This is a genomic window from Nonomuraea sp. NPDC050786 (assembly GCF_040654115.1).
In the GTDB taxonomy this organism is placed as follows: Bacteria; Actinomycetota; Actinomycetes; order Streptosporangiales; family Streptosporangiaceae; genus Nonomuraea.
This window is the reverse complement of sequence record NZ_JBFAHJ010000020.1, coordinates 55,415-166,500: the sequence shown is the minus strand read 5'-3', so window position 1 is coordinate 166,500 and position 111,086 is coordinate 55,415. Positions and strand designations below refer to the sequence as shown.

Below are 111,086 nucleotides of genomic sequence, written 5' to 3'. Positions count from 1 at the left end.
CAGCGACCGCACGCCCGCCGCCGAGCTGGCCGCGTACGTGCTGTGGTCGGCCACCGTGCGTCCCGCCGGGTTCGTCACCCGGCCGGCCGTGCTCATGTCCAAGCACTGGATGGACAAGGTGTGGAGCTGGGACCACTGCTTCAACGCCATCGCGCTCGCCGAGGGCCTGCCCGACCTGGCGCGCGACCAGTTCCGGCTGCCCTTCGACCACCAGGACGCCGCCGGCGCGCTGCCCGACTCCGTCACCCACTCCGAGATCCTCTACAACTTCGTCAAGCCGCCCATCCACGGCTGGGCCCTGCGCCACCTCCCTCCGGAGCCCGGCACGTACCAGCTGCTGGAACGCTGGACCGCCTTCTGGCTCGACGCCCGCCGCGCCCCCGGCCGCGAGCTGCCGCACTACCAGCACGGCAACGACAGCGGCTGGGACAACGCCACCACCTTCGACCCCGAACGGGTGGTCGAGACCGCCGACCTGGCCGCCTTCCTCGTGCTGCAGATGCGCGAGCTGGCCCGCCTGGCCCCCGACCCGGACACCTCCGCCCGGTGGAGCGAGCAGGCCGACCGGACACGCGACGCCCTCCTGGCCGAGCTGTGGGACGGCGAGCGGTTCGTCGCCCGCGGCGTGCTCTCGGGGCGTACGTGGTCCAGCTCCAGCCTGCTCGACCTCATGCCGATCGTGCTGGGGGAGGAGCTGCCGCAACCGATCCGCGCGGCGCTGGCCGCGCGGATCGAGCGGCACCTGACCGCGTTCGGCCCCGCCACCGAGCTGCCCGGCTCGCCGCACTACCTGGACGACGGCTACTGGCGCGGCCCCATCTGGGCGCCCTCGACCGTCCTGATCGAGGACGGGCTGCGCCGCGCCGGGTACCCGGAGCTGGCCGACGAGATCAGCGCCCGCTTCCGCGCATTGTGCGAAAAATCGGGATTCGCCGAGAACTTCGACGCACGCACCGGGGAAGGGCTCCGCGACCGCGCCTACACCTGGACGGCCAGCGCGTACCTCATCCTCGCCGCCGCCCATGAGCGGCGGACCGGGGCAGCCACGTCCGGTTGAGAGGGCTGGACCGGCCCACCCGACCGTGCTAGAGGGAGTCGAGGTCGATGAAGTCGGCCATGGTCCGGTAGCCCAGGGCGTTGGGGTGGGCGTGGTCAGGCCGGCCGTCGGGATAGCGGTTCTGGTATCCGTCGGGGATGGCGCCGGCTCCGTGGGGGTCGATCGACCGGTCGAAGTCGGCGACGGCGTCGTACTCCCCTGAGCCGCGGATCCAGTCGTTCAGGGCGCGGCGCAGGTCGTCGGCCTCCTGCGTCCAACCGGGTGCGCCCTTGAACGGCAGGAGGGTGGCGCCGACGGCCTTGACGCCCTGGGCATGAGCGGCGCGGATCAGGCTGCGGTGGGCGTCGGCGAGGCGCCGCAGGGTGACGGGCGGGTCGTCCCGGTCCACCCCGCACATCTGGTCGCCCGGGCGCATGATGTCGTTCATGCCGAGGGAGATGATGACCGTGCCGACGCCGGGCCGGTCCAGCACGTCGCGGGCGAAGCGGGACAGGGCGCTGTCGCCGGTGCAGGCGGAGCCGGCCAGCAGCTTGTTGCCGCTGATGCCGGCGTTCAGCACCGGCCTGGGCCGGCCCGCGGCCAGCAGGCGCTGGGCGAGGATGTCGGGGTAGCGGTCGTCGCCGTCGGAGGTGGAGCCGAACCCGTCGGTGGTCGACTCGCCGATGGCGACGATCGCCGTGCCGGTGGGCGGTCCTCCGGTGACGTCGACGCCTTCCAGGTAGTACCAGGAGCCCCAGGCTGGTTGGATCGCGTCGGTGTACGCGGCCGCGCCGGCGTCCAAGTGGTGGTCGCCTCCGGCCCGGTAGGCGGTGGTCATGGAGATCTGGTGGTACGTGGCCGGGCCGGTGGGGTCGGCGAAGTACAGGGTCACGGTGAGCTGTTCGCGCGCTCCGACCGGCAAGGGCACGGGGTCGCTGACGATCCTGCCTCCAGCGGCGACGGTCGCCGTGGGCTCGCCGGCGAACCGCAGGCGGTGCAGCGTGTCCGGCCGTACGGCGGCGCCCTGGCCGGTGCGGCCGACACTGGCGCCGCTCAGCCGCAGCGGGGTGGTGCCGTAGGCGTTGGAGAGCCGGACGCGCAGGTGCGAGCCACCCGCGTTCAGGCGGATCACCTGTCGCACGGACTGGTCGGCGAAGCCCTGCTCTGCCCAGGTGGCGAACCAGGGAGAGCCGGAGGGACGCATCATCGCCGCCCCCCATGCCCCGTTCCACTCTTCGAGGTGTGATCTCATGCCGACGTGCCCAGTGCCAGGGCGACGACCACGGGCGCCAGGTACAGCAGCGGGAAGACGACGGTCTTGTACGAGCGGGCGCGCAGCACCGTGAGGACCGCGCCGGCGAAGTACAGGATCAGGCCGATCGCGGCGGCGACGCCGATCGCGGGGACCGCCAGACCGGCCAGCAGGCCGATCGCTCCGGCCGCCTTGGCCGCGCCCAGCCACGGCCACCATGACTGCGGCACCCCGTACTCGATCAGCGGCTTGGCCACGAAATCTGCCCTGCGCAGCAGCGAGAAGCCGGAGAAGCCGACCCAGGCGGCGGTGAGGCTGGTCACGATGACTTGCGTGGTCGACATGGGAGTATCTCCTGTCATTCGTAGAGGCGGACATGTGGTGTCCCTCGCTTCTCCGAGTTTGGGGCGCGCCGTTAATACGATCCCTATGCGTTCGCAATCGCTTCGGCCCCCGGGGGCGCGCGCCTGCTCCGCCACCGCGCTCACCGGCGGCTCCTGGCTCTTCCCGGCGGCGAGCTCGTACCTTACGTTCAGGGCATCGGCGGTCTTCGCCAGACCTTGTCGAAGGAGGCGCGTGATGGCGCTGCACCGGCTCAGCTCGATCACCATCGGGGTGCCCAACCCCGCCGAGACCATCGCCTACTACACCGAATTCGGCCTGCGGCCCGGCGCGGACGGATGGCTGGCCACCACCGACGGCGGCGACCAGCTCCGCGTCGTCACGGCTCCGACCCGGCGCCTGGTCGAGGTGCGCATCGGCGCCGACGACCACGACGACCTGGCGGCCGCCGCCTCCCGGCTGCGCGCCCTGGGATTCCCCGCTCAGCTCGGCCCCGCGGAGCTGCTGGCTCACGACCTGGCCACCGGGGTCCGCGCCGTCGTCCGGATCGAAGAGCGCCTCGCCCAGGACCCTCAGGTGGCCGGCCCGTACAACGGCCCTGGTCGTCATGACCGCATCGGCACCCGCGCGCCCGGGATCCTGCGCACCGACCGCGTACGGCCCCGCAAGCTCGGCCACGCCGTGCTGGCGACCACCGACCTCACCGTCACCACGGCCTTCTTCCGCGACGGGCTCGGCTTCAAGGCCAGCGACTACATCAAGGACGCCGGGGCGTTCCTGCGCTGCTCGACCGACCACCACAACGTCCTGGTCCTCAAGGCTCCCATCACCTTCCTGCACCACACCTCCTGGCAGGTCGACGACATCGACGACATCGGCCGGGGCGCGACGCGCATGCTGGAGGACCACCCCGAACGGCACGTGTGGGGGCTGGGCCGGCACTACGCCGGCTCCAACTTCTTCTGGTACCTCAAAGACCCCGCGGGCAACTTCAGCGAGTACTACTCCGACATGGACTGCATCGTCGACGACCAGCTCTGGACCCCGGAGACCCTCGAAGGCGCCCGCGGCCTGTTCAACTGGGGTCCGCCGCCGCCCCCGTCCTTCCTGCACCCCGAAGACCTGGCCGCGCTCATGACCGGGGCGCACAGCACCTGACCGGAACCCCGCCGGTGGCGCGGTGGGATGCGGGCAGGACGTGGCGGGTCGCGTTCGGGCGCGGCGCGGTGGCGACCGGCCCAAGTGTGCGGCGACCACGGCCGGCGATAACGTAGCCCGCGACAATGCCGCCCAGCCGGGACGGACAGGGCCGGGACGGACAGGGCCGGGACAGAAGGGGATGGCCGGGACGGTGGAGGGTTCGCCGCGCACGGAGCTCGCGCAGCGGCTGACGATGATCCGGGACCTGAGCGGGCGCAGCCTGCGCGCCCTGGAACGGGAGACCGGCATCAGCAGCTCGTCGCTGTCGCGCTACTTCTCCGGCCAGGCCCTGCCGCCATGGCGGGCCATCGTGGCGCTGTGCCGCCTGGTGCGACGCGACCCGCGTCCCCTGCGCCCGCTGTGGGAGGCGGCCTCGCGCCTGCCGCCCCCGGCGCCCGACGTGCCCAAGGCCGGCGCCAAGGCCGGTGCCGAGGCCAACCCCAAGGACAAGGCCGGCGCCGAGGCCAACCCCAAGGCCGAGCCCAGGCCCCGCAACGACCTGCCGATCGACATCGGCCACTTCACCGGGCGGGAGCGCGAGCTCGACGCGGTGCTGGCGCTGGTACGAGGGGCGCGGGCGGCGGCGATCGACGGGATGGCCGGCGTGGGCAAGACCTGCCTCGCGGTGCACGCGGCGCATCTGCTGACCGAGGAGTACCCGGACGGGCAGCTCTTCCTCGACCTGCACGGATTCACCCCCGGCCGGGAACCGCTGGATGCGGCCGCGGCGCTGCGCGTCCTGCTCGGCGCGCTCGACGCCGGACCGATTCCGGAGGAGATGAGCATCGACGAGCTGTCCGCCCGGTGGCGGGCCGAGCTGTCCCACCGGCGGGCCGTCATCGTGCTGGACAACGTGGCCGACGCCGAGCACGCACGGCCGCTGCTGCCGGGCGCCGGTTCCAGCGTCGTCCTGATCACCAGCCGCAACCGGCTGATCGGGCTGGAGGCGGTCCCGCCGGTGTCCCTGGACACGCTGAGCGCGGATGACGGGGCCCGGCTGTTCCACCGCGCCTGCGGCGACGACCGCGGCGAGCGGGATCCCGCGGCACTGGCGGAGGTGGTGCGCCGCTGCGGCGGACTGCCGCTGGCCATCCAGGTCGCCGCCGCCCGGCTGCGCCACCGCCCGGGGTGGACGGTGGGCGTCCTGGCGGAGCGGCTGCGGGAGGGGATCTCGGCGTTCGACACCGCCTTCGGCATGTCGCTGCGGCAGCTGAACGCGGCCCAGCGGCGCCTCTTCCGGCTGGTGGGCATGCTGCCGGGGGCGGACTTCGACGACCACGTGGCCGCGGTGGCCGCGAACCTCCCGCTCGGCGAGACCCGGGCCATCACGGAGGAACTGCTCGACGCCCACCTGCTGCAGGAGCCCGCACCGGGCCGCTACCGCCTGCACGACCTGGTCCGCGAGCAGGCACGGCGCATCGCCCTGGCGGAGGAGCGCGACATCGATGCGGCGCTGCGGCGGGTGCTCGACCACTACGTGGGCTGGGCCGCCGCCGCGCGTGACGCGCTGCCCAACGCCCATCACACCGCCCACGCCGCGGTGCCGCCATCGCCGCAGCCGGCACCGTCGTTCGGCGACCAGCAGAGCGCGATCGACTGGTTCGACCGCGAATATCCCAACCTGGTGGCCGCCTTCGACCACGCGGTCTCCATCCAGGCCGACGAGCAGGTCAGCCTGCTGCCGGGCCTCATGCGGCCGTACTTCTTCCGCCGTGCCGACACCGCCCAGGAGAACCGGATGCTGGAAGCGGCCGTGGCCGCGGCCCGGCGCCTGCACGACGTCACGCTGCTCACCAAGTTACACAGCGACCTGGGGTTCGCCCGTTACACCGCCGGACGCCTCGCCGAGGCCGCGGCCGAGTACGAGCAGGCCGCGACCCTGCTGCCGGCCATCGACGACCCCGAACTGGCGGCCAACCTGGCGATGCGGCGCGGCTACCTGCAGCAGGACCGCGGCTTCGTCCACGAAGCTCTGACGCTCTACCGGCAGGCCGAGAACCGCTTCACCCACGCCGGCCACCGCATCGGCACCGCCTACGCGCTGGCCTTCCAAGGATGGAGCGCACTCCTGCTCGGCCGGTACCAGCAGGCCGCCGAACTGGCGCAGGCGGCGCTGTCACCGGGCGAGCAGCCGTGGCCGCCCCAGGTCACCGCCCTGGTGACGGCCGGCCTGGCACTCGCGCGGCAGGACGCCGGCGCCGCGGAGGACCTGCTGCGCGGGGCGCTCGCGGCAGCCGAGCAGGACAACCATCTGCACAATCAGGCGTGGTGCCACACCATGCTGGGAGTGGTCCTGCGCCACGCGCGCCGCCTCGACGAAGCACTTGACTGCCACCGGCGGGCCATGGACATCATCGACGACCTGGCCGAGGAACGGTGGGCCATGGACCTGCTCAACGCCTACGCCGAGACCTGCCGCGCCGCCGGCCGGCAGGCCGAAGCGCTCACCCTGTTCCGCCGGGCCCTCGACCTGGCCCGGACCATGACGTACCGCCGCGAGGAGGCCCTCGCCCACCAGGGCATCGCGGCCATCCTCGACCCCGCCGACCCGGCCGCCGCGGCCCACCGGCAAGCGGCCGACGCCATCCTGCGCGAACTGGACATCCCCGGCGTCCCGCTGTGACTGCGATAAGGGCCGTTCCGAACCGGAGCGTGCGGCCATGCCAGTCATTCGACGGATTCGCGGTCGTACCGGTGGTCCATAGCATGTTCTGACGAGTCCGTACCTGTGCGGCCGAGGCAGAGGGGATTGGTCATGCTCATCGGGCGGGCCGGCGAGCAGGCGGCCGTCGAGCGGTTGATCGAGGGCGTGCGCGGGGGCAGGAGCGGGGCTCTGGTGCTGCGCGGTGAGGCGGGCATCGGCAAGTCGGCGCTGCTCGATCACGCCGAGGCATGGGCGGACGGCGACGTGCGGGTGCTGCGCGGCGCGGGGTTCGAGCTGGAGATGGAGCTGCCGTTCGCCGGACTGCATCTGCTGCTGCGCGGAGCACTGGATGGCATCGGGCGGCTGCCCAAGGCGCAGGCGGAGGCGCTGCGCGGGGCACTGGGCATGGACCGGTCGCCCGGCGGGGACCGCTTCCTCGTGGGGCTCGCGGTGCTCACGCTGCTGGCGGATCTGGCCGAGCGGCGCCCCGTGCTGTGCCTGGTGGACGACGTGCAGTGGCTCGACCACGCCTCGGCCGAGGCGCTGCTGTTCGTGGCCCGGCGCCTTGACGCCGAGGGCGTCGCGATCGTCTTCGCCGCCCGCGACGACCAGCGCGCCTTTCCTGCCGCCGGCGTGCCGGAGCTGCGTCTGACGGGGCTGGACACGGCCTCGGCGGAGCTGCTCCTTCAGCAGGCCGGCGAGCTGGCCCCGTCGGCGCGTGACCGCCTGCTGAAGGAGGCCAGGGGCAACCCGTTGGCGCTGCTGGAGCTGCCCACGATGCTGACCCCGGCGCAGGCCGCGGGGGAGCTGCCGGTGCACGCCATCGGGGCCGAGCCGGCCTCTGCGCCCAGTCGGGTCTCACGGATGTTCGGCGATCGCATCGCCCGGCTGCCCGTGCAGGCGCGTACGCTGCTGCTGGTCGCCGCCGCCGACGACACCGGCGCCCTCGACGTCGTGCTCGGCGCCGCGCGGGAGCTCGGAGCGGACGTGGCCGACGCCGATCCCGCCGAGGCCGCCGGGCTCATCCGCGTGCGCGACGGGCGGTTCGTCTTCCGCCATCCGCTCATCCGCGCCGCGGCGTACCAGCACGCCTCCACGTCCCGACGGCTCGCGGCGCACCGTGCGCTGGCCGGCGTCCTTGAGGGACGCTCCGCAGACGTGGACCGGTGGGCCTGGCACCTGGCCGCCGCCGCGACCGGGCTCGACGAGCACACGGCGGCCGCGCTGGAGCTCAGCGCCGAGCATGCCAGGGCCAGGGGAGGGTACGCGGCGGTCGCCGTCGCGTACGAGCGCGCGGCCAGGCTCAGCCCGGAGCCCAAGGAACGCGGTCGCCGCCTGGCCGCCGCCGCCGCGGCGGCTGTGGACGCCGGGCAGCACGCGCAGGCCGCCAGGCTCGCCGACGAGGCCGCACCGGACGTCGCCGACCCCATGGCGCAGTCGTACCTGGCCCGTACCCGTGCCATGATCGCGATGGCGGACGGACACGTCAAGAGCGCCCACACCTGGTTGGCCCGCGCGGCCGACAGCGCGTCAGGGCAGGCGGACGACGTCGCCATCGTCCTGTACTTCGAGGCGTTGACACCGGCGTGGATCGCCAGCGACTACGCGGCCATGGCGCGGACGGCGGAACGCGTGTCCCGGCTGCGCTCCACCGGCGAACCGCTGGCCAGGGCGCTGGCCGGCATGGGCCACCTGGCGGCGGAGCAGCCGCCGACGGGCCTGTCGTGGCTACGTGATCTGATCGAGGGGCTGCGTGACAGCACCCGGCCGCTGGAGCTGCAGGAACGCGCTCAGTTCGCCATCTGGGACCTGGTCATCGGCGACGACGTGGCCGCTTATGAGCGGGCGGCGGCCATCGCGCGCGAGTGCCGGGCCAAAGGCGCGATCGGGCTGCTGGCGCTGGCCCTGGCCCTGTTGGCGCGGTCGCAGATGTTCCTGGGGCTGCACCGGGAGGCGCTGGCCAGCGCCAAGGAGGGGCTGCGGATCGCCCGTGACACCGGCCAGCGGCACTACGCGGAGCTGTTGATCGGCGTCATGATCTATCTGGCCGCGCTCGACGGCGACGAGGAACGGTGCCTGGCCCTGGCCGGCGAGATCGCCGGCGCGCAGGACGCCGCCACCGGCGGTCTGCGCTGCGTCGCGCTGAACCTGCTTGATCTCAGTCTGGGACGGCCGGAGGCGGCGCTGCGCAGGGCGGAGGAGTTCGGCGCGTTCGGCCCCGCCGCGCGTGCCGTGATGGTCATGCATCGCATGCCGGACCTGGTGGAGGCCGCGGTACGCGTCGGCAGGGAGGACTTCGCGCGGGCGGCGGCCGAGCGGGTGCGCGTGTGGGCCGCGCAGACCGCCCAGCCGTGGGCCGAGGCGGTGGCGCTGCGCTGCCAGGCGCTGCTGGCCTCCGACGAGGAGGCCGAACGCCATTACGAGCAGGCCGTGGCGCTGCACCTGCGTGGCGGCCGGCTGTTCGAGCGGGCACGTACCGAACTGCTCTACGGCGAGTGGTTACGTCGCATGCGCCGTCGCGCGGACGCCCGCCTGCGGCTCCGCTCCGCCACAGAGATCTTCGAACGGCTCGGCTCCCGGCCCTGGGCCGAGCGGGCCCGCGGCGAGCTGCGTGCCACCGGTGAGCGTCAAGCCGGCGAAATCCCGACGCCCGAGCTGGTGGACCGGCTCACGTCTCAGGAGCTGCAGATCGTCCGGCTGGCGGCTGCCGGCCTGAGCAACCGGGAGATCGCCGCCCAGCTCTTCCTCAGCCCGCGGACCATCGGATACCACCTGTACAAGGCGTATCCGAAACTGGGCGTGGCCTCGCGGGGCGAGCTGGCCAGGCTGGGACTGGAGTGACCCGTGAGGGAGGCCCTGATCCGGCGGTGAACGGCTCAGCTTCTGGGGGCCAGGACGTCGCTCAGCGCGGCGAACGCGCGCCAGGCCTTGGCCAGCCCGAACTCCGAGACCAGCCGCAGGACGGCGCGGATCTTCTCCTCACCTGCGCCGTTCTCCAGCGCCAGGGCGACGTGCAAGTGGAACGACTGGTCGAGCGTCCCGTTCAGGACGTCGGTCGCGATCGTGCACAGCGCGCGCTCGGCCACGGTCAGGTTGGCGCGGCCCCACCGCTCCTCGAACTGCTCGCGCAAAAACGCGGCGAATCCCTCATCCAGCGCCTTCCCGTTCTGGAGTGCCTGCTCGGGCAGCTCCACCGTCCGGCCCGGCCCGTGGTCGGCCGCTGGCTCGTCGAGGTTCTGGCCTACCGCCTTCTCGATCTCGATCAGGCGCATCAGCGTCTCGGCCGCCGTCGGGTAGCCGACGAAGGGGGCCAGGTGGCGTATCGCCTCGCGAATGTCGTCCAGGCGCACGCCGTTCGACAGGGCCATCGTGACGTGCGTCTGCAGCGGGAACTGGAGGTTGTGGCAGCACAGGTCCGCCGCCACGAACACGAACGCCTTCTCGCGCATCGTCAGCTCCGGCAGGCCCCACGCGTATCGTCCGCGCTTGATCGCCATCGCGCCGAAGTCGGCGTCCAGGCTGGTGACGGTGTCCTGGGAGGCGAGTTTCATGGATGCGAACTCCTTGCTGGTGTGCGGGGCGCGCTGGCGCTCGTTCCGCTAATGGCTCTGCGGTCGGGCCGCGCAAAAGACTCCCTCCCCGACACCCGCCGTCACGCGTTTCTCGCGTGCGGCAGGTGAAGGTCGGGCTCTGATCGATCACGCGGCGACAACGCTAGGTGCCTGACTCGGGCAGCGAATCTGTCAGCCGACCGGCCTACCGGCTCCGGGCGCTGCGGCGCACGACCGTGAGCGGTTGATCGTGGCTTGTGACGGGGGAGGACGGGAGGTACGATCGAACCGTACCGTTCGGTTCGGACGAGAAGGGGGCATGAATGGAGCAAGACGACGTCAAGGTGCGCCAGATCCGGGCGGCGGCCAAGACGCTGTTCCTCCGGCACGGTTTCGCCAAGGTGAGCACGGCCGCCCTGGCCAAGGAGGCCGGCGTGTCGAAGGAGACCTTGTACACCCGTTATCCGAGCAAGGAGGCCGTCCTGGCGGACGTGCTCGAACATCTCATCACCACCGCGGAAGAGGCGCATGAGGCTGCGCCCGTCATGACCTCCAGGGCGGACCTGCTGGGCGCGCTGCGCGCGTTCGCGGATCGGCTCCTGGCCGGGCTCATGGACCGCGAGTACATGGAGCTGGCGCGGATCGTCATCGCGGAGACACCGCGGTTGCCGCATGTCGGTGAGACCTTCCGGCACGCCGTTCCCGAACGGGCGCTGGCCCGGGCGCGCGGTCTGCTGGCGGCCGCCCGGGACGCGGAGCTGATCGAGGACATGGATCTGGACAGCGCCGCCCTCATGCTCGTCTCCCCGCTGGTGACCCATGCCCTGCTGAACGTGCTGCTCGTGGCGCCCTCGGCCGGGCAAGCCCCCAAGGCCATGGACGTCGGCTCGTACGTCGCCCTGTTTCTCAGGACGGTTCCCTTCAAGGAGGACGCATCATGAACGCGGATGTCATCATTGTCGGCGCCGGGCCCACCGGGCTGCTGCTCGCGGGTGACCTGGCAGGCGCCGGGGTCCGGGTCGCGGTGATCGAGCGGCGCACGGGAGAGTCCCCGCTGTCGCGGGCCTTCGCCGTGCACGCCCGCACGCTGGAGATGCTGGACATGCGCGGCCTGGCCGACCAGGCCCTGGCCACCGGCATCACGGTGCCCGGCCTGTTGATCTGGGACCAGGTCACGATCGGGATGGCCGAGCTGCCGGGCCGTCATCCGTACATGCTCATCACGCCGCAGTACGAGATCGAGCGGTTACTGCTGAAACGGGCACTCGACAGCGGCGCCGAGCTGCTGTCCGGGCACGAGGTCACCGGCCTGGATCAGGACGGCGACGGGGTGGACGTGCACGTGCGGACGCTCGACGGCGACGCCCGGACGGTGCGCGCGTCGTACGTGGTGGGCGCGGACGGCCGGCACAGCGCCGTGCGCGAGGCCGCCGGCATCGACTTCCCCGGGCACGCCGTCGCCCAGTCGGTGATGCTGGCGGACGTCAAGCTGACGGAGCGGCCGGAGAGACTGCTGTCGGTCAACGGCGTTCGCGAAGGCTTCGTCTTCATCGCCCCGTTCGGCGACGGCTGGTACCGCGTCATCGGGCGCAACCACGACAACGGCGATCTGCCCGACGACGTGCCGGTCGACTTCGAGGAGCTGAAGTGGCTGACCCGCAAGTGTTACGGCACCGACTTCGGCATGCACGATCCGCGCTGGATGTCCCGCTTCCACAGTGAGGAGCGGCAGGCCGTCCACTACCGGATGGGCCGGGTCTTCGTCGTCGGCGACGCCGCCCACGTGCACGCGCCCGCCGGCGGCCAGGGCATGAACACCGGCCTGCAGGACGCGGCCAACCTGAGCTGGAAACTGGTGGCGGCCGTGCGCGGCTGGGCCCGGCCCGGCCTGCTGGACACGTACGAGAGCGAGCGACACCCGGTGGGCAGGACGGTCCTGCGTACCAGCGGGCTCCTCACCCGGCTGGCGCTGCTGCGCTCGCCCCTCCTGCGTACGCTGCGCAACCAGGTCAGCGGCGTGGCCATGCGGGTCAAGCCGCTGCGCCGGGCGGTGGCACTCAACATGCTCTCCGGCATCGCCATCCGCTATCCCGCGCCGGACGGCGCGCACAAGTGGGTGGGCAGGCGGGTGCCGGATCTGCCGCTCGAGGGCAAGGAGCCGAGCCGGTTGTACGAGGCGCTCCGTGGCGGCCGGTTCGTGCTCAGCACCCGGATCAGCCCGCCGAAGGGCTGGGAGGACCGGGTCGTCCACGTGGTCCCCGAGAAGGCGGACGCGCGGAGCCTGCTCATCCGCCCCGACGGCTACCTCGCCTGGGCCGGCGACCGGCCCGACCACAGCGACCTCGCCCGGGTGCTGACAGAGTGGTGCGGCCCCGCCTCCTGACGGGGGCCACCGACATCGCGTTCACGACCCTGCAGTGGTGGAGGCTTCGGCCAGGTTGAGCATCTTCATGACCAGCGCCTCCATCGCGCGGTCCGGCAGGACGCGTCGCAGCCGCGTCAGCAGTTTGGCGTGGCCGCCGATCGGATAGCGCGTGCGCGGCCGCGGGACGGTCATCGCCCGCACCACGGCGTCGGCGATCACTTCGGGCGGGCTGCCGGTGCGCTGGTGGCCCGCGGCGATCTTCTCGATGACGTGCGTGAACGTCGCGCCGTAGTCGGCACGCCCCTGGAGGGAGAAGAGCTCCGCGACCGCGCGGCGCCCGTTCTCCACCAGCTTGGCGGGGGCGCTGCTCCGCGTGGCGCCCGGTTCCACGATGCTCACCTGTACGCCCCAGGGCCGCAGCTCCATGCGCAGCGCGTCGGTCACCGAGACCAGCCCGTGCTTGGCACTCGTGATGGGCCCCAGGAACGGCAGCGTGACGCGACCACCCTCGGAGCCGACGTTGACGATCCGCCCTCTGGCCCGCTTGACCAGCGGCAGGAACGCCTGGGTGACGGCGAGCTGGCCGATCAGGTTGACCTCGAGGTGGTACCTGAACTCGTCCAGGGGGATCAGCTCCATGGGCCACGGCGACCCCGTTCCCGCGTTGTTGACCAGCCCGGTCAGCCCGGACGCGCCGGTGGCCCGTTCCACCTGGACGGCGGCCTCGGCGATGGACGTCTCGTCGGTGACGTCGAGGTGCAGCGGGACGATCCCGCCTCCGGACGCGGCGCGCAGCGCCTCGCCGTCGGCCTCCTTGCGAACCCCGGCGAACACGGTGAAGCCCCGCTCGGCCAGCGCCAGGGCCGAGGCCCTGCCGATGCCCGACGATGTCCCTGTGATCACTACGGTACGTGGCATCGTGGCATCCTTCCGCGAGATAACTCAACGATGATGAGATCAACATAGATGACGCCCAATCCGAACTCAACACGGGTGAGTTAACCTGGTCGGGTGACTGATACGCGTCAGAAAAGAGCAGGCGGACGCCGACCGGGAGTGTCGGGGACGCGCGAGGCGATCCTGGGCGCGGCCCAGCGGAGCTTCGCCGAGCACGGCTACCTGGCGACCACCATCCGGGGCGTCGCCTCGGCCGCCGGCGTGGATCCCGCGCTCGTCCTGCAGTTCTTCGGCAGCAAGGACGGGCTCTTCGACGCCGCGTTGCGGGCCGACCCGCCCACCCGCCACCTGGCGTCGCTGGTAGGCGAGGGGGACGTCGACGATCTCGGGGAACGGCTCCTGCGCCGCTACCTGGAGCTCTGGGAAGCCCCCGTGACGGGAGCCCGGCTGCTCGCGGTGGTGCGCGGGGCGTCGGCCTCGCCCAGCGCGTCAGCGATGGTGGCCGCGTTCATGGCCGACGAGGTGATGCTGCCTCTCGCCCGCGCCATCGGCGCCGACCGCGCCGAACTCCGGGCCAACCTCACCGGCGCGCATCTGCTGGGCGTCGCCACCGCCAGGTACGTCCTGCGCGTCGAGCCGCTCGCGTCACTCGAACGCGAGGACCTGATCGCCCTCCTAGCGCCCATGGTGCAGCGGCATCTCACCGGTGACCTCGACCGTCTCTGAACCTGCCACGGGCCGGTCATGTGACGGATTCTTCAGCTTTTCTCTTGATTCGTACGCGCCTGAGTGGGGGCCTGGCCGGTGAGATGACGCTGGAGCACGGGGGAGATCCAGCCGGTCAGCTCACCGGGCTCCGCGGCGACCAACGCCCAGCCGCCGGGAGACGGCTCCGATGCCGTAGCTCGCGTCTTCCACGCTGACCGGTCTGTCCTCGCCCATGGTGTTCCCGCTGCGGCTCGATGGGTCCGACCATCTTTTCGCGGTTGCGGGGTTCCTCGGATGCACGCGCGGGCGTGTCCCGTTTGGGATCCGGCGTCCGATGGCTACCGTGAAGATGCGTTTCGGATCGTGTGCAACAAGGTCCGCTCCTCCTGCGAAGGCTTTCTCCAGCGACAGAAGGAGCTGCGTGCATGGACACGGTGACCTCGCAGATCGGCCGGGTGCGCGAGCTGGTCGACCGGCACTTGGCGCGCCTGCTGGACGAACGGCTGGGGCGGCTCGGCTTCCTGGACGGCCCGGACGTCGAGCTGGTGCGCGAGTTCCTGGTGGACTTCGTGCTGAACGGCGGCAAAAGGGTGCGGCCCGCGTTCGCCTACTGGGGCTACCGGGCGGCCGGCGGCGAACGCCCGGCCGAGGTGCTGCCCGCGGCCTGCGCCGTGGAGCTGGTGCACGCGGCGGCGCTGCTGCTGGACGACGTGATGGACGAGGCGGACTCGCGTCGTGGCCGGCCGTCGGCGCACGTCGCGCTGGCCGCCCTGCATCGCAGGTCGGGCTGGCGGGGTGATGCCGACCGGTTCGGCGAGTCAGCGGCGACGCTGCTCGCGCTGCTCGCCTGGGGCTGGGCCGATGCGGCGTTGCTGAAGACCGGCCCGCGCCTGGGCCCCGCGCTTGAGATCCTCACCCGGCTACGGGTGGAGGCGATCGGCGGGCAGTATCTCGACCTTGCCTGCACGGCGGCCGCCCGAGCGGGCGACGAGCGCACAAGCACCATCTCGCTCTACAAGTCCGGCAAGTACACCGTCGAGCGGCCCTTGCACCTCGGCCATGCCATAGCCGGCGGCAGCCCACGCCTCCGGCGGACGTTGAGCGCGTACGCGCTGCCGCTGGGCGAGGCGTTCCAGCTCAGGGACGACGTCAACGGCGTGTTCGGTGACCCTGCATGTACCGGCAAGCCCGCCGGCGCGGACCTGCTCCAGGGCAAGGCGACCTACCTGCTCGCCGAGGCCCGCCGGCGGACGGGTAGCGCGCTTCTGGCGGACATCACCGATCAGCTCGGGGTGGCGGCGGCGCGAGAGTTGATCAGGGACTGCGGCGCGCTGGAGGCGGTGGAGCGACGCATCGCCACTCTGGTCGATGAGGCGGTCACGATGCTGGACGCGCCGCCCGGCATCTCGCCGGAAGCCAGACAGGCGTTGACGGAGCTGGCAGTCCTGTGCACCACGAGGGACTTCTGATGAGCCCTGTGGTGGTGATCGGGGCGGGTCTGGGTGGTCTGGCGGCGGCCGTGCACCTGGCCGCGGCCGGTCGGCAGGTCAGCGTGGTGGAAGCACGTGACGAACCCGGCGGCTGCTGCGGCACCGCGCGCCTCGGCGCGTACCGCTTCGACATCGGTCCGTCCGTGCTGACCATGCCCGGCCTCCTGGCCGAGGTCTTCGGCGCGGCCGGCCAGGAACTGCGGCACTGGCTGCCGTTGCGCCGTTTGGATCCGTCGTACCGGATGGTCTTCGACGACGGATCGCGGCTGGACATGCTGCCAGAACGCGAGGCGATGGCCGAGCAGGTGCGCACGGTGTGCGGGCCTGCGGAGGCGGCGCGCTACGAGCGGTACCGGCGGCTGCTCGACGAGCTGTTCCGGGTGGAGTGGCCGGCGTTCATCGACGCGGACATGACCAGGCTGCGCGCGCTGTTTCGGCCGGCCGCGCTGTTGCGGCTGGCCGCGCTGGGCGGCTTCCGGCGGCTGGACCGCTTGGCGGCCCGTCACCTGACGGACCCGCGCCTGATCAAGGCGCACACCTTCCAGGCCCTGTACGTGGGGCTGTCGCCGCAGCGTGCGCTGGGCGTCTACGCCGTCATCGCGCACATGGACACCATCGGCGGCGTGTACTTTCCCGAGCGTGGCGGCATGCACGCCATCCCGGTGGCCATGGCGGCGCTGCTGGAGAAGCTGGGCGCAAGCATCCGATACGGCCTACGAGCGAAGAGGGTAGAGACCGACGGCGACGGCGTCACCGGCGTCCTGCTGGAGGACGGCGAACGGCTGCCGGCCGGGCACGTGGTCGTCGCGTGTGACCGGCTGGCGGCCCGGCGGCTGCTGCCGGACCTGGCGGACGACTGGCGGCTGCGCCGCCCCCGCCATTCCCCTTCCTGTCTGGTGATGCACGTCGGCCTGGACCGCTCCTTGGCCGGTCAGGCGCACCACACGCTGCATTTCGGTCGGACCTGGCGGGAGACGTTCACCGCGCTGGCGGCGGGGCGGCCGCAGCCGGACCCGAGCCTGCTGGTCACCTGCCCCGAGCCGGACGGCGAGGCCGCGCCGGACGGGCACGTTACGCTCAGCGTCCTCGAACCGGCGCCCAACCTGCGGCGTGCCGACTGGAGCCGGCTGCGCCCCAAGCTGGAGGCGCGGCTGCTCGGACGCATGGCCGAACTCGGCTACGGCGACCTCGCGGGCGCGCCCCGGCTGGTGCTCGACCCGCCCGCGTGGGCGGCGCGTGGGCACAGCGCGGGCACCCCGTTCGCGCTCGACCACCGCTTCACGCAGACGGCGTGGCTGCGCCCTTCCGGCGTCGCCCGGCGGGTGCCGGGGCTGCACTTCGCCGGCATGTACACCGCGCCCGGGGTCGGGGTGCCTCCCGTGTTGATCTCCGGCCGGCTCGCCGCCGAACGTATCCTCAAGGAGGTCCGTTGACGCTCACCGCCAGCTACGAACGCTGCCGGCGGCTCCACGCCCGCTACGGCCGTTCCTACTATCTGGCCACCCGGCTGCTGCCGCAGTGGAAGCGGCGGCACGTGCACGCTCTGTACGGTTTCGCGCGCTACGCCGACGAGATCGTCGACTCCTTCACGATGACCGCCGACCGAGGTCGCGCCCTCGACGCCCTGGCAGCCCGGGTCGAGGCCGGGCTGGCGGGGGCGAAGCCGGACGATCCGGTGCTGCCCGCGTTCCTGCACACGGTGCACTCCTTCGCTATCGACCACGACGACATCGGCGCCTTCTTGGCGTCGATGCGCGCCGACCTGTCGGTGACCCGGTACGCGACCTATGACGACCTGCTTGGTTACATGGCCGGTTCGGCCGCCGCCATCGGCACGATGATGCTGCCGGTGCTGGAGCCGGCGCCCGGCTGCGAGCAGGCGGCCCGCGAGCCGGCCCGCCAGCTCGGCCTGGCCTTCCAGCTCACCAACTTCCTGCGGGACGTCGGGGAGGATTTCGCCCGGGGCCGCGTCTACCTGCCGATGGAGGACCTGGGCAAGTTCGGGGTGCGGGCGGGAGATCTGGGCGCCCGCCGTACCAGGACCGCGCTGCGGGACCTGCTCGCCTTCGAGGCCGGGCGCGCGCGTGACCACTACCGTGCCGCCGTGAGCGGTATCGGCATGCTCGTCGCCTCGTCGCGGCCGTGCGTGCGCGCCGCCTTCGATCTGTACGGCGGCATTCTCGGCGAGATCGAGCGCCGCGGGTTCGAGGTCCTGGCCGATCGGGTACGGGTGCCGCGCCGGCGCAAGGCGGCCGTGTTCGCCCGGCACCTGCTGGCCTCCGCCGAGGCGGGCAGGGCCGAGCGCCGTGTCCGCGTGGAGCTTCCGTGACCGCCGGACCGCCCGTGGTCCTGGACGCCATGGGCGGAGATCACGGGCCTGCCGAAACGGTCGCCGGTGCGGTGCTGGCGCAGCGGACGCACCATGTGCCGGTCATCCTGGTCGGCGACGGACCACAGCTGACCGGCGAACTGCGCGGGCACGATGCCACAGGCGAGATCGCGGTGGTGCACGCCGACGACGCCGTGCCGATGGCCGAGCGCGGACCCGCCGCCGCGGCCCGGGCGGCCTCCAGCCTCGCGATCGGCTGCCGGCTGGTCAGCAGCGGCGCAGGCGGGGCGTTCGTGTCGGCCGGATCCACCGGCGCGGTGGTCTCGTGCGCGGTGCGCGGCATCGGCCGGTCAGGCGGCGTGCTGCGGCCCGCTTTGGCCGTGGCCCTGCCTTCGCTGCGGGGCGGCGCGAGCGTGCTGGTGGACGCGGGCGCGACAGCTGATCCGAGCCCAGCCATGCTAGCCCAGTTCGCCCTGCTGGGCGTGGGCTACGCGCGCGCCGTGCTCGGCCGGCCCGACCCGGTGGTGGGCTTGTTGTCGATCGGCGTCGAGCCGGGCAAGGGCAACCGGCTGACCCGCAAGGCCGAGGAACTGCTCGCCGAGCTGCCGGTGCGCTTCCATGGCAACATCGAGGGCCATGACGTGCTGGCCGGCACGGTGGATGTGATCGTCACCGACGGATTCACGGGCAACGTGGTGCTGAAGAACGTCGAGGGCTGCGTCCGCACGGCGCTGGCCATGGTCGCCGAGGCCGGCATCGCCTCCCCGGTCCGGCTCGCCGAGGTCGCCCGCCGCTACGATCCGGAAACGCACGGCGGCGCCGCCCTGCTCGGCTTGGGCGGCACCGTCGTCGTAGCGCACGGCTCCTCCCGGGCGGCCACGATCGCCCGGGCGTGCGTGGTGGCGTCCGCGCTGGCGGGGCAGGACCCGGCGGCCGGCACCGCAGTCGGCACCGCAGTCGGCACCGCAGTCGGCACCGCAGTCGGCACCGCAGCCGGAGCCGGGGTCGTGGCGACGGAGCCGGTGCCGTGACCGACTCAGCGCAGCGGGTCGGTCCCGTCCCAGGTGCCCTGGCTGGCATGCGGGATGAAGCGAGCGAACAGTTCCTCGGCGTACCAGTCGTGTGCCCGCACCCGCTCGATGACCCGCCGGTGCGCCTCGCCGCGGTAGGCGAACGCGCGCACCGCCTCGCGGTCGCGCCACAGCGAGAAGGTCGCCTGCCGGGCCAGCGGCCACTCGCCCATGCCGATCGAGGCCAGGCAGCCGTCCTGCCGCACCAGCAACTCGTCGACCGGCGGCACCGACCGGTAGAAGGCGGCCAGGCGGCTGAGCCGGATCGATGCCCTGGTGAGCACCGCTACCGGCCCTTCACCGCCGTGCCGGGCGATCCGGCCGTCGAAGGGGTCGCGTCCCGCCCAGGCGCCGTGCGAGGCCACCGGGGTCAGCCGCACCTGCCAGCTCTCGGCCGCCTCCGTACGCCAGCGGGCGGCGATCGACGAGCTGCTCAGGAACTCCTCCAGATCGCTCGCGTCGCGCCAGACCGCGAACAGCGCCCACCGGCGCAGGTCGGCGCCCAGCGACATGGCCCGGCCCCGGCCGGTGCCGAGCAGCCTCCAGAACAGCAGCCCGCCGGCGCGCCGCAGCAGTGGCCGGTCGAAGGCCATGTGCTTCATCGCGCGGGCGCTGTCGTACCGGACGAGGTGGAACGACGCGATGGTTGAGGTGCTGGTGGCGGTCATCGCCGGCTACCTGCTCGGCTCGGTGCCGGTCGCGGTCCTGGTGGCCCGCGTGCACGGCGTCGATCCGCGCGACGTCGGCGACTGCAACCCCGGGTACTGGAACGTCAAGGAGCAGCTCGGCCGGCGCGCGGCCGTGCCGGTGTTCGCCGGCGACACGCTGAAGGGCGCGTTGGCCGCCCTGGTAGGGCTGCTGGTCAGTGGTGCCCACACCACCGCGCTGGGCGTGGTGGCCGAGGTCAGTGTGGTGCCGGTGTATCTGGCCGTGGCGGCGGCCATGGCAGGGCACGCATGGCCGCTCTTCGCCGGCTTCCGGGGTGGCCGGTCCGTTCTGACCTTCGCGGGCGGCATCGCGGTCATCTGCCCGCCGGCGTTCGTGCTGGCGGTGGCCGCGCTGGCGGGGACGGCGCTGGCGCTGCGCTCGTTCGCGGTGGGGGCGCGCCTGGCGGTGTTCGGGGTGCCGGTGCTGCAGTTGCTGTTCGCGCCCGCGGAGCTGGTGGCGGCCACCGGCGGGCTGATGTGCATCATCGGGCTGCGGTTCGGCCAGGCTGCGCTCGCCGCGCGCCGCCGCTGACGTTCCGCGCCCCTGCGGTGTCCGGATAGGTACGACCGCGCCAGGTCCGTACGGGACGTAGCGTGGCCTGCGTCAGCCGGAACGCGGACGCCGGGTCGAGCAGCGGCGACAGCAGCAGGCCGACGCCGGGCTCGCGATAGCTGCCGCGCAGCGCACCTGCCAGCAGCAGCCGCACTGTCAGCAACGCCGCGTCCAGGCCGGTGGGCCGGCCGGCGGCCAGGCGGAGCATGGGCAGCGCCCCGGTCAGCCAGATGACGGCCAAATCGGCCGCCTGCCAACCGCACCCGGTCACGTCGCGCAGCGGCAGCGAACGTCCCCACTCGCGCCACAGCTCGCCTGCCGAGTCGTGCATGTCGACCTCCAGCAGAGCGGAGGCGTCCAGGAAGCCCACCGCCCAGCCCCGCGCGGCCAGGCGCCGGGCCAGCGCCACGTCGTCGGTCATCCGATCCCGGACCAACGCGAACCCGTCCACCTCAGTCATCTGTTCTCTGCGGAAGGCCAGGCACTGGCCGTTGGCGACGACCCGGTGCGGCGGCGGCGGGCTCGCCGGGCCGACGGGCCCGAACCGGTAGACCAGCGTCGTGAGCATGGAGGCATGCAGCGCCTGCTCCAGCACGCCGTCGCAGACGAACCGCGGGGCCGCGCTCACCAGGTCGTACCGCTGCAGGGCCTGCGCGAGCGCGCCGAACAGGCCCGGCTCGGGCCGGGCATCGGCGTCCAGGGTGACCACGACCTCGCCACCCGCCACCGCCACCCCTTGGTGCAGCGCCCACTGCTTGCCCACCCAACCGCCCGGCAACGGCCCGGCGGTGACGACCTTGGCACCCAGCGAGGCCGCCACCTCAGCCGTACCGTCGCGGGAGCCGTCGTCTACCACGATCACCTCGCTGACGGCGGGGGCCGCGAGCACGGCACGCAGGCACGGCACGATCCTGGCCGCCTCGTCGCGTGCGGGGATCACCACGGAGACGGTGACGCCGGCGTCCGGCAGGGCCCGCAGCGGCGGCAGCCGACGCCGACCGCGCGCCAGCCTGGCGAGCACGGCGGCGGCCGCGACCGTCTGCGCGGCGGTGAGCGGCCTCATCTCGTCCCACCCGGAACGCCCGCGGCGCCTGTGCCGGGGAAGTCCTTGCCGACCAGCCCGGCCACGATTCGCGCGCCCAGCGCCACCATCGGGAGTCCGCCGCCCGGGTGCACCGAGCCGCCGACCAGGTACAGGCCGCGCCGCGGGCCCCGGTTGCCGGGACGCAGGAAGGACGCGAGCCTGCCGTGGTAGGCGCTGCCGTAGATGGCGCCGCCCCAGGCCCCGTAGCGGTCGCGCAAGTCGGCCGGGGTGAACACGTCGGCGAAACGCAATCGGCCGGCCAGGTCGTGGCCACGCTCGGCCAGCCGTTCCAGGACCAGATCCCGGTACGCCTCCGCCCCGATCGGCCACCGGCCCGGATCGCGCGCGGGCACGTTGACGAGCATCGTCCAGTTCTCCGCCCCCGCCGGAGCCTGGGAGGAGTCGTCCACGGCCGAGCACCCGAGGTAAACGGTCGGATCTTGCGGTGGGCTCCCGCGGCCGAAGATGTCGCCGAACTCCCGCTCATAGTCGGCCGAGAACAGCACCGAGTGATGCGGCAGCCCAGGCGTGCGCCCCTCCACCCCCGCCAGGATCAGCAGAGCCGACGACGAAGGCCCCAACCGCGCGATCCTGCGCAGCCGGCGGCGATGCGGCAGCAGGCGGCCGTACAGCGCGGTGGCATCGATGTTGGCCACCACGGCGTCGGCCCGGACACGTTCGCCACTCGCCAGCCGCACCCCCGTCACCCGCGAGTTGCTCGCCTCGACGGCGGCGACCGGCTCGGACAGGAACACCTGCACCCCGCCGGCCTTCAGCAGCAGCGCCAGGTCGTCGGCCAGCCGGGGCAAGCCACCCGGCACGTACCAAACCCCCTGCCCATGCTCCAACGCCGGAACGCAGCCCAGCGCGGCCGGCGCTCGATACGGGCTCGACCCGGCGTAAGTGGCGTAACGGCCGACGTACTGCCGCAGCCGGACGTCCCGAAAGTAGCGGCGGGCCAGTCCGTCGAGCGTACGCGCGGGCGCGACCGCCAGCAGGTCCGACAGCCTGGCCTCGCCGGGCTGCCGGACCAGCGGCCCGGCGAACACGGTCCGGTGCGCCGCCTCCAGACAGCCCCGGGCCCAGCCGTGGAAGGAGCGCCAGGCCCGTCCCTCACCCGGGGCCAGCCGCTCCACCTCGGCGGCCATCCGCTCCGGGTCCCGCCGGGCGTCCAGCACCGAGCCGTCGGAGAACCGATAGCGGCAGAGCAACTCGGGCTCGACCAGCTCGCGCTCCAGTCCCAGCTCGCGGAACAGGTCCGGCATGGTGACCAGCGAGGGCCCCAGGGAGAAGGAGAACCCGTCCCGGCGATGCTCGGCCAGCTTGCCGCCCAGCCGCGGCAACTGCTCATACAGCCGTACCTCGTGCCCATGCCGGGCCAGCAGCAGCGCGCATACCATGCCGCCCACGCCGCCGCCGATCACCGTCACCTCTGCCATGAGCGCCTCCAGGCCGGCGCCGCGAACGCGCCCATCGCGATCCCCCCGGCTACCGCCACCAGCGGGTCGGGCGGGTCGAACACCGCGGCGAAGGCGACCGTCTCCATGACCGCCATGACCGTGTACAGCACGAGCAGCCCCCGCCCCGGCCCCGTGTCGCCGCAGACACGTCCGACGACCAGCATGACCAGCACCGACACCAGCAGCCAGCCCGCGAAGTTGCTCAGCGGAATCCCCCGGTAGAAGCCGGCCTGCGTCCACGTCCACAACCCCAGCCGGACCATCTGCGGATCGAGGAACAGGTCCCACGCCGTCAGCGCGCCCGCCCCTACGCACACTCGCGCCCACCCGCCGCCCGGCGCGACGGCGGCCGCCACCGCGTACGCCGCCAGCCCCATGCCACCCCAGGCCAGCGCCACCACCACAGGAACGCCGCCCGCCTGCGGCCACAGCACGTCGCTGTAGCTGTACGCCCCGAACGGGAACCCCGTCAGCACCCCGATCATCTCGGCCACATACCCGGTCAGCACCGCCGCGCCGAACGCGGCCACCGCCCTACGCGCGCCCCACGCGTCCGCCGCGAAAGCCACCGCACACGCGGCCAGCAGCACCACGATCAGCCCGGCGAACCGTTCCGGCCGCGCATCCAGCCCCGACGCCACCTGCCAGCCCGTCATCGCCAGCAGGAACAGCACGCCCAGCGCGCGTGCCGAACCCAGGGCCAGACGGGTCACCCGTTCGCCCGGTGGCTGTTCCACACCCTGTCTCTCGGAGCGCCCGCACACACGGATGCACGTGCCCAGCCGCCCGCCAAGCGATCACCATGGCCGTACGAGCATCAGGACAAGAATCGCTCCCTGGGCAGCGCCGCGGCGACCACGTTGACCGTGCGACGCCGCTGTGCCTTGACTCGAAGATGGGCATATCGATGACCGCAGGCAAGCGTGCCGGCGCAGGACCGGGTAGTGCGCAGCTCATGACGAAGAAGCGGAAGGATGACCCGTCGGTAGGCGACGAGGTCACCTGGTCGAGCCATGGATCCACCGCCCGTGGCAAGGTCGAGAAAAAGATCACCGACAGGCGGGAGGAGGCCGGGCGCACCGTGGCCGCCTCTCCCGACGACCCTCAGTACGTGGTGCGCAGCGAGAAGAGCGGCAAGAAGGCCGTGCACAAGCCGTCGGCCCTGCGTAAGGACAAAGGTTCGCGATGACCGAGGAGGACCGGGCGACGGTCGCCGAGTTCGGCCGGGTGGTGAACATGACCGCCAAGGAGCTGGAGCGCTGGCTGGCCACCGACGAGTCCAAGGCGGTGGGACAGAAGAGCGACGGCGGCGAATCGACCGGGCACGAATCCGGCCGCAAGATCGTCGACCTGCTCCACGCGAAGAAGTCGTCCCTCACCGAACCGGACTACGCGCACATGCGCAAGGTGATCGGCTACATACACCGGCACCTGGCCCAACGGCCCTCCGGCGACGTCCGCGAGACAAGGTGGCGCTATTCGCTGATGAACTGGGGCCACGATCCTCTCAAGTGACAGTCGCCTCCCCACACCAGCACCTCTCGCCGTTGAGCGGCGCGAACTCCACCCTGTGCCCGGTCACTCGTCCAACAGGCCGGGGAAGCGGTCCATCATGAACGCGTACATGTCGCGCATGAGCTCCAGGCGTCGCCGACGAGCGGGGTCGTCGCCCACCGCGCTCAGTCCCTGTTCGGCCGGCGTCCGGAAGGTCTCGAACTCGGCCTGCGGCGGTAGCAGGTCAGCTTGCCCACCCCGCCACGCATAACCCCGCTGACCCCAGGATCGGGCCGGAAGGTCGCGGTAGCCGGCTCGCAGACGCCGGTCGGCGTGACTTGCCTTGCTGACCCCCTTGTCCCCCTTTGCCATCGACATGACGTACTATTTGGTCAAGTGCCCAAAATGTTTGACCAAAACACTTGCCCAAGGAAGTGTCCATGGTTTCAGCGGAACGGGGTCAGGCCACCCGGCAGCGGCTGCTGGAGGCGGCGGTCCCGCTCATCGGCGAGGTGGGATGGGGCGGCGTGACCACCCGGATGGTGGCCGAGCGGGCCGGGGTCGCCCCCGGCGTGGTGCACTACCACTTCGATTCGGTGACCGGCCTGCTCGTCACGGCAAGTATCGGCTTCACCCGCGCCATGCTCGACCGGTTCGCCCAAGAGCTTGCCGAGCAACCCGGCATCGATGAGGGGATCGACTGGCTGCTGAGCCAGTTGTCCGGCTACACCGGCTCAGATCCCGTCTCCCTGCTGGTCACGGAGATGTTCCTGGCCTCGACCCGGCTACCCGAGCTACGTACGCAGCTCAACGAGCTGGTCGGCGAGTTCCGCTCGCAGGTCGCCGCCTGGCTGCGTGTGCACGGCCGACAACCCGACGGCCAGGCCGCGGCCACCGTGCTCGCCGCGGCCATCGACGGCCTGATCCTGCACCACGCCCTCGACCCCGGCCTCGACCTCATGGCCCTGGCCGCGCCGCTGCGAGCCATGCTGCTCGGACAGGAGGAAACACCGTGAAAGCCATCATCTGTGGCGCCGGCATCGCCGGGCTCACCCTGGCCTGGCACCTCGAGCGCTCCGGTTGGGACGTCGAGCTGATCGAACGCGCGCCCGCCTTCCGCGACGGCGGCTACATGATCGACTTCTATGGCCCTGGCCTCCAGGTCGCCGACCGTATGGGCCTGGGCGAACGGCTCCGCGCACTCCGCTACCCGGTCGACGAGCTCAGCTACGTCGACCGCGACGGGCGGCAGACCAGCCACCTGACCATGCCGCCCGGCATGCAGGAGGTCATCAGCGTGCTCCGCGGCGACCTGGCCCGCACGCTGCAGGACGACATCCGCTCCCCGGTTCGCCACGCCACCAGCATCGATTCCGTGCAGCAGGATTCCGGCGGCGTCACCGTACAGCTGACCGACGGCACCCGGCACCGAGCGGACCTGCTGGTCGGCGCGGACGGCGCCCATTCACGCGTCCGCGAGCTGGCGTTCGGCGAGGAGCGCAGCCACCTGCGCTACCTCGGCCACCAGGTGGCCGCCTACACCGTGGAGGACCGGCGGCTGAGCGAGCGGATCGGCATGCGCTACCAGATGCTCACCGTGCCGGGGCTGATGGCGGGCGCGTACGCGCTCCGCGGCGACCAGCTCGCGCTGCTGTTCCTGCGGCGTGAGCCGGACCCGCGCATCCCCGGCGATCCCGCCGCCTCGCTCCGCCGGCACTACCGTGAGCTGGGCTGGATCCTGCCCGAGGTGCTGGCCCGCTGCCCCAACCCGCCCGAGCTGTACTACGACCAGGTCACCCAGGTCGAGATGGAACGCTGGAGCCGAGGGCGGGTGGTCCTGCTCGGCGACGCCTGCCAGGCCGTCTCCCTGTTCGCCGGGCACGGCGCCTCCATGGCCATGGCCGCGGCCTGGGTCCTCGCCGACGAGCTCGCCACCCGCGACGACCCCGTCGCCGCAGCCCTCCGATACCAGCAGCGCATCCAGCCCACGATCGCCGAAGTCCAGCGCTTCGGCCGCCGCTTCATCCGGTGGATGGCCCCGGCCGGCCGCTGGCAGATCACCGCCCGCGACTGGATGCTCCGTCTGGCCGCCCTGCCCGGAGTGAGCAGGATGTTCGTCAACTCGCTCAGCCCTGGCGGCCACAACCTCATCAGGAGCAGCTCGGAAGTAGCGAGTTCGCATCCAGCCTGAGGTCGCGCGGGCCGCGATCAGGGCGACCCGTGCTCAGGCGCGAAGGTTCTCGAGGCGGAGCGTACCGCGCAGCAGCGGACGGGCCGCCAGGGCCACGAGCACCGCGGCGAGCACCCCGATGCCTGCCATGGCCACGGCCCTGGTGATCGCCCAGCCGAGCCATCGGACCTGGTAGATGTCCAGCAGCGACAGGACGATCACCGCGGTTCCCGACAGGGCCGCCACGGCGCAGACCGGCAGCGCGGCGATGATCGCCTGCCGGACGAGCACCCCGCCCAGCGCCCCTTCCGGGACCCCGGAGGCGGCCAGCGCGGCGAACGAGCGGTTCCGGTCGAGCAGTTCCTCCGCCTGGTGCACCACCAGGGCGACCGCCGAGGTGACCAGAGCCACCAGGAGCGCGGCATCCACGAGCGCGTGGGCATGGTGGTAACCGGCGCCCGCCTGCTGGGCTCCGGCGGCCCCTCCGAAGAACACCGTCAGGCTCACCACGGACAGAGCTCTGGCCCACGCCCTCGGATCCGCCTCGACCAGTCGCGCGGCCAGCAGCATCTCCGGGGACCCCGCCCGTCGACCGGCCAGGCGGGCGTACGCCCTGATCAGCCAGGTCGCGGCCAGGGTCGTGCCGAACAGCAGGAGCACCATCCCGACGGTCATGGTCACAGTCAGCCCGTACACCCCGGCGATCGGGAAGCGGGCCTTCACCACTACTCCGAAAGTGTAGAGACCGACCCCCGCCACGACGAGGAGCAAGTCGCGCGCTCGCGGCCCCCGCAGGCGCGAACGGCGGACCACGCCCAGCGGTGAGGCGACGACATGCCGGCCGGCGCGTACCCCTGACAGCACCCCGCCGAGCACCACCAAGGCCATGACCACCGGCACCTGGACCAGCGGCCCGGCCAGATGGGTGACCACGTAGACCACGGCGCCGCCCGCCGAGCCGAGCAGCGCCAGCAGACCGCCCTCCAGCGCGCCGAGCAGGCGTACCTCGCCCGGCGTGGCCCCGGCCAGCCGCAGGCCCGCCAGCCGTCGCTCCCTGGTGGCCGAGGCCAGCCGGTTGGCCTGGTGGACCAGGCCGGCGACCGGCACGGTCAGCAGGGCCAGGGCGAGCCCGGTCAGCGAGCCGCCCTCGTCCTTGAAGTCGGCCAGGCTGACGGCCGTGCAGACCAGGAACGTCGCCACGCCCGACCCGGTGGCGACCAGCCAGGCGCGTACCCGCTCGGTCCGCGACCGTCCCCTGTTCAGCATCCGCAGGACAGTGATCACTGGTTGGCCCCCGCCAGCACGGCCCCGTCACGCAGGGCGATCTCCCGGTCGGCGTAGGCGGCCACCCGGTTGTCATGGGTGACCACGACCACGGTGGTACGGCTGGCGCGGGCCGCCCCGATCAGCGCGCTCATCACCTGCTCGCCCCCGAGCGTGTCCAGCGCTCCGGTGGGCTCGTCGGCGAAGACCACGCGCGGACCGGTCGCCAGCGCACGCGCGAGAGCCACCCGCTGCAGCTGGCCCCCGGACAGCTCACCGGGCCGCTGATCGGCGCAGTCGGACACCCCCAGCCGGTCCAGCCAGTCCGCCGCCACGTTTATCGACTCCCGCCTGCCGCGCCGGTTGAACAGCATCGGCAGCGCGACGTTCTCCGCCGCGGTGAGCTCGGGCACCAGCTCGCCGAACTGGAAGATCACGCCGAAGCTCTCCCGGCGCAGCCTGGTCAGCTCGGCCTCGGCCAGCGTGTCGATCCGCCTGCCGTCCAGCACGACCTCGCCGGACTCGGGCCGGACGATCCCGGCCAGGCAGTGCAGCAGCGTCGACTTGCCCGACCCGCTCGGCCCGGTGATCGCGACGATCTCGCCCTCCGCGACGTCGAGGGAGACGCCCGTCAGCGCTCTGGTCCTGCCGTACGACTTCACCAGGTCTCTGGCCTCAAGCACCGTTCTCCTCCTTCAGCCGCGACAGGGCGGTCTCGATCCAGCGCAGGTCGGCGTCGAGGTGCTGCAGCGCGTAGTCGGCGGCCAGCACCTGGGCGGGCGCGCCGGATGTCTTCGCGGCGGTCAGCTCCCGCATCCGGGTCAGATGCGCCTCCCGCTGCCGTACGAGGTAGGCATCGGCGGCCTTTCCCGCGACGGCGACGCGGGTGAACAGCGAGCTGGCAACGTACGGGGCCGGTGGCTCCACCGTGTTCAGCCACCGGTCCAGCTCCGCCCGGCCGCTGCCGGTGATCGCGTACATCGTCCGCTCGGGACCGCCCTCCTGCTGCGTCTCCGCCACCTCCGCGAAGCCGTCACGTTCCAGCCGCTGGAGCGTGGCGTAGACCTGCCCGTAGGCCAGCGGCTTGGCGCCGGCCAGGCGGTCATCGTGCTCCTTCTTGAGCTCGTAGCCGTGCTTCGGGCGCTCGGCGAGGAGGCCGAGCAGCACATGTCCGGTCGACATAATCAGGACTATACATTGAATGAATAGTTGGATAAGCGGACGGCATCACGCCGCCCGTGACCCGGTCAATCCTGGCCGGCGGTACGCCTGCGATAGGCCCGCTGACGGCACGAGGCCGAGCAGTACGCCCTGGGGCGGCCGGCCGCGGGCTGGTCCACGGGCGCGCCGCACACGACGCATTCCTTAATTTCGTCACGTGATTCGTAACGCTTCTGAACCAGCAGCTCGATGCCGTCCAGCAGTCGCGCGAGGCCGAACTCGAAGGGGTCCTCCGGCCGGTCGAAGCCGCCCTGCTCCCACAGCCGGGTGAGCGTGGGGTAGCCGTACAGCCGCTCGAACAGCGTCTCGCGGCCTCCCCACCACTCCTCCTCGCTCACGCCGCTGCGCCGCTCGGTCTCCGCCGCCTCCACCAGCAGCAGCGCCTCGGAGTCGACGAACCTGCCCACGAGGCCGACCACGGCAATCACCTCGGCGGGGGTCAGGCCGGTGTCGGCCACCGTGCTCAGCATCTGCTCGTAGCGCGCGATGGTGTTCGGACCGGGCACGTGCCGGCCGCCCCGCACCTCCGCCAGCCAGGGATGGCGGCGGCGCAGCTCCCAGCCCGCCCGGGCGCACGCCTCCAGCTGCGCCCGCCACCCGTCACCCGCCGCCGCGGCCCCGCCCGCCGTCTCACCCGCCACCTCGTCACACATGAGGTCGATGAGCTGCTCGCGGCCGGGCACGTGCCGGTAGAGCGACATGGTGGTGAAGCCCAGCCGCTCGGCCACCTTCCGCATCGACAGCCCTGCCAGGCCCTCGGCGTCGGCCAGCTCGACGCCCGCGCGCACGATCCGGTCGAGGCTCAGCCCCGGCCGCGGCTCCGCGCCGCCCTCGCGCCACAGCAGCTCCACCACATGGTCGGGATCTCCCGCTCTGCCTCGCGTCATGCTCCCCTCCTCTGTTTATGATATACACCCTGTGTACGCCATAAACAGAACTTGGAGGCGGCATCCCCATGATCGAATTGTTCGTCGACCCCCACGGGGACGACTCCGCGCCGGGCACGCCCACGCGCCCGTTCGCCACCCTCACCCGTGCCCGCGACGCGGCCCGCACCCTCACCGGCGAGATCGTCGTCCAGCTCAGGGCCGGCACGCACGTGCTGGCCGAGCCCCTGGAGCTCACCGAGGCCGACTCGGGCCGCGACGGTCACCACGTCGTCTACCAGGCCCACGGGTACGGCACCGCCGGCCAGGAGGAGGTCGTCGTCAGCGGCGGCCGCCTCATCACCGGCTGGCGGGAACAGGACGGCGTGTGGCTGGCAGAGGTGGGTGACCTGGACACCCGGCAGCTGTACGTGGACGGCCGCCGGGCCGATCGCGCGGGCATCGACGGTCTGCCCGGCCAGGTCGCCATGACCGAGACCGGCTACACCACCGACAGCACGGCGCCGCTGGCCTGGCGGAGCCCGGGCGACGTGGAGTTCGTCCATCGGGGCGTCTACCCGTGGACGGAGGCCCGCTGCGGCGTCGCCGCGGTGTCGGCCGGGGGAGAGGGCGCCGTGATCACCATGGCGCAGCCCGCCTTCGGGCGCGCTCTCGAGCTGTACAACTCCACCTGGGAAGGGCAGACCTCACGGGGGCCCGGCCTCCCGACCAGGGTCGAGAACGACGCCGCCTTCCTCACCGAACCGGGCACGTTCGTCCTGGACCGCTCACGGCCCGGACACCACGTCCTGCGCTACCTGCCCCGTCCCGGCGAGCACCCGGAACGCACGCGGGTGGTCGCGCCCGTACTGGAGACGCTGCTGCGCGCCACCGGCGTGAGCGGGGTGACGTTCAGGGGGCTGACGTTCGCCGACGCCACCTGGCTCCGGCCGAGCGGTCCCGAAGGGTTCCTGCACTACCACGGGAGCGGCTTCTACGTCGGCGGCCCCATCCACACGGTCTCGCTCGGCGAGGGCGTCGGCTCGGTCACCGTGCCCGGGGAGTCCGCCACGATCCCCGCCTGCGTGACGCTGACGGACGCCTCCGGCGTGCGGGTCGAGGGCTGCCGCTTCACCCGGCTGGGCGCCACCGGGCTCGGCGTGCACGGCGGCGCGGACATCACGGTACGCGGATGCGACTTCGACACGCTCTCGGCCGGAGCCGTCGTGCTCAACGGCAGCTCGTCCGCCTCTGTGGAGGGGAACTGGATCCACCACGTCGGCCTGGAGTTCTCCGGCTCGCCCGGCATCTCGCTGACCGGCACGACCGGATGCACCGTCGCGCAGAACCACGTCGCCGACGTGCCCCACTGCGGCATCGTCGCCGGTCCCGGCCGGGGCACCCGGATCCTGCGCAACCTCACGACGGGCACGATGCAGGTGCTGGCCGACGGCGGAGGCGTCTACCTGGCCGGTGCGCAGGGCGATTCCCACGACTCGGGCGCGATCGTCCGGGGCAACGTCATCGAGGACACGCGCACGCCGTACAACTTCGGCCTCTACACCGACTACGGCGCGGCATGGGTGACGATCGAGGAGAACGTGGTCGTCCGCGCCGACAGCACGGCCATCCTGCACGTGTCGCCGCCGCTGGACAACGTCGTCTACCGGGGCAACTTCTGGGACGCCGACCCGATCGGCGCCGACGCACCGCCCGCCGGCGTCACGTACGAAGGCAACACCGTACTCGCCGGTGACAGCGATCTGGCGGCCGCGGACGCGGTACGGGCCCTTGCCGGCCTCCGCCGGGCGGCCGCCGGGTAGCGGCCGTCAGCTCCTCCGGATCGAGCTCCTGCCGGGATGGCCCGCCCCGCTGTCCCGCCGCGGCAGAAACTCGACGGGACGTATCGCCGCAGGCCAGAGCCGTTTCACGTGTCCCACGGTGTCCCACCGCCGTCGTCATGGCGAGCCCTTCCGGCTGTCATGGAGTCACGCCCCGAGGGACGGGGCGCCGATCCGGAAGAGGAGAACCACGATGCAGTCCCGTATGCAGAACCCGGCCATGATCCTGCCCGACGCGATGAAGCCCATCCAGGAGCTCTTCACGGCCGTGCACGCCGGTGGGGTGGACGGCCAGACGCTGGAGCTGGTGCATCTGCGGGTCAGCCAGATCAACGGCTGCAGTGCCTGCGTCGACGCGGGGGCCAAGACCGCTCGTAAGGCCGGGGTGAGCGACGAGCGGCTGGCCACGGTCGCCGCCTGGCGGGAGACACCGTACTTCACCGAGGAGGAGCGGGCCGCGCTCGAGCTGGCCGAGGCCGCGACCCGGCTGGCCGACCGGGCCGACGCGGTGAGCGACGAGATCTGGGACAGGGCCGCCACCCATTTCGACGAGAAGCAGCTGGCCGCGATCGTTCTGATGATCGGCGTCACCAACCTGTTCAACCGGCTCAACGCCACGACCCGGCAGATCGCCGGCGCGTGGGGATGAGCGCCGCGCGGTCCCGGGCAACGTGGCCCGGGACCGCCGGCCTCATCGCCCGCACCAGGAAGCGACCCTCGGCTGCAACGACCCGGCGAACCTCGACGACGGCACCATGAGGGCGACCGCCTTCGCGCTGACGGCGTTGACCGCCGAGGACGAGGCGAGGATCGCCGCGCTCGTGAAGCGGGCGGCGAGCTGAGATCGTCGAGGCCACCGCTCCGGTAGATGTCATCACAGGCACAGTCGCGTCCCATGGGCCGATCCCGGCCCGGGGCCCGGCCGGGTCGGCCGGTCGGTCAGCTCGACGTGCCGGCGAGCATTCCCGGCTCGTACGAGCCCCCCTGCGTGCGCACGATCACGCCCAGCCGGTTCGCCGCATTGATCATGGCGACCAGGTAGACCAGCGCGACGGTCTGGTCCTCGTCATAGTGCTTGCGCGCCTGGTCCCAGGTCTCGTCGGACACGCCGCGGTGCGCGTCGGCGAGCCGGGTGCCCTCCTCGGCGAGCGCCAGCGCGGCCCGCTCGGCCTCGGTGAACACGGTGGACTCCCGCCAGGCGGCGACCAGGTTGAGCCGGACCGCGCTTTCCCCGGCGGCAGCGGCGTCCTTGGAGTGGTAGTCGACGCAGAAGCCGCAGCCGTTGATCTGGCTGACACGCAGCATCACCAGGTTCTGGGTGGCCTTGGGCAGCGTCGACTGCTCGATCGCCAGGCTGACGTTGTAGAACCGCTTGCTGATCTTGGCGCCGAGCTCGTTCGTGTACAGGTTCATACGGGGTTCCATGACTTCGTCCTCATCAGTGGAGTTGCGTGCGCCGCGGATCGTTCGCGCGGCGTCCGGACGAACATGGAGATGCCGGCGACCCCGTCCCTGTGACAGCGTGGAGATGTGACCTGCGCCACCGCCCGTGGGTGTCACAAAGCGGCCGGAAGAGATCGCCACCGGCTCGGCGACCGTCGCCACGGTCACCGCCTCCGGCATCCTCGCCCCGCTGGTCACCACTTTCGGCACCGGGCAGACCTGGCACTGAGCCCGTTCCTCTGACAGTTCGCCGCTCAGGGAGGACCTCAGCCGGGGCTGAACCAGCGGGTGAGAGCGGTCTTGAGGCCGTCGGGGTCCGCGCCCGCCCAGGCGACGTAGCCGTCGGGCCGGACGAGCAGCGCGGGTGCCGGAGCGTCGTCGGCGGTCGCGGTCACCCGGTGCACTCGGTCTCTCCAGGGCTCCGCGGTGGCGGCGAGGTCGTTCCCGCCGGTGAGGTCGAGCAGCAGGGGGCGGGCGTCGCCCAGGAGCTCGGCGAGGCGCCGTTCGTGCCCGTCGCCGGTGGTCAGGCGGATGGGTGGCACGAACCAGCCGGTGGGCGCGGCGGGGTGTTCCTCGCCCATGTCGTAGCGGACATCGGCGCCCGCCATCAGGGCGGCGACCATGCGCAGGTTCTCGGGGCGGTTGAGGAGTTCCGCGAAGAGCAGGCGTAGTGCGGTGACATCGCCACCGGGCGCCATCAGAGCGGTCGCGGCCCGGGTGTGCATGAGCACGCGTTCGCCACATGCGCGGCGTTCGGTTCCGTAGCTGTCCAGCAGGTCTTCCGGGGCCCATCCCTGCAGCGTGGCGGCGAGCTTCCAGGCCAGGTTGGCCGCGTCCTGCAGAGCCAGGTTCAAGGTCGGTCCGTGGCTCACCTGTGCGGCGTCGCCGGCGATGAAGACCCGGCCGTCGCGGTAGCGGTCGGCGAGCCGGGAGTTCCGGCCGCACAGGCGGCGGAGCATGGTGGGCGCGCCCTCGGGAGGCGGAGCCAGGGGCAGGCGCACCCCGAGGACCCGTTCGACGCTCTCCTCCATCTCGGCCATCGTCATCGGCGCGCCCGGCCCGGGGGAGGTGCCTGCCGGGTGATCTTCCCATTCGGCCGTGTTGACCAGCGGCCGTTCCGGATCGTGCGCGAGGAGGGTGAACACGCCCCGGTCGGTGCGGTGGAAGTGCGCCGGGATCTCGCCGAGGCCGTCGATCGCGACACGTCCCCCCGGCAGGAAGCGGAAGCGGTCGCTCGGCCCGATCAGGGCCGACCGGTCGACGACGTTGTCGTCGCTGATGCCGGGGAAGGCGATCCCCGCCTGCTTGCGGACCAGGCTGTGGCCGCCGTCGCAGCCGACGAGGTACCGGCCGGTCAAGGTCGTCTCGGCTCCGTCCGGAGCGCGTGCCACGACTGCGACCTGGTCAGCGGTCTGGCTGAAGGAGAGCACGTCCCAACCTCGCCGGACCTCCGCGCCGAGCTCCGCCGCGCGCCCGTTGAGCACCCGTTCCAGGTCCCGCTGGTTGACCGGCAGGAGATACATCGGGTTCTCCTGGCCGAGCGCGTGCAGCGGCAGCGGCATCCCGCCGAAGAAGAACCCGGGCGCGGGCGCCGGTGCTCCTCGGCCCCCGCAGCGTTCGAAGAGGCCGCGGTTGTCCAGCAGTCGCACGACCTGGCCGGCGAGGCCGTGTGCCTTGTCCGCCAGGTCCGGTTCCGGCCGTCGTTCCAGCACCAGAGGCCGGATCCCCGCGAGGCGGAGCTCGCAGGCGAGGAAGAGTCCGGTGGGTCCGCCTCCGACGATGATGACGTCGAACATCACTGACGCTCCCTTAGGGTACGCAACTGTATCTAATGGGGGACACCGTAGGTGGCCGCGATAAGATACGCAAGTGGATCGTAAGCACGAGCGGAGCGCGGGTGAGGGCCGAGCGATCGGGGGGCGGGCGACGGAGCGTCGTGCCGCCGGCGGCACGACCCGCGACGGCGGCGCGTCCCGCCGGCGCGGCCCCAAGCTTGAGGACGCGATCCTCGACGCCGCGTGGGAGGTGCTGGTCGAGCACGGATACCACGGCTTCACCTTCGAAGCGGTCGCCGCCCGCGCCGGCACGAGCCGTCCGGTGCTCTACCGGCGCTGGCCGCAGCGCGACGACCTGCTGCTGGCCACTCTCGCCAAGTTCTGGCAGCCGATCGCGGTGCCCGACACCGGGAGCCTGCGGGATGACGCGATCGGCTTCCTGCGCAACGCCGACGCCGACCGCGCGGGCATGATCACATTGATGAGCGTGCAGCTGGTGGGGTACTTCCGCGACACCGGCACCAGCCTTGGCGAGCTACGCGACAGCCTCGTCGCGCCGGGCCAGGCGACCGCCTTCGAGATGATCGTCGCCCGCGCGGTCGAGCGCGGCGAGCTGCCCGACGTGCGGCGTTCGTCCCGCGTGGTGAACCTGCCGCTGGACCTGTTGCGCCACGACATGTTCATGACGATGCGTGCGGTGCCGGACGAGTCGATCGTCGAGATCGTGGACGAGGTGTGGCTGCCGCTGCTGGGGGTGCCCGGGGGCCCGTCCGCCCCGCCGGCTCCGGGCCGCCGCCATTAGCGCCGTGGTCGCCGGCAGAGCCGCGGGACGGCGCAGGGGCTGAGTCGCGCCCAGGCGGTCAGGCGCTGCCCCTGCCGATGGCCGAGCGCTTCCTTCAGGAACACCCTGTAGACGCTCGGTGTGCCGTCGGTGGTGAGGACTTCGACGATGGAGCGGAGGTTGCGGTCCTCGACGGCCTCGCGGATGAGCGCGTCGGCCAGGTCGCGGCGTGAGGTGAACCGGCCGACCATCTGCGGCGGCCCGACGGTGTAGTCGGTGACCACGTCGCCGTCGAACAGGCCGGAGGGGCGGATGACGGTCCAGGCGAGGTCGGTTCGGGCAATGAGGTCTTCCATCCGGGCGGCGTCCTCGTACAGCGGGCGTCCCATTCTGAGGAGCATGGGCACGATCACCTTGCGGTAGACGAGGGTCTCGCCGGGCGGGGGTTTCATGGGAACGCCGGTCGAGGTCACGCAGACCAGGCGCCGGACGCCGTGCGCGGCCATGGCCGCGACGATGTTCCCGGCGGATCGGGAGAACATGGCGGGCACCTCGGAGCCGTAGGGGACGCGGAGGGTCGAGATCACCGCCTCGTGCCCGCTCACCACCCGGTCCACCGCCTCGGGGTCCAAGGCGTCCGCCTTCGCCACGTCCAGCGCGGGATCGCTGAGGGGGAACGACTCCGGATGCCGGGTGACCGCGGTGACGGTGTGGCCCTCGGCGAGCGCCTGGGCGGTGGCGAGCCGCCCGGTCGGACCGTTGGCTCCGAAGATCACGAGCTTCACGTGCTTTCCTCCTGTGGCATGCGCCGCGACGTCGCGGTTTTACGCATCATATATTCATTATAAGTAGCGTAAAGACACGTCACGTCCTCGGCTGGTCCGCGAGTTCGGCGAGCAGGAGTGCCTCGGCGAGGCAGGCGCGTTCGAAGTCGGCCAGGTGCAGGTTCTCGTCGGTGCTGTGGGCGCGGCTGGCCGGGTCGCCTCCGGGGCTGGTGATGAGGACGGCGGCCTGGGGGTACGCGTCGGCGAATTCCGCTACGAAGGGGATGGCGCCGCCGCCTCCCATGTCGACCACGTCGCGGCCGTAGGCCCGCTGGTAGGCGCGGCGTGCCGCGTCGAAGGCGGGACCTCGGGTGTCGACCGCGTACGGCTGCGCGACCTCCGCCTCGACGACCTCCACCTGCGCGCCCCAGGGGGCGTGCTCGCGGAGGTGCCTGGCCAGGGCGGCGCGGGCCCGTGTCGCGTTGTCGCCCGGCGCGATGCGCAGGCTCACTTTGGCTCGGGCGGACGCGGTGAGGGCGTTGGCGGCTTCGGAGACGGACGGTGCGTCGATGGCCAGGACGGTCGCGGCAGGGCCGGACCAGACGCGTTCGGCGATGCCCCCTGAGCCGAGCAGACTGACGCCGTCGAGCACGCCCGCCTCGGCCCGGAACCGTTCCACGGGATAGTCCGCCTGGGACGGGCGACCGCTGGCGAGGCCGTCCACCGCGACGTGGCCGTCCTGGTCGTGGAGGGTGGCGAGCAGGCGGCAGAGCGTGGTGAGGGCGTCGGGGGCGGCGCCGCCGTACGTGCCGGAATGTACGTTGTCCGCCAGCGTTCGTACCTCGACGACGCAGTTGGCCATGCCGCGCAACGTGGTGGTGAACGAAGGGATCCCGGGTTCGATGTTCTCCGAGTCGGCGAGCACGATCACGTCGGCGGCGAGCCTGTCACGGTGCCGGTCGAGGAAGGCGCCGAGCGTCGGGGAGCCGATCTCTTCCTCTCCTTCGACGATGACGACGACTCCGACCGGTGGACGCCCGTTGTGCGCGCGCAGTGCGGCGAGATGGGTGGCGATTCCCGCCTTGTCGTCGGCGGATCCGCGGCCGTACAGTCGCCCACCCTTTTCACGCGGTTCGAACGGCTCGCTCGACCACGTGGCCGGGTCGCCTGCGGGCTGGACGTCGTAGTGGGCGTACAGCAGGACGGTGGGACGGCCGGGCGGTGCGGGACAGCCGGCGAGGACCACCGGCCGGCCGCCGGGAATGTCGTCCAGGATCTCCACCTCCTGGGCGGCGCCGGCGCGGAAGAGCTCCGCCGTCAGCTCCGCGCAGCGGCGCAGGTCCTCGGCCGCGGCGGGGTCGGCGCTCACCGACGGGATGCGGATGAGGGCCTCGAGGTCGGTTCGCACGCCGGGCAGCACCTTCTGTACGGCGCGCCGCAGGTCATCGCTCATGGTTGAGCTTCCTTTCCGATCGTGTGTCGAGCCAGGAGGGGAGAAGGGCGAGAGCCAGCACGGCGACGATCGACGCGAACCCCGCCGGATACCCTGCGGGCCCGGCCACGAGCCCGAACCCGACGGCGCCGATCCCCATCCCGCCGTCGTAGGCGAGGTTCCACAGCGCGCTCACCTGGCCGAACGCGGAAGAGGGGGAGCGCGCGAGCATCAGCACCAGGGTGACGTTCTGGGCGGCGCCGAATCCGGCGCCGAAGAGCGCCGCCCCCGCGATCACCGCGTAGGGGTTGTCTAGGCAGACGATCCCGGCCATCCCGACGGCCGCGGCGATGACCGCCGGCACCAGCAGGACGGACTGGCCGTGGCGGTCGCCGTACCGGCCGGCCGCCCACCGTGCGAGCGGCATCGCGCAGGAGTGCGCGAGCAGCGCCGCCGCGGCCGTCCCCGATGATCCGGCGGGGACCGCCAGCGGCAGGAACGTCATCAGCACGCCGGCGGCCAGCGTGATCGCCGCGAAGACGACGACGAGCCGGGCGAGACCGGCCCGGCGCAGCGCGTGCAGGACACCCCCGTGCTGCTCGAGCGGCGCCGCCCCCGCGGGCAGCCAGGGAATCCCGATGAGCGCGAGCAGCGCCAGCCCCGTACCCGCGAGGAAGACGGGTCCGTGGCCGATGAGCGGAACCAGCCAGAGCCCGATCGGCAGCCCCAGGATCGCGGGGATCCCGACGGCCACGCCGTACATGCCCAGGGCCTCGCCCCGACGCTGGGGCGGGGCCAGTTCGGCCACCATGGCGGGGCCCACCACGACCACGATGGCCAGGCCGGCCCCACGTGCCAGGCTCGTGGCCAGCACCATCGGCAACGCAGGGGACAGGACCAGCAGGGCCGAGGGAACACCGAGCAGCAGGACGCCCAGCGCCATGCCGGCGCGGTAGCCGCACCAGGCCAGCAACCTCGGCATGACGAGCTCCATGAGCACGGTCGCCAGCATGGTGACGCCGGTGGACAGTCCTGCACCCATGTCCCCGGAACCACCTGACGCCGCATACAGCGGGACGATCGGAACCAGCAGGTAGAAGCTCGTCATCGAGGCGAGCGAGGTCATCCCCAGGACGACCATCGGGCGGCTGATCAGCGGTTGCGTACCGGTTTGAAGCACTGGGCCAGCTTCGCCGGACCGGCGACCGGACGCATCGGGCGAATGCCCTATCCGGCATCCCTAGTTCTCGTCCGGATCTGAGAGCCTGTGTCCATGGTCTTCGTAGGGAGGGACTCGGAGCTGGCCGCCCTGGGTGAGGCCTACGAACATGCCCGGGAAGGCTCTCCTTCCACCGTGCTGCTCGGCGGCGAAGCCGGGGTGGGCAAGACCCGGCTGATCGCCGAGTTCACGGCGCCGCTCAGGGAAGGGGCGTGGCTGCTCTGGGGTGACTGCCCGCAGGTGGGGGAGAACGGCCTGGCGTTCGCGCCGTTCACCGCCATGCTGCGCCGACTGCTGCGCGAGATCGGCACGGACGGCTTCCTCCGGCTCCTGCCCCGCGGTGAGCCCGGTGAGCTGGGCAGGTTGCTGCCGCTCCTGGGCCGGCCCGCCGGCGACGATGATCCCGCCCTCACGCAGGCCCGGCTCTTCGAGGAGATCCTCACCGTCTTCGAGAACCTCGCCGAGGACCGGCCCTTGGTGATCGTGGCCGAGGACGTGCACTGGAGCGATCGGTCCAGCCGGGAGCTGCTCGACTTCCTCATCAGGAACCAGCAGGCGGCCGCCGCCTTCCTCCTGGTCGTGACCTACCGGAGTGACCACCTGCACCGGACGCATCCGCTCCGCCCGGTGCTGGCCGAATGGGATCGCCGGCCGTGGACGTCCCGGATGGAGCTCGGGCGGCTCGGCAGGGGCGAGGTGGTCCGTCAGCTTCGCGGCCTGCTCGGCGGCGAGCCGGCCCCGGCGGTCGTCGAGGACGTCCTACGGCGCAGCGAGGGCAACCCGCTGTTCGTCGAGGCGCTGTCGGCGCGGGTAGGCGCGCCGGTGCCCGCGTCCATCCGCGACCTGCTGATCGCCTCGCTCGACCGGCTGCCGCCGGAAACGCGGCGGGTTGTCCAGGCCGTGGCCGTCGGCGGAGCCCGGGTCGGCCACGCGCTGCTGCGCGCCGTCACCGGGCTGGACGACACCTGCCTCACCGACGCGCTCAGCCCGGCGGTGAGCGCGAACCTCCTGCTGATCGAGGAGGAGGTGTACGCGTTCCGTCACGCGCTGATCCAGGAGGTGCTCTACGACGACGTGCTTCCCGGAGAACGAGGGCGCCTTCACGTACGGTATGCCGAAGCCCTGGAGGCGGAGCCGGAGCTCGCGCCGTTGGGCCGGGCGGCGTACGAGTCCGCCCTGCACTGGCACGCCGCCAAGCGGCATCCGGCCAGGACACTGGCCGCCGCGCGCCGCGCCGCCGCCGAGGCCGCGGCGTCCCTGGCGCACGCGGAACAGCTGCATATGCTGCTTCGCGTGCTGGAGCTGTGGGATCAGGTGCCCGATCCGGCGGCGTCCAGGGCCGATGTGCTCGACGAAGCGGTACGCGCCGCCATCGCCGCGGGCGAGAACGCGACCGCCGTCCAGCTGGTCGAGACGGCGCTTTCGGCCGAGCTCGATCCCGCGCGGGCCGGCTGGCTGATCGCCCACCGCGGCGAACTGCGCCACCTCCTTGGCATGCCGGGAGACCTGGACGATCTACGCGAAGCCGCTCGACTCACACCGCGCGAGCATCCGGCCCGCGCGACCGTACTCAACCTGCTCGCCAATCGCCTCCTCACGGTCCCTCTGGAAGCCGAAGGCCGCGTCGCCGCCCGCGAGGCGCTGGAAGCGGCGCAGGCGGCGGGCGACGCCAAGGCCGAGGTCATCGCCACCGTCAACCTGACGTACGCGCTGGCGCGGGCCGGCGACCTCGACGCCCAGCTGCCGCACCTGATCGACGCCCAGGCGACGGCCCGCCGCGTCGGCGACCAGGGCGCGCTCCTGCACGCCTATCGCTGCGAGGCGGACGTCCTGCAGGGCGCCGGCAGGTACGCCGAGGCGGCCGAGGCGGCCCGCCACGGGCTCACCGCCGCCACGCGGGCGGGTCTGGCCCGGACGGCGGGTCCGATTCACGCGGGCAACCTCGCCGAAGCGCTGATCGCGCTGGGCCGGTGGGAGGAGGCCGCCGAGATCGTCGAGCACGCCCTGCGTGTCACCCCGACGCCCAGCCTCAGCGCGTACCTGATGGTGCTGGCCGGCACGATCGCGCTGGCCAGAGGCGACCTCGGGGCCGCCGAGAACGCCGCGGCGCACGCCCGCGAAGTCTTCACCAGAGGCACGTCCTATGCCCAGGACCACCTCTTGCTGGTGCGCATGGAGGTGGATCTCCGCAAGGCGCAGGGGCGCACGGCCGACGCCGCACGCCTCGTGGGGGAGGCGCTGAGCAGCGGAAGAACGAGCCCCCGCTACCTGTGGCCCGTGATCGAAGCCGGCGCGTCCCTGCCCGTGCCCGGCCTGCCCGCCGCCGCGGCCGAGCTGCCGGTGATCGGCCCCGTCCAGGAAGCCCACCGCCTCGCCTGCACCGCCGAGACCGGACAGCCGGACCTCTGGCCGCGCGTCGCGGCCGCGTGGACGGATCTTCGCCAGCCGTACCCTCGGGCTCTGGCCCTGCTGCGGGCCGCGGAACACGCCGCGGAAGCGGGAGACCGCTCCGCGGCCTCCTCCCATCTGACCGACGCCGCCCGGGACGCGGACCGCCTTCGAGCGGAGCCCCTGCGTGCCCGGATCGAACGGCTGGCGCGCCTGGCGCGGATCCCCCTCGTCGCGCAGGGCGAGACCGACCCGGCCGAGGAGCGCGCGTTCGGCCTCACGCCGCGTGAGCGGGACGTGCTGCGCCTGCTCGCCGAGGGCCGCACCAACCGGCAGATCGCCGAGGAGCTGTTCATCTCGGTCAAGACGGCGGGCGCGCACGTGAGCAACATCCTCGCCAAGCTCGGCGTACGCAGCCGCGTGCAAGCCGCCACGGCCGCCCACCGGCACCAGTTGATCTAGGTGGCCAGCCGCTGCCACAGGTCGGCGATGGCCTGGTCAGGCATCCCGCGTTATCTGCACGCCTGGGTGTCTCCTGGTGGCTTCCACGATGGGTCGGGCAAGGCGAGGCAGAGGGCGTCCAGGGCGGCTGCGATCGCATGCTCGGGTGGGGTGCCGTAGCCGATGACCAGGCCGTCGCGCGGGCATCGTGCTGTCGGGGTGCCGATAGGGGCTCAGGCCGTCCAGGGCGAGGCCGAGGCGGCGGGCGGCGCGGAGTGCCGCTTGCTCGGTGCCCGAGGGAAGGTCGAGGACGGCGTGCAGGCCCGCGGCGATGCCGCTGACGGTGATGTGCGGAGCGCGTTCGGCGAGCGTGGTCGTGATGTGCGCGGGCGTCGGCAGGACGGCTCGCGCACCGGTGTCCGGAAGTTGCTCGACACGCGCGCCGTCGCCGTCCACGCTCTATGACGAACACGGCGGATGGTTCTGCCGGACCGGTGGTTTCACGGCCCGTGCCGGCCTTTAGCATGGCGGACGTGACCACCTACGATGATCATGACGCGTCCGAGTACCTGGACTTCTCGGCCTTGCCGCAGCGCCAGCAGCGGATCCTGGCCACGATCCGGGACTGGGTGGTCAGATACGGGTACCCTCCGAGCACGCGGGAGATCGGCCACGCGGTCGGGCTGCGGTCGTCCTCGTCGGTGTCGAAGCACCTGAAGAGCCTGGAGGAGAAGGGGTTCCTGCGCCGGGGCACGACGATGACCCGGCCGATCGATGTGCGCCTGTTCCTGCGAGCCTCGGCGAAACCGGCCGGCGACGTGGTGAACGTGCCCGTGGTCGGAGACATCGCCGCGGGCACTCCCATCCCAGCCGACGAGCACGCGGACGACACGCTGACCCTGCCCCGCGGCCTCACCGGGCGCGGCACCGTGTTCGGCCTGCGCGTGCGGGGCGATTCCATGATCGACGCCGCGATCTGCGACGGCGACATCGTCGTGGTACGGCAGCAGCCCGAGGCGCACTCGGGTCAGATCGTCGCCGCGATGATCGACGGTGAGGCCACGGTCAAGGTGTACCGCCGGCGCAACGGGCACGTCCGTCTCGAGCCGCGCAACCCCGCCTACGACATCATCGACGGCGACGACGCCGTGGTGCTGGGCATCGTGGTCTCAGTCCTTCGCACCGTCTGAGCACCCAGCGAGAAGCCACGGTGGATCTGCTCCACCGTCTTGTTGCGGTGCTCGAGGGCGTCGGTGTCTTCCTCGCCGGCGTTGCCGCCTACGACTGCTGGATGTGGCGCTGAAGTGGGCGGAGGAGGCACTGTCCCTGCTCGAGAGCGCGGACAGCGTGCCGGACCGCCCGATGAGCAGATCCCCGACCGCGGGCCATCTCGCCGCCGCCCTCGACTACCTGCAGTCAGTTGTTGATCTACAATGTAAAGGCGGTTGGCGTTATTCAAATTCACGTTCCATACTCCGTACATCAGGGACGGCAAGGACCAAAGCGGTCGCGGCCACGATGGCGCCAGTGGCCAGCCACAGCGTTCGATCGAGGCCGAGTCGGTCCGCGGCCGGGCCGGCGACGGCTGCCCCCAGCGGGGTCAGCCCGAAGGAGCCGAGTGCCTCGTAGGCCGCGATGCGGGAGAACTTCTCGTGCGGCACTTCTTGCCTGAGTGTGGTCATCCAGTTGACGCCGAAGATCTCCACCCCGATCCCGGCGAGCAGAGACGCCGCGCAGACCACCAGGAGCGGCGCTCCGGCCGCGAACGCTGCGAGCGGCAGCGCGAGCAGCAGGGCCCCGGAGGTGCCGGAGACCAGCAGCCGCCGCGGCCTCAGCCGCACCATCAGCAGGCCGCCGAGGATCATGCCGATCGCGTCGGAGGAGAGGATGAATCCCCAGTCGCGTGCCCCGTCGAACTGCCGGTCGGCGGCCAGCGCGCCGAGCACCGCGAAGGCCCCGACGCCGACCGCGTTGACGACGGCGAACTGCGCCACCACGCTCCACAGCCACTGTCGCCCGGCGAACTCGGTCCAGCCTTCGCGCAGCTCGGTGAGCAGACCTGTACGTTTACGCAGCCGCCCTTCGACGTGCATCCGCAGGCCGAGCCCGGATGAGAGCAGGAAGGTGGCCGCGTCGAGGGCGAGCACCCAGCCTGGACCGAAGCTCGCGACCAGAACGCCGCCGAGCGCGGCGCCGGCGACCTGGGCGCCGTTGAGGCTGGTCCGGAAGATGGCGAAGGCTTTGCTCGCATAGGCCCGGTCGACGCTGCGCATCAGCAGTCCCTCGGTGGCGGGCATGCGGAAGGCGATGGCGAGCCCGTTGGCGGCGGCGAAGATCACCAGCTGCCAGAGTTTGACCGTATGTGTGAGCACCACCAGCGCGAACAGCGATTGTGCGAGCGCGCTGACCAGGTTCGTGACGACGATGACCAGGTGTCGTGGCAGCCGGTCGGCGACGACGCCCCCGATCGCGAAGAACAGCACCGCGGGCACCGTGCCCGCCGCGGACACCAAGCCGACCGCGGTGCCGGAGCCGCTGGTGTCGAGGATCGCGAACGCCGTCGCGACCGGTGCGGCGGCCGTGCCCAGCGCCGATGTGACCGCGCCGGCGATCTGTAAGCGGTAGGTGCGGCTCTGCCACGGCCCGGCCTTCGCCGTCGAGGCGGTGCTCGGCGGGCCCGTGCTTGTTCCGCTCGCGTCCATTCAGTCTCCTGAGCTGAAATAGTTACATCCCGGATAGTGTCAATTTCCTCTATCAGGATTGTCTGTATCCTGGGACGGTGTCAAGCGAGAAAGCGTCGGCACCTCCCCGGCAGGAGGCACCCCCGTCAGGAGCGGAACTGGCCGATGCGCTCATGCGCACCACACATGCGCTGCGGCGGTTCGCCGGGCAGCCTTACCTGCAGCGCGGCTGGTCCACGTCCCGGGTTCTGCTGATGCTCGCCGTCGACGAAGCGGGCACGCCGCGGATGGGCGAGCTCAAGGACCGGCTGGGCATCACCGGCAGGTCGATCACGTCCCTGGTGGACGGTCTGGAGGACGAGGGCCTGCTGCGTCGGCGCGACGATCCCGACGACCGCAGGTCCACCCGGCTCGAGATCACCGCCAAGGGCCATGAACACCTCGGCGAGATCAAGGCACTGCACGCCTCGCACGCCGAGCTCACCTTCGCCATCCTCGGCGACGCCGAACGCAGTGCCCTGCTGGACATGCTCGACCGGCTCCGCGCGCACGTCGCGGGCCAGACTGCCCGCGACTGACAGCGGGATCTACACCGCGTCTCCGTTGGCACCTGGTGATCTCGGGGTGGATTCGATCTCCGGTGGTGTGGTGGTGTCGTCGGTGATCTGGCGCAGTTGTACGAGGGTGTGGGTCAGCTGCATCGCCAGGCGGGGGATGGTGGCCGGCGGCAGGTACGCCTCCGCGCCGGCTTCGAGCAGGCGCCGGACCGGGCCGGAGTAGTCGACTCCGAGCTCGTGGTCTTCGATTTCGGTGATGATGACCCGGGCTTTCGGGAACATCGACCGGAGGCTTGCGATCAACTGGGGGCTGACCGGCGGCGTCAGCAGCACGTCGGCTGTCGTGGGAGCGGCGTGCATGTCGAGCACGACGTAGTCAGGGCCGAGTTGGGTGGACAGCGACACTCGAGCCGACCGCGACAGCTTCATCGCGGTGGCGACGACTGTCACGTTGTCGTAGTCGATCGGCGGTTGTTCGTCGGGCTCCTCCTCCGGAGCGCCGGTGTCGACGATGGTGCCGTGGAGCACGCGGAGGCGGCTGGAGATCGCCGCGATCGACTCGCCGTCCCGCGTGATGACCAGCTCTTCCCCGGGTTCGAGGGCGTCGATGAGCGCCAAGATGTCCTCGGGAAGCCTGCTCACGTCGATCGACTGCGCGGCCCGCGCGGCGCGCTTGGCCGCCGTCAAAGCCGGGACGCGCTCAGGGCGGCGACGGCATCTTCCGGCCGTGCGTCGTGCGCCCACAAGGTGCCCGGGGCGGTGACTGTGGCAGACAGCAGCGTCGTCATGACGCTCAACCCTTCCACACCAGCCGGAGCACTTGTCAATGGCCGCGGTTCCGGCTCTGGCGCTGTGCCGGATGCTGAGCTCAGAATCTGAACGAGGGCAGGGGAGCGGTGCACAGCGCCTGCGTCACCTGCTCAGCTGTGCTTTGGCTGTGGGACGTACGCTGCCGTCGGCGTCCAGGCCGGCCAGGAGCCGCAGGGCGTCCGCGGAGGGGCTGCCGGGGGCCGCCGTGAGTATCAGCAGCTCCATGCCGGATTCGTCCGGCAGCGCGAAGTTCTCCTGATGCAGTTCGAGTTCCCCGACCAGGGGGTGCCGGTAGGCCTTGCGTCCGTACGTTCGCGCGCGCACGTCCGCGCGGGCCCACAGGCGCCGGAAGCGCTCGCTGCCCATCGCCAGCTCGCCTATCAACGAGGCCAGGCGCGGATCCTCGGGGTACTTGCCGGCCGCCAGGCGCAGGTGCCCGACCACGTCGAGGGTGCACTGGTCCCAGTCGGCGTACAGGCCGCGCTCGGTCTCCTCCAGGAAGATGTGCCGGGCGGTGTTCAGGCCTTTCACAGGGCGGCCGTAGAGCAGTTCGGCGAGGCGGTTGCCGGCGGCGGCGTCAAGGCGGTGGTCGACGATGAGCGCGGGCGCGTCGGTGATCAGGTCCAGGACCCGCCGCAGTTCGGGGCGCAGCCGCCCGGTGGGCGCCTTCGCCTTGCGGCGTCGCTGCCGGGCCAGCCGGTGCAGGTGCCCGCGCTCGGTGTCGTCGAGCTCGAGGACCCGCGCGAGCGCGTCGAGCACCTGCTCGGAGGGCTGCGTGGCGCGGCCCTGCTCGAGGCGTACGTAGTAGTCGACGCTCACCCCGGACAGGTGCGCGACCTCTTCGCGGCGCAGCCCTTGGACCCGCCGGCGGCTGTCGACCGGGATGCCCGCCCCGGCGGGGTCGACGCGGGAGCGGCGGGTGCGCAGGAAGCTCGCGAGATCGTCCATAGGTCAAGTATCTCGCGGGTGCCGGTGGTGAGGGTGGCCCTGCCGTTACCAGGAAGTCGGGTCCGACGGAAACGGCGTCCCTGAACGGCCGCCGCCCGGGCGTGAAGGATCGAAGGCACCCGATTCGAAGGAGTTCACATGAAGACGCTGATCGTCTACGCCCACCCGGAGCCGAGGTCGCTCAACGGCTCGCTGAAGGACCTGGCGGTGGCCACGCTGGAGAAGGCGGGGCACGAGGTGCGGGTCAGTGACCTGTACGCGATGCGCTGGAAGGCGGTCGTGGACGCAGGGGACTTCGGCCCGGCCGCCTCGAGCCGGTTGAAGGTCGCCGCGGACTCGGGGCGGGCCTTCGACGCCGGCACCCTCACCCCGGACGTCCGCGCCGAGCAGGAGAAGCTGCTGTGGGCGGACACGATCATCTTTCAGTTCCCGCTGTGGTGGTACACCATGCCGGCGATTCTCAAGGGCTGGGTGGACCGGGTCTTCACGTACCACTTCGCGTACGGCGTCGGCGAGCACAGCGACGTCAAGTACGGGGAGCGTTTCGGCGAGGGGACCCTCGCGGGCCGGCGGGCGCTGCTGTCGGTGACCGTCGGCGGCCCGGAGTCGCACTACGCCGAGCGCGGGATCAACGGCCCGATCGACGATCTGCTGTTCCCGATCCACCACGGGATCCTGTACTACCCGGGGATCGAGGTGCTGCCGCCGTTCGTGCTGTACGGCACGGACCGGACCACTGACGAGGACTTCCCGGACATCGCCAAGGCCTGGGAGCATCGGCTGCTGACGTTGGAGACGACCGAGCCGATCGCGTTCCGGCGGCAGAACTTCGGCGACTACGAGATCCCGTCGCTGCAGCTGAAGGAGGGGTTGGAGCCCGCGGGCCGCTCGGGTTTCGGGCTGCACGTGCGGCCCTAGGCTCCGCCGCTCCGCCACCTGGCTCGGTTCCGTGGACACCCGCCGGCCTCGGTGAGAGGCGGCCGCCGGAGGCGAAGCTCTGTGATGGCTGATCCCTCATTGTGTGATGAAACGATGACAAGGCCGTTGATCGCCGGATTCGTCTGATTGCGTACGGATCATGCAACCGACGAACCCCTCTCCTGACTCCCCGTTCTCCCAAGGGGCCGCCGGCCGCCGTCGTGCCGGAGTGCTGGCGGCCGTGGCCGTCGCGGTCGGTGCCACGCTGGCGGCCTGCGGCGCGGCCCCCGGCGACGGATCGGACGCGGCGGACGCGACGGCCCGGCCCGCCGGTCAGGCCGCGACGAGCGTCAGGGTGCTGTGGATGGGCGATTCCATCGCGGGCGCGGAGGCCCCGGCCGTGGAGGCCGCGCTGACGGCCAGTGGTGTGCGGTTCAAGAACGCCACCTCTGACGGCGGCGGCAACGTCGTCGCCGGTGATCACCCGGTGACGGCCATGGCGGCCAAGGACACCTGGAAGAGGCTGAAGGAGGACCTCGCCTCCTTCAGGCCGACGGTGATCGCGTACCAGATCACCACCTACGACTGGGGCACGCCCCGCCAGCAGCTGGCGGCCTACCAGAAGCTCTCCCGGACGGCGAAGGAGGCCGGTGCCCGGCTCGTCCTGGTGTCCGCCCCGCCGTTCAGGATCGACGAATTCTACAAGCCCCACGAGGACGCGATCAGGAGCGCGCCCGCGATGGCCGCCAAGGTCGCGGACGTCCGCTACCTGGACGCCTCTGAGCTGTGGGGGGACGACTACGCCGCCGGCCAGGCGCAGCGTGCCAAGGACGGCATCCACTCCTGTCAGCAGGGGTCGGCGGCCTTCGCCACCTGGTTCGCCAGGCGGCTCGGCGAGCTGGCCGGCTTCGCTCCGGCCGCCCCCGGCGTCTGGGCCACCGGGCGGTGGACCGCCGACGAGCGCTTCGTCAAGCTCGGCTGCGGCTGATGGTTTCACTCTCCCGCCGCGCGCATATCGGCGCGCTCGACGGGCTGCGCGGGCTCGCCGTCGCCGCGGTGCTGCTGTTCCACGCCGGGCGGATGCGCGGCGGGTTTCTGGGCGTCGACCTGTTCTTCGTCCTGTCCGGCTTCCTGATCACCGGTCTGCTGCTGGAGGAGCTCGCCTCGCGCGGCCGTATCGACCTGGTGGCCTTCTGGGGGCGCAGGACCCGCAGGCTCCTGCCCGCGCTGGCCGTCATGGTCGCGGCGACGTTGCTGCTGGCCTGGGCGTTCGCCGGGCCGGACGTGCTGGGGGCGGCCCTGCGGGACGCGCCATGGGCGGCCGCCCAGATCCTGAACTGGCATTTCATCGGCGAGCAGATCGGATACTGGAACGCCTCCGGCACCCGTCTGTTCGCCCACCTGTGGAGCATCGGCGTCGAGTGGCAGTTCTACCTGGCCTGGCCCCTGGTGGTGGCGCTGGTCGGGAAGGGGCGCGGCGGGCAGCGGCGGGTCGCGCTCGTCGCGGTCGCCGGCGCGTTCGTCTCGCTCCTGCTCATGATCAGGCTCGGGGCGGCCGTGGACACCACCCGCGCCTACGAGGGCACCGACACGCGGGCCTTCTCCCTGCTCCTCGGCGCGGCCGCGGCCACCGCGCCCGTCCGCCGCGCCGTGGCCGGCCTGTCCCGCACGGCCGTGGACGCGATCTGCCTCCCGCTGCTGGGCGGGCTGCTCGCGTCATGGGTGCTGACCGGCGGGGAAGCGACCCCGGGCCTGTTCCAGGGCGGGATGTTCGCGCACGCCCTGGCGGCCGCCGGGCTGATCGCGCTCCTCGCCCACGCGCCGGACGGCCGGGTGGGCCGGGCGGTGGGCAGCGCCGTACCGCGCCGGCTGGGCGAGCTGTCCTACGGCCTGTACCTGTGGCACTGGCCGGTCTATCTGCTGGTGCCCCGGCCGCTCGGCGGGCTCGGCGGCTGGGGCTGGACGGTCACCGTGATCGGCCTGTCGCTGGTGGCTGCGGTAGTGTCGAAGGCCGCCGTCGAGGACCCGGTACGGCTGCGCGCCCGATGGGCCACCGGACGCCGTGGATGGGTGGCGCTGGCCGTCGCGGGAGCGATGGCGGCGGGACTGTGGGCGGTGATACCGCGGCCGCAGCCGGGCGCCGGGACGGTCGATGTGAGCAGGCTCGAACGGCTCTAGCCGCGTCACACCGGTGACATCGCGTCGAAGAGGAAGGACACCACACATGCCGGGGGTGCTGTGCCGCGTGGCGGCCGTCCTGGTCGCGGCGGCGGCGCTGGCGGGCTGCGGGATCACCGACTCCGATGCGCTGCCCGCCGGCCAGCCGGTCCAGGGCGGCCTGACCGAGAAGAGCAGACAGCTCCTGCGGATCTACTTCGTCACGCAAGAGGGCACATGGCCCGTCTCGCGGCCGGCAGCGGACGGAAACCGGCTGCAACAGGCCATGGACGCGCTGCTCGCCGGCCCCACCGCGGGGGAGCGGGCGCGAGGGCTCATCACCCAGCTTCCCCCTTCCACCCAGCCGGTCCGGGCCACGACGACCAGAGGGCGGGTGGAACTGCGTCTGCCCTGGCAGGTATGGAACCTGCGGCCGGTGGCGGTGAGCCAGCTCGTGTGCACGGCCGCCGCTGCGGACACCGGCGACGACCCCGTCGTCGAGGTGGTCGAGCCCGCCATGGACCAGCCCTGGCGGGTCAGATGCGACGAGAACGGATCGGCCGTCCCCGCCGACCAAGGAGCTTTCTCATGACGCGCGTGCTCGTGATAGAAGACGATCCGGCCGTGCGCCGGGGCGTGAGCGTCGGCCTGCGCCACCGGGGCCATGAAACCGTGCTGGTCGCGACCGGTGAAGAGGGGCTGGCCGAACTCGTCGCGAGCGCCCCCGAGGTCGTGCTGCTCGACCTGATGCTGCCCGGCATGAGCGGTCTGGAGACCTGCCGCCGCATCCGCGCCTTCAGCCAGGTGCCCATCGTGATCCTGTCCGCGCGCGACGATGACGTGGACATTGTGGTCGGTCTGGAGGCAGGCGCCGACGACTACGTGATCAAGCCTGCCAGCAGCGAGGTGATCGAGGCACGCATGCGCGCGGTGCTGCGCCGTACCACGCCCGCCTCCTCCGACCAGACCCGCACCACCCACGGCGACCTGCTCATCGACCGGGTCGCCCTGCGCGCGCTCAAGCACGGCACGCAACTCGCGCTGGCGCCGACGGAGCTGAGGCTGCTGCTGTTCCTGTCGGCGGCGCCCGATCAGACCTTCAGCCGCCAGCAACTCCTGGAGCAGGTGTGGGAGCACACCTTCTACGGCGACTACCGGCTGGTCGACGCGTGCGTGATGCGGCTGCGGGCCAAGATCGAGGACGACCCCCGCAACCCCCGCTACATCCAGACCGTACGCGGCTTCGGCTACCGCTTCGGGCCGCTGTGATCCGCCTGTCCCTCGCCCGCGGCCTGCGGGCTCAGCTGGTCCTGGTGTTCCTGCTGGTCTCCGTGCTCAGCGCGCTGATCGCCGCCACCATCACCTTCCGTCAGGGCCGCACCGCGATCGTGGCGCGCGCCCAGGCCGACGCCCTGCAGGACCTGCGTGCCCACCTCGCCTCCCGGGCGCCTGACCTGCCCGCCGACCCCACCGAGGCGGACCTGCGTACGCTGGCGCTGCAACTGGACCGCGCGGCGGGCAGCCGCGGCTGGCGCACCGCCCTGTCCTATCGCGGCGGCCCGCTCATCGCCACCGGAGCGCAGCCGCCGCTGCCCGCGCGGTTGCGTACCCGGGCGGCCACCGCGACCACCGCGCTGGCCCAGCGTTTCCATCGCGGCCAGGCGCCCTGGCTGGCCCTGGCCCTTCCGGTCACCACCGCCGCCCGCCCGCACGGCCCCCCGCCCCTGGTCGTCTACGCCTCCTTCTCGCTGGCCTCCCAGCAGCGGGATGTGGAGACCCTGGCGGCCGCCGCCCGCGCCGGAGCCCTGCCCGTCGCCCTGGTCTCCATCGTCCCCGCGCTGCTGGCCGCGCGCAGACTGCTGCGACCGGTACGGCGGCTGCGGACGGCCGCCGAGCGGATGGCGGGCGGCAGCCTCGACACCCGCGTACGCGTCAGCGGCAACGACGAACTCGCCGACCTCGGCCGTACCTTCAACTCCATGGCGGCCACGCTGCAGTCCGACGCGGCCGCGCTGCGCGACATGGAGGCGCGGGCACGCCGGTTCGCCGCCGACGTCTCCCACGAGTTGCGCACCCCGCTGGCGGCCATGTCCGCCGTGACCGAAGTCCTCGACGCCGACGCCGCCTCCGGCCGCCTCGCGCCACTCACCGCGGAGGCGCTGCAACTCGTCTCCGACGAGACCCGCAAGCTCAGCCGCCTGGTGGAGGATCTGATCGAGGTGTCGCGCTTCGACGCCGGCGTCGCCGTACTGAACCTCGACGACGTCGACGTGGGCGAGGTCATCGGCAAGACGCTGGCGCTGCGGCACTGGCGCGACCGGGTCCGCACCGATGTTCCCCCCGGGCTGCGCGCCCGGCTCGACCCGCGCCGGGTCGATGTCATCCTGGCCAACCTCGTCGGCAACGCGCTGCGGCACGGCGGCACGGCGGTATCGGTGCTCGTCCAGGTTCGGGCCGATGCCGACCGGATCACTGTCACCGTCTCCGACGACGGGCCCGGCATCCCCGCCGACCTGCTGCCCCACGTGTTCGACCGCTTCACCAAAGGTGACGCCGCCCGTGCCCGTACCGACTCCAGCGGCCTGGGCCTGGCCATCGCCGGGGAGAACGCGCGCCTGCACGGCGGCACTCTCACCGCGGCCAACGCCGCCCGAGGCGGGGCCGTCCTGACCCTCACCCTGCCGCGGAATCCGCCATGAGCGCTAAGGGCGGTGCGGAGTGTCCTTCAGAGCAGCCGCCGTTGCACGACGTCGGCGAGCACCGTGGTCACGAGCTTGTGGACGGTCGCTGTGGCAGGCGGGCCAGGGTCGCGGTCCGCGAACAGCAGATGCCCGCCTCCGACCAGGGAGAGGGTGAGCGACTCGATGTCGGCGTCGGCCGCGATGCGGCCCAGTTCGCGCTCGTCGGCCAGGTAGGTGGAGATGGCGGTCGCGACCTGGGCGAGGATCGCGATGCCGCCTCCGGGCCTGGCTTGCCGCAGCCGTGCGCGTAGCTCGTCGCGGAACGTGATGAGCGGGATGATCGCCACGGGAACCGGCCCGAACAGGGTGGTCAGCGCGCCGGTGATGTTGTCGGCCACCGTGCCGGTGCCGGCGGCCTCGAGCAGCGCACGTGCCTGGGCCTCGAGCTGGGCGGCCCGGTCGAGCACGAGGTCGGTGAGGAAGGCGTCGAAGTCGGCGAAGTGCCGGTGCAGGACGCCTTTGGCGCAGCCGGCCTCGTCGGTGACGGCCCGGCTGGTCAGCCCGTTGGGGCCGTCGCGCAGCAGCACGCGTTCGGCGGCGTCGAACAGTTGCTGCCGCGCGTCGCGAAGGTGCACTCCAGTCGGCACTCGCAGATCCTCTCGTACGTCAGTCGGCCCGCACCCGTTGCTTAGTGGGCGCTTGCCCATTAAGGTGAACGCATGCCCACTCTACCGCGAGAGCAGCCCGAACCCGCGCAGTTGCATCAGTCCCGGCGGATGGCCGAGTCGTTCGGCACGGACGCGCAGCGCTACGACCAGGCCCGGCCCGGCTACCCCGATGCCCTGGTGGCGCGGATCGTCGCCGGGAGTCCCGGCCCTGACGTGCTCGACGTCGGCTGCGGCACCGGCATCGCGGCCCGCCAGTTCCAGGCCGCCGGCTGCGCCGTGCTCGGCGTCGAGCCGGATGCCCGGATGGCCGAGTTCGCGGGGGCCCGCGGCCTGCAGGTCGAGGTGGCCACGTTCGAGGCCTGGGAGCCGGACGGGCGGAGGTTCGACGCGGTGATCGCCGCCCAGTCGTGGCACTGGGTGGATCCGGTCGCTGGCGCGGCGAAGGCGGCCCAGGTGCTGCGCCCGGACGGCCGCCTGGCGATTTTCGGGCACGTCTTCGAGCCGCCTGCCGAGGTGGCCGAGCCGTTCGCCGCCGCTTACCGGCGGGTGGCGCCCGACTCGCCGTTCGCCGGTCAGCCGGCTCGGCGTCCGCTGGAGATGTACCAGGCGGGGTATGCCAAGGTGGCCGACACGATCCGCGAGACCCGGCAGTTCGCCGAGCCGGAGCAGTGGCGATTCGACTGGGAGCGGTTCTACACGCGCGACCAGTGGCTGGACCTGCTGCCCACCACCGGCGGCCTCACCCGGCTCCGTCCCGACCAGCTGGCCGAGATCCTGGGCGCGGTCGGGGGCGCCATCGACGCTCTGGGTGGCGGCTTCACGATGCACTACACCACTCTGGCGGTCACCGCCGTACGCGTCGGCACCTCGTGATCCGTTGCCGCTCGGTCGCGGCGGCCCCGGCGACGGCGGCCCCGGCGACGGTGGCCCTTGCGACGGTGGCCCCGGCCACGGCGGCTGTGGCGACGGCGGTTCTGGCCGTCCCGGTCAGGCGCGCATGTTGGCGCCGCCGTCGATGGCCCACACCTGGCCGTTGATCCATTCGGCGTCGTCGGAGAGCAGGAAGGCCACGGCCGCAGCCAGGTCGCTCGGGCGGCCCAGCCGGGTGGTGGGGACGTGCTCCAGGAACATCTTCTGGAGCTGGATATGGAGCATTCCCGCCGCATCGCGGCCTGCTTCGAACCCCTCCTCGATCACGGCCGCGCGGCCGGCATCGTCCACCCCGTCGTCGAGGTCGACGACCTGATGCTCGCCATCTCCATGGGCGAGGCCGCCGTCAACACCAAGGACACCGCTCAGCGCGACAGCCGCCACAAACGCGTGCGGGACATGCTGCACCGCGCCCTTTTCACCCGCTGACGCGGGCGGGGTCTCCCCGCCCCTTCGACGCTCAACGATCTTCTATGGCGCCGCGTCTGGAGACGAAGAGGCAGAACGGGTGTCCGGCCGGGTCGGCGTACACACGCAGGGGCTCCTCGGCGTCGTCTATGCGGTCCAGCAGCAGCCGGCCGCCGAGGCGCAGGACGCGGTCATGCTGTGCCCGCAAGTTCTCGACCGACGTCACGGTCAGGTCCAGGTGCAACTGCTGGGGCACCCGGTCGTCCGGCCAGGTCGCTTCAGTGAGCCGGTCGACCTGCTGGAAGGCCAGCTGCGGAGCCCCGTCCGGGGTCCTCAGCACCAGCCAGTCGCGGCCCCGCTCGTCGTCGCCTCCCGCCTCGGGCGGCTCATCGCCGGGTCGGTAGACCAGGCCCAGCAGGGAACGGTAGAACTCCGCCAGGGCCCTGGCATCGGTGCAGTCCAGCACCACCTGGCACAACCTGGGCCTGTTGTCCTGATCGACCAACGGAACGCCCCTCCTTGTGATCGTTTCGCATTCGCCGTCATGTCCTCTGAACGCAGCGCCCGGTTTCAAACGCAAGGAGAGCTCGGTCGGGCCGGCGCCCGCCGTTCTCCCAGAAGGCCCGCACCGACTCCAGCGGCCGCTCGCGCGTCTCCGGCGCGGCGCCACAGGAACACCCACGCCGGCGCCGCGAAGCCCAGCAGCACTGCGAACGTCCTCGACGCGCCGAGCGACTCCAGCGCGCTGAGGAAGAACTGGGCGACGAGGAAGTTCGCCACGAGGTTGCACGTCAGCATCACCGAGGCCCCCGCTTCAGCTGGGTCAGGTGGTCTTGACGGCGGACAGGTCGAACTCGAGCGTGATCTTTTCGGAGATCATCACGCCGCCGGTCTCCAGGACGGCGTTGTAGGTGATGCCGAAGTCCTTGCGGTTGATCGCGGTGCCGCCCTCGAAGCCGACCCGGGTCAGGCCCTGGGCGTCGACCGCGGTGCCGGTGTAGTCGAGGGGGACGGTGATCCGGCGGGTGACGCCGCGGATGGTGAGCTGTCCGGTGACGTCGAAGCTGTCGCCGTCGCGGTGCTTGATCTCGGTCGAGGTGAAGGTGATCGTCGGGTGGGTGGCGGCGTCGAGGAAGTCGCCGGTGCGCAGATGGTCGTCGCGGAGCTGGTTGCCGGTCTGGATGCCGGCCACGTCCAGCACCACGTGGACGGTGGAGGCGGCGGGGTCGGCGGCGTCCAGGTGGGCGGTGGCCTCGCGGACGGGGATGCTGCCGCGCACCTTGGTCACCATCGCGTGGCGGGCCACGAAGCCGAAGCGGCTGTGTGCCGGGTCGATGGTGTAGGCGCCGTCGAGCTCGCTGGGGTACATGGTCGTGCTCCCGTTCCAATTAGTTCAGCACTGGAAGATTCGGCACGACAGTACATAGGTTTATTTCAGTGCGCAACTATCAAGTACGATCGCTTTCATGACGCGATGGCTCACCGACGACGAACAGCACGCCTGGCGCACCTTCGGGCTGGCCACCCGCCTGCTCACCGACCGCCTCGAACGCGACCTGCTCGCCGCGGCCGACATGCCGCCCACCTACTACGAGCTGCTCGTCCTCCTGTCGGAGGCGCCCCGGCGCACCATGCGCATGAGCGAACTGGCCCACTGGACCAACTCCAAGCCCAGTCGCATCTCACACGCCGTCAACAAGCTCGAACAGAAGGGCTGGGTGCGCCGGGAGCACTACGCCGACGACCGGCGCGGCTGGCTGGCCGTGCTCACCGACGACGGACTCGCCGCGCTCCGCGCCGCCGCCCCGCGGCACGTGGCCGGCGTTCGCGAGCACCTGATCGACCTGCTCACGCCGGAACAACTGCGGCAACTCGCCGACATCAGCCAGGTCCTGCTCGACCACCTGACCGAGCAGGATCGTGCGGCCGGCCGGGTCGAGCCATGACCGCGAATGGCACCGCGGGCTGGCCTACTTGTTCTGCAGCTTCCCCAGCGGCCGGGGGTCCTGCTCCAGCGCGGAGCGCGCCGCCTGCCAGACGGTGTCCTCGGGGTAGAGGGCACTGCGCAGGTACGCCCAGGTGAACTGCTGGATCAGAGCGACGCGTTCGGGGCTCTCGTCGGTCGTCTCCGCGACCTCGTACCCGGGGATGCCGCCGAGCGAGTGCTCCGCGTCGAACAGCGTGAGCAGGCTCTTGCTTCCCGGGCTGAGGAAGTAGGGGTCGGTGAACCAGTCCGGCCCCCGGGTGGACAGCGCGGACTGGTCGCGGTCCCCGGCGACGATGAGAGCCGGCGTGGTCATGTGCTCGAAGGACGGCCTCATGAAGGGGAAGTGCTCGGCCGCGAACGGAGTCAGGTCGTCGCCCCGGCCGGGCAGGGCGAGCAGCACCCCGGCCTTGACCCGTGGGTCGGACAGGTCTTCGCCGGGAACGCCGTCGGAGCCGAGGACGCGGGCGCCCAGCAGCGTGCTCGCCGTCTGGGCTCCCCACGAGTGGCCGGCCACGGCGATGCGGCCGCGATCGAGGCGCCCCTTGAGGTCCGGCACGGCGGCTTCCAGCCGGTCGAGCTCGTCGAGGACGCGCTTGAGGTCCTCGACGCGGAAGCGCCAGATGCCCGGCGTACGGGGGTCGTCGGCGGGCAGGCTGAGCGTCCTGGAGTCGAGGTGGGTGGGCTGCACGACCACGAAGCCGTGGGCGGCCCAGAAGTCGGCCAGAGGGGCGTAGCCGTCCATCGACCAGCCGAAGCCGTGGGAGAAGACGATGACGGGCAGGTCGCCGCCGGTCGCGGGGGCGGACACGCGGACCTGGAGGTCCTCGCCGCGCCCGGGGGCGGGCAGGAGGACCGGCTTCGCGGAGACGACCGTGGTGGGTGCATGCGCGGTGGGCGAGTTGGACATGGAAATGCCTTCGTTTCGGGTTCTTCGGCGCGCAGTGCGGGTGAAGCTGCGCGGCATGGTCATCGGCCCCGTGATCTGGCATGATGGATAAACGGGACCGTGTCCCGTTTGACGATACGGGACGTTGTCCCGTTTAGCAATCCCGGCAGGGGGAGGACGATGAACGACGCAGGGCACGTGGCCCAGCCCAGACGGGCGGACGCCCGGCGCAACAAGGAGACTCTGCTCGACGCGGCCGCCGCGATCTTCGTCGCCTCAGGCGTGGAAGCGCCGATCCGTGACATCGCCGCCAAGGCCGGAGTCGGGACGGCCACGATCTACCGCCATTTCCCGACTCGAGCGGATCTCATCATCGCCGTCTACCGGCACCAGGTCGAGGCCTGCGCCGAGGCCGGCCCGGCCCTGCTGGCCGGCGGCGCGACCCCTTACGCCGCGCTCCAGCAGTGGATCAACCAGTTCGTCGACTTCCTGGTCACCAAACACGGACTCGCCGCCGTGCTCCAGTCCAAGGACGCCGGCTTCGACGCGCTGCACGCCTACTTCCTCGACCGCCTCGTACCCGTCTGCTCCCAACTGCTCGACGCGGCGGCCGGGGCGGGGGAGATCCGCCCCGGCCTGGAGGCCTACGAGCTCATGCGCGGCGTCGGGAACCTCTGCATAGGCGCGGAGAGCGATCCGCGCTACAACGCACGCCGGCTGGTCGAACTCCTCATCGCAGGACTGCGCCTGCCGCACTGACCCGATCGCGAGCGGTGTCCTGCGGCGGCGTCGCCGAGGGTTCGGGAGTTCTGGGTCGTCACAGCAGGGTTCCTCCTGAGGCGTCCAGCCAGTGGCCGGTCACCCAGCGGCCGTCGTCGGAGGCCAGGAAAGCCACCACGCCGGCGACGTCCTCGGGGGTGCCCACGCGGCCCATGGGTGACAGCGACGACACCCAGGCCAGCGCGTCCCCGACGAGCCTGCCCTCGTGCATGTCGGTATCGATGACGCCGGGCGCCACGGTGTTGACGGTGATCGCGCGTGGGCCGAGCTGCTTGGCCAGCGTCGAGGTGAGCACGTCGAGCGCGCCCTTGGACATGGCGTAGCTGATGGACTGGGGCATGGCCGAGCCGCGGGTCAGCATCGTGGAGATGTTGATGATCCGGCCGCCGTCGCGCAGCCGGGGCAGCGCGAGCTGGGTGATGAAGAACGGGGCGGTGGCGTTGACCGCGAAGATCCGCTCGAACTGCTGCCTGGTCACGTGCTCGATGCCGGGTTCGTCGTTGAGGATGCCCGCGTTGTTGACCAGGATGTCCAGTCCGCCGGCACCCGCGTCGAAGGCGGCCCACAGGCGTTCGGCGTCGCCGGGGGTGCCCAGTTCGGCCTGCAGGCTGAAGGCCTGCCCGCCGGCCGCCTCGATCGCGGCGACGGTCTCCTTGGCGGCTTGCTCGTTGCCGCCGTAGTGGACGGCGACGCGGGCGCCGTCATGGGCCAGGCGCAGGGCGATGGCCCGGCCGATTCCTCTGCTCGCGCCGGTGACGAGGGCGGTCTTGCCGTGGAGAGAATGCATGGTGTCTTCCTGCTGTGTCAGATGAGGTAGGAATGGCATGTCGAAGCGCCCACAGCCACAATGGGCGGGCGGGGTCTGAGGACCCAGCGCCCAACAGGTGCGCCGGGGGCCACCTCGATCATGGTGAGTGTCGGGCGCGCCGATCGGCGCCCGAGGGGAGGTCAGGTCCGGGACCGGCCTTCCGGGGCTTCCGACTGAAGGAAGTCGAAGGTGGCCAGTTCGTTCACGGTCGACTGAAGCTGGCTGATGCGGTCGTTGCCGATCCGGACGAGCTCCTCACCCGCGGCGACCCACTGGTCGAGATCGCGCGAGAGGGGCGGGATGCCGGCGAGGATGTCGGCGCTCTCCTTGAGGGTGATTCCCACGCGCTGCGCGGCGAGTGCGAGCCGGATCCGGCAGATCGCGTCGACGGTGAAGCGGCGGGCGTTGCCGCTGCTCCGGTAGCCGTTGATCACACCGTAGCGCTCGTAGAAGCGGACGGCGTTGGCCGTCACCCCAGCGGCCCTGGCCACCTGGCCGACCGTGAGTGAGGCCTGGCCCGCTTCGTGGCCGGGGTGCTCGGTGATGGTCATGGCACACGTCCCGCGTTCACTGACGACTCTTGCCGGTCCAGTATCACAGGGGCTCGGCGGGGGGAGCGCAAGCGCACGACCAGGGCGAGCGCCATCACGACGAGGGCCGCCGCCTGGGTCAGCCGCTGGGCGTCCACGATGGCGGCCACGCCGGCGGCTCTTGCCGCCGTTCCCAGGCCGGCCGCCGCCGCGAGCGAGCCGCCGCCGGTCATCACGGCGGTCACGACGGTGAACAGCGCGCTGACCGCCACGGTGCCCATGCCGTTGGCGATCGTGGTCACCAGCGACAGGAGCGCGGAGCCGGAGGCCAGGTCGGGGCCGTTCAGATCACGGCTGGAACTGGTCATCGTCGGCATCATGATCGCGCCGGTGGCGGCTCCTTGGAGGAAGCCGAGCAGGCCGAGCAGCAGGTACGGGGTGTCCGGCCGGAGGATGACCACCTGGGCAAGTCCGGAGCCGATCGCGAGGCCGAGCCCGGTGCCGACGACCAGCCGGGGACCGAGCCGGTCCAGGAGCCGGGCAGCGATCTGCAGGCTGATGCCCATGCCGATCGCACCGGGAACCGTCAACGCGGCCGTGACCGAGGCGCTGTCGGCGCGGAGCACCTGCACGTAGGCGGGCATCAGCAGAGCTGAGCCGAAGTAGGGAGCCGCGTACAGGGCGAGGACCGCGGCGCTCCGGCCGAACGTCGGATTCCGCAGGAGACCGATCCGCAACAGCGGTTCCGGATGAGTCAGCGCCCGGGCCGAGAACACCGCGACCGCCACCGCACCGATGGCGGCCGTGGCGATCCGCACCCAGGCCGGGCCGTCCTGGGCACTGACGCCGTAGGCCACGGCGACAATGCCCGGGACCAGCAGCATCGCTCCGGCCAGGTCAAGCCGGACCCGCCGTGCGGGTGCGGCATCGGCCGGCAGCCAGGCCAGCGTGCCCGCGGTGCCCAGCAGCGCCAGCGGCACGGTGATGAAGAACAGCGCCCGCCACGACCCGGTGTCCAGGAGCAGCGCGCCGAGTACCGGGCCGAGGATCGGTCCGATGAGCATCGGCAGGCCGGTGATCGCCATCATCCGGCCGCGGCGTTCGGGCGCCACCGCGCCGAACCCGATCGCCATCCCGAGGGGTGTCATCAGGCCGCCGCTGAGGCCCTGCGCCGCTCGCGCGGCGATCAGCCAGCCCAGGCCGTCGGCCGCGCCGGCGGCGGCGGAGGCGACCGCGAAACCGGCCAGCGCTGCCAGGTACACGCGACGGGCTCCCCACCGTGCGGCAAGACCGGCGGCGAGCGGCATCGTCGCGACCATCGCCAGCGTGTACGCGGTGATGATCCATTGAGCGGCGGTCAACGACGCACCGAACGTCGTCATCAGTTGCGGCAGCGCCACCGCGACGATCGTGGCGTCCAGCACCGCCATCAATCCGCCGCACGCCAGCACGGTGCCGGCGCGCAGTTCCGGTCCTGTCAGCCTGGTCATGCCCGACCGGCCAGATCGGTGACCCGATGGGAGCGCAACGCGCGCGCCCACGTACGCAACTCGTTCATCGTCGTGTGCAGCGCCTGCACGGTGTCCGGCGGAGGGAGAAATCGGCCCTCGGCGTCAAGGTGCTCCCAGGGCATCGGCAGCAGGACCGACTCCCGGACGGTTGTGGCCCGCAGTTCCGGGAAGATCGTCCGTAGCTGCTCGACGGCCCGGATGCCGCCGGAAAAGCCGTATGCGACGAAAGCGACCGGCTTGTACGCCCACTCGGTGAAGTGCCAGTCGATCGCGTTCTTCACCGACGCCGGGAAGCTGTGGTTGTACTCCGGTGTGAGGAACACGAATCCGTCGGCATCCGCGAGCCGGCCCGCGATCGGGGACGCGGCCGCCCCGACCGGCTGCATTTCGTGCATCGGCAGCGAGACCGAGGCCAGGTCGATCATGTCGAGGTCGAGCCAGTCGATCGCGGTGAGCTCGCGCTCCAACCACGCGGCGAGGGGATCAGCCATTCGGGGCCTGCGCACGCTCCCGATGATCACAGCGATCCGGAGCCGGCCATTGACGTTCTCTTCTGTCATGGCATCGACGCTAGGTATTCGCCTATAGGCGAACTCAAGTCGATCGGCGGGCAGCGGTCACCGGCGTGCGCAGGCTCGTTGGTGAGAAGACGTTGTTCTCCGGCCGTCGGACGGCGTGATCCTTGCGGTCAGCGAGGCCGTTCCTGCTGGACCGGGCCGTGGTGGCGTCGATCGTCCCGCATGGGGCCCGGGGCGGCGTCGAGGGTGGCGGCCCAGCCCGCGAGCAGGCGCAGGGAGTCGTGGGAGGGGGTGTCGCGCCCAGCACATCGCCGGCCGCTACCGCGCGGGCGAGTCGATCCGCGCGCTCGCCGAGTCGATCCGCGCGCTGGCCGAGTCGATCCGCCGCTCGTACGGGTTCAGCCACGCGCTCCTCGAGGAGGCGGGCGCCGAGCTGCGGCACCGCGGCGGCGACCACCGCCCCACGCCCGCCCCACGCCCGCCGGCGCGGCCGGAGGCGCGGCGTGATTCCCGCCGCCCTCGTTCATGGGCGAGGGCCACTGATCGTGCAGGGTCCCCCGGGACTCGTCCACCGGCGCACCACCGCGGGGAACCCTGCACCACCTGTGCCGCATTAGTCCAGGGCGAAGAAGCTTCCGATGTAGCCCTGCTTGTCTTCGCCGGGCGGTACGGGGTCAAAGACCTTGATCCTGCAGGACGAGTCCGGGAAGACCAAGATGGTGCCGTGGGTGCCGTTCAGCAGGGTGCTGTTGGGGCCGAAGGCGGGGTGGCATTCTCTGGGCTGCGGGTCAGTGACGGTCCTGCTCTGACCGTCTTGCGAGATGAGGCGCACGACGCCGGGCGCGGCGGAGGCGGGGCTGGTGCAGGCGAGCGCCAGGGCGACGGCGGCGGCTGCCGCTGAGATGGAGGGAATGGGTCACGGAAAAGGCGCCACTTCCGCAGCGAAGCCCGCCGACAATGCGGCGGGCCTCTTCAAGCAGGTTGGCTCCAGTTCCGGATTGGTGTTGCTGAGTGCTGTGTCATGGCCGTCCGCTCCTCTGGCCGCGACTTGCAGACCTCCCCGCGACCTGGTGAGCTTCGTTCCTCTGGTCTGCTTCTCAGCCGCCGAAGTCGTGGGTGAGGTAGGTCCAGCCGGTTGCGGCGTTGTAGTAGACACCTACGCCGTGATTTGTGAGGGCGCAGTTGTTCAGGTTGGCGAGGTGGGTGGGGCTGGTGCTCCAGAACTGCCAGGCGGGTCCGACGGCATCGGCGGGTTTGCCCTGGTACCAGTAAGCGTTCTCGGCCTGGGTGCCGAAGCCGAGCGCCGTCTTGATCCTGCCATCCTGGCCCCATGGCAAGGTGCCGTCCGAGCCGATGTGGCCTCGGCGGTTGTCGTTCTGGTCATACTTGTCGATCAGCGCGGCGTGGTGCTCCGCCAGGTCCTTACTGTGCGCCCGTGCCAGGTCGCGAAGGCCGGTGTTCGCCTGCTGTGTGGGACAGTGTCGCGCCAAGCGGTGGTTCAGGTAGTGAATCCCCACCGCCGTCTCCTGAGATTCGTAGTACCCCGATGACGGCCCGGATGTTCCTGGAGCCGGATCGCAGCTCTCCGCCGAGCTACCGACAACTGCCAGCACCACCAGCGCCGCGGTCATTCGCCTACCCATATCCGGCCCCCTCTGCCGATGCCTCCCACAGCCAGGGTTCATCGTCCGGCCACCAGACCGCATGAGTAGCCCCTACTCATACGCAGTGTTCGTAAGCTGTGACAGGCAACTGATCGCTGCGGGTGTGGAGCGCCGGTTCTGGCGGATCAATCGCGTGCTGCGTACCCCTGCCTCGCGGAAGCGGCCGGTGGCGGACCCCCCGATAAATGCGACCTCCCACCCGCGCGATGGAGCCGGTTTCCTGATTGCTGCCATGCGATCGGCGGTGTCACGGTCGGGGGAGCATCTCACCCGCCCCGAAGCGATCCGCCGAGCCGCCATGGTGCACAGTTAGTTATATATGCTTACACTCAGCAACAATGGGGTGATTTCACCATGCGTGGAGCAGTGCTGTACGCCCCGGGTGACGTCCGCGTCGAGCAGCGCCCGGACCCTGCCATCATCGAGCCGACCGACGCGATCATTCGCCTCTCGGCGACGTGCATCTGCGGATCCGATCTGTGGCCCTACCGCGGTGTTGAAGCACTCGACGGGCCGGCTCCGATGGGACACGAGTACGTCGGGGTCGTGGAGGAGGTCGGCGGCCAGGTCACGACCATCCGGCCGGGCCAGTTCGTGGTCGGCTCCTTCTGGGCCACGGACAACACCTGCGAGCTCTGCAGGGCGGGCTACCAGAGCGCGTGCGTCCACCGCGTGCTCATGGGCACCCTCGGAACGCAGGCCGAGCTGGCGCGGGTGCCGCTCGCCGACGGCACGCTGGTGGTCACCCCGGACATGCCGGACGCCGACCTGATCCCGAGCCTGCTGGCCGCCTCCGACGTGCTGGGCACCGGCTGGTTCGGCGCCGTCTCGGCCGACGTGGGGCCGGGCAAGACCGTCGCCGTCGTCGGTGACGGCGCGGTGGGTCTGTGCGGGGTCCTGGCCGCCAAGCAGCTCGGCGCCGAGCGGATCATCGCCATGAGCCGGCACGAGCCGCGGCAGAGGCTCGCGCGCGAGTTCGGCGCGACCGACATCGTCACCGAGCGCGGCGACGACGGCGTGGCCAAGATCAAGGAGCTGGCCGGCGGGCTGGGTGCGCACTCGGTCATCGAGGCGGTCGGCACCCAGGAGTCGATGCTGCAGGCCATCCGCTCCACCCGCCCCGGCGGCCATGTCGGATTCGTCGGCCTCGCCCACGACGTCGCGCTGCCCGGCGACGAGCTGTTCTTCTCCCTCGTGCACCTGCACGGCGGGCCCGCGCCGGTGCGCCAGTACCTGCCGCAGCTGATCGACCTGATCTGGGACCGGGAGATCGATCCTGGCAAGGTCTTCGACCTCACGCTCCCGCTGGAGCAGGCCGCGGACGCCTACCGGGCGATGGACGAGCGCCGCGCCATCAAGGCCCTGCTGACTCCCTGACGATCATCCCCGGCACCCGTATGGGAGTGCGCCCGGAGCGCAGGACCACCCGGCCCGTGTCCACGCAACGAGGCTCTCGGGACGTGCCCTGGCAAGCAGCCGGTGCACGCCACGATCCGAGCACGCCACGGTCCGAGCACGCCCGTGCCACCACGCACGACAGGAGAATCTCAGTGAACCCGACTTACGACTTCACCGACCAAGTCGCCCTGGTCACCGGCCCCGGCTACGGGTCTGGGAGATGATGGGGGTGGCCTGGTCGCCATGCCCGTACTGGCCTTGCTCGCCCGCTCGGTCGTCAGGATCCGCCCGGGATCAGGGACGGGTACGGGGGCCGTTGTACTCGGCGTCGGTGACGTGCTCCAGCCAGTCGACCTCGTGCCGTTTCACGATCTCCATCTGAACTCCTGTCATGGTGTGCCGCCGCGCGGACGCCGGACACCCCGGCACCAGCCAGCAAAGCGCCGATGAGACGGATCAGGGAGTCCCTGCTCTTCCCTGTACTGGCAGAACACCCCACGGCACCAGGACCGGGCCTACGCTGGGAGGACATGGACAACCGCAGTGAGGTCCGCGAGTTCCTGATCTCGCGGCGAGCCAGGATCACCCCGCGGCAGGCCGGGCTGCCCGCCTACGGCGGCAACCGGCGCGTGCCCGGGTTGCGCCGCGAAGAGGTCGCCATGCTCGCCGGCGTAAGCGCCGAATACTATGCCCGCCTGGAACGAGGCAACCTCAGCGGCGTCTCCGAAAGCGTCCTCGAATCCCTCTCCCGCGCCCTGAAGCTGGACGAAGCCGAACGCGCCCACCTGTACGACCTGGCCCGAACCGCCAACGCCGGCCCCCGCGCCCGCCGCCGCCCCACCCAGCAGCAGATCCGGCCGGCGATCCAGCACCTGCTCGACTCGATGACCGGCTCGGCCGCCTACGTACGCAACGGGCGCCTGGACATCATCGCCTCCAACCGGCTCGGCCGGGCCCTGTACGCGCCCGTCTTCGACGACCCGGTCCGGCCCGTCAACCTCGCCCGCTTCCGCTTCCTCAACCCTCGTGCCAAGGACTTCTATCCCGACTGGGACGAATCCGCCCACACCACCGTGGCCCTGCTGCGCACCGAAGCCGGCCGTGACCCGTACGACCGCGCCCTGACCGACCTCGTCGGCGAACTCGCCACCCGCAGCGAAGAGTTCCGCGCCCTGTGGGCCGCCCACAACGTCCGCCTGCACCACACCGGCGTCAAGAACTTCCACCACCCCGTCGTCGGCGACCTCAGCCTCCCCTTCGAAGCCATGCCCCTGCCCGCCGACCCCGGCCTGACCCTCACCGCCTTCAGCGCCGAACCCGGCACCGCAGCCCACGACGCGATCACCCTCCTCGCCACCTGGGCCTCCACCCTCGAACAGACCGAGCCGGACCGGAGGCCATGACGGGCCGACGAGCCAGGCGTCGACGACCGCCGCGGTCGCGGCGGCCCAGCTCGTCCGACGGCCACGCCCAGGGCTACTGGCACCTCCACACCCGCAGGGACCTGCCCGAGGCCGCCACCACCGCCATAAACGCCGACCGCCACGCCCGAGGAGATCGCCCCCGTCTACTGGGACCTGCACACCCGCCGCGACGAGGCCGAGCGCGTCTTCACCGTCTGACCAGGATCCCGTGCTCTCCGATGTCGACTGTCAACGCGTCCAGATGACGTGCTGTGTCGACGAGCGCGGAGCCGATGACCACCTTCACGGGCGCCGGGGCCATCGGGTGGCGTTCGCGTTCAGTCGCCCTGGGGATAATCGCTGAGATCGCGCAGGTGCCGGATCGGTGAGGCCAGCAGGACCAGCGGAATGCAGGCGGCCGCGACGACAAAAGTCATCAACGTGACCCGACTGCTGACGACCCCGGCGATCACCCCGGCGATCAAGCCGCCGATCGGGATCGCGCCCCAGGAGACGAAGCGGACCGTCGCCATCACCCGGGGCAGCAGTTCGGGCGGGCTCGCCATCTGCCGGTAGGTGCGGGTCACCACGCTGAGCACCACCACACCGGCGGAGAAAACCACGTTGCCGGCGGCGAAGGCGACAAAGGCCTCCCAGCCGGTGCCCAGAGGAACGACCAGCGCCCCCGCGAGCGAGACGAAGCCGGCGACGATCAGGGCGCGGGCCGTCCCGAGCCTGGCCGTGATCCTGCTCGTCAGAGCCGCGCCGATCAGCGTGCCGACCCCGTCCGCCGCCAACAGCAGGCCGACGAGGCCGGGCGCGGCGTGCAGCTCGCGTACGAGGTACAGCGCGTAGAGCGCGTGCTGTGCCCCACAGACCGTGTTCGCCGCGGTGGCGGCCCACATGCAGGGGCCCATCACCGGGTGGTGCACGACGAAACGCCAGCCTTCGCGGATCATCGCGCGGACCGGCGGCCAGCGGTCGGGGGCCTCGGCGCGGCGTTCGGGCAGGGTACGGAGGAACAGGGCTGAGACAAGGTAGCTGACCGCGTCGACGAGCAGGGTGGGCACCGCCCCGAGGAGCTGGACGATGAGACCGCCGATGGATGGTCCGCCGAGCTGAGTGGTGGCGTGGGTGCCGGAGGTCAGGCTGTTACGGGACTGCAGCTGCTCCTTGCTCACGATCGACGGCAGGAAGGTCGAGTTCGCGACGTCGAAGATGACGTTCGCGAAGCTGATCACCAGGGCCACGATCACCAGCTGGGCGACCGTCAGACAGTCCAGCCACCATGCCAGCGGGATCGAGATGACCGCCGCGGCGCGCGCCAGGTCAGCGCTGATCTGCACCCTTCGCATGGGTAGCCGCTGCACCATCACCCCGGCGGGCAGGCCGATCACGATCCAGGCGACGTAGCTGGCGGCGACGATCATGCCCATCTCGAACGGGGAGGCGTCGACGATCGTCAACGCCGTCAGCGGCAGCGCCACCGCGCCCACCGCCGAACCGACCGCACTGATCGTGCCGGCCGTCCACCACCGCCAGAAGACGCTCGCACCACGCGCACTCTCGACTGTCATACCTGCGCTCCCAGTGAGTTTCAGAATGGAACGCACTATACTCGAGGTGTGAAACGAGCTGATCTGCCCGACGCCGACTGCGGGATCGCGCAAGCGCTCGGAGTGATCGGCGACTGGTGGACGTTCCTGGTGGTGCGGGACATCGCCGGCGGCACCACCCGCTTCGACGGCCTCCAGCGTGCGCTCGGCGTCAGCCGGCGCGCTCTGGCCGAGCGCCTGGCCGGCCTGGTCGCACACGGGGTGCTGGAGAAGCGGGCCTATTCCGATCGCCCGCCGCGCTACGACTACCTGCTGACCCCGAAGGGTGAGGGCCTGCTGCCGGCGCTCATCGCGCTCCAGGATTGGGGCACCAGACATGTAATGGGGGATGGGGCGCTGACCGCCACCAGCGAGGACGGGTCCGCCGAGACCCGCCGGGTACATGAGCTGGTCAATCGGAAGATGCCGGACGTCGTCCTGGAACGGCACGACGGTGAGCCGGTCGCGCCCACCGCGCCGGGCGGCGTCTGGACCGTCCTCTACTTCTTCCCCGGCGCCTTCGCCCCCGGCACCCAGGACTACCCGCCCGGCTGGGCCGACATCCCGGGCGCCGCCGGCTGCACCTTGGAGTCCCTCACCTACGCCTCACGGCATGCCGACTTCGAGGCGTCCGGCGCCACGATCCGTGGCGTCAGCACCCAGCGCCCCGACCAGCTGGCCGCCTTCGTCGCGCACGCGAGGTTGCCCTACCCCCTGCTGTCCGACCAGGACAGCAAGCTCGCGGCCGGGCTGCTGCTGCCGACCTTCCGAGCGGCTGGCGTCGACCGTTTCAAGCGCCTCACCCTGCTGGTCGACCCCGACGCGATCATCCGGGCGGTGCAGTTTCCGATCAGCGATCCGGCCGGCTCGGTGGAAGAGATGCTCGCCCTCGTCCGCGGTCGATGACAGCGATCCGCTCAGCCCGCGAACCGCGCTCCGCGGGGTCCGTGAGAAGCGGAAGGGGGGCTGCACCTGGTGCCCGGAGATCATCGATGCTCTGCAACCGCCCGCTTCTCACCTTGATCCGCCGGGCTCCGTGGAGGCCGGGCGGGCGGTGAGCGTTCGGTGGAGGACCTCGGCGAACTCCGCAGGATGGGTACGGAAACCGCCGTGGCCGCCGGGGAACTCGACCGGCTCGACGCCCATGCGCGCGGCCAGGGCCCGTGAGGTGCGGGAGGTGACCAAGGGCGTGGAGTCGATCCCGACGCCGACCACGACGCGGGTGCCCGCGAGCGCGGCGAGGTCGGGAACGTGCCGGGTGGTGCTGCGCAGCTCGTGAGCGAAGAGCCGGGCGAAGTCGGCGAGGTCCTGCTCGGATGAGTGCCGGACGGCGTTCTCGCCCATCCTCGCGTCGTATCCGACGACGCCGACCATGAATTTCGCCAGCGCCGCGCGCACGCCCTCACTCCGACAGGTCGCGATGACGTCCTCGGTCGCCGCGTGCCGCTCGGCCGCGTCCGGCAGCAGCTCGAACAGCGGCGGCTCGTGCGCGACGAGGACGCCGACCCGCTCCGGGCGCCTCGCGGCCAGGGCCAGCCCGGTGACCCCGCCGCCGCTGCTGCCCAGCAGATCTGCCTTGTCGGCGCCGATCGCGTCCAGGATGGCCGCCACATCGTCCGCCCGCCGTTCGGGGGTGGAGCCCTTGTCCGGGTCGTCGACGGGGCTGCGGCCCATGCCGCGGGGGTCGAAGGTGATCACGGTGTGGTGCTCGGCGAGCGTCTCGGCCATCGCGGCGAAGGGTCCCGCGGTCATCGGGAAGCCCGCCAGCACCAGCACGGGTCCGCTGCCCCGCACGTCGTAGGCGATCCGGGCCCCGGGCACGGTGATGGTGTGTGTCGTCATCATGGGATGGCTGTCTTTCGTGTCGGTGTACCGCGTTCCGTACCTCTGGTCGAGGCGCTGCCCGCCAGCAGAGTGGGCATGCGCCCACCTTAATGGGCGCATGCCCACTTCTCAAGTCGACAGCACGAGCACCGCCCGGCCCCAAGGTCTGCCGCCACCCCGAAGTTCGCGCCTCCCTGTCCCCGCCCACCGCGGAGGCCAAGGGTGATCGTTTCTCCGGTGGGGGAGTCGGCGCTACCGCGTCCACCAGCGGGCGGTCGAGCGGGTGTCGCGCAGGGCGTTGGTGGCGCAGTGGACCTCCCCGCCGAGCAGGTGCGCCCACGACAGGTCCGCCACCCAGCGGACGTGCACGCCCTGCGCCTCCAGCGCGCTCCGCGCGGCCTGCCGGAACAGATCGTGCCCGCCGACGACCGGGCCGTACGGGGCGGGTGCGGCGAACTCGTCGGCCGTCAGTGACAGCCCGTTGGGGATGCCGGGCGTGTACGCCTTCAGCAGTGACGGATCGGCCTCACTCGCGCCGAACAGCACGGGCACCCCCACGATCTCCGAGCGCCGCAGGCCCGTCGCGGCCAGCATGGTGTCGACCTGGGTGTCGATGTGCCTCGCGGCCCTGTCGTTGGCGGCCATCAGCGCCTGGTCGCCCAGCAGCCCGGCGACCGTGGGGGAGCCGGGGAAGAGCCGGGTGCCGCCGGCGCCGGCGGCCTGGGCCCGGCGCAGCAGCCGCGCGGCCATGCGCGGGTCGGCGACCACGAGGGTCCATCCGCGCGCGTTGCGTGCGCGTACGACATGCATGGTCTCGTCCACGTGGCCGACCATCAACCAGCCGGTGTCGAGCACCACGGGCGGCTGGAGGCCCTGCCCCATGCCGGTCAGCAGGCGGACGAAGGCGGGATCGGGACGCCGGGTCCGGCCGGTGCCGTACACCAGCCGTCCCTGCGGGTGGCCGGCGTACGGCGGGAGCGATTCGACGTTGCCCGTGGAGTTGCGCAAATCGGTCAGGTGGTCGCGGCGGGTGAGGGTGAGCTGCTGCACGACGGCGACCCCCGGCCCGCGCAGGTCGCGGAAGAGCAGCCTGGCCAGGGGCCGGGGCGTGGGCGCACTGGCATCGCCCAGGTCCAGCACATTGCCCGACCTGACCAGTACGCGCATGGTCCGGACGCCGCCGGGCACGGGCATGGAGGCGGTGGTCGGCTCGAAGGTGTCCTGCCACCAGGTGTCCTTCCACCACTGCGACGTGCCCGCGACGAATCTGGGCGAGCGCAGCCCGGCGGCGCGCGTGGCGCCGCGCAGATCGCGGGCGAACTCTTGCCACCCTCCGGGCAGGCCGTCGGGGAAGGGCAGCGCGGGCGGTGAGCCAGGGCCCGTGCCCGGCTTGCCGGCCAGCACCTCGACGGCCGGTTGCAGGTCGTTCTGGAGGAGCAGGGGGGCCTCGCGCATGCGGGTGCGGACGGTGTGGCGCCGGCCGCGGTCGGTCACGGTGAGGGTGATCGTCAGCCGGCCGTCCCATCGGGCCCCGTCACGTACGATGTCGCGTCCCTCGACGCCGAACTCCAGGCCGGCGCGCAGATCGGCGGCGGTGAGCAGGCCGCCACCCTCGGGCAGTGCGGGCCTGAAGCCGTCGGCCCGACGGTCGCCGTCGCGCCGGACGAAGATCCGCGCCTTGTCCGGGGCGTCGACGCTGAGCAGCCCGGTGGCCGCGTCGCCGAGGCCGGGCATGGCGGGCAGCCGCAGCCGCGCCAGGTCGGCCGCGTCGGGCTCGCCGTTCACCCGGGCGTCCGCGGCGTCGTTGCAGGCGGCCAGCCGAGCGTCGGCCGCGCCACCGGGAGCGTCCAGGTCGGCGTCGGCCACCCGGCAGCGGCGCTCGCTGTCGTCGAGGTTGGGCAGGAAGATCGCCTCCCCGGCACCTGCGCCTGCGGGCGCAGTATCGATCTCGCCGTCGTGGTCGGTGTCGGCCAGCAGCACCGGTGCGGAGGAGCCCGGGACCGGCTCGGCGGAGACAGGGGCGGTGAGCGGCCAGGCTCCGGTGAGCGTGGCCACTACCGCGCAGGCAGCGGTGATCGTTCTCGCAGGCATCTGGGCTTCCTCGCTCTGCTCGAAAGGACCTATCACAGGTGTGATAAATCCAAGGTATCACGGCTGTGATATAAAAACGCCATGCCGAAAATCGTCGATCCCGTCGAACGCCGTCGCGAGGTGGTGGACGCGCTCTTCAGGGTGGTCGTGCGTGACGGCCTGCAACGCGCGTCCCTGCGCACTGTCGCCGCCGAGGCCCGGCTCAACATCGGCTCCCTGCGCCACTACTTCGCCACGCAGGAGGAGCTGATGCGCTTCGCGATGACCTCGATGATCGAACGGGTGGCCGAGCGGTTGCGGGCGGCGGTCGAGGAGGCGGGCGACCTGGCGGTGCTGTCCACGCGGGAGCGGCTGGAGCTGTCCGCGCGGTTGCTGGGCGAGCTGCTGCCGCTCGACGAACGGCGTCGCGCCGAAGTCGCGGTGTTCCTCGACTTCGCCGCCGCCTCCAGGACCGACCCCGCACTGCGGGACCTGGCCTCGCAGGTCGCGGTGGGCACGCGCGGGTTCGTCGGCCGCGTGCTCGAACGCCTGGAGGCGGGGGGCGCCCTGCGGCCGGGGCTGCGGCTCGACGTGGAGACCGAGCGGCTGTCGGCGCTCGTCGACGGCCTCGCCATGAACGCCGTACTGCATCCCGAGCTGGTGAGCGGAGGCCACTGCCTGGAGGTCGTGCGCACCCACCTCGGCGCGCTGGCCGCGTAGGGGAGCGTGCCGTGGAGAGTTCGTATCGAACATGTGATCTATAAATCGTGGCCTTGGACCCCGGGTCGTGGTTACGATCTTGGTACTCGCTGGCCGTAGGGGTCAGGTAGCCGTACCGGACGGAGAATGCCCTTGAAGCGTGCAATGATCGCGTTAGGCGTCGGCCTGAGCGTGCTGAGCTCGACTGTCATCGCCGGTCCCGCGCAGGCCGTGACCGTGACGCTGGTCCCGCTGGCCCCCGTCGTGGCGACGGCTCAGGAGGTGGCCAGGTTCTGGCTCGCCGACGACGCCGCCAACCTGCGGAACGCCACGCCGTACACCCTGCGGACCGTGGCGGGCGGCGAACGCCTGTCCACCGAGATCGTCCCGGACGGCCCTCCGCAGAGCGTCCCGCCGTTCGAGGCGGAGAACCCGGTGGCCGGAGACCTGCCCGCGACGTCCGGCAAGGTCTTCTTCATCGGCGGCGACGGCCGGCCACACTGGTGCACCGGCACATCTGTGCAGTCGCAGTACCGCAACCTCGTCGCCACCGCGGGTCACTGCATGCTCGACACCGAGGCTCCGGCCGGCGGGCTCGGGAAGTGGGTCTTCGTCCCGGCGTACTCCGAGGGCACGGCTCCGTTCGGCCTGTACGTCGGCAAGCAGGGCATCGCCCACCCCGACTTCGACGACATCCGGGATTACGACCGCGACTACGCCTTCGTCACCGTCTACAACGGGGTCGTCCTCTCCTCTCCGGACGTGCTGACCAACCTCGGCAGGCTGTGCGACAACGTCGGCTGTCAGGGCCTCGCGGTCAACCAGCCGCTACCGCCCACGGCCGACGTCTTCGGCTACCCCGCCGGAACGCACCCTGACGGCACCGCCCCTTACACAGGTCAGACGCTCGAACGCTCGACCGGAGCGACGTTCGCGGTGAAGGCGACGGGCCTGCCCGCCGACCGGCTCGTCGGCGTGGACTCGCCGTTCACCGGTGAAGGCTCGCTGGGGTCGGCGTGGATGACCGGGTACGCGAACGACACTCGTACCGGCTATCTCAACGGCCTCACGATCAGCGTCGCCGACACCGACGGCGACCATCGGTACGACACCGGCATCTCGCCGTACTTCGACACCGAGCTCTTCCTGGTCTACCGGGACGCCGCCCACCGCTGGACCGGCTCCATCACGCGTATACCTGGTTGAGCCGCCGCCTCCCGGGTCGCCCGGATTCGTCCGGGCGGCCCGGGAGGCTCAGGCCAGGGCCGAGATCTCGATCCGGGTGTGGTCGGCGGGGGACACCAGGCAGGAGAGCACGACGTTCCCCCGCTCCAGGCGTTCCCCCATGGACGAGGTGAGCCGGGCCGTGCGCTCGATCTCGTACGGGCTGCCCGCCTGAGGGGTGACGCGGAGCCGCAGCAGCCAGATGTAGCGTCCGTTGAGCTTGTTGCCCGTCTCCTCGGCTCCCAGGACCGCCGCGTTGCACGGCACCGCGGCGGCGCGCTCCTGCGCCGTGAAGGTCTCCAGCGCGGCGGATTCCAGGCTCGCGAACGAGATGGAGCCCATGGCGAGCAACCCCGCGGCCAGGAGGACGAACGTCGCGCTGACGTACGCCCCGACCCGGGTGTGCGGCTTCCGCCGCAACACGAGGAACAGCACCACGGCCACGATCACGGCAATGACGGCGAATGTCCCGAAGACGATCGATGGCATCGTTCTTCCTCACGCTGGTGGGCCGGCCTGCTCCGTTCCGATGCCGGTAGTTGAGCAGATGCCGCTTGCATGGCGGCTGCAGCCCGCATGATCGCGCTGCTCTCCTGTGCAGCCAGTGACTGTGCCCTCATACGCGTAGCTTTGTCAGGTGGCCGGCGGCCTCGTGTGGTGTCAGGCCGGCGCCCCGCCGGTAGGCGGTGTCGTTCGGCATCTCCATCGGTGCATGAGCTACAGATCCAGGCGGACGCCGTACTCGGTCAGCCAGACGTTCAGGTCCAGCGCCAGCTCCAGGCCGAACCGGGTCATCGTGGTGGTCACCTTGTCGGGCGGGTCCGTGACGGCCTCGCGGACGGCCGCCGGGTCGAGCAGCGGCAGCACCGGGGCCTCCTTGTCGCCGGCGACCTCGCGCAGCGCGGCGCGGAGCGCCTGCTCGTAGCCCACGTCCTGGGTCACCGGGTACGGGGCCTTGACGCGGCGCAGGATCGGCTCGGGCAGCAGGTCGGCCCCGGCCGCGCGCAGCAAGCTCTTCTCCCTGCCGTCGAACGTCTTCATGGACCACGGGGTGTTGAAGACGTACTCGACCAGGCGGTGGTCGCAGAACGGGACCCGCACCTCCAGCCCGACGGCCATGCTCATCCGGTCCTTGCGGTCGAGCAGGAAGGGCAGGAAGCGGGTGAGGTGCAGGTAGCAGATCTCGCGCATGCGCCGCTCGCGCTCGTCCTGCACGTCCAGGTGGGGCACCTCGGCCAGCGCCGTACGGTAGCCATCAGCCGTGTAGGTGTCCATGTCGAGCCGCCGTATCAGCGACTTGTCCAGGATGTCGGTCGGCTGATGCTCGCGCATCACCATGGCCAGCCACGGGAAGGTGTCGGCCTGGACCGCCTCCGGCAGATGGAACCAGGCGTACCCGCCGAACACCTCGTCGGCGGACTCACCCGACAGCGCCACCGTGGAGTGTTCGCGGATCGCGCGGAACAGCATGTAGAGCGAGGAGTTCATGTCGCCGACGAAGTGGGGCACGTCCCAGGCCCGCACGACGGCGGCGCGCAGCCTCGGGTCGGCCAGCTCGTCCGGCCCGAGGACGATGTCGGTGTGGTCGGAGCCGACGTGCTCGGCCAGCATCCGCACGAACGGCGCGTCCGGGTCGCCGCGCAGCTCGTCGGCCTGGAAGTTCTCCGCGTAACCCGCGTAGTCCACGGCGAACGAGCGGATGCGCCCGTGCTTGCTGGCCAGCGCGGTGACGATGCTGGAGTCGAGGCCGCCGGAGAGCAGGCTGCAGAGCGGGACGTCGGAGACGAGCTGCCTGCTGACGATGTCCTCGAGCAGCTCGCGCACCGTGCGTACGGTGGTGTCGAGGTCGTCGGTGTGCTCGCGGGCGTCCAGCGCCCAGTAGCGGCGCAGCTGGGTGCCCTGCCTGCTGACGCGCAGCAGGTGGCCCGGAGGCAGCTCGTACATGCCCTTGTAGACCGGCCGTTGCCGGAGAGTGGCCAGGCTGAGGAGCTGGCGCAGGCCCTCGATGTCCACCACGGGCGGGGCCAGCGGATTCGCCAGGATCGCCTTGGGCTCGGAGCCGAAGAGCGCGCCGTGGGGGAGGGGATAGTAGTAGAGAGGCTTGATGCCCATCCGGTCGCGGATCAGGAGGAGTTCCTGGGTGCGCTCGTCCCAGAGAGCGAAGGCGTACATGCCGTTGAGCCGGTCGGCGACGGCCTCGCCCCACTCCAGGTAGCCGTGCAGCACCACCTCGGTGTCGCTCCGGGTGCGGAAGCGGTGGCCTTTGGCGACCAGCTCGGCGCGGAGCTCGCCGAAGTTGTAGACCTCACCGCTGTAGGTGATGACGGCCAGCCCCTCGGCCGTCATGGGCATGTGGCCGCCCTCGATGTCGATGACGGCCAGCCTGCGGTTGCCGAGCGCGGCGTGCCGGCCGAGGTGGAGGCCCTGGTCGTCGGGGCCGCGGCAGCTCATGGTCTCGGTCATGGCGAGGGCGGTGGCGCGCTCGTCGGTCAGATCGCGGTCGAAGTCCACCCATCCGGCGATGCCGCACATGCGTGGGTCCTCTCAGACGATGTCCTGGTGCTCCCTGGCGTCGGCCTGACAGTTTGCCTAGCGCCCTCGCAACATAACCGCACAGAGCTGATCGGTCCATAGGCGATATCCGTTGCCGGTGGCAGCGAACGTGCATGCGGCGTCAACCGCGGTCGGGGATGACCTCGCCCGTCCGCACTCGCCGGCCACATGAGCGCCAGGTTGCCCCGGCCGTCTTCAGCACGGCCGGGGCCCTGCGGGGCAGGCACCGGGCGGCTACCTCAGGCCGGGATCGTCGGCAGCGGCGGGCGGGACGTTCTGGTTGAGCCGGAAAAGGTTGTCGGGATCCCAGGTCCGCTTGATGTGGGCGAGCCGCTGGAAGTTGTCGCCGTAGGCCCGGCGAACCCCCTCAGGACCCTCGTCGGCGAGGTGGTTGACCTCCACCCCGATGGCCCAGGACCGGGTCTCCGCCCACAAGCGGTCGGCCCACTCGATGTGCCTCTGCGGGTTCTCGTCATCCGCCGACCAGGCCGCCCCGATCTCCATGCAGTAGGACGCCTCCCGGTGCCGGAAGGCGGTGGCGTCGGCCGCGACCCGCGCCGCCGCGCCGCCCATCGGCAGCAGCAGCACACCGTTGCCCGGCGAGCTCAGCTCGCCGCCGCGCTCGATCATCGCGGCGATGAGCTCCTCGGTTATCGCACCGCCCAGGTGGGAGCGCATGTGATAGGGCGTGGGCCGGCCCTGCGGGTCGAAGATGTGCTGCAGCGTCTCGAACGTCGTCGGTTCGACCAGGTCGGCGAACGGCCGGCCGAACCCGCGCACCGGCGCGAGCTCGCGCTCTCCATCGGCGACGGGCCCGACGTGACACATCGCCAGCGCGAGCACCGGCTTCCCGTGCAGCTCCTGAGGAACGAACGGCGCCGGCGGACCGCCGAGGATCGCCGCCGCCACGTTGACCTCGTCGGGGGCGCTCCGGCCGTACCCGGCGAGGAAGCGCAGCACGTCGGCGGCCTCCTCCAACCGGTGCAGGACCAGCCCGCCGAGCAGCCGGTCGACCGGGTGCAGGCGCAGGGTGAACTGGAGGACGATCCCGAGATTGCCGCCGCCGCCCCGCAGGCCCCAGTAGAGGTCCTGATTCTCGTCGGCGCTCGCGCGGACGATCTCTCCCGAAGCGGTCAGAACGTCGGCCGCGACCAGGTTGTCGCAGGCGAGCCCGAAGACCCGCGCGAACCACCCGTTGCCCCCGCCGAGTGTCAACCCGGCGACGCCCACATCGGCGACGTGCCCGCCGACCGGCGCGAGGCCGTGCCGTGCGGCGGCCGCGGTGAGCTCACCCCACCGCACACCGGGCCCGACGTCGGCCGTCCGCCGCTCCACGTCGACGACGATCTGCTTCATCGGGCCCAGGTCCAGGACCAAGCCACCCTCTGTCGTCGAGAAGCCGGGAAAGCTGTGCCCGCCGCCGCGTACGGCGAGCTCGAGGCCGGTGTCACGCGCGACCGCCAGCGCCGAGACCGCGTCCTTTCGGGTGCGGCAGCGTGCGATGGCGGCGGGTTTGCGGTCGATCAGTTGGTTCCACACGTGGCGGGCCGACTCGTAACCGGCGTCCTCAGGCCGGATCACCTCGCCGTCGAAGCCGTCAGCCAGCGCGCGTAACGCGTCCTCAGGCGTCACGTTGCCTCCGATGTCTCAGCACACAGGGATGACTGCGTCGTATCACCTCCGACCAGGAAGTTCTACGTCTTGACTTTGCCGGCTTTCGGGCGTCTAGGCCACGACGGCCAGCAAGGTCGTCATCGCGGCGGTGAGCTCCGGGTCGCCGCTCGCCTTGACCCGCGCACGGGCCTCCGCGACGCCGATGCCCCTGGTCGCGAGCCGCCAGAACGTGTCCTGCTCCATCGAGACGTGCGCGGCGGCCTCGCCGCCCGGCGCCTCCATCCGCCACCGGCCCGCACGCCACGCCGCGCTCCACCGGCCGCCGGCCGGCCCGAGCACCTCCAGGTCGGCCACCGTGCCCTCGGGACGGTCGTGCGCCCGCAGGGTGAAGGGCAGGGCTCGGGCGAAGATGTCCAGCACCGGCGCCATGAGCTCGGGCTCCGTCGCCCCCGGCCGGGCGACCGCGTTCCGCACCTGCTGCTGGTGGACCCAGAACTCGGTGTACTCGCGGCCGACGTCGAGCCAGCCGGGGCTGTCGACGTCGGTGGCGGCCCAGGACACGTTCAAGCCGGCCGGGGCCTCCAGGTCGTACGCCGCCCAGACCGCGTCCAGCTGAGGCCCCAGCTGCTCCAGCAGCTCGACCAGCAGCCGCGGGCTGAGCTGGCGGGCCGCCCTGACGAACTCCTCGTTGGTACGGGAGAGGTAGGCGGGCAGCGTCTCGTCATCGGCGAAGACGGCACCGGCATGCCCGTCGCGGGCGCCGGACAGGCGCCGCATGTAGTCGTTGAGCACGTGCGCGGCGACGTCGTGCACGTCCCAGCCCGGACAGACCGTCGCCCTGGCCCAGTCGGCCGGGGACAGGGCACCCAGCAGGTCGAGCATGGCCTGCCGCTCGCGCGGGAACAGGGGCCGGACATCGACGGCCGGGCCGAAGATCGACATGGTCAGACCCTGTCCAAGCCCCTAGCCGTTTCGCCGCGTTCGCCGATCTCGGTCTTGTAGGAACGAAAACCTCGCCGATGGTAGTTGGGCAGCGCGTGGGGGTGATCCAGGCTGGAGGTGTGCAGCCAGACCCGCCTCACCGAGGGGGTCAACCGCCATGCGCGCTCCACGGTCAGCGTCAGCGCGTATCCGCCCAGGTTCTTGCCGGTGAAGTCGGGGAGGAGCCCGAAGGTCTCGATCTCGACCTCCTCTTCGGAGTGGACGTCGTAGGCGGCGATGCCCACCGGTTCGCCATCGAGGGAGAGCAGGCAGAACATCCGGGCGGGGTGCCGGGCGAACAGCGTGGACCATTCCTGGTCGCTTCGCCGCGCGCTCGACCAGCCGTACGGTGCGCCGATTCTGGCCTGCAGGTCGATGACCAGCGGCGAGTCGTGGTCCAGCGGCTCCAGGGCGAGGCCCGGCACGACCGCGCTCGGATTCAGCTGCTCTGCTGCGGTCATCTCGACATATGTCACTATTTCCTTCATTTCCCCATGTTAGAGCTCCGCTCGATCTTGAGTCCGGGGACAGGACTACTCGTGCCGCCTCCGGCAGCTTTGCCGGAGGCGGCGAGGTGCATCACGCCACGGCGGTCCCCTCGAGCTCGACCATCAGGTCGGGGATCGCCAGCCGGGTCACCCCGAGCATCGTGGTGGACGGTGCCACGCCGGCGGCGCCCAACCGCGCCGCCAGCACGCCGTAGTGCTGGAAGAGCCGATCGACGTCGGTGGTGTAGACGTTGAGCCGGACGAGGTTCGCGAGGGACATGCCGGCCTCGCCGAGCACGGCCTCCAGGTTGTTGAGGCTCAGCGCCAACTGCGCCGCCATGTCATCGGCATGCTGGGGCTTGCCTTCGCCACTCATCGCGGTCTGGCCGGACACGTACAGGGTCCGGGTGTGCCCGGAGACGAGCTCACCCTGGTTGTAGCCCATCTCCACCGACCACGCCCACGGGTTGACCGCCGTTCGCTCCATTGCCATATCAGCTCCATTCGATTGATCGAGATCAAGTACGCCCATCGGCTCGGCAGCCGCCTGGTCGCGTGGATGAGCCTCCCAACAAATCACGACATCCTGTGTCGTGTATTTCGGTAATGTTTTCGCGTGCGTGCCGACCGGTTGGTCTCGCTGGTCCTGCTGCTGCGGCAGCACGGCCGGCTGTCCGCGGCCGCGCTCGCCCGCGAGCTGGAGGTGTCCACCCGCACCGTGCTGCGCGACATCGAGGCGCTGTCCGCAGCCGGCGTCCCGGTCTACGCCGAACGCGGCCGGCACGGCGGTTTCGCGTTGCTGCCCGGTTTCCGTACCGAGCTCACCGGCCTGAATCCCGACGAGGCCCTTGCCCTGCTGGTCGCCGGATCGCGGCGCGGCGCGCAGGCATTCGGCCTCGGCTCGGCGCTCGCTTCGGCGATGCTCAAGGTGGTTGACGCGCTACCCGAGAGCTATCGGGACACCGCGGCCGGCGCGGCCGAGCGATTGCTCATCGACCCGGAGACCGACCTCCTCTCGCGTCGGCTGGTCGCCGAGGAGGTGCCTGACGCCATAGCGGCCGAGGTCCTGCGCGCCGTGTTCGCCGGGCGCAAGCTGCAGATCCACTACGCGGCCGTGGACCAGACCCCGAAGTGGCGGACGGTGGACCCGATCGGCCTGGTCACCATTCGAGACCGGGGCTACCTGCTGGCCACGAGATCCGGCGCGGACCGCACGTACCGGCTGTCCCGGATCCTGGCCGCCAAGGAACTCCCCGAACCCGCACAGCGACCGGACCGGGTCGATCTGGGCCGAGCCTGGCAGGAACGCAGCACGCGGTTCCGGACCGGCGGCGACCAGGTCTCGGTGCTGGTACGGATGAACCCGAAGCGGCGCGAGGAGCTGCTGGGCACCGCGCTGGCCGTACTCGCCGAGGAACCCGAGCCGGACGGCCGGCTCCGACTGGAGGTGACCTTCCAGGATTCACGACACGCCGTGTGGGCGCTCTGGCAGCTCGCCATGGACGCGGAAGCCCTGGCCCCGGAGTGGTTGCGCACCGCCCTGCGCAAGCGCGCCGCCGCGCTCGCCACCCGCTACGAGCGTCCACCCGAGAGTTGACAGGCGATTCACCTTGGAGGCCGTCACCAGGCCTGCGGTCAACGTGGCCGAGCTTGGCCGGCTGCTTGCCGATCAAGCGCCGCTGCCCCGCTGGCGCCAAGCGGCACGCGCAACCTGGTCCGAGAATTGGACGGCCCGGGGACGGGCAGGCGCCGGCCCCCGGTGCCGTCGTCACCGGGTGTCGCTTGCCGGGTCCTGCTTGTCGGCCGGCACGTACACCAGCTCGAGGACCCCGGACGGGAAGGCCGTGCTTTTCACCAGGCGCAGCTTCACGGCCTGGTCCAGTTCGGGGAACAGCGGCGCGCCCTTGCCGGTGACGGCGGGCAGCACCCACAGCCGGTACTCGTCGACCACGCCGAGCTTGATCAGGGAATGCATGAACGCAGTGCCGCCGGCGGCGACCAGGTCCTTGCCGGGCTCGGCCTTGAGCTTGGCGATCTCCTCCGCCGTGTCACCGCCGGCGATCCGAGTCTCGGGCCAGTCGTCAGCGGCCTGCAGGGTGCGGGAGAAGACGACCTTGGGGATCTCGTTCATGGCCTTGGCGGACGGGTGGTCGGAGCTGGGCCAGTATCCGGCCATGATCTCGTAGGTGTTGCGACCCATGAGGAAGGCCCCGGCCTCCCACAGCCGGCTGACGAAATACCGCTCCTGCTGGGGGTCGTCGATGCTCATCATGACGTCCCGGATCCCGTTGTCCCCGTCAGCGCTCTTACCGTCGAGCGAGACGTAAAAGCCCAGAATCAACTTCCGCATCCCCATGCCTCCATGTGTTTCGTCCCAAGCCGGGCCAGTCCCGGCACGGGCCCAACGCCCTCAGGGTGCTCTTGCATGAGCGCCGATCAGCGTCCACCGTTCGATCGGCTCATGCCTCAGCGGTCGGTCACTCACAGGCTCAGACCACCGGTTGCCGCAAAACTCATCGCGCTCCGCGCCATCGGTATCTCTCACCCGTAACAGGATCTTGGGCTGCACCGCCGCCACCCCATCCCGCGCGCAAGCACATCAATGCCCCACCGCAAGCCCACGAGCGCTGTCACGGCTCGTCGACTCAGGCTCCCACCAGCTCCGCGCCGGCTCTCACCGTGGCCTCCATTTCGGCGTCCAGTGGCTGGATCGTCAGCCGGTGGACGCCCAATGCGGCGTAGCGCTGGACGCTCTCCCGATCGACGGGGCCTGGGGGCGGGGTGATCGTGATCTCCAGTGGATCCAGGCCCGCCGGCCTGTCGTAGAGCTTGACCGCGTCCTGGAGGTCGGACAGCGCGCGTTCCGCCTCCTTAGGCGTCAGGTAGACGCCATACCAGCCGTCGGCCGACTGAACCGCCCGGCGCATGGCCGCCCGGGAGTGGCCCCCGACCACGATCGGCGGGCGGCGTTGCGGGCGTGGACGTTGCACCACGTCCGTGAAGGCCACGAATTCTCCGGCGAACGGCCGATCGCCCCAAAGAGCCTGCATGGCGGCCAGATACTCGTCCGTACGGGCACCACGGCTGGTCAGTGAGACCCCCATGGCGGCCAGCTCCTGCTCCACATAGCCCGCGCCGATGCCGACGATCAGGCGGCCCCGCGAGAGCAGGTCGAGAGAGGTGAGCTGCTTGGCCAGCAGGACCGGCTGGCGCTGGGGCAGCACCAGAACGCCGAAGCCGAGCTTGATCGTGGTGGTCAGCGCCGCCAGATGGGCCAGGGTGACCACGGCCTCCAGGCGGCCCTGCTCATCCGAGGAGGGCGGCATCGCGATGTGATCACCCACCCAGATCGACTCGAAGCCCATCTCTTCGGCCAGCCGTGCCCGCCTGGCCAGCGTATCCGGGTCGACGTTCTCGTCGCGGTGCAGCCCGTACAGTCCGATCTTCATGCCGCTCACCGTAGGGTTTCGACGTCGATGTGACCAACGAATGTCTGGCATCGCTATCATGCGAAACTCGCATGTCGGGTCATCGGTGGGGGAAGCGTCATGGATGTCTCCTGGCTGGAGGTGTTCGCCGAGGTGGCCGCCAGGAAGACCTTCACGGCGGCGGCGGAGGCACTGGGCTACACCCAGTCCGCGGTGTCACGCCAGATCGCGTCCCTGGAGGGCGAGTTCGGGGTCGTCCTGTTCGATCGTCATCCGCGCGGTGTGGAGCTCACCGAGGAGGGCCGCCGCCTGCTGGAGCATGCGATCGCGATCCTGGCCAGGCTGGCGGCGGCGAAGCACGATCTGCACGAGGTGGGCCAGCTGCGCGTCGGAGCGTTCGACACCGCGGACGCTGATCTGGTTCCTCGCGCTATGGCCGCGTTCGGGCGGGCACACCCGAGCGTGGTCCTGTCGCTGGTGGAGAGCACGACCGGCCCGTTGCTGGCCCGCCTGTGGGCCGGCGAGATCGACCTGGCGGTGGTGAGCGCCTACCCGGGCAGGCCGCTGGAGGCGGACCGGTTCACCCTGCACCGCCTCCTGGACGACCCGCTGCTGGTGGCCTTGCCCGCGGGACACCGGCTGGCGGGCAGGAGCAGCCTGCGCCTGGCCGAGCTGGAGGGGGAGTCCTGGATCGAGGGCTTCCCCGACGGCTCGGAGACATTGATCGCCCTGCACCGGCGCACCGGCTTCCGGCCACACATCGCCTTCGCGGCCAGGGAGTGGACCGCCAAGCAGGGCTTCGTCGCCGCGGGACTGGGGCTGGCGCTCGTACCGTCACTGGCGGCGGGCGCCATCCGCCCCGACATCACGCTGGCACCGCTGGAGGACGAGCCGACCAGGATCGTGTACGCGGCCACCAGGAAGGGCGTGACACCGCTCCAGTCGCAGTTCATCCGCTGCCTGCGTGAGACCTCCGTCGCGGGATGGTGATCATTGGCATCATCGCCACCGAAAGACGCCGCCCCCGGCCGCCGGCGCCGCCTGGTCGGCCAGATGCTCCGCGCCTGTGCCACGGACGGGGAGCCGGGTTCGGCGGTGTAGATCGTCATGGACAGGCCGGGCTCCGCGCAGGTCCATGCTCTCGTAGGTGAGGGCGAGCTCGCCGACGATGTGGTGGTGGAAGTGCTCGACGCCGGCGCCGTGAGTGCGGACGTCGAGAGCTCCCCAGCGGCGGCGGAAGTCGGTTGCTCACTGGTGGGGTTCTGACGGTGCCTTGCGGGGCATCAGGGCGACGACCGGGAGGCTGAGGACGGTGACGGCCAGAACGACGATGAGACTCACTTTCATCGCGTGGTCCAGTCCGGAGGTTGCGGCTTGGAAGAAGATAGAGGTGACCGCGGCCGAGCCGATCGCTGATGCGAGTTGCTGGATCGAGCTGAACGAGCCGCTGGCGCTGCCGGCTTCGTCAGGTTTCGCGTCGCCGAGAGCGACGACGGGGATCGTGGCGAAGCTGAGGCCGATGCCGACGCCGATGACGAAGAAGGCCGGGGCCAGCGCCCAGAGGCTGACGTTCGTCCCGGAGTGAGCGACGAGGACCAGCACCCAACCGCAACCGACGAGGTCGACGATGAGGCCGATGAAGACGAGCCGGCGACCGAGCTTGGTGACCAGGCCACCCATGGCGGCGAACCCGGCGGCGACGAGCCCCAGGGTGAGCGGCACCAGTCCGAGCGAGGTGTCCCTCGGGCTGGCGTGCAGCCCCTGCTGCAGGAACAGGGAGAGCACGAAGAGCAGGCCGGTGCCGGCGGCGACGGCGGCCAGGCACACGAGCAATCCGGAGGTGAAACCCCGGTTCTTCATGAGTGAGGGCTTGATGAGCGGGTGCGTCGCGGTGCGCTGACGGTAGGCGAAGGCAGCGAAGAACAGGACACCGACGGTGATCGAGGCGACGGGGATGACGCCCCAGCTGTTGGTCGAGCCCTCGATCAGGCCGTACAGCAGCCCGATCATGGTTGCGGCAAGCAGGCCGGAGCCCCAGCCGTCGACGACGGCGGACCGGTCGGCGTCGTCGTCACGCGGCAGGATCTTGGCGGCCATGATCAGCCCGGTAACGCCAAGGACGATGTTGATGAGGAAGATCGGGCGCCAGGACAGACCGAACACGTCGGCACTGATGACGAATCCGGCCAGGACCGGTCCGCCGACACTGGAGAGACTGAGAACCGGCCCGAACAGCCCGAACGCCTTGGCGAGCATGTCGCGGTCGAACGCTTTCGTCATGATCGCCATGCCTTGCGGGATGAGCAGAGCCCCGAACGCTCCCTGAGCGACCCTGGCAACGATGAGCAGGGCCGGATCAGGGGAGAACCCGGCGACCGCCGAGGCAAGGGTGAACCCGCCCATGCCGATCAGGAAAAGCCGGCGTTGGCCGAACTTGTCACCCAGCCGTCCGCCGACCACGAGCAGGACACCCATGGCGAGCATGTACGCCGGTCCCAGCCACTTCACCAGACTCTCACCGCCGCTGAGCTCGCGGGCGATGGTGGGGGCGGCGATGTTCGTGACCGTTGCATCGATCACGTCGAGGGCGTCGGCAAGCAGCACCAGCCCCAGGATCGCCCACATCAGGCGGCTGGAGCGGCGTGTGGTGACTGTGCCGGGCTCCGTCAAGGTAGTCATGAGGAACGTCCTTCTCGGTTCCGTCGGGGCGCCCCTCATGGGCGGCCTCTCACCCCCACTACGAACAGCCCCGCCCCGATCCGACACCGCCCACCAAAATTTCGTCGAGATCTTCCGGCGCTCTCCGGATCGCCCACGTCAGGCCCGGTATGACGATCGCCGCTGCCCATACATGACCACCTGCGAGCAGGGCCTGGCCGATGCAGTCGTGCGGCTCGGAGCAAGCGGGAGCGAGTGGCGCGCGTCGGGGCTGTCACCGGCAGCATGCCGACGGCCACTGCCGCCGGCATGGCCTGGTCAGCTTGAGCTTGTGGTCTGCCCGCCGCAGAACGCCGCCTTGACGAGCCCGTCCAGCAGCTTGGGATAAGCGGCGAGGTCGAATGCGGCGTAGCCTGCGGTCAGCGAGGCGGTCAGGGTCTTGCGGCCGTCGGGCGAGCTGTACATCAGCGCGGCGTAGCCCGCCGGAGGGCTGCCGTTGTGGTTGAGAACGGTGCCGCAGGCCGGGCCCAGGTCCTTCCCGAACAGGCCGAGGCCGTAGTGGCCGTTGAGGGGGTCGCTCTTGGGGTGCGGCTCGCGCATCTCGGCCAGCAGCTTGGCCGGCAGGAGCTTGCCGCCGTTCAGCGCGGAGAAGAACGTGTGGACATCCTTGGTCGTCGAGATCATGTCACCGGCGCCTGCCAGCAGGGAGGGGTTCTGGCGGGAGACGTCGGCCACCTTCCACTGGCCGGCGGGCACGCCGAGGACGGAGGCGGTCTCGACGCCGCCGAAGACCACGGCGGTGGCCCGCGCGACCTGGTGCTTGCGGACCAGGCGCAGGGCGATGCCTCCGGCCAGGGACCAGAAGCCGCCGACGCTGATGCCGATCAGGAAGCGAGCAAGGAGTACGACGGCGAAGCTGGTCGCGGAGGCGGAGGCGAAGTTGGCCGCGCCCACCATCCCGATCAGCAGGACCAGCACCAGCCGGCGGTCGATCCGGGCGGTGGCCACGGTGACGATCGGTGCCGCGACGGCGGCGACCAGTCCAGGCACAATCACCATGAGCGCGGTGGTGCCCTCGGAGACCTCCAGCGCGGCACCGATCGGTGTGAGAAGCCCGACGGGCAGCAGTTCGGACGTCATCAGAACGAAGATCCCCAGCGTCACGGCAAGGATCGCGAGCCAGCCCCGGACCGATGAGGGGACGGCGTCCCGGGCCGGGTGCGGGGGCGGGACGCCGATGGATGTCACGGTGTCGGCCTTTCCCATGTGGTCATGCCACGGGCGGCCTCGTCATACACCTCGTCCTCGACGCCCTGGGGCAGCATGGTCACCGCCTCGGTCAGTGCCAGGGCGGTGCGCTCCTGGGCCGTACAACGGTCCGCTGCAGCTCGGACGTGTCGTCGGTCCGTTCCGGTTGCGGGTACTGTTCGCCGACTCATCCAGACGTGGAGAACGCGACCGGTCGGTCGATCGCGAGGCTTGGGTTCCCAGACGCTTTCGGCCACCAGTGTGTTCGTCCGGCGGATCACGCTCAACTGCCGCCGGTCTTGCTGGAGGTCATGCTCGGGATGTTCTGCGGCCGGTGCTGCTTGCAGGCCTCCTCGGCCTTCTTGAACTGCGGTGTGTTGGAGTCGTTGTCGTCGAGTTTGAAAGCGCCGCTTGTGTCGGGGTCGGGGAACGACGGCACGCCGTTGCTGCGCATGCACGCGGCGTACTTGAGTTTGTCCGCCTTGGACCAGGTCTCGTTGGGGTTGTTGTGCTGAGGTGGAGTGGCCGAATCGGCCTGCGACAGCAAGGACGCCCCGGTCTTGCCGGGTTCCTCGCCGCTCCCGCAGGCCGTGCCGGCAAATGCGACGGCGGCCAGTGCGACGGCCAGCGCGATGCTCCTGTGCGAGCGTTTCTGACTGGGGGTGCTTTCCATGTTGATCTCCATCGTGTTTGCGTTGGGGTTCCCCGGACGCCGGGGCTACCAGGGTGGGGCTGTTCACTTCTCGGACGCGGGTGTGCCGTCGCAGCTGTTGCCGATACCCGTGTTGCGGTACGACACGGGTTCAGTGGCGCAGTTGGGCACGCGCGGGACTCATCCGCGCGTAGCGGGTGGCGAAGACCGTGCCGCCGATCGCGGCGGGCGCCTGCTTGGTCCACAGCCAGACCGCTTCGTAGCGATGTCCGGCCGGCACCAGAGATCCGCAGGTGTGGCGGACCTTGGTCTTTACACGACAGCGGCCAGTTGGCGCAGGACGGAAAAGCCGCCGGCCCGCGCATGATCGGGTTGCGATCGAGGTGCTGCTGCTTGAGGGGGGTCATGCGCCGAGCCGAGCCGACTGCGGTCCTCGTAGGAGAAGACAGTCTGGCCCGTGGTCGTGTTGAACCGCTCCGGGGTGTCGGCCGGTGGGCCTTGGAGCTTCCTGTCGGAGCAGTTCCTTCAGGGTGGTCGGCGCGCGCTGTCGCCCTCTTTTCGCGTCTTCTGAGCCTGTGCGAGCTGTGGTCAGCATTCCCCGGTGGCTTCAGGGAACGTGCCGGGCATCAGGATTGACCGCAATTTTCCGGGCAGAGCTTGACCTCCGGGTACTGCGTTGACGGCTTGTCCAGGAGTGGCTGCCGTCGCGCTTTTAGGTGCTGGTCGAGGAAGGCTGCCACGTATGTGCGGGCGATCTCGGCGCTGCGCTTCGCGGGCAGGACGCCGTGGACGGGTTCGATGCCGAGGGAGGCCCCCAGCAGCGGAATGTCGGTGAACGCCTGGTGGTCTGTATCCGTCACCGCGATCCAGCGTTTCCACCCGGTCAGCAGCTTCCAGTCACGGTCCCACGAAGAGTCGCCGCCACCGGGGACGTGCTGCTTCGAACCGATGAACATGAATGGTCGCGAGAATCCACTCTTGGGGATCCGGGCGTAGGTGCTGCCGTCCATGTCGATCCCGGCGCGGATGCGGGAGTCCTTCACCATGGCCGCCATGGCTCCGGCCCCGCCGATCGACTGGCCGACCATCGCGATTTTGGAGCGGTCGATCCGGCCGGAACCGTCCCACTTCGATGGCAACTGGTCGAGCACGAAGGAGACGTCGGCCGCCCGGCCCTGAACCACTCGCGCGCCGAAGCCCGGATCGGTGTCGCTGTCGCATGCGAGGCAGTCGGCGACCCGCCCATCGGACAAGGTGGTGACGTAGCTCTCGTAGGTGTGGTCGATGCCGGCCACGACGTATCCGCGGCTGGCCAGATCCTCGGCCAGGGACGTGAGTGAGCTCATCGGCTTGGTGAAGCCAGGGGACAGCACCACCAGCGGAAGCTTCTCCCCCGTGGGTTCGGCGTCTTTGATGGCGTTCGTCCGCGTCTTGCTCAGCGTGTCGGACGGCACGCCCGCGATCTTGGAGTTCTTCAGGAAGAGGTCCGACTCCTTCGGCGTCATGTACGGGGCCCGCTCCCCGTCCTTTTGCTCGGTCGGGTACCACAGGGTGACCTTGAGCTCCCTGGTTTTGACGTCGAGGTTCCAGGGATCGGGGCGGGAGGTGTCGTTCATATGCAGGATGGTGGTGCCGACCCGGTGGTCGCCGGTGGGCGCGGGGAGGACGGCCGGGCCGGTGGGCGTGGCCGACGGGCTGGTAGCCGACCGGGGCGCCGTGGGCGCGGAGCAGGCGGACGCGGCGAAGACGACCAGCCCTGCGGCGACTGCCAGGATCTGTCTCATCGAGAGGTCCATTCACTTCTCCAACAGGCTCAGCGCCTTGGCCAGGGCGGGGTCGCGCCCGGCGGCCGCGTCCTTCGGGGTCAGGGGCACATAGTGGTCGGGTGCCACGCCGATCCGGTCGAGCATCTCGCGGTTCGGCCCCAGGTGGTGCCTGGTGGGGAAGGCCAGCATGGTGTTGTTGTTGAGCTTGAACGGCTCCGAGGGGCCGGAGATGGCACCGGCGGTCCTGGTGCCGACCAGGTGGCCGATGCCCAGGTCCTTGACCGCGGAGCTGAAGTGCTCACACGCCGAGGCGCAACTGCGGTCGGTGAGCACTGCCAGCGGCAGGTTGAGCTGTTTGACGGTGTCGTCGGTCCGCAAGTCTTTGCACTTGGCGTCCACAGTGCACAGGTAGGCGGTGACCTTGCCATGGGCGAAAGCGCTCACCAGCCGGATCGCTTCAGGGGCGCTGCCGCCGCCGTTGCCCCGCAGGTCCAGCATGACACCGGTGAGTGTGCGGCCGGTGCGCAGCCGGGAGATCGCCTTGAAGACCCGGTCCGCGGAGTCGGGAGTGAACCCGCGCAACCGCACATAGGCGGTGCCGTCGTCCAGCAGCTTCGACGTCACCCCTTGCAGGGCGGCCAGATCCCGCTCGTAGACGCCGGGCTTGAGCGTCACGCTCCAGCGGCGGCCGGTGCTCTGCCGCAAAAGCCGCAGCTTGACCGGGCCGGCTTCGGGGTATCGCGGGTAGAGGGCGGCGATCGCGGGGGTGGGCTTCCCGTTGATGAAGGGTGCCGATCCGTCGATCGATTCGATAATGTCGCCCGGACGCACTCCAGCGGCCTGCGCCGCGCCGCCCTCCACGCTGGTGACGAACAGCGGGGGAAGCGCGGCGCCGGGGTTGCCGTTCACCTGAGCTCCGTAGACGCTCCCCTGAAGACCCAGGCCGTAACCGTCACCGTCGTAGTAGTCGGGGGGCGCCCCTCCGACGTCGTGTACCCACATGGCGTGATTGTCGCCGAGGGCGGCCACGATGGCTTCGAGGGTGACGACGGCCAGCTTGTCGCTCAGGTCGGGGACCTGAGCGGTGACCTTCCGATAGACGGCCTCGAAAGCGGTCCAGTCGGCTTTCCTGTCACCGGTCAACGCCGGCATGGTCGCCTCGGGGACATCACGCCCGTCGAGGTTGAGTTCCCGTGTCAACGCGATGAACCCGGCGGTCAGCAGTGAGCGGGCGTCCATCGTGGCGCCGCTGTAGTAGTTGCCCAGAATGCAGAAGTACGCCTGCTCGATGACGTCGATCGTGGTGGGCGTCTGCGCCGCGAGGCGGCCCTGAGGCTGTGCGCAGACCGTACTGGCCGCCGAACTCGACTCGCTGCGCGGCGCCGTCGGCGCTGTACAAGCCGCAGCCAGCAGGAGGGCAAGCCCTGCGGTCGCGGTCATGATGACTGTCCTGGTGGCGGTCATGACAGGCGCCTCCGGATCCACCAGAACGACAACCACGTCAGGCCGGCGGTAAGCAGGGCGTAGATCCCCGTCTCGATCCACTGGAACCCCCAGAAGCGCTCAAGGGGCTGGTAGGTCACCTGCTGCCGGTAGCCGAGGCGGTTGACCTCGCCCAAGCAGCCGTCCCCTGCGCCCGCCGCCGCACTCCCCGGTGCGCAGGGTCCCGACGTCGAGGAGACATTGATGACGGCTCCGGCACCGCTGCTGCCGCCGGAAGTCACGCGTCCGGACGGGTCGAGCAGTTCGTTGGTCAAGACCCAGGAACCCGGCTTGCCGGGAACGGCCTCCCTCAAAAACAGCCGCGGGGCCGCACCTCCCTCCCGAGGGATACTGAGGCTCTCCATGTTCGCCCTGCCGAGCTCGAAGGTCGCGGTCACCGGGGCCATCAGATGGGGACGGACCATCGTCGGCAAGGCGAGCTGGATCGCGGCGAAAACGGCCAGCGTGAGGGCCATGGCGGGCAGCGTGCGCCGCACCACCATACCCACGGTCACCCCGAGGACGAAGGCGAAGGCCGCGTACCCCATCGGAGCGATGCCGCGCGCACCGAACACCAGGGGAGCCATCAGGGCCATGCCCTCGGCGGCCGACTCGTCCAGGGGGTCGGACCACCAGGTCACCATGAGTCCGCACAGGCCGGCGGCGGCCATGGCCACCAGGCCGGTGAGCCCGAGCTTGACCGCCAGCCAGCGGGTGCGGGTGATGCTCTGGTTCCACACCAGCAGGTGCGTGCCCGCCTCCAGCTCGCGGGTGATCAACGGTGCTCCCCAGAAGAGCCCGACGAGAGCGGGCAGGATCAGCACGACGAGGGTCAGGGCCATGAACGGGAGGTTGTACTCGCCGAAGAAGCGGTTGTAGAAGTTCTCGCAGGTGTTGTCCGTGGTGCAGTCGGCGATCCCTGCGGAGTAGGCGGAGGCCAGTCCCGGGCCGGTCACAGCCAGGGCGACGGCGAGTACGCCGAGTACGGCGGCCATCATCGCGGCCGAGCCGCGGAACTGGCGCCAGGTCAGCCAGATCATCGCTGGACCTCCAGTGCGGCTCGCCGGTTGTCGGCGGTCTGCTTGTCCATGTAGGCCAGGACGAGGTCCTCCAGGCTGAGCTGGCTGACCGTCCAGGCGGGGTCGTGGATCGGGGCCTCGGCACGGACCACGAATGTGCTCTGCTGCTCGGTGTGGCGCGCGGAGATCACGTGCTGGTCGGCGGGGAGCCGGTCGGGATCGCGGCGCGGGCCGGTGAGCCGGTGATGGGTGGCCAGCAGTTCGTCGACCTCCCCGGCCACCTGCACGCGCGATTCGACGAGCACGATCAGGTAATCGCACGTCCTTTCCAGGTCGGAGACCAGGTGGGAGGAGAGCAGTACGCTGAACCGGTGCTCGACGGTGGCCTCTATCAGCCCTTGCATGAACTCGTGGCGGGCCAGCGGGTCGAGAGAGGCGACCGGTTCGTCCAGGATCAGCAGTTCGGGACGCTTGGCCAGGCCCAGGGTGAGGGCGAGTTGGGCGCGCTGGCCGCCGGACAGCTTGCCCGCCCGGTGGGCAGGATCGAGGCCGAGCTGCGCGATGCGCTCCCGCGCCATGGTGGCGTCCCAGCGGGGGTTGAGCCGTGCCCCCAGTCGCAGGTGATCGGCGACGGTCAGTCCCGCGTAGACGGGAGTGTCCTGGGCGACGAACCCGACCCTGGCCAGCTGCGCGGGCGTGCCCCCGGGCCTCCCGCCCAGCACGGTGATGGCGCCCGACGTCGGTTGGAGCTGGCCGCCGGCCAGCTTCAGCAGCGTGGTCTTGCCGGCTCCGTTGGGCCCCACCAACCCCACGACGTGGCCCGCCGGGATGTCGACGGTGCACTCGCGCAGCGCCCAGCGCTTGCCGTACTTCTTGCCCAGCGTCTGGGCCTTCAGGACAGAAGTCACGCCATGTCCTCCTGCGTGGTGGTCCGAAAGGTGGTCATGAACAGGGCCTCGATGCTTTCGTCGTCGAGGCCGGCCCGGCGGGCCTTGATGCGATCACATCTATCGGCCGGCGCTTATCGGTGGGCGATCGGCGGACCATATGTGTTCCATATGCGGGTGTTGCGATACTGCCCGGATGCGTGTGCTCTTGGTCGAAGACGAGCAGCCCCTTGCCGGGTACATCGAGGCGGGGCTGCGCAAGCACGGCTTCACCGTCGATGTCGCCCTCGACGGCCAGAGCGCGCTGGACAAGTGCGAGGTCACGCCGTACGAGGTGGTGGTTCTGGATCGGGACCTGCCGGTCGTGCACGGCGACGCGGTGTGCCGCCGGCTCGTCCAGCGGGGAGTGTCGCGGGTGCTGATGCTGACGGCTTCCGACGCCGTGGAGGACCGGGTCGGCGGGCTGATGCTGGGCGCGGACGACTATCTGGGCAAGCCGTTCGCGTTCTCCGAGCTGGTCGCGCGGGTGCACGCCCTGGTACGGCGCAGCGCACCGGCCCGCCCGCCGGTGCTGCGCGCCGCCGGCGTGACCCTGGATCCGGCCCGCCGCAGCGCCGAGCGGGACGGACGGCTGCTGCGCCTGACACCCAAGGAGTTCGGCGTGCTCCACCAACTGCTCGCCGCCGGCGGTGACCCGGTCAGCGCGGAAACCCTCCTGGACAGGGTGTGGGACGAGCACGCGGACCCGTTCACCAACGCGGTCCGGATCACCGTCGGTACGCTGCGCCGCAAGCTCGGCGACCCGCCGCTGATCGAGACCGTCACCGGCGCCGGCTACCGAATGGGAGAGTGAGGCGTGGTCCGACTCAGGATGGCGCGGTTGACCGCCCGGGCCCGGCTCGCTCTGCTGCAGACCGCCCTGGTGCTGGCCGCCGGCGCCGCGCTGACCGGGCTGACCTACCTGCTGATGCGCCACGGTACCTTCTTCGCCCACCTCGACCTGAGCGGAACTGACCCATCGGGCACTCCCCCGCCGATGCCGACAGCCGAGAATCTGCAAGTTTTCGCCAACCGGGTGCAGACCGCCACTCTGTCCGCGTTGCTGCCCCAGGCGGCTCTGGCGCTCGTCGTGGTGACCGCCCTGGCCGCCGTAGTGGGCTGGTTGGTGGCTGGCGGGGTGCTGCGCCCGATCCGCGTGATCTCCTCCACCGCCCGGCGACTGTCGGCCGAGAACCTCACCGAGCGGGTCCCGATCGCCACCCCGGCCGACGAACTGTCGGCATTGGCGGGCACGGTCAACGACATGCTCGACCGCATCCAGCGCGGCGTCGCCGAGCGGGACCGGATCCTGGACAGCCAGCGGCTGTTCACCGCCAACGCCGCCCACGAGCTGCGTACGCCGCTGACCACGACGCGCACGGCGATCGACGTCACCCTGGACGGCAACCCCAGCCGTGCCGAACTTCTCACGATGGCCGGCGACGTACGCGGCGCCGTCGAGCACATGCAGCGCGTCCTGGACGGGCTGCTGCTGCTGGCGCGCAGCCAGGCCGGGCTCACAGCGCGGGAATCGGTCGACCTGGCCGCCATCGCGGCCGCCGCCCTCGACACCGCCCAAGCGCGGGCGACAGCCGCCGACCTCACCGTACGATCCGAGCTTCACCCGACACCGGTCACCGGCGAACCCATCCTGCTCGAACGCATGATCGGCAACCTGGTCGACAACGCCATCCGCTACAACCGGCCGGGCGGGCACCTGGCCGTCGCGACGGGCCCGGCGGATGGGCGCGCCGTGCTGCGAATCTCCAACACCGGCCGACACATCTCGCCCGGCGAGGCGGAGAAGCTGCTCGAACCGTTCGTGCATGGGCAGGGCACCCGCATCCGCACCGAGGGTCTGGGGTTGGGGCTGTCGATCGTGCGCGCGGTCACCCTCGCCCACCAGGGACGGATCACGGTCGCCGCCCAGACCGGCGGCGGCCTCGACATCACCGTCGACTTCCCGCAAAATCGGTGAGCTTGGTAGGGGCCCATGCGCTCTTGCCCACCAGGCCCCATCCGCTCCTCCACCTGGGTGAAGATCTCAGAGTTGACCCGGGCCCGGATCGTGGAGGCCATCTCGTTCAGCGTGGTGAACCCTGGCAGTTCCAGCGAGGCCTCGATCAGGCTGGCGGGTTGTTCTTGGCCTGCGCTGCCTCAGTGATGGCCTCGGCCGCTATGGTTCGGGCCCGCTCTTTGTCGTAGGTCACGCCCTGGCGGGTCCGGATTTGCTTGCGGTGCCACTTGGCGATGCTCACGGCCCCGTGGAGGGGCTCGACATCGTCGGCCAAGCCCAGGCAGCGCCGTACGTGCTCGATGACGACCTCGGCGATTTCCTCGCGGGCGGGAAAGCGGGCCATCTTCTGGAAGCACTTCACTGCCAGTACCAGCGCGAACAGTGTCTGCGGCCCATCAGCGGATGCTGCCGATCGGTCCCGTGCGGGGCGGCGGTGAGCAGTGGCCAGGAGGTGAGGCGGAGGGTTCCTGCTGATGAGGGGACCACCTGCGGCCTGGCGGGACGGGTCAGCCGCGGGTGTTCCAGACCAGGGGCGCTTTGCGGATCCATGCGTCGTCCTCGATCGTCTGGATGAGGAAGTGGGCGAGGTCGGCCCGGTTGATGCGGGCGCCGGGCTTTTCGGTGCCGGCCTCGGCGGCCCGAATGGGGCCACTGGCGGGCTTGTCGGTCAGGGTGACGGCGCGGGCCAGGGTCCAGTCGATGTCGGACGAGGCGCGGATGACCTGGTCGACGCCGGTGTGGTCCTCGAAGCCCGCCTTGATGTTCGACAGCTTGATGAACGCCTTGACCAGCGGGTTGAGCCGGGCCCAGTCGTCGCCCGCGCCCTGCGTGGACGTCAGCACGATGCGGCGGATGCCCTGCTCGCCCATGACGGTGAGAGTGTGGCGGGCGGCGTCGGTCATGAACATCGGCGGGCTGACCGGCTTGGCCCACGGGTTGTCGGAGGCGCGGCCGTTGTTCAGCACGCTGATCACCCCCTCGGTGCCTTCGGCGGCTCGGCGGATGTCGTCGATGTTCGCAGGGGTGCCCTGGATCAGCTCGACGCCGGCCGGTGTCTGCACCTTGTCGGGGTTGCGGACGAGGGCGCGGACGCGGTGGCCGCGTTGGGCCGCGTACTTCAGCACGTGAGCGCCGGTGCGGCCGCTGCCGCCGAAGACCAGGAGGTTACTCATGGTGATCAAACGCCTTTCGGGGAGTTCAGGGGTGGATCAGGCGGCTGGCCGACCGGTCAGGGCAGTGCCCAGGCGGCGGGCCTCGTCGTGCGACTTGGTCATGGACGCCTCGTGCATCGGAAGCAGCGGGGCCAGCATCGGCACGTAGGGGGCCATGGTCAGCTCGGGGGTGATGATGGTGACGTCGAGAGCGCGTTCACCGCTCCTCCCGGCCGGTCAGCTCGTGCATGCGGCGCAGCAGTGCTGCGCGCCGGGCATGGGCGCGTAGCGCCAGCGTCAGGGTCACCGCGACGAACAAGCCCCCGACCGCCAGGGCAAGCCCCGCCCCGGTGCCGCGCTGCACGGCTACGACAGTCACGACCGCCATGGTGGCCAGCGAGGCGGCCAGGCCGATCCAGGCGGCGATCACCCGATCGGTGGCGAACAGCGGAACCCGGCGCGTCAACAGCCACCCGCCGTACGTCGCCCAGGCCAGGCAGAACACGGTGAACAAGGCGAACGCCAGATGCGTTCGCCCGGGCAGCGGTCCCGGCTCCGACCACCACAACGTGCCCACGAACACAGTGCCGGCCACACCGGCCAGCAGTGTCGTCACCGCCCGGATCCGTACTCTCAGCGACAGCACCGGAGCCAGGTGCTCGATCATGTCCTGCGTCGACAGGCGCGGTTCGTCGGTCATGGCCGGTATCCCTTCTCCTCCAGGTGTTCACGCAACAGACGGCGGGCGCGGTTGAGCCGGGACTTGACCGTTCCGGCCGGTATCTGGCAGATGTACGCGCACTCCTCGACCGGCAGGTCCTCCAGGTAGAACAGGACGAGGATCTCCCGTTCCAGCACCGGCAGAGCTGACAGCACGCTCACGAGCGCGGCGCGATCCACCATGGCCTCAGCCGGGTCTTCGACGACCATGTCGCCGAATCCGGACGCTTTCTCGGCCTGGGCGTACTCGCCGCGCAGCCGGTCGATGATCGACCGCCGGGCGATCGTGAACAGCCACGGCGCGAACCGGTCCGGGTCCCTCAGCCGGGGCAGGCCGCGGACGACGGCCAGCCAGATCTCCTGCGTCACGTCGTCAGCCCGGTCAGCATCCAGCATGCGGCGCACATAGATCCACACCGGTATCCGCCACCGAGCCAGCAACTCGGCCAGTGCCGCGCGCTCTCCCAGCTGAGCACGCACCACCAGCAGCTCATCGGTCGTCTCGTCCTCCCGTCATCATGCACAGTCGGGCGAGAAGCCAAGAAGGTTCACGGTTCCCGGAGCACCTATGGAGCATGGTCACCGCAGGCTACGACCCAGGTGCCGACAGATCGCGGCGCGGCTGACGCCGAGTCGATCAGCTATCTGCTGGTCGGTGTAGCGCCGCCTGCCGCCCGATCCCTTCATGTCGTACAGCGCGCGGGCCATCTCCACTCCGTACGCGTCCAGCGAGGGAGGGCCTCACCGACGCGGCCTCCTGCGCGGGCTGACGCAAGACCTTCGAGCGGGCCTTCGACGATGAGCGCGCGCAGGAACCGCCGAAGGCGCCGAACATGTTGAGACATGCTCACGAGCGCCGACATGGTCCATCCGCTGGAGCGTCATGGGGGTTCTCCTTACTTTTGCCGCGCGGCCCGTCGCGGCCGGTGGTGTACGTGGGGGGAGCCATCGCCTCGTCTCGACACTGAGGGGGGTTCACGGTTCGTAAGCAGGCCGGGCATGACCCCGAGAAGGGGCGCGCTTGAGGAGGTGGAGCGCGTCGCCGCGACACCGTCGTGCTGTCCGATCGATGACGACCGGCGTTCCGGATAATTCTTGAAAGAAGTCCGGGAGGAAGTGTCGGATCGGGGCGGTGGTGTTCGTAGCACGGGTGAGGCCGCCCGCAAGAGAGGCGGCGCCAAGGCAAGGGAACCGCGATCATGAAGGGAGTGAGCTGCAAGGTGCACGGCAGTGGCATCCTGACCCGGTGGCTGCTGGAGAACGATCTGGTCGACGAGACGATCCAGGTCTACCGGCCGGCCGGGCGCCCGCGGTATGCAACGGCCTGAAGTCCCTACCACCGAACCACGCTGTCTTTACCTCACAGGAGATGATCTTCAGATGCGATACCTGGTTTCCGTGATCGATGACAAGAGCAATCCCGGCAGCACGGACAGGCAGCCCGCCATCAGCGCGTTCAACGAACGACTGATCGCCGAGGGCTACTGGGTTTTCGCGGGCGGGCTCGCGGACACCGACGCGGCCACGGTCATCGACAACCGCGGCGAGCAGGCGGTGTTCACCGACGGGCCTTTCGTGGAGTCGAAGGAGTACCTTGCCGGCGTCTGGGTGTGGGAGGCGCCCGATCTGGATGTGGCGCTCAAGCTCGCCGCCGAGGCGTCGAAGGTCTGCGATCGGAAGATCGAGGTGCGACCGTTCCAGTGAGCGACGTCGACGAGGCGATCACCCGGGCCCACCACGACGAGTGGGCGCGGGTGGTGGCCACCCTGACCAGGCGCTTCGGTGACCTCGGCATCGCCGAGGAGGCAGCGGCCGAGGCGTTCGCGACCGCCGTCGAGCGGTGGCGAGCCGACGGCGTACCGCCCAACCCGGGCGCGTGGCTGACCACCACCGCCAACCGCAAGGCCATCGACCGGATCCGGCGGGAGAACAGACGCGACGACAAGCACAAGGAGGCTCAGATGGTGTACGACAACACCCCACCCGAGCCGCTGGGCGCCATCGACGACGACCGGCTCAGGCTGATCTTCACCTGCTGTCACCCGGCGCTGGCGGTGGAAGCGCGCGTGGCGTTGACGCTGCGCATGGTCGGCGGTCTGACCGTGCCCGAGATCGCCCGGGCCTTCCTGGTGCAGGGGACCACGCTGGAGCAGCGCATCACCCGCGCGAAGGCCAAGATCAAGGCGGCGCGCATCCCGTACCGGATGCCGTCCGCCGACGATCTGCCGGCACGCGTCTCCGGCGTCCTGGCCGTCCTGTTCCTCATCTTCAACGAGGGCTACCTGGCCAGCGGCCCCGACACCGATCCCGTACGACACGACCTGACCACCGAGGCGATCCGGCTCACCCGCCTGATCCGCGCGCTCCTGCCGCAGGACGGAGAAGTGGCCGGCCTCTTGGCGCTGATGCTGCTCATCGAGGCCCGCCGCCCCGCCCGGGTCTCGGCAGGCGGCGAACTGGTCCCCCTGGCCGAGCAGGACCGCGGCGCCTGGGACGTGGAACTGATCGCCGAAGGTCACCGGCTGGTCCGCGAGCGCCTGGCCGCTGCCGCGGCCGGGGCGGCTCCGGGTCGCTATCAGATCCTCGCCGCGATCAACGCGGTGCACACCTCCGCCCGCGACATCCGCGACACCGACTGGTCGCAGATCCTCGCCCTCTACGACCAGCTCGTCCGCCTCGACCCCTCGCCGATCATCTCCCTCAACCGGGCCATCGCCGTGGCCGAGCTCGACGGGCCGGAGGTGGCGCTGGCCGTCGTCGACCGCCTCGCGGAGGCGCTGGCCGGCTATCACGCCTACCACGCCACCCGCGCCGACCTGCTGCGCCGGCTGGGCCGAAGTCAGCAGTCCCGCGCGGCCTACGACCGGGCCATCGAGCTGGCCGGCAACACCGGCGAGATCGCCTATCTCACCCGCCGCCGCGACCAACTGCGGTAGCGCCCCCGTATGAAGATCGCACTTGATACAGCGATGAAAGGCGACGCTGCACGATTGACCGGCCGCGACTCGCGCGTACTGCTCGGCGGACTGTTGGCCGGAGCCAGGGCATGACGAGCATCCGGACGAAAGTCCCGTTAGCGGAGCAGCGTTGAGCGGCTTGCCGTGACTTTCTGTTCACATGTGCCGCGCCGAAGGGTTTTCGCACGTCATGATGGATGCAGTCGGGTGGTCTGAACAGCTGCGACACGGGCGGCGTACACGCGATGCGGACCGAGTAGCCGTGGCCGCGGCGGATGGCTGCCCGGAGGCGAGGGGCTGGCGGACGGGTTCATCACCGGCGGTGCGCAGGTGATCGGCGAGCAGTCCCGGCGGATCGAGGGACGTGTCCGGGTCCGGTTCGGGCGCGGTACTGCTCGCCGGTGTCGGTCGGTGGCGCGTCGAGTCGGTCGGGCAGGTTGCGGGCGCCGGCGGCGTCCAGGACACGGCGGATGGTCTTGGGGCCGAGCTGGTGACGTCGGGCCAGGGCCTTGACGGCGGCACCTTGGCGGTACTCCATCGATGATGGCCCCCGCTCGGGTCCTGGCGTACGTTCTGTTATCGCCTCGGCCTGCTGCTCCAGGTGCGGCCGGATGATCGTGCCCTGCGGGGCGTAGCACGGTGCGTCTGAGCATGCCCCACTCCTTCAGCGACCCGGCCATGCGCAGCAGGTCCGGCCAACAGGCGGCGATGAGGTCCTCGTTCCAGAGCGCGCCCAGCAGCGGCCCGGCGTGCCGGTAAGTTTGGCGATGTCCTCCGTAGTAGCCTAAATCCCCATTTACCAATCCTGTGACTGTGCCACCCGGAGCTACTAGAACAGATTGGATTTCGTACCGAAAGGGCGGGCATGGTCGGGACGTTGGGTTCGCCGCGCGCCGGTGCCATTGACGCGGGTTCTGGCGCACCGTTCGGGTGGGCGCCGTTGGCGGTCCTGTTCATCGTCGGATTCGTGGACCGGATCGAGCAGAACCTCCTCTCCGGCGTGCTTCCGGCCATTCAGAGGGAATGGGGCTTCAGCGACACAGCCGCCGGCTCGATCCCGACTGCCGCTGCCCTGGCCGCGGCAGTCGTGGCCCTGCCCGCCGGGTATCTGGCGGATCGGCTCAGCCGTACCCGGATCATCGCGGTTGTCGTCCTCGTCTGGGCCCTCGCCACGCTGGGCTCCGGCCTGGCCACGGGCTTCCTGATGTTCTACCTGATGCGGGTGCTCCTCGCCGCGGCCGAGAACATCGACAACCCCGCCTCCGGCAGCCTCCTGGCCGACTACTACCCGCCGGTCAGCAGGACGAAGGCGTACGGGCTCACGCGGGTCACCGCACACCTCGGAGGCGTCGGGACGCTGCTCGGCGGGGTGCTGGCCCAGGCGTTCTCGTGGCGTACGGCGTTCCTCGTCATGGTCGTCCCCGGCCTGCTCACGGCCCTGCTCGTCTGGCTGCTCCGCGAGCCGCCCCGCGGCGGACTGGACCGGCTGGTGGCCGCAGGCACCACGCCGGCGCTCTCCACGGTGCGCCCTGCCCTGACCTTTCCCGCGCACACTTCCGCCGCGTCCCCGGCGTGCGCCTCGATGTCCGCGGCCACGGCGCGGTTGCCGTTCTGGCGGCAGTTGCGGCAGGTCATCGCCATACCCACCCTGGTCTTCGTCTGCGCCGGCCTCAGCCTCCTCACGCTCGGCCTGTCCGGGATCTTCTACTGGCTGCCCACATTCATGGTGCGCAGCCTCGGCGTCGGCACGGGCACGGCAGGCTCGCTGACGGGATTGATCCCAGTCGCGGGCACGCTGACCGGCGCCCTGGTCGGCTCGTGGCTCGGCCGCAAGTGGCACGGCACGCGCAAGGGCGGCCGGCTGCTCGCCGGCGGCATCGGCCTGACAGCCGGCTCGCTGGTCCTGGTCGTGGCGCTGTCGATGGAGTCGATCGGCGCGATGGCCGTGCTGGTCCTGCTGGCCTGCTCGCTGCTGGCGATCGCGATGCCCAACCTGGCCGCGTGCCTGGCTGACGTGGTCCCGGCCGCCTCGCGCGGGCTCGGCTTCGCCGTCCTGCAGCTGTTCACCACGGGTGGCGGCGCCTTCGGCTCCCTGGTCGTCGGCATCGCCTCGGACCGGTTCGGGTCACTGCTCGCCGGGATGTACATCCTGGTGCCCCCGATGATCGCGGGCGGGCTGCTCACGCTCAGAGCCCGGACGTCGTTCGAACGCGACGCGCGCAAGGTCATGACGGAGGCCGCCCGAGGCTGAGCCTCCTGGCACGCAATGTTGATCCGCACTTTCTGGTCCGCGCAGGGGAAGCCGGTCAGCCGCCTGTCATGCGGGTATGGGCAGGTCACCCCGCACACTCACCGGCGCCGTCTGCCCTTGAGACGCCTGCAGATATCCATATCGATATGAGTAAATGATCAATATCAATATTGGACATCCCTGGCTGGTTTCTGATCTGCTCTCCGCCATGACACAACCACTCCTGCGTCTAGGGATCGCGACGTTGACCGCTTCCGCGCTGCTGAGCGGCCCCGCCAGTGCGGCGGATGCCGCCACCGGCGAGACCAGCACCTCCAGCGTCGACTCCCGGACGGGGACCAACGCCCCCTCCGCCTCCGACCTGGACAAGACGCTGCAGGAACTCGAGAAGTCCTACCAGGGGCGTATCGGCGCGGTGGGCATCGACCTGGGAACTGGCAAAACGGTTGGCTACCGAGCCGATGAGCGCTTCCCCTTCAACTCCATGTTCAAGGTGTTCGCCTGCGCGGCAGTACTGCACAAAGCACGCACCAGCGACCCCGGGCTGATGGACAAGGTGGTTCGCTGGACGCCTGCCGAGATGGCCGGGCTGACCACGAACTCCCCAGAGACCACCGAATACACCGACACCGGCATGACACCTGCACAGCTGTGCCGCGCCGGGATCACCAAATCCGACGGCTTCGCAGGCAACACGCTGCTGAAGCAGATCGGCGGGCCGCGCGGGCTCACCGAGTTCTTCCGCGCCACCGGTGATCGGACGAGTCGTCTGGACCGACCGGAGCCCACCCTGACCGAGTGGAAGCCGGGTGAAGAGCGCGACACCACCACCCCCGCGGCGGCCGCACAGACCTTCACCAAGCTCACCACCGGTAAGACCCTCCACACCCGCGACCGGGCGCGGCTGGTCGGCTGGCTGAAGGCCAGCCTCACCGGTGCCAACCGGATCCGGGCTGGACTCCCCAAGGACTGGACGGTCGGCGACAAGACCGGCACCGGCGGCGCGAGCAACTACGGCACCGCCAACGACCTGGCGATCGTCTGGTCGCCCGGATCTCAGGCGCCGATGATCCTTTCGGTGTTCACCAACCGTAACGCCGACAACACCCCGCATGACGACAAGGTGATCGCATCCGCCGCGACCGCGCTGGCCAAAGCCCTCGGCCGGCTCTGACAGGCCTCCCCGTTCGCAACCGCAATCATGAACCAGATCACGCGCTCTCCAGCCACCGAAAGCCGGCAGGGGCTGTACGCAAACGAGCGGACGCATGCCCGCTCCCGCACCTGGCGCTGCCCATGAAGCGCGCGGCGGCTGCCGCCATCACCATGCTCGGCGGAAGGCCAACAACCCATCCACCGTCATGCCCCTGGGGTTAGCCTTCGCCATCATCGAGTCCAGTGGCGAAGCCACGGTGCCCGGGTTGGTGTTGATGGGTGGCATGCTCGTCTTCCTCGTGGTCATCCCGGTCGCGGGGGTCCTGGCAACTCGCCCCGGCTTCCCATCATCCAGGCGTGCCGGATCGTGTGTGGAGGGAGCCGGCTGGTTGCCGCCACGCTGGTGCTGGCCGGGCCCGCGTCGATCTGGTCGCTCGCTGGAGATGCCGGCCGGTGCTGCCGAGGTGTTCTTCCAGATCCGCAGCCTCCGACCGGCCTGAAGATCCGAACTCCGTGCAGGCTCTAGTCGGCTGCACTGGCGCCACGGTGGCCTCGGAGGGCGGCCTCCAAGGCGAGGCGCCAGTGGCGGTCGGCCTGATCGCGGTCGCCCAACCTGCCGTACAGCTCCAGGCTGGCCAGGCCGTGAACCAGGGCGTTGAGATGGACAGCGATGCCGAGCGGGTCGACTGGAGCGAACCGGCCGCTGTCCACACATCGCGCCACGGCCCGGACGAGGGTGTCGAACGTTCCCTGGATCTGCGCCAGGGCCGCCTCGTCGGGATGGAAGTCAGGCACTGGGTGGCCGAACATCAGCTCATACAGGTGGGGATTGGCCAGCGCAGAGGCACGATATGCGTGCCCGAGCTCCATCAGATCGGCTTCGGGATCTCCGTCACAAGGGACGGTGGCGAACTGCTCAGCCAACCGTGCGAACCCCTCCAGAAACATCGCGCGCAGCAGCCCGGACTTGCCACCGAACAAGTTGTACACGGCGGTCGTGGAGGTGCCGACCTCACCGGCGATGCGCCGAGTGCTGAGGGCTTGCGGGCCCTCCTCGGCAAGTATGCGCCCAGCGGCGTCCAGGAGGTCGCGGCGCAGTGCTTCGTAGTCGCGGGTACGGGGACGTGCCATGTTGACAAACCTATCATAACGCTGTTTTATAACACTGTTCCTAAACCCTCCTCGCGCCGTGGCCAATCGTGTCGCGTGGTGGTAGATTCGAAAGGCCCACGATGTCTGATTTGCACGTTGTCTTGGGAGCCAGCGGCGCCGTCGGTGCTGCGGTCGTCCGTGAACTCGCATCCCGCGGACACCGCGTCCGCGCCGTTTACCGCAACACCTCGGTGCCGGAACTGCCGGGCGTGCAAGCCCTGCGGGAAGATGTCACCACCGCCAGCGGCGCGGCGGCCGCCTGTGCGGGCGCGGCCGTCGTCTACCACTGCGCCGCACCCGCCTACCACCGGTGGGTGCAGGAGTTTCCCGGGCTGACCGCGGCGATCCGTCAGGGAGCAGTCGGCGCGAAGCTGGTCTTCGCCGATAACTTGTACATGTACGGTCCGGTGGATGCGCCCATGACCGAGGACCTGCCGTACGCCGGGCGCACCCCCATGAGCCGAGTTCGCGCCGAGATGGCCGAGTCGCTCCTGGCCGCGCACCGCGTCGGCGACCTGCGCGTCGCCATCGGCAGGGCCTCCGACTATTACGGTGCCGGCGGCGTCAACAGCACGGTCGGCGCCACCGTATTCGGGCAGGCGACTCGCGGCCGGACCGTCCGCTGGACCGGGTCGCTGGACCAGCCGCACTCGTTCAACTACCTGCCGGACATCGCCCGTGCCCTGGTCACGCTGGGGACGGACGAGCGGGCCGACGGCCAGGTCTGGCACCTGCCGGCCGACCGGCCTGTGACCGGGCGAGAGTTCGTCGATCTGATCTCCGCTGAGCTCGGGCATCCGGTGAAAGCCGCGCCCCTCGGCCGCCTCATGCAGCGCGTCCTTGGGCTGTTCAACCCCACCATCCGGACCCTCGGCCAGACCTGGTACCAGCGAGACCGCCCATTCGTCGCTGACACCTCCAAGTTCACCCACACCTTTGGGCCGCTCTCCACGACCCCGCACCGTGAGGCCATCGCCGCCACCCTCGACTGGTACCGCACCCACCCCTCGTGACCGGATGCCGGTGAGAAATGTCCGGCGGGGCCGATCCGGCCCGTCAGCATCGTCGTCGAGGCGCCCGGCTCATCGGGTTCGGGACGCCCGACGCCTTAGCGGGCGGGGCTGAAGCGGCTGGGCGTGACATTCCGTGGCCCTGATGACGGCGACCCGAGTGGGGGCCATGATGGCGGCCGCCTCGTCCTGGTTCAGGGCGACGGTCTTGCCGCAGGGCGACGGGGCGGCCGAGGGCCTTGCCGGCGGCCTGGCGGCGGCGACGCCTTCGCAAGTGTTCTCGCCGATCATGTCGCGCTGGAACTCCAGCACGGCTGCCAGGACGGAGACCATCAGTGCCCCCGCTGTCTTGACCGGACTGTCCGACGTTGGGCACCGGGGCGCACGCCGACATCAACGCGGCGACCAACATCTCCATGGCAGGGCTGTCGGATGATGATCGTTCAGGTGCCCCTTGCCATGTGCGCAGGCGACCCTTGTCGTCGAGGGCGAGGACGGCGGAGCCGCCAGGGGTGAAGGCGAGGGTCTCGATGGCGCTGGTGGGGAAGCCGGTCAGCACGGGTCTGTACGCGGTCTTGCTGGGCACATGCCACAGTCGGATCTGGTCCGAAGATCTCTCGGTGATGGCCAGCAGGTCGCCGTCCGTCCGCGGCGGTGGCCACCTCCAGATAGCTGCCCTCGAAGTCCTCGAACAGCTGGCGCAGCGCCGCGTGCAGGTCCGCACGCCTGCTGATCCTGGCCGGGTCTGCCATCCAAAGGCTCCGCCCCGGCAAGAGCGCTCGCTCCATCCCTGATGGTTCTGGCGGGAAGTACGGCCGGCGCGGTTCTACGTGGCAGCCTCGCTCGTGACCTGGAGCCAGAAGGTCGTCGCGTCGGAGCCGCTGTAGGTGCGGTGATGGCAGCCAGACCTGTGAAGTCGCTCAGCCGAGGCCGTGCTGTGACGTCTGTCACTCTTCCGCCGGGGTCGAGAACCTTGTCATGGGGTGCGGGAGACAGCAGGGTGACCGACCTACCTTAAGGAGGGCCGTTGACCGTTGAGACGGCCGAGATCGACGACGCCGAGCTGATCAGGCGATCGGTCGGCGAGCCGGAGCAGTTCGCCACGCTGTTCGACCGGTACGCACGGCAGATCCACCTGTACGCCGCGCGGCGCATCGGCACGCAGGCCGCCGACGACATCGTGGCCGAGACGTTCCTGGCCGCGTTCCGGCGGCGCGGCTCGTACGACATGTCGTTTCCGCTGGCCCGCCCCTGGCTGTACGGCATCGCCACGACGCTCGTCGCCAGACACAGGCGGCAGGAGGAGCGGATGCTTCGAGCACTGGCGCGTACCGGTGTGGATCCCTTGCCCGAACCGATCGACGACGCCGTGGTGCGGCGGGTCGCCGCGCGGGACAAGGAGCGCGAGCTGGCGGGGGCGCTCGCGTCGCTGTCGCGCGGGGACCGCGACGCGCTGCTGCTGGTGGCGTGGGAGGGCCTCAGCTACGAGGAGGTGGCCCAGGCGCTCGGCATCCCGCTGGGGACCGTGCGGTCGCGGCTGCACCGGGCCAGGAAGAAGGCACGGGCCGTATTGGGAGACGAGGAGCTGTGATGAGCACGATCAAGGATTTCCGGCGGGACACCCCGCCAATGACGGCACAGGCGGAGAGCGCCGCCCGGGCCCGGCTTCTGGCCGCGGCCCGTGAGCACGAGCCTCACCGTGAACCTCGGCGCGGGCCGCGGCTCGGCCGACGGCTGGTGCTCGCGGGCGCGCTGGCCGTGGCGATCGGTGCCGGGGTGGTGGTGGCGAACGACCAGCCGCGCGTGGTTCCGGTGGCGAGCGTGCGGGAACTGGGGGAGCGGGCCGCCCAGGCCGCCTACGACGACCGCGGACAGGTGCCGAACCCCGGCCAGTGGCTGTACATCAAGCAGCTCCAGGCCCCGCAGTCCGCGGACGGCGGCTATGGCGTCGACCTGTCCAGACGCGAGGTACGGGAGGAGTGGAACAGCGTGGACGGCCTGCAGACGGCGTCTCTGTTCCCCAACGGCAAGCTGCTGGTACAGGGCAACCACCCAGGACTGAGCGCGGACGAACTGGCCCGCCAACCGGTCACTCCGGAAGGAGTGCTCGCGAAGATCCGCCAGAAGCTGGCGGACATGCACATCACGTGGACGGAAACCGATTCGCCGCCATCGATGGATGAGCGGCTCTTCCAGGCCGTCTACCAGATCATGGGCACCCAGGCGCTACCGCCGGAGGTACGGGCGGCGCTGTTTCGCGGTCTCGCGACCATTCCTGGGGTGACCGTCAGCCAGGACGCCGTGGACGCCGACGGCAGGCACGGGGTCGCGTTCAGCTACACCGGCGGATGGACCCGCTACGACCTCATCCTGGATCCCGTCGACTTCCGCTTTCTCGGGACGTACGGAGTAACCGTGCAGGACCGGATGACGGACTACACCGATGGCCCTAACTACGTCGTCAAGGCAGGCACGCCGCTTACCCTGACGGCCCTCTTGGAGGCCAAGGTGGTGGACGGCGCCGGCCAGAAATGAGCCCGCACCGCGCGTGTGGTGCCATCGTTCCGCAGGCGGCCACCGTGTCGGGGTGGCCGTAGCATCCGCCGAACATCCAACGGATATGACTGAACTGCACATATAACAGTCCGATGAATACCAGTCACACACGGTTTCCGACGTTCTAGCGTGGCCTCTGCAGCCGGATCCGGGCTGCGTTGGTTCGGGGGCTGACCTGGGCGGGTGAGGCGCGTTGGCAACCCGAGTGTTCACCGATGAGGAGATCGCGCGGCTGCGATCGTTCCCGGAGATCAGCCGTGAGGAGTTGATCCGGTTCTTCACGTTGACGGCGGCGGATGTGGAGTTCATTGATCCAGGCCGGGGACGGGGACCTGCCGATCGCCTGGGGCTGGCTGTTCAGCTGTGTGTCCTGCCTTGGCTGGGCTTCGTCCCCGCCGATGTGCCTTCCGCGCCTCCCGCCGCGGTGGCGCGCTTGTCGGAGCGGTTGCGGATCTCGGTGGGAGAGCTGGCTCGCTATGGCGGGCGGGAGCAGACGCGCTCCACGCACCTGCAGCAGGTGGCCCGGTACCTGGGCTGGCGGACCGCGGGCGAGCTGGAACGCAAGGAGCTCGAGGAGTTCCTGCTGGCGCGGGCGATGGAGCACGACTCGCCCAGCTTGTTGTTCCGGCTGGCGTGTGAGCACCTGGTCTCCTCGCGGGTGAATCGCCCAGGTGTGGTCACGCTGCTGGAGCGGGTGGCGGCGGGCCGCGCGGCCGCTGGCCGGGAGACCCACGGGCGGGTCGCCCACCTGCTGACCCCCGTCCTGGTTGCCGAACTCGACAATTTGTTGCTGGTCGATGCGGAGCTCGGTAAGACCCGGTTGACGTGGCTGACGACCCCGCCGGTCAGCGACTCGCCCGAGTCGATCAAGAACGAGCCGGCCAAGCTGGCCTTCCTGCGCGGGATGGATGCTCACACGCTGGATGTGTCGGTGCTGCCGGCCGAGCGGCGGCGGTTCCTGGCCTCGGTGGGACGGCGGCTCACGGCGCAATCCCTGGACCGGCGTGAACCGCAGCGCCGGCATCCGATCCTGCTGACGCTGGTCAGTCAGTGCGCGGTGGAGGTGCTGGACGATCTGGTGGCGTTGTTCGACCAGGCGGTGTCGGCGCGAGAGGGCCGGGCCCGGCGCAAGCTGAAGGACTACCTGGGGCTGGCGGTGGCCGCGCTGCGAGCCGAGGGCCGCTACGTCAACGACGAAGCGCTGGCCCACATCTCCCCGGCCCCGCAGCGAAACCGTCAACTTCTTCGGCGCCATCAGCGTCGAGATCGATACCGAACTGGCCAAACTGGATGCCACCGGCTACCGGCCACTGCGCTCCTTCGAACCCGTCACCACCGCTGTCCTGTGATGACCTGGGGCCGTCGCCTACATCCCTGAAACGGTCCCGGAACGTGAAAACGAGACTTTCCATGATCCTCTGTGTCAGTTTCCGAAGTCGTGTGCACGGATGCGCGAAGTGGTCTGCACGCCTGTGGGCTCCCTCGGCAGAGGCGAGGGGATAATTTGCGAGAGGCTTCCCGCCTGGATATGAGCGATTGCTCATGGCGCACGCATGGTCTGGTATTGGTGCTCAGGCCGGAACGTCGCATAGTGAGGCCATGGACCGATCTTTGCGCGTCGCGGTCATTGGCGACCGCGACCTAGCTTTTCCTCCGCACGTGGCTACCGACGACGCGCTGCGGCACGCCGCCGCGCACCTCGGCATCGGGGTGGACGTCCGCTGGCTGGCCACCGAACCGCTCGAATCTGACCTGGCCGAGGTCAAGGCCGCCGACGTGTTGTGGTGCGCGCCCGGCAGTCCGTACCGCAGCCTGCGCGGCGCCCTCGCCGCGCTTCGGCACGGCCGCGAACACAGCGTGCCCACCCTTGGGACGTGCGGCGGCTGCCAGCACATGGTCATCGAGTACGCCCGCCACGTGCTCGGCTACGAGGACGCACAGCACGCAGAGTACGACCCATACGCCTCTACCCTCTTCGTGTCGGAACTGGCCTGCTCGCTGGCCGGCAAGACCATGCCTGTCACCTTGGTCCCCGGTACCCGAGTGGCCGCACTGTACGGACGGACCGAGGTAGAAGAGGAGTATTACTGCAACTTCGGTCTCGACCCCCGCCGGCAGGAGACGCTGCACGACGGTGGCTTCTCAGTCACAGGCGTGGACGGTGATGGCGAGGCCCGGGTGCTGGAGATTCCCGGCCACCCCTACTACGTGGCCACAGTGTTCGTGCCGCAAGCCCGCTCGCGTCCTGAGGCCCCGCACCCGCTGGTCGTCGGCCTGCTGCGCGCGGCGCTGTGACCTTCACCCAGCTGAGGATCCTGCAGGCGGTGGCACGCACCGGCAACATGACCCGGGCCGCCGAGGAACTGGCCACCACGCAGTCTGCCGTCAGCCACGCGCTGCGCGCCCTGGAGAGCGAGCTCGGCGTCGCGCTGCTGGTGCGGGGCAACCATGGGGTGAGCCTGACGGCGGCTGGGCGTGCCGTGTGCCGCCGCGCCACGCTCATCCTCACCCAGGTGGAGGCGCTGGAGCAGGAGGTGGCCGCGGCCCGGAAGCATGAGCGTGGCAGCCTGCGCGTCGGTGTCATCCCCAGCGCCAACGTCCGGCTGCTGCCGCCGATCCTGCGGCGGTTCGGGGATGCGCATCCGCAGGTGCGGCTTACGGTGATGGAGGGCTCGGACGACGAGGTGCTGGAGTGGCTCGAAACGGGTGCGGCGGATATCGCAACTGTGTCAGCTGGGGTGGCGGGCGCACGGGCCACCACGGCCGCGCTCCCTGCAGGGTTGATGGCGAGACCACTCGCCACCGACCGCATGCTGGCCGTCCTGTCCAGCGGTCACGACCTGGGCGTCCGCGACTCGATACCGGTGGTCGAACTGTCCCGGCAGCCGTTCATCATGTCCACGGGCGGCTGTGAGCCTCTGATCACGGCACTCGCGCGGGCAGCGGGGGCGAGCCTGAAGTGCCACTACCGGGTGCGCGACACCAACAGCATTCTCGCGATGGTCGCCGAGGGGCTCGGGGTGAGCATCGTCCCTGAACTGTCGCTGCCCGCCCATCGCCCGGGCGTGCACGCGATCCCGCTGCACCCGCCTGCTGAGCGCACTATCCTTCTCGCCTTGCCTGCCAACCCGCTCCCAACGGCCGCCGCCTTCGCCGAATTGGCCATTACCCTCACACCCCAACCCGCCCGCGCTGAAGGGATGAGTCCCGGCAAGGAATTCGCGGGCCCGGTCCAGGATCCCGTCGTATGAGGCCCGGCGCTCGGGTAGCTGCGATGGGCCCCAAAGTGGAGTGTTGGCGCAGGTCAGTTCGAGCAAACTATATCTCGGGGAAGGACGCGATCACCGAGTAGTGGACCACGGTGAACTCATCAAGGCGCCCATAGGCGAGTGCCCGCTCTGCGGCGTGCGCAGCGTCGACAACGGGTCGCGGAGCTTCGTACGCGAGATGGCCGGAGTTTGGCCTGGTCAACAGTCCGTGGCTATCAGTGCCACCTGCGGCTCTTCTTGGGGGGACTACGTCGCCGATCCCCGCTACCTGTGGACAGCCGTGTGCGAACGGCTGTTTGGTACGCATCCAGCGCAGATCTGCTTCGAGTGGAATACCGCTGCTCACGTCGTGGAATACGAAGGGCGTCCAGGTCGGCGAGCTCTCACCAAGCGCGAGTTGCAGCGGTTCTTCGACTACTCCGACGAGCGCGTGACTGAGGCCTGGCTATGAAGGTGAATCTGGGAGCCGTATGTCGGTCAGTTTGAGAGGCACTTGCTGATCAACTGTCTTGGAAAGGTTGGTGAAAGCGAGAGCCATGCCCGTAGGTCTGGGCATGGCTCTCGTGACAGCCGTCTCCTCCCGAACGTGTCC

111 protein-coding genes and 2 pseudogenes (1 of these 113 cut by a window edge) are annotated in these 111,086 nt (G+C 70.8%); 56 read left to right on the top strand and 57 right to left on the bottom strand.

Going from position 1 to position 111,086, the window contains the following annotated elements; all coding sequences use genetic code 11:
* Window positions 1-1,057, top strand: the 3' portion of a protein-coding gene (locus AB0H84_RS31795) for a hypothetical protein (RefSeq protein ID WP_357612249.1). The gene continues 617 nt to the left of window position 1, outside the view; 1,057 of the gene's 1,674 nt are visible here — the last part of the coding sequence; the start codon falls outside the window, past its left edge; the stop codon is at window positions 1,055-1,057.
* A 28-nt stretch (window positions 1,058-1,085) separates the two neighbouring features.
* Here the strand turns inward: AB0H84_RS31795 and AB0H84_RS31790 are convergent, their stop codons facing one another.
* Complete coding sequence (locus tag AB0H84_RS31790; RefSeq protein WP_357612246.1) at window positions 1,086-2,243, bottom strand: GDSL-type esterase/lipase family protein; 1,158 nt, start codon at window positions 2,241-2,243, stop codon at window positions 1,086-1,088.
* Window positions 2,244-2,284: 41 nt separating this feature from the next.
* On the bottom strand, window positions 2,285-2,632 hold the full coding sequence (locus AB0H84_RS31785; RefSeq protein ID WP_357612243.1) for a DoxX family protein: 348 nt from the start codon (window positions 2,630-2,632) through the stop codon (window positions 2,285-2,287).
* Between the two features lie 235 nt (window positions 2,633-2,867).
* Between AB0H84_RS31785 and AB0H84_RS31780 the strand changes: the two genes are divergently transcribed.
* The 3 genes from AB0H84_RS31780 (at window position 2,868) to AB0H84_RS31770 (ending at window position 9,315) form a co-directional block, all read left to right on the top strand.
* On the top strand, window positions 2,868-3,788 hold the full coding sequence (locus tag AB0H84_RS31780; protein WP_357612240.1) for a VOC family protein: 921 nt from the start codon (window positions 2,868-2,870) through the stop codon (window positions 3,786-3,788).
* Between the two features lie 181 nt (window positions 3,789-3,969).
* Window positions 3,970-6,453 (top strand): tetratricopeptide repeat protein, encoded by a 2,484-nt coding sequence (locus AB0H84_RS31775; RefSeq protein WP_357612238.1) that lies wholly within the window; start codon window positions 3,970-3,972, stop codon window positions 6,451-6,453.
* Between the two features lie 132 nt (window positions 6,454-6,585).
* Window positions 6,586-9,315, top strand: a complete 2,730-nt coding sequence (locus tag AB0H84_RS31770) for an AAA family ATPase (protein WP_357612235.1) — start codon at window positions 6,586-6,588, stop codon at window positions 9,313-9,315.
* 35 nt (window positions 9,316-9,350) lie between these two features.
* Here AB0H84_RS31770 and AB0H84_RS31765 read toward each other — a convergent pair whose 3' ends face one another.
* Window positions 9,351-10,025, bottom strand: a complete 675-nt coding sequence (locus tag AB0H84_RS31765) for a carboxymuconolactone decarboxylase family protein (RefSeq protein ID WP_357612232.1) — start codon at window positions 10,023-10,025, stop codon at window positions 9,351-9,353.
* 323 nt (window positions 10,026-10,348) lie between these two features.
* Here AB0H84_RS31765 and AB0H84_RS31760 point away from each other — a divergent pair, with 323 nt between their 5' ends.
* The gene (locus AB0H84_RS31760) at window positions 10,349-10,966 is read left to right on the top strand and encodes a TetR/AcrR family transcriptional regulator (protein WP_357612229.1); all 618 of its coding nucleotides are present in this window, start codon (window positions 10,349-10,351) and stop codon (window positions 10,964-10,966) included.
* Entirely contained in the window at window positions 10,963-12,408 is a 1,446-nt protein-coding gene (locus tag AB0H84_RS31755; RefSeq protein ID WP_357612226.1) for an FAD-dependent oxidoreductase, read from the top strand. The genes AB0H84_RS31760 and AB0H84_RS31755 overlap by 4 nt, the downstream gene beginning before the upstream one ends.
* Before the next feature lie 21 nt (window positions 12,409-12,429).
* Here AB0H84_RS31755 and AB0H84_RS31750 read toward each other — a convergent pair whose 3' ends face one another.
* A complete protein-coding gene (locus AB0H84_RS31750) occupies window positions 12,430-13,308 on the bottom strand; it encodes an SDR family oxidoreductase (RefSeq protein WP_357612223.1) in 879 nt (292 codons plus the stop codon).
* A gap of 93 nt (window positions 13,309-13,401) precedes the next feature.
* Between AB0H84_RS31750 and AB0H84_RS31745 the strand changes: the two genes are divergently transcribed.
* The 5 genes from AB0H84_RS31745 to plsX all read left to right on the top strand — a co-directional run bounded on the left by AB0H84_RS31745 (window position 13,402) and on the right by plsX (window position 18,845).
* Window positions 13,402-14,013 carry a TetR family transcriptional regulator gene (locus AB0H84_RS31745; RefSeq protein ID WP_357612220.1) on the top strand — a complete coding sequence of 204 codons (612 nt, stop codon included), beginning with the start codon at window positions 13,402-13,404 and terminating at the stop codon, window positions 14,011-14,013.
* A gap of 407 nt (window positions 14,014-14,420) precedes the next feature.
* Entirely contained in the window at window positions 14,421-15,464 is a 1,044-nt protein-coding gene (locus AB0H84_RS31740) for a polyprenyl synthetase family protein (protein ID WP_357612218.1), read from the top strand.
* A complete protein-coding gene (crtI, locus tag AB0H84_RS31735; protein WP_357612214.1) occupies window positions 15,464-16,918 on the top strand; it encodes a phytoene desaturase family protein in 1,455 nt (484 codons plus the stop codon). The genes AB0H84_RS31740 and crtI (AB0H84_RS31735) overlap by 1 nt, the downstream gene beginning before the upstream one ends.
* Window positions 16,915-17,814 (top strand): phytoene/squalene synthase family protein, encoded by a 900-nt coding sequence (locus AB0H84_RS31730; protein WP_357612211.1) that lies wholly within the window; start codon window positions 16,915-16,917, stop codon window positions 17,812-17,814. The genes crtI (AB0H84_RS31735) and AB0H84_RS31730 overlap by 4 nt, the downstream gene beginning before the upstream one ends.
* Window positions 17,811-18,845 carry a phosphate acyltransferase PlsX gene (gene plsX, locus AB0H84_RS31725; protein WP_357612208.1) on the top strand — a complete coding sequence of 345 codons (1,035 nt, stop codon included), beginning with the start codon at window positions 17,811-17,813 and terminating at the stop codon, window positions 18,843-18,845. Before AB0H84_RS31730 ends, plsX begins: the two co-directional genes overlap by 4 nt.
* A 5-nt stretch (window positions 18,846-18,850) precedes the next feature.
* Here plsX and AB0H84_RS31720 read toward each other — a convergent pair whose 3' ends face one another.
* Window positions 18,851-19,552: a spheroidene monooxygenase gene (locus tag AB0H84_RS31720; protein ID WP_357612206.1), complete on the bottom strand. Its 702-nt coding sequence runs from the start codon at window positions 19,550-19,552 to the stop codon at window positions 18,851-18,853.
* Between AB0H84_RS31720 and AB0H84_RS31715 the strand changes: the two genes are divergently transcribed.
* Window positions 19,527-20,123, top strand: coding sequence for a glycerol-3-phosphate acyltransferase (locus tag AB0H84_RS31715; protein ID WP_357612203.1), 597 nt, complete (start codon window positions 19,527-19,529; stop codon window positions 20,121-20,123). The two genes, AB0H84_RS31720 and AB0H84_RS31715, sit on opposite strands and share 26 nt — an antisense overlap.
* Here the strand turns inward: AB0H84_RS31715 and AB0H84_RS31710 are convergent.
* From AB0H84_RS31710 to AB0H84_RS31700, 3 genes are read right to left on the bottom strand one after another with little or no spacing between them, the layout of a single operon-like run.
* On the bottom strand, window positions 20,074-21,207 hold the full coding sequence (locus AB0H84_RS31710) for a glycosyltransferase family 2 protein (RefSeq protein WP_357612200.1): 1,134 nt from the start codon (window positions 21,205-21,207) through the stop codon (window positions 20,074-20,076). The two genes, AB0H84_RS31715 and AB0H84_RS31710, sit on opposite strands and share 50 nt — an antisense overlap.
* Window positions 21,204-22,667, bottom strand: a complete 1,464-nt coding sequence (gene crtI, locus AB0H84_RS31705; protein WP_357612197.1) for a phytoene desaturase family protein — start codon at window positions 22,665-22,667, stop codon at window positions 21,204-21,206. The genes AB0H84_RS31710 and crtI (AB0H84_RS31705) overlap by 4 nt, the downstream gene beginning before the upstream one ends.
* A complete protein-coding gene (locus AB0H84_RS31700; RefSeq protein WP_357612194.1) occupies window positions 22,655-23,425 on the bottom strand; it encodes a carotenoid biosynthesis protein in 771 nt (256 codons plus the stop codon). The genes crtI (AB0H84_RS31705) and AB0H84_RS31700 overlap by 13 nt, the downstream gene beginning before the upstream one ends.
* A gap of 218 nt (window positions 23,426-23,643) precedes the next feature.
* On the opposite strand from AB0H84_RS31700, the gene AB0H84_RS31695 reads away from it, so the two are divergent.
* Window positions 23,644-23,877: a DUF2945 domain-containing protein gene (locus tag AB0H84_RS31695; RefSeq protein ID WP_357612191.1), complete on the top strand. Its 234-nt coding sequence runs from the start codon at window positions 23,644-23,646 to the stop codon at window positions 23,875-23,877.
* Window positions 23,874-24,203 (top strand): DUF3140 domain-containing protein, encoded by a 330-nt coding sequence (locus AB0H84_RS31690; protein ID WP_357612188.1) that lies wholly within the window; start codon window positions 23,874-23,876, stop codon window positions 24,201-24,203. Before AB0H84_RS31695 ends, AB0H84_RS31690 begins: the two co-directional genes overlap by 4 nt.
* Before the next feature lie 63 nt (window positions 24,204-24,266).
* Here AB0H84_RS31690 and AB0H84_RS31685 read toward each other — a convergent pair whose 3' ends face one another.
* The gene (locus tag AB0H84_RS31685; protein ID WP_357612185.1) at window positions 24,267-24,560 is read right to left on the bottom strand and encodes a hypothetical protein; all 294 of its coding nucleotides are present in this window, start codon (window positions 24,558-24,560) and stop codon (window positions 24,267-24,269) included.
* A 62-nt stretch (window positions 24,561-24,622) separates the two neighbouring features.
* Between AB0H84_RS31685 and AB0H84_RS31680 the strand changes: the two genes are divergently transcribed.
* On the top strand, window positions 24,623-25,198 hold the full coding sequence (locus AB0H84_RS31680; protein ID WP_357612182.1) for a TetR/AcrR family transcriptional regulator: 576 nt from the start codon (window positions 24,623-24,625) through the stop codon (window positions 25,196-25,198).
* Entirely contained in the window at window positions 25,195-26,373 is a 1,179-nt protein-coding gene (locus AB0H84_RS31675) for an FAD-dependent oxidoreductase (RefSeq protein WP_357612179.1), read from the top strand. Before AB0H84_RS31680 ends, AB0H84_RS31675 begins: the two co-directional genes overlap by 4 nt.
* A gap of 33 nt (window positions 26,374-26,406) precedes the next feature.
* On the opposite strand, the gene AB0H84_RS31670 is transcribed toward AB0H84_RS31675, so the two are convergent.
* The 4 genes from AB0H84_RS31670 to AB0H84_RS31655 form a co-directional block, all read right to left on the bottom strand.
* Window positions 26,407-27,618: a hypothetical protein gene (locus tag AB0H84_RS31670; RefSeq protein WP_357612176.1), complete on the bottom strand. Its 1,212-nt coding sequence runs from the start codon at window positions 27,616-27,618 to the stop codon at window positions 26,407-26,409.
* 14 nt (window positions 27,619-27,632) lie between these two features.
* Entirely contained in the window at window positions 27,633-28,298 is a 666-nt protein-coding gene (locus AB0H84_RS31665; protein WP_357612173.1) for an ABC transporter ATP-binding protein, read from the bottom strand.
* A complete protein-coding gene (locus AB0H84_RS31660) occupies window positions 28,291-28,797 on the bottom strand; it encodes a PadR family transcriptional regulator (RefSeq protein WP_357612171.1) in 507 nt (168 codons plus the stop codon). Before AB0H84_RS31660 ends, AB0H84_RS31665 begins: the two co-directional genes overlap by 8 nt.
* Before the next feature lie 65 nt (window positions 28,798-28,862).
* Window positions 28,863-29,723 (bottom strand): TetR/AcrR family transcriptional regulator, encoded by an 861-nt coding sequence (locus AB0H84_RS31655; protein ID WP_357612168.1) that lies wholly within the window; start codon window positions 29,721-29,723, stop codon window positions 28,863-28,865.
* A 68-nt stretch (window positions 29,724-29,791) separates the two neighbouring features.
* Here AB0H84_RS31655 and AB0H84_RS31650 point away from each other — a divergent pair, with 68 nt between their 5' ends.
* The 3 genes from AB0H84_RS31650 (at window position 29,792) to AB0H84_RS31640 (ending at window position 32,385) form a co-directional block, all read left to right on the top strand.
* Window positions 29,792-31,525, top strand: coding sequence for a right-handed parallel beta-helix repeat-containing protein (locus tag AB0H84_RS31650; RefSeq protein WP_357612165.1), 1,734 nt, complete (start codon window positions 29,792-29,794; stop codon window positions 31,523-31,525).
* Window positions 31,526-31,736: 211 nt separating this feature from the next.
* On the top strand, window positions 31,737-32,192 hold the full coding sequence (locus AB0H84_RS31645; protein ID WP_357612162.1) for a carboxymuconolactone decarboxylase family protein: 456 nt from the start codon (window positions 31,737-31,739) through the stop codon (window positions 32,190-32,192).
* A 22-nt stretch (window positions 32,193-32,214) separates the two neighbouring features.
* Window positions 32,215-32,385 carry a hypothetical protein gene (locus AB0H84_RS31640; RefSeq protein ID WP_357612159.1) on the top strand — a complete coding sequence of 57 codons (171 nt, stop codon included), beginning with the start codon at window positions 32,215-32,217 and terminating at the stop codon, window positions 32,383-32,385.
* 97 nt (window positions 32,386-32,482) lie between these two features.
* Here AB0H84_RS31640 and AB0H84_RS31635 read toward each other — a convergent pair whose 3' ends face one another.
* Window positions 32,483-32,968 carry a carboxymuconolactone decarboxylase family protein gene (locus tag AB0H84_RS31635; protein WP_357612156.1) on the bottom strand — a complete coding sequence of 162 codons (486 nt, stop codon included), beginning with the start codon at window positions 32,966-32,968 and terminating at the stop codon, window positions 32,483-32,485.
* A 124-nt stretch (window positions 32,969-33,092) separates the two neighbouring features.
* On the opposite strand from AB0H84_RS31635, the gene AB0H84_RS31630 reads away from it, so the two are divergent.
* Window positions 33,093-33,215, top strand: a complete 123-nt coding sequence (locus tag AB0H84_RS31630; protein WP_357612153.1) for a hypothetical protein — start codon at window positions 33,093-33,095, stop codon at window positions 33,213-33,215.
* 37 nt (window positions 33,216-33,252) lie between these two features.
* Here AB0H84_RS31630 and AB0H84_RS31625 read toward each other — a convergent pair whose 3' ends face one another.
* Entirely contained in the window at window positions 33,253-34,782 is a 1,530-nt protein-coding gene (locus tag AB0H84_RS31625) for an FAD-dependent monooxygenase (protein WP_357612150.1), read from the bottom strand.
* Window positions 34,783-34,855: 73 nt separating this feature from the next.
* On the opposite strand from AB0H84_RS31625, the gene AB0H84_RS31620 reads away from it, so the two are divergent.
* Complete coding sequence (locus AB0H84_RS31620; RefSeq protein ID WP_357612147.1) at window positions 34,856-35,563, top strand: TetR/AcrR family transcriptional regulator; 708 nt, start codon at window positions 34,856-34,858, stop codon at window positions 35,561-35,563.
* Here the strand turns inward: AB0H84_RS31620 and AB0H84_RS31615 are convergent.
* The 3 genes from AB0H84_RS31615 to AB0H84_RS31605 all read right to left on the bottom strand — a co-directional run bounded on the left by AB0H84_RS31615 (window position 35,560) and on the right by AB0H84_RS31605 (window position 38,918).
* The gene (locus AB0H84_RS31615) at window positions 35,560-36,327 is read right to left on the bottom strand and encodes an NAD(P)H-binding protein (protein ID WP_357612144.1); all 768 of its coding nucleotides are present in this window, start codon (window positions 36,325-36,327) and stop codon (window positions 35,560-35,562) included. The genes AB0H84_RS31620 and AB0H84_RS31615 overlap by 4 nt on opposite strands.
* Before the next feature lie 79 nt (window positions 36,328-36,406).
* On the bottom strand, window positions 36,407-37,759 hold the full coding sequence (locus AB0H84_RS31610) for a M20/M25/M40 family metallo-hydrolase (protein ID WP_357612141.1): 1,353 nt from the start codon (window positions 37,757-37,759) through the stop codon (window positions 36,407-36,409).
* Window positions 37,749-38,918, bottom strand: coding sequence for an MFS transporter (locus AB0H84_RS31605; protein ID WP_357612138.1), 1,170 nt, complete (start codon window positions 38,916-38,918; stop codon window positions 37,749-37,751). Before AB0H84_RS31605 ends, AB0H84_RS31610 begins: the two co-directional genes overlap by 11 nt.
* Window positions 38,919-39,011: 93 nt before the next feature.
* Between AB0H84_RS31605 and AB0H84_RS31600 the strand changes: the two genes are divergently transcribed.
* Both AB0H84_RS31600 and lexA read left to right on the top strand, forming a co-directional pair.
* Window positions 39,012-41,807, top strand: a complete 2,796-nt coding sequence (locus AB0H84_RS31600; protein WP_357612135.1) for an AAA family ATPase — start codon at window positions 39,012-39,014, stop codon at window positions 41,805-41,807.
* A 503-nt stretch (window positions 41,808-42,310) separates the two neighbouring features.
* Window positions 42,311-42,976: a transcriptional repressor LexA gene (gene lexA, locus AB0H84_RS31595; protein WP_357612132.1), complete on the top strand. Its 666-nt coding sequence runs from the start codon at window positions 42,311-42,313 to the stop codon at window positions 42,974-42,976.
* Window positions 42,977-43,237: 261 nt separating this feature from the next.
* On the opposite strand, the gene AB0H84_RS31590 is transcribed toward lexA, so the two are convergent.
* On the bottom strand, window positions 43,238-44,488 hold the full coding sequence (locus AB0H84_RS31590) for an MFS transporter (protein ID WP_357612129.1): 1,251 nt from the start codon (window positions 44,486-44,488) through the stop codon (window positions 43,238-43,240).
* Window positions 44,489-44,640: 152 nt separating this feature from the next.
* Here AB0H84_RS31590 and AB0H84_RS31585 point away from each other — a divergent pair, with 152 nt between their 5' ends.
* Window positions 44,641-45,045: a MarR family winged helix-turn-helix transcriptional regulator gene (locus tag AB0H84_RS31585; protein ID WP_357612126.1), complete on the top strand. Its 405-nt coding sequence runs from the start codon at window positions 44,641-44,643 to the stop codon at window positions 45,043-45,045.
* A 9-nt stretch (window positions 45,046-45,054) separates the two neighbouring features.
* On the opposite strand, the gene AB0H84_RS31580 is transcribed toward AB0H84_RS31585, so the two are convergent.
* Window positions 45,055-45,711: a hypothetical protein gene (locus AB0H84_RS31580; RefSeq protein ID WP_357612123.1), complete on the bottom strand. Its 657-nt coding sequence runs from the start codon at window positions 45,709-45,711 to the stop codon at window positions 45,055-45,057.
* Between the two features lie 225 nt (window positions 45,712-45,936).
* Entirely contained in the window at window positions 45,937-46,782 is an 846-nt protein-coding gene (locus AB0H84_RS31575) for a helix-turn-helix transcriptional regulator (protein WP_357612120.1), read from the bottom strand.
* A gap of 138 nt (window positions 46,783-46,920) precedes the next feature.
* Here AB0H84_RS31575 and AB0H84_RS31570 point away from each other — a divergent pair, with 138 nt between their 5' ends.
* The 6 genes from AB0H84_RS31570 (at window position 46,921) to AB0H84_RS31545 (ending at window position 52,556) form a co-directional block, all read left to right on the top strand.
* Complete coding sequence (locus AB0H84_RS31570) at window positions 46,921-47,700, top strand: NAD(P)H-dependent oxidoreductase (RefSeq protein WP_357612117.1); 780 nt, start codon at window positions 46,921-46,923, stop codon at window positions 47,698-47,700.
* Between the two features lie 160 nt (window positions 47,701-47,860).
* The gene (locus AB0H84_RS31565; protein ID WP_357612114.1) at window positions 47,861-48,688 is read left to right on the top strand and encodes an SGNH/GDSL hydrolase family protein; all 828 of its coding nucleotides are present in this window, start codon (window positions 47,861-47,863) and stop codon (window positions 48,686-48,688) included.
* Window positions 48,688-49,878 (top strand): acyltransferase, encoded by a 1,191-nt coding sequence (locus AB0H84_RS31560; RefSeq protein WP_357612111.1) that lies wholly within the window; start codon window positions 48,688-48,690, stop codon window positions 49,876-49,878. Before AB0H84_RS31565 ends, AB0H84_RS31560 begins: the two co-directional genes overlap by 1 nt.
* Before the next feature lie 46 nt (window positions 49,879-49,924).
* Window positions 49,925-50,449, top strand: coding sequence for a GerMN domain-containing protein (locus tag AB0H84_RS31555; protein ID WP_357612110.1), 525 nt, complete (start codon window positions 49,925-49,927; stop codon window positions 50,447-50,449).
* A complete protein-coding gene (locus tag AB0H84_RS31550; protein WP_357612107.1) occupies window positions 50,446-51,126 on the top strand; it encodes a response regulator transcription factor in 681 nt (226 codons plus the stop codon). Before AB0H84_RS31555 ends, AB0H84_RS31550 begins: the two co-directional genes overlap by 4 nt.
* A complete protein-coding gene (locus AB0H84_RS31545; RefSeq protein WP_357612105.1) occupies window positions 51,123-52,556 on the top strand; it encodes a HAMP domain-containing sensor histidine kinase in 1,434 nt (477 codons plus the stop codon). Before AB0H84_RS31550 ends, AB0H84_RS31545 begins: the two co-directional genes overlap by 4 nt.
* A gap of 26 nt (window positions 52,557-52,582) precedes the next feature.
* Here AB0H84_RS31545 and AB0H84_RS31540 read toward each other — a convergent pair whose 3' ends face one another.
* On the bottom strand, window positions 52,583-53,185 hold the full coding sequence (locus AB0H84_RS31540) for a TetR/AcrR family transcriptional regulator (RefSeq protein ID WP_357612102.1): 603 nt from the start codon (window positions 53,183-53,185) through the stop codon (window positions 52,583-52,585).
* 72 nt (window positions 53,186-53,257) lie between these two features.
* On the opposite strand from AB0H84_RS31540, the gene AB0H84_RS31535 reads away from it, so the two are divergent.
* Window positions 53,258-54,079, top strand: a complete 822-nt coding sequence (locus tag AB0H84_RS31535) for a class I SAM-dependent methyltransferase (RefSeq protein ID WP_357612099.1) — start codon at window positions 53,258-53,260, stop codon at window positions 54,077-54,079.
* A gap of 114 nt (window positions 54,080-54,193) precedes the next feature.
* Here AB0H84_RS31535 and AB0H84_RS31530 read toward each other — a convergent pair whose 3' ends face one another.
* On the bottom strand, window positions 54,194-54,361 hold the full coding sequence (locus AB0H84_RS31530; RefSeq protein ID WP_357612096.1) for an SDR family oxidoreductase: 168 nt from the start codon (window positions 54,359-54,361) through the stop codon (window positions 54,194-54,196).
* On the opposite strand from AB0H84_RS31530, the gene AB0H84_RS31525 reads away from it, so the two are divergent.
* Window positions 54,353-54,565, top strand: a complete 213-nt coding sequence (locus AB0H84_RS31525; protein ID WP_357612093.1) for a hypothetical protein — start codon at window positions 54,353-54,355, stop codon at window positions 54,563-54,565. The genes AB0H84_RS31530 and AB0H84_RS31525 overlap by 9 nt on opposite strands.
* Window positions 54,566-54,596: 31 nt before the next feature.
* On the opposite strand, the gene AB0H84_RS31520 is transcribed toward AB0H84_RS31525, so the two are convergent.
* Window positions 54,597-55,049, bottom strand: a complete 453-nt coding sequence (locus AB0H84_RS31520; protein ID WP_357612090.1) for a VOC family protein — start codon at window positions 55,047-55,049, stop codon at window positions 54,597-54,599.
* A 318-nt stretch (window positions 55,050-55,367) separates the two neighbouring features.
* Window positions 55,368-55,913, bottom strand: coding sequence for a YceI family protein (locus tag AB0H84_RS31515; RefSeq protein WP_357612087.1), 546 nt, complete (start codon window positions 55,911-55,913; stop codon window positions 55,368-55,370).
* A 97-nt stretch (window positions 55,914-56,010) separates the two neighbouring features.
* Between AB0H84_RS31515 and AB0H84_RS31510 the strand changes: the two genes are divergently transcribed.
* Window positions 56,011-56,490, top strand: coding sequence for a MarR family transcriptional regulator (locus AB0H84_RS31510; RefSeq protein WP_357612084.1), 480 nt, complete (start codon window positions 56,011-56,013; stop codon window positions 56,488-56,490).
* Between the two features lie 24 nt (window positions 56,491-56,514).
* Here AB0H84_RS31510 and AB0H84_RS31505 read toward each other — a convergent pair whose 3' ends face one another.
* Complete coding sequence (locus tag AB0H84_RS31505; protein WP_357612081.1) at window positions 56,515-57,438, bottom strand: chlorophyllase; 924 nt, start codon at window positions 57,436-57,438, stop codon at window positions 56,515-56,517.
* Between the two features lie 159 nt (window positions 57,439-57,597).
* On the opposite strand from AB0H84_RS31505, the gene AB0H84_RS31500 reads away from it, so the two are divergent.
* The gene (locus AB0H84_RS31500) at window positions 57,598-58,176 is read left to right on the top strand and encodes a TetR/AcrR family transcriptional regulator (protein WP_357612078.1); all 579 of its coding nucleotides are present in this window, start codon (window positions 57,598-57,600) and stop codon (window positions 58,174-58,176) included.
* A 58-nt stretch (window positions 58,177-58,234) separates the two neighbouring features.
* On the opposite strand, the gene AB0H84_RS31495 is transcribed toward AB0H84_RS31500, so the two are convergent.
* The 4 genes from AB0H84_RS31495 to AB0H84_RS31480 all read right to left on the bottom strand — a co-directional run bounded on the left by AB0H84_RS31495 (window position 58,235) and on the right by AB0H84_RS31480 (window position 61,606).
* Window positions 58,235-58,984 carry an SDR family oxidoreductase gene (locus AB0H84_RS31495; protein ID WP_357612075.1) on the bottom strand — a complete coding sequence of 250 codons (750 nt, stop codon included), beginning with the start codon at window positions 58,982-58,984 and terminating at the stop codon, window positions 58,235-58,237.
* A 161-nt stretch (window positions 58,985-59,145) separates the two neighbouring features.
* Entirely contained in the window at window positions 59,146-59,556 is a 411-nt protein-coding gene (locus AB0H84_RS31490; RefSeq protein WP_357612072.1) for a MerR family transcriptional regulator, read from the bottom strand.
* A complete protein-coding gene (locus tag AB0H84_RS31485; protein ID WP_357612069.1) occupies window positions 59,553-61,025 on the bottom strand; it encodes a DHA2 family efflux MFS transporter permease subunit in 1,473 nt (490 codons plus the stop codon). The genes AB0H84_RS31490 and AB0H84_RS31485 overlap by 4 nt, the downstream gene beginning before the upstream one ends.
* Window positions 61,022-61,606: an NAD(P)H-dependent oxidoreductase gene (locus tag AB0H84_RS31480; RefSeq protein WP_357612066.1), complete on the bottom strand. Its 585-nt coding sequence runs from the start codon at window positions 61,604-61,606 to the stop codon at window positions 61,022-61,024. Before AB0H84_RS31480 ends, AB0H84_RS31485 begins: the two co-directional genes overlap by 4 nt.
* A 265-nt stretch (window positions 61,607-61,871) precedes the next feature.
* Between AB0H84_RS31480 and AB0H84_RS31475 the strand changes: the two are divergent.
* Window positions 61,872-62,015, top strand: a pseudogene (locus AB0H84_RS31475) (helix-turn-helix domain-containing protein); the annotation flags it as partial.
* A gap of 646 nt (window positions 62,016-62,661) precedes the next feature.
* On the opposite strand, the gene AB0H84_RS31470 reads toward AB0H84_RS31475, so the two are convergent.
* Complete coding sequence (locus AB0H84_RS31470) at window positions 62,662-63,195, bottom strand: CAP domain-containing protein (protein ID WP_357612063.1); 534 nt, start codon at window positions 63,193-63,195, stop codon at window positions 62,662-62,664.
* A gap of 387 nt (window positions 63,196-63,582) precedes the next feature.
* Between AB0H84_RS31470 and AB0H84_RS31465 the strand changes: the two genes are divergently transcribed.
* Together AB0H84_RS31465 and AB0H84_RS31460 are read left to right on the top strand one after the other, a co-directional pair.
* The gene (locus AB0H84_RS31465) at window positions 63,583-64,605 is read left to right on the top strand and encodes a zinc-dependent alcohol dehydrogenase family protein (protein ID WP_357612061.1); all 1,023 of its coding nucleotides are present in this window, start codon (window positions 63,583-63,585) and stop codon (window positions 64,603-64,605) included.
* A 551-nt stretch (window positions 64,606-65,156) separates the two neighbouring features.
* Window positions 65,157-66,029 (top strand): helix-turn-helix transcriptional regulator, encoded by an 873-nt coding sequence (locus AB0H84_RS31460; RefSeq protein ID WP_357612058.1) that lies wholly within the window; start codon window positions 65,157-65,159, stop codon window positions 66,027-66,029.
* Window positions 66,030-66,367: 338 nt separating this feature from the next.
* On the opposite strand, the gene AB0H84_RS31455 is transcribed toward AB0H84_RS31460, so the two are convergent.
* Window positions 66,368-67,606, bottom strand: a complete 1,239-nt coding sequence (locus AB0H84_RS31455; protein WP_357612055.1) for an MFS transporter — start codon at window positions 67,604-67,606, stop codon at window positions 66,368-66,370.
* 48 nt (window positions 67,607-67,654) lie between these two features.
* Here AB0H84_RS31455 and AB0H84_RS31450 point away from each other — a divergent pair, with 48 nt between their 5' ends.
* Window positions 67,655-68,530 (top strand): winged helix-turn-helix transcriptional regulator, encoded by an 876-nt coding sequence (locus AB0H84_RS31450; protein ID WP_357612052.1) that lies wholly within the window; start codon window positions 67,655-67,657, stop codon window positions 68,528-68,530.
* Between the two features lie 108 nt (window positions 68,531-68,638).
* Here the strand turns inward: AB0H84_RS31450 and AB0H84_RS31445 are convergent, their stop codons facing one another.
* Window positions 68,639-69,469, bottom strand: coding sequence for an alpha/beta hydrolase (locus AB0H84_RS31445; protein WP_357612050.1), 831 nt, complete (start codon window positions 69,467-69,469; stop codon window positions 68,639-68,641).
* Between the two features lie 231 nt (window positions 69,470-69,700).
* Window positions 69,701-71,539: a protein-arginine deiminase family protein gene (locus tag AB0H84_RS31440; RefSeq protein WP_357612047.1), complete on the bottom strand. Its 1,839-nt coding sequence runs from the start codon at window positions 71,537-71,539 to the stop codon at window positions 69,701-69,703.
* 81 nt (window positions 71,540-71,620) lie between these two features.
* On the opposite strand from AB0H84_RS31440, the gene AB0H84_RS31435 reads away from it, so the two are divergent.
* Window positions 71,621-72,238: a TetR/AcrR family transcriptional regulator gene (locus tag AB0H84_RS31435; protein ID WP_357612044.1), complete on the top strand. Its 618-nt coding sequence runs from the start codon at window positions 71,621-71,623 to the stop codon at window positions 72,236-72,238.
* 144 nt (window positions 72,239-72,382) lie between these two features.
* Window positions 72,383-73,423: a hypothetical protein gene (locus AB0H84_RS31430; RefSeq protein ID WP_357612041.1), complete on the top strand. Its 1,041-nt coding sequence runs from the start codon at window positions 72,383-72,385 to the stop codon at window positions 73,421-73,423.
* Window positions 73,424-73,471: 48 nt separating this feature from the next.
* On the opposite strand, the gene AB0H84_RS31425 is transcribed toward AB0H84_RS31430, so the two are convergent.
* The 6 genes from AB0H84_RS31425 to AB0H84_RS31400 all read right to left on the bottom strand — a co-directional run bounded on the left by AB0H84_RS31425 (window position 73,472) and on the right by AB0H84_RS31400 (window position 79,564).
* Window positions 73,472-73,930 carry a hypothetical protein gene (locus AB0H84_RS31425; RefSeq protein ID WP_357612038.1) on the bottom strand — a complete coding sequence of 153 codons (459 nt, stop codon included), beginning with the start codon at window positions 73,928-73,930 and terminating at the stop codon, window positions 73,472-73,474.
* A 228-nt stretch (window positions 73,931-74,158) separates the two neighbouring features.
* On the bottom strand, window positions 74,159-75,973 hold the full coding sequence (gene asnB, locus AB0H84_RS31420; RefSeq protein ID WP_357612035.1) for an asparagine synthase (glutamine-hydrolyzing): 1,815 nt from the start codon (window positions 75,971-75,973) through the stop codon (window positions 74,159-74,161).
* 255 nt (window positions 75,974-76,228) lie between these two features.
* The gene (locus AB0H84_RS31415) at window positions 76,229-77,626 is read right to left on the bottom strand and encodes an FAD-binding oxidoreductase (RefSeq protein ID WP_357612033.1); all 1,398 of its coding nucleotides are present in this window, start codon (window positions 77,624-77,626) and stop codon (window positions 76,229-76,231) included.
* 93 nt (window positions 77,627-77,719) lie between these two features.
* Window positions 77,720-78,550, bottom strand: a complete 831-nt coding sequence (locus AB0H84_RS31410; protein ID WP_357612030.1) for a maleylpyruvate isomerase family mycothiol-dependent enzyme — start codon at window positions 78,548-78,550, stop codon at window positions 77,720-77,722.
* 2 nt (window positions 78,551-78,552) lie between these two features.
* Window positions 78,553-79,077, bottom strand: a complete 525-nt coding sequence (locus tag AB0H84_RS31405) for a GNAT family N-acetyltransferase (RefSeq protein ID WP_357612027.1) — start codon at window positions 79,075-79,077, stop codon at window positions 78,553-78,555.
* A 91-nt stretch (window positions 79,078-79,168) separates the two neighbouring features.
* Window positions 79,169-79,564 (bottom strand): RidA family protein, encoded by a 396-nt coding sequence (locus tag AB0H84_RS31400; RefSeq protein WP_357612395.1) that lies wholly within the window; start codon window positions 79,562-79,564, stop codon window positions 79,169-79,171.
* 129 nt (window positions 79,565-79,693) lie between these two features.
* Here AB0H84_RS31400 and AB0H84_RS31395 point away from each other — a divergent pair, with 129 nt between their 5' ends.
* Window positions 79,694-80,674: a WYL domain-containing protein gene (locus AB0H84_RS31395; RefSeq protein WP_357612024.1), complete on the top strand. Its 981-nt coding sequence runs from the start codon at window positions 79,694-79,696 to the stop codon at window positions 80,672-80,674.
* A 171-nt stretch (window positions 80,675-80,845) separates the two neighbouring features.
* Here AB0H84_RS31395 and AB0H84_RS31390 read toward each other — a convergent pair whose 3' ends face one another.
* Window positions 80,846-81,427: a dihydrofolate reductase family protein gene (locus AB0H84_RS31390; protein ID WP_357612021.1), complete on the bottom strand. Its 582-nt coding sequence runs from the start codon at window positions 81,425-81,427 to the stop codon at window positions 80,846-80,848.
* A gap of 295 nt (window positions 81,428-81,722) precedes the next feature.
* A complete protein-coding gene (locus AB0H84_RS31385; protein WP_357612018.1) occupies window positions 81,723-82,526 on the bottom strand; it encodes a TIGR03619 family F420-dependent LLM class oxidoreductase in 804 nt (267 codons plus the stop codon).
* A gap of 99 nt (window positions 82,527-82,625) precedes the next feature.
* Here AB0H84_RS31385 and AB0H84_RS31380 point away from each other — a divergent pair, with 99 nt between their 5' ends.
* The gene (locus AB0H84_RS31380; protein WP_357612016.1) at window positions 82,626-83,495 is read left to right on the top strand and encodes a LysR family transcriptional regulator; all 870 of its coding nucleotides are present in this window, start codon (window positions 82,626-82,628) and stop codon (window positions 83,493-83,495) included.
* A 9-nt stretch (window positions 83,496-83,504) separates the two neighbouring features.
* On the opposite strand, the pseudogene AB0H84_RS31375 reads toward AB0H84_RS31380, so the two are convergent.
* The 9 genes and pseudogenes from AB0H84_RS31375 to AB0H84_RS31335 form a co-directional block, all read right to left on the bottom strand.
* A pseudogene (locus AB0H84_RS31375) lies at window positions 83,505-83,690 on the bottom strand (hypothetical protein); the annotation flags it as partial.
* 63 nt (window positions 83,691-83,753) lie between these two features.
* Window positions 83,754-85,184, bottom strand: coding sequence for an MFS transporter (locus AB0H84_RS31370; RefSeq protein WP_357612013.1), 1,431 nt, complete (start codon window positions 85,182-85,184; stop codon window positions 83,754-83,756).
* 297 nt (window positions 85,185-85,481) lie between these two features.
* A complete protein-coding gene (locus AB0H84_RS31365; RefSeq protein WP_357612010.1) occupies window positions 85,482-86,429 on the bottom strand; it encodes an MFS transporter in 948 nt (315 codons plus the stop codon).
* Between the two features lie 265 nt (window positions 86,430-86,694).
* Window positions 86,695-87,096, bottom strand: coding sequence for a hypothetical protein (locus tag AB0H84_RS31360; protein ID WP_357612008.1), 402 nt, complete (start codon window positions 87,094-87,096; stop codon window positions 86,695-86,697).
* A 118-nt stretch (window positions 87,097-87,214) separates the two neighbouring features.
* Window positions 87,215-87,343: a hypothetical protein gene (locus AB0H84_RS31355; protein WP_357612006.1), complete on the bottom strand. Its 129-nt coding sequence runs from the start codon at window positions 87,341-87,343 to the stop codon at window positions 87,215-87,217.
* Window positions 87,344-87,689: 346 nt separating this feature from the next.
* Window positions 87,690-88,847 (bottom strand): alpha/beta hydrolase, encoded by a 1,158-nt coding sequence (locus AB0H84_RS31350; RefSeq protein WP_357612003.1) that lies wholly within the window; start codon window positions 88,845-88,847, stop codon window positions 87,690-87,692.
* A 12-nt stretch (window positions 88,848-88,859) separates the two neighbouring features.
* Window positions 88,860-90,269 (bottom strand): S41 family peptidase, encoded by a 1,410-nt coding sequence (locus AB0H84_RS31345; protein ID WP_357612000.1) that lies wholly within the window; start codon window positions 90,267-90,269, stop codon window positions 88,860-88,862.
* A gap of 20 nt (window positions 90,270-90,289) precedes the next feature.
* A complete protein-coding gene (locus AB0H84_RS31340; protein ID WP_357611997.1) occupies window positions 90,290-91,351 on the bottom strand; it encodes an ABC transporter permease in 1,062 nt (353 codons plus the stop codon).
* Window positions 91,348-92,238, bottom strand: coding sequence for an ABC transporter ATP-binding protein (locus AB0H84_RS31335; protein ID WP_357611994.1), 891 nt, complete (start codon window positions 92,236-92,238; stop codon window positions 91,348-91,350). Before AB0H84_RS31335 ends, AB0H84_RS31340 begins: the two co-directional genes overlap by 4 nt.
* 175 nt (window positions 92,239-92,413) lie before the next feature.
* Here AB0H84_RS31335 and AB0H84_RS31330 point away from each other — a divergent pair, with 175 nt between their 5' ends.
* Together AB0H84_RS31330 and AB0H84_RS31325 are read left to right on the top strand one after the other, a co-directional pair.
* Window positions 92,414-93,070, top strand: a complete 657-nt coding sequence (locus tag AB0H84_RS31330; RefSeq protein ID WP_357611991.1) for a response regulator transcription factor — start codon at window positions 92,414-92,416, stop codon at window positions 93,068-93,070.
* 3 nt (window positions 93,071-93,073) lie between these two features.
* Window positions 93,074-94,234: a HAMP domain-containing sensor histidine kinase gene (locus tag AB0H84_RS31325; protein ID WP_357611988.1), complete on the top strand. Its 1,161-nt coding sequence runs from the start codon at window positions 93,074-93,076 to the stop codon at window positions 94,232-94,234.
* A 145-nt stretch (window positions 94,235-94,379) separates the two neighbouring features.
* Here the strand turns inward: AB0H84_RS31325 and AB0H84_RS31320 are convergent, their stop codons facing one another.
* The 5 genes from AB0H84_RS31320 to AB0H84_RS31300 form a co-directional block, all read right to left on the bottom strand.
* A complete protein-coding gene (locus tag AB0H84_RS31320) occupies window positions 94,380-94,616 on the bottom strand; it encodes a hypothetical protein (RefSeq protein WP_357611985.1) in 237 nt (78 codons plus the stop codon).
* A 163-nt stretch (window positions 94,617-94,779) separates the two neighbouring features.
* Window positions 94,780-95,445 carry an NAD(P)H-binding protein gene (locus AB0H84_RS31315; RefSeq protein WP_357611982.1) on the bottom strand — a complete coding sequence of 222 codons (666 nt, stop codon included), beginning with the start codon at window positions 95,443-95,445 and terminating at the stop codon, window positions 94,780-94,782.
* A gap of 196 nt (window positions 95,446-95,641) precedes the next feature.
* Window positions 95,642-96,124 (bottom strand): hypothetical protein, encoded by a 483-nt coding sequence (locus tag AB0H84_RS31310; protein ID WP_357611979.1) that lies wholly within the window; start codon window positions 96,122-96,124, stop codon window positions 95,642-95,644.
* Window positions 96,121-96,624, bottom strand: coding sequence for a sigma-70 family RNA polymerase sigma factor (locus AB0H84_RS31305; protein ID WP_357611976.1), 504 nt, complete (start codon window positions 96,622-96,624; stop codon window positions 96,121-96,123). Before AB0H84_RS31305 ends, AB0H84_RS31310 begins: the two co-directional genes overlap by 4 nt.
* A gap of 99 nt (window positions 96,625-96,723) precedes the next feature.
* Window positions 96,724-96,852: a hypothetical protein gene (locus AB0H84_RS31300; protein WP_357611973.1), complete on the bottom strand. Its 129-nt coding sequence runs from the start codon at window positions 96,850-96,852 to the stop codon at window positions 96,724-96,726.
* A 491-nt stretch (window positions 96,853-97,343) separates the two neighbouring features.
* Between AB0H84_RS31300 and AB0H84_RS31295 the strand changes: the two genes are divergently transcribed.
* From AB0H84_RS31295 to bla, 5 genes are all read left to right on the top strand, one after another.
* A complete protein-coding gene (locus AB0H84_RS31295; RefSeq protein WP_357611970.1) occupies window positions 97,344-97,472 on the top strand; it encodes a hypothetical protein in 129 nt (42 codons plus the stop codon).
* A gap of 52 nt (window positions 97,473-97,524) precedes the next feature.
* Complete coding sequence (locus AB0H84_RS31290) at window positions 97,525-97,848, top strand: YciI family protein (RefSeq protein WP_357611968.1); 324 nt, start codon at window positions 97,525-97,527, stop codon at window positions 97,846-97,848.
* The gene (locus AB0H84_RS31285) at window positions 97,845-99,080 is read left to right on the top strand and encodes a DUF6596 domain-containing protein (protein WP_357611966.1); all 1,236 of its coding nucleotides are present in this window, start codon (window positions 97,845-97,847) and stop codon (window positions 99,078-99,080) included. Before AB0H84_RS31290 ends, AB0H84_RS31285 begins: the two co-directional genes overlap by 4 nt.
* Before the next feature lie 961 nt (window positions 99,081-100,041).
* A complete protein-coding gene (locus tag AB0H84_RS31280; protein WP_357611963.1) occupies window positions 100,042-101,352 on the top strand; it encodes an MFS transporter in 1,311 nt (436 codons plus the stop codon).
* 154 nt (window positions 101,353-101,506) lie between these two features.
* The gene (bla, locus tag AB0H84_RS31275) at window positions 101,507-102,526 is read left to right on the top strand and encodes a class A beta-lactamase (RefSeq protein ID WP_357611960.1); all 1,020 of its coding nucleotides are present in this window, start codon (window positions 101,507-101,509) and stop codon (window positions 102,524-102,526) included.
* 503 nt (window positions 102,527-103,029) lie between these two features.
* Here bla and AB0H84_RS31270 read toward each other — a convergent pair.
* Window positions 103,030-103,638, bottom strand: a complete 609-nt coding sequence (locus tag AB0H84_RS31270) for a TetR/AcrR family transcriptional regulator (RefSeq protein WP_357611957.1) — start codon at window positions 103,636-103,638, stop codon at window positions 103,030-103,032.
* Window positions 103,639-103,748: 110 nt separating this feature from the next.
* Between AB0H84_RS31270 and AB0H84_RS31265 the strand changes: the two genes are divergently transcribed.
* The 7 genes from AB0H84_RS31265 to AB0H84_RS31235 all read left to right on the top strand — a co-directional run bounded on the left by AB0H84_RS31265 (window position 103,749) and on the right by AB0H84_RS31235 (window position 110,945).
* Complete coding sequence (locus AB0H84_RS31265; protein ID WP_357611955.1) at window positions 103,749-104,672, top strand: NAD-dependent epimerase/dehydratase family protein; 924 nt, start codon at window positions 103,749-103,751, stop codon at window positions 104,670-104,672.
* A 1,024-nt stretch (window positions 104,673-105,696) separates the two neighbouring features.
* A complete protein-coding gene (locus tag AB0H84_RS31260) occupies window positions 105,697-106,260 on the top strand; it encodes an RNA polymerase sigma factor (protein ID WP_357611952.1) in 564 nt (187 codons plus the stop codon).
* Complete coding sequence (locus AB0H84_RS31255; protein ID WP_357611949.1) at window positions 106,260-107,204, top strand: CU044_5270 family protein; 945 nt, start codon at window positions 106,260-106,262, stop codon at window positions 107,202-107,204. The genes AB0H84_RS31260 and AB0H84_RS31255 overlap by 1 nt, the downstream gene beginning before the upstream one ends.
* 226 nt (window positions 107,205-107,430) lie before the next feature.
* Complete coding sequence (locus tag AB0H84_RS31250) at window positions 107,431-108,603, top strand: DUF4158 domain-containing protein (RefSeq protein ID WP_357611946.1); 1,173 nt, start codon at window positions 107,431-107,433, stop codon at window positions 108,601-108,603.
* Between the two features lie 164 nt (window positions 108,604-108,767).
* Window positions 108,768-109,520 (top strand): hypothetical protein, encoded by a 753-nt coding sequence (locus AB0H84_RS31245; RefSeq protein ID WP_357611944.1) that lies wholly within the window; start codon window positions 108,768-108,770, stop codon window positions 109,518-109,520.
* Window positions 109,517-110,476 carry a LysR family transcriptional regulator gene (locus tag AB0H84_RS31240; RefSeq protein WP_357611941.1) on the top strand — a complete coding sequence of 320 codons (960 nt, stop codon included), beginning with the start codon at window positions 109,517-109,519 and terminating at the stop codon, window positions 110,474-110,476. The genes AB0H84_RS31245 and AB0H84_RS31240 overlap by 4 nt, the downstream gene beginning before the upstream one ends.
* Window positions 110,477-110,519: 43 nt before the next feature.
* Window positions 110,520-110,945, top strand: coding sequence for a hypothetical protein (locus AB0H84_RS31235; RefSeq protein ID WP_357611938.1), 426 nt, complete (start codon window positions 110,520-110,522; stop codon window positions 110,943-110,945).
* Window positions 110,946-111,086: the final 141 nt, after the last annotated feature.

Coding starts and splice junctions, on each gene's coding strand:
- AB0H84_RS31550 (WP_357612107.1), top strand. CDS start 50,446: ATGACGCGCGTGCTCGTGATAGAAGACGATCCGGCCGTGCGCCGGGGC.
- AB0H84_RS31610 (WP_357612141.1), bottom strand. CDS start 37,759: ATGAGCGATGACCTGCGGCGCGCCGTACAGAAGGTGCTGCCCGGCGTG.
- AB0H84_RS31515 (WP_357612087.1), bottom strand. CDS start 55,913: ATGTACCCCAGCGAGCTCGACGGCGCCTACACCATCGACCCGGCACAC.
- AB0H84_RS31440 (WP_357612047.1), bottom strand. CDS start 71,539: ATGCCTGCGAGAACGATCACCGCTGCCTGCGCGGTAGTGGCCACGCTC.
- AB0H84_RS31555 (WP_357612110.1), top strand. CDS start 49,925: ATGCCGGGGGTGCTGTGCCGCGTGGCGGCCGTCCTGGTCGCGGCGGCG.
- AB0H84_RS31790 (WP_357612246.1), bottom strand. CDS start 2,243: ATGATGCGTCCCTCCGGCTCTCCCTGGTTCGCCACCTGGGCAGAGCAG.
- AB0H84_RS31685 (WP_357612185.1), bottom strand. CDS start 24,560: ATGTCGATGGCAAAGGGGGACAAGGGGGTCAGCAAGGCAAGTCACGCC.
- AB0H84_RS31425 (WP_357612038.1), bottom strand. CDS start 73,930: ATGCCATCGATCGTCTTCGGGACATTCGCCGTCATTGCCGTGATCGTG.
- AB0H84_RS31535 (WP_357612099.1), top strand. CDS start 53,258: ATGCCCACTCTACCGCGAGAGCAGCCCGAACCCGCGCAGTTGCATCAG.
- AB0H84_RS31585 (WP_357612126.1), top strand. CDS start 44,641: ATGCGCACCACACATGCGCTGCGGCGGTTCGCCGGGCAGCCTTACCTG.
- asnB (WP_357612035.1), bottom strand. CDS start 75,973: ATGTGCGGCATCGCCGGATGGGTGGACTTCGACCGCGATCTGACCGAC.
- AB0H84_RS31370 (WP_357612013.1), bottom strand. CDS start 85,184: ATGACTACCTTGACGGAGCCCGGCACAGTCACCACACGCCGCTCCAGC.
- AB0H84_RS31750 (WP_357612223.1), bottom strand. CDS start 13,308: ATGCCACGTACCGTAGTGATCACAGGGACATCGTCGGGCATCGGCAGG.
- AB0H84_RS31680 (WP_357612182.1), top strand. CDS start 24,623: ATGGTTTCAGCGGAACGGGGTCAGGCCACCCGGCAGCGGCTGCTGGAG.
- AB0H84_RS31400 (WP_357612395.1), bottom strand. CDS start 79,564: ATGGAGCGAACGGCGGTCAACCCGTGGGCGTGGTCGGTGGAGATGGGC.
- AB0H84_RS31490 (WP_357612072.1), bottom strand. CDS start 59,556: ATGACCATCACCGAGCACCCCGGCCACGAAGCGGGCCAGGCCTCACTC.
- AB0H84_RS31385 (WP_357612018.1), bottom strand. CDS start 82,526: ATGAAGATCGGACTGTACGGGCTGCACCGCGACGAGAACGTCGACCCG.
- AB0H84_RS31530 (WP_357612096.1), bottom strand. CDS start 54,361: ATGCTCCATATCCAGCTCCAGAAGATGTTCCTGGAGCACGTCCCCACC.
- AB0H84_RS31330 (WP_357611991.1), top strand. CDS start 92,414: ATGCGTGTGCTCTTGGTCGAAGACGAGCAGCCCCTTGCCGGGTACATC.
- AB0H84_RS31760 (WP_357612229.1), top strand. CDS start 10,349: ATGGAGCAAGACGACGTCAAGGTGCGCCAGATCCGGGCGGCGGCCAAG.
- AB0H84_RS31510 (WP_357612084.1), top strand. CDS start 56,011: ATGACGCGATGGCTCACCGACGACGAACAGCACGCCTGGCGCACCTTC.
- AB0H84_RS31625 (WP_357612150.1), bottom strand. CDS start 34,782: ATGTTCGACGTCATCATCGTCGGAGGCGGACCCACCGGACTCTTCCTC.
- AB0H84_RS31715 (WP_357612203.1), top strand. CDS start 19,527: ATGGTTGAGGTGCTGGTGGCGGTCATCGCCGGCTACCTGCTCGGCTCG.
- AB0H84_RS31560 (WP_357612111.1), top strand. CDS start 48,688: ATGGTTTCACTCTCCCGCCGCGCGCATATCGGCGCGCTCGACGGGCTG.
- AB0H84_RS31360 (WP_357612008.1), bottom strand. CDS start 87,096: ATGGAGATCAACATGGAAAGCACCCCCAGTCAGAAACGCTCGCACAGG.
- AB0H84_RS31315 (WP_357611982.1), bottom strand. CDS start 95,445: ATGAGTAACCTCCTGGTCTTCGGCGGCAGCGGCCGCACCGGCGCTCAC.
- AB0H84_RS31575 (WP_357612120.1), bottom strand. CDS start 46,782: ATGGACGATCTCGCGAGCTTCCTGCGCACCCGCCGCTCCCGCGTCGAC.
- crtI (WP_357612214.1), top strand. CDS start 15,464: ATGAGCCCTGTGGTGGTGATCGGGGCGGGTCTGGGTGGTCTGGCGGCG.
- AB0H84_RS31295 (WP_357611970.1), top strand. CDS start 97,344: ATGAAGGGAGTGAGCTGCAAGGTGCACGGCAGTGGCATCCTGACCCGG.
- AB0H84_RS31645 (WP_357612162.1), top strand. CDS start 31,737: ATGCAGTCCCGTATGCAGAACCCGGCCATGATCCTGCCCGACGCGATG.
- AB0H84_RS31445 (WP_357612050.1), bottom strand. CDS start 69,469: ATGATGACGACACACACCATCACCGTGCCCGGGGCCCGGATCGCCTAC.
- lexA (WP_357612132.1), top strand. CDS start 42,311: ATGGCGGACGTGACCACCTACGATGATCATGACGCGTCCGAGTACCTG.
- AB0H84_RS31350 (WP_357612003.1), bottom strand. CDS start 88,847: ATGAGACAGATCCTGGCAGTCGCCGCAGGGCTGGTCGTCTTCGCCGCG.
- AB0H84_RS31495 (WP_357612075.1), bottom strand. CDS start 58,984: ATGCATTCTCTCCACGGCAAGACCGCCCTCGTCACCGGCGCGAGCAGA.
- AB0H84_RS31695 (WP_357612191.1), top strand. CDS start 23,644: ATGACGAAGAAGCGGAAGGATGACCCGTCGGTAGGCGACGAGGTCACC.
- AB0H84_RS31345 (WP_357612000.1), bottom strand. CDS start 90,269: ATGACCGCGACCGCAGGGCTTGCCCTCCTGCTGGCTGCGGCTTGTACA.
- AB0H84_RS31765 (WP_357612232.1), bottom strand. CDS start 10,025: ATGAAACTCGCCTCCCAGGACACCGTCACCAGCCTGGACGCCGACTTC.
- AB0H84_RS31755 (WP_357612226.1), top strand. CDS start 10,963: ATGAACGCGGATGTCATCATTGTCGGCGCCGGGCCCACCGGGCTGCTG.
- AB0H84_RS31245 (WP_357611944.1), top strand. CDS start 108,768: ATGGCGCACGCATGGTCTGGTATTGGTGCTCAGGCCGGAACGTCGCAT.
- AB0H84_RS31310 (WP_357611979.1), bottom strand. CDS start 96,124: ATGACCGACGAACCGCGCCTGTCGACGCAGGACATGATCGAGCACCTG.
- AB0H84_RS31255 (WP_357611949.1), top strand. CDS start 106,260: ATGAGCACGATCAAGGATTTCCGGCGGGACACCCCGCCAATGACGGCA.
- AB0H84_RS31485 (WP_357612069.1), bottom strand. CDS start 61,025: ATGACCAGGCTGACAGGACCGGAACTGCGCGCCGGCACCGTGCTGGCG.
- AB0H84_RS31525 (WP_357612093.1), top strand. CDS start 54,353: ATGGAGCATTCCCGCCGCATCGCGGCCTGCTTCGAACCCCTCCTCGAT.
- AB0H84_RS31505 (WP_357612081.1), bottom strand. CDS start 57,438: ATGTCCAACTCGCCCACCGCGCATGCACCCACCACGGTCGTCTCCGCG.
- AB0H84_RS31435 (WP_357612044.1), top strand. CDS start 71,621: ATGCCGAAAATCGTCGATCCCGTCGAACGCCGTCGCGAGGTGGTGGAC.
- AB0H84_RS31405 (WP_357612027.1), bottom strand. CDS start 79,077: ATGAAGGAAATAGTGACATATGTCGAGATGACCGCAGCAGAGCAGCTG.
- AB0H84_RS31290 (WP_357611968.1), top strand. CDS start 97,525: ATGCGATACCTGGTTTCCGTGATCGATGACAAGAGCAATCCCGGCAGC.
- AB0H84_RS31590 (WP_357612129.1), bottom strand. CDS start 44,488: ATGGACGCGAGCGGAACAAGCACGGGCCCGCCGAGCACCGCCTCGACG.
- AB0H84_RS31270 (WP_357611957.1), bottom strand. CDS start 103,638: ATGGCACGTCCCCGTACCCGCGACTACGAAGCACTGCGCCGCGACCTC.
- AB0H84_RS31655 (WP_357612168.1), bottom strand. CDS start 29,723: ATGACGCGAGGCAGAGCGGGAGATCCCGACCATGTGGTGGAGCTGCTG.
- AB0H84_RS31365 (WP_357612010.1), bottom strand. CDS start 86,429: ATGGGAAAGGCCGACACCGTGACATCCATCGGCGTCCCGCCCCCGCAC.
- AB0H84_RS31460 (WP_357612058.1), top strand. CDS start 65,157: ATGGACAACCGCAGTGAGGTCCGCGAGTTCCTGATCTCGCGGCGAGCC.
- AB0H84_RS31660 (WP_357612171.1), bottom strand. CDS start 28,797: ATGTCGACCGGACATGTGCTGCTCGGCCTCCTCGCCGAGCGCCCGAAG.
- AB0H84_RS31565 (WP_357612114.1), top strand. CDS start 47,861: ATGCAACCGACGAACCCCTCTCCTGACTCCCCGTTCTCCCAAGGGGCC.
- AB0H84_RS31770 (WP_357612235.1), top strand. CDS start 6,586: ATGCTCATCGGGCGGGCCGGCGAGCAGGCGGCCGTCGAGCGGTTGATC.
- AB0H84_RS31390 (WP_357612021.1), bottom strand. CDS start 81,427: ATGCGGAAGTTGATTCTGGGCTTTTACGTCTCGCTCGACGGTAAGAGC.
- AB0H84_RS31710 (WP_357612200.1), bottom strand. CDS start 21,207: ATGAGGCCGCTCACCGCCGCGCAGACGGTCGCGGCCGCCGCCGTGCTC.
- AB0H84_RS31340 (WP_357611997.1), bottom strand. CDS start 91,351: ATGATCTGGCTGACCTGGCGCCAGTTCCGCGGCTCGGCCGCGATGATG.
- AB0H84_RS31410 (WP_357612030.1), bottom strand. CDS start 78,550: ATGTCGATCTTCGGCCCGGCCGTCGATGTCCGGCCCCTGTTCCCGCGC.
- AB0H84_RS31500 (WP_357612078.1), top strand. CDS start 57,598: ATGAACGACGCAGGGCACGTGGCCCAGCCCAGACGGGCGGACGCCCGG.
- AB0H84_RS31320 (WP_357611985.1), bottom strand. CDS start 94,616: ATGGCCCGCTTTCCCGCCCGCGAGGAAATCGCCGAGGTCGTCATCGAG.
- AB0H84_RS31480 (WP_357612066.1), bottom strand. CDS start 61,606: ATGACAGAAGAGAACGTCAATGGCCGGCTCCGGATCGCTGTGATCATC.
- AB0H84_RS31455 (WP_357612055.1), bottom strand. CDS start 67,606: ATGACAGTCGAGAGTGCGCGTGGTGCGAGCGTCTTCTGGCGGTGGTGG.
- AB0H84_RS31670 (WP_357612176.1), bottom strand. CDS start 27,618: ATGCTGAACAGGGGACGGTCGCGGACCGAGCGGGTACGCGCCTGGCTG.
- crtI (WP_357612197.1), bottom strand. CDS start 22,667: ATGGCAGAGGTGACGGTGATCGGCGGCGGCGTGGGCGGCATGGTATGC.
- AB0H84_RS31570 (WP_357612117.1), top strand. CDS start 46,921: ATGAAGACGCTGATCGTCTACGCCCACCCGGAGCCGAGGTCGCTCAAC.
- AB0H84_RS31775 (WP_357612238.1), top strand. CDS start 3,970: ATGGCCGGGACGGTGGAGGGTTCGCCGCGCACGGAGCTCGCGCAGCGG.
- AB0H84_RS31635 (WP_357612156.1), bottom strand. CDS start 32,968: ATGGAACCCCGTATGAACCTGTACACGAACGAGCTCGGCGCCAAGATC.
- AB0H84_RS31650 (WP_357612165.1), top strand. CDS start 29,792: ATGATCGAATTGTTCGTCGACCCCCACGGGGACGACTCCGCGCCGGGC.
- AB0H84_RS31600 (WP_357612135.1), top strand. CDS start 39,012: ATGGTCTTCGTAGGGAGGGACTCGGAGCTGGCCGCCCTGGGTGAGGCC.
- AB0H84_RS31465 (WP_357612061.1), top strand. CDS start 63,583: ATGCGTGGAGCAGTGCTGTACGCCCCGGGTGACGTCCGCGTCGAGCAG.
- AB0H84_RS31690 (WP_357612188.1), top strand. CDS start 23,874: ATGACCGAGGAGGACCGGGCGACGGTCGCCGAGTTCGGCCGGGTGGTG.
- AB0H84_RS31740 (WP_357612218.1), top strand. CDS start 14,421: ATGGACACGGTGACCTCGCAGATCGGCCGGGTGCGCGAGCTGGTCGAC.
- AB0H84_RS31380 (WP_357612016.1), top strand. CDS start 82,626: ATGGATGTCTCCTGGCTGGAGGTGTTCGCCGAGGTGGCCGCCAGGAAG.
- bla (WP_357611960.1), top strand. CDS start 101,507: ATGATCAATATCAATATTGGACATCCCTGGCTGGTTTCTGATCTGCTC.
- AB0H84_RS31720 (WP_357612206.1), bottom strand. CDS start 19,552: ATGACCGCCACCAGCACCTCAACCATCGCGTCGTTCCACCTCGTCCGG.
- AB0H84_RS31780 (WP_357612240.1), top strand. CDS start 2,868: ATGGCGCTGCACCGGCTCAGCTCGATCACCATCGGGGTGCCCAACCCC.
- AB0H84_RS31785 (WP_357612243.1), bottom strand. CDS start 2,632: ATGTCGACCACGCAAGTCATCGTGACCAGCCTCACCGCCGCCTGGGTC.
- AB0H84_RS31300 (WP_357611973.1), bottom strand. CDS start 96,852: ATGGCCCGCGCGCTGTACGACATGAAGGGATCGGGCGGCAGGCGGCGC.
- AB0H84_RS31470 (WP_357612063.1), bottom strand. CDS start 63,195: ATGACCGCGGCGCTGGTGGTGCTGGCAGTTGTCGGTAGCTCGGCGGAG.
- AB0H84_RS31430 (WP_357612041.1), top strand. CDS start 72,383: ATGATCGCGTTAGGCGTCGGCCTGAGCGTGCTGAGCTCGACTGTCATC.